103 protein-coding genes and 1 pseudogene (2 of these 104 only partly in view) are annotated in these 114,214 nt (G+C 73.0%); 54 read left to right on the top strand and 50 right to left on the bottom strand.

What is annotated here, in order from left to right; genetic code table 11:
- Positions 1-1,161 carry the 5' portion of a helix-turn-helix transcriptional regulator gene (locus ACGFI2_RS02635; protein WP_393509444.1) on the bottom strand. 93 nt of this gene lie to the left of the window's left edge, so 1,161 of the gene's 1,254 nt are visible here — the first part of the coding sequence; the start codon lies at positions 1,159-1,161; its stop codon lies beyond the left edge, outside the window.
- A 253-nt stretch (positions 1,162-1,414) separates the two neighbouring features.
- Here ACGFI2_RS02635 and ACGFI2_RS02630 point away from each other — a divergent pair, with 253 nt between their 5' ends.
- The 4 genes from ACGFI2_RS02630 to ACGFI2_RS02615 all read left to right on the top strand — a co-directional run bounded on the left by ACGFI2_RS02630 (position 1,415) and on the right by ACGFI2_RS02615 (position 3,465).
- The gene (locus ACGFI2_RS02630; RefSeq protein WP_393509441.1) at positions 1,415-1,606 is read left to right on the top strand and encodes a hypothetical protein; all 192 of its coding nucleotides are present in this window, start codon (positions 1,415-1,417) and stop codon (positions 1,604-1,606) included.
- Positions 1,603-2,595, top strand: coding sequence for an FAD-binding oxidoreductase (locus ACGFI2_RS02625; RefSeq protein ID WP_393509438.1), 993 nt, complete (start codon positions 1,603-1,605; stop codon positions 2,593-2,595). Before ACGFI2_RS02630 ends, ACGFI2_RS02625 begins: the two co-directional genes overlap by 4 nt.
- Positions 2,595-2,855 (top strand): hypothetical protein, encoded by a 261-nt coding sequence (locus ACGFI2_RS02620; protein ID WP_393509435.1) that lies wholly within the window; start codon positions 2,595-2,597, stop codon positions 2,853-2,855. The genes ACGFI2_RS02625 and ACGFI2_RS02620 overlap by 1 nt, the downstream gene beginning before the upstream one ends.
- A gap of 151 nt (positions 2,856-3,006) precedes the next feature.
- The gene (locus ACGFI2_RS02615; protein ID WP_393509432.1) at positions 3,007-3,465 is read left to right on the top strand and encodes a hypothetical protein; all 459 of its coding nucleotides are present in this window, start codon (positions 3,007-3,009) and stop codon (positions 3,463-3,465) included.
- Here ACGFI2_RS02615 and ACGFI2_RS02610 read toward each other — a convergent pair.
- Complete coding sequence (locus ACGFI2_RS02610) at positions 3,449-5,833, bottom strand: hypothetical protein (protein WP_393509429.1); 2,385 nt, start codon at positions 5,831-5,833, stop codon at positions 3,449-3,451. The genes ACGFI2_RS02615 and ACGFI2_RS02610 overlap by 17 nt on opposite strands.
- 209 nt (positions 5,834-6,042) lie before the next feature.
- On the opposite strand from ACGFI2_RS02610, the gene ACGFI2_RS02605 reads away from it, so the two are divergent.
- From ACGFI2_RS02605 to ACGFI2_RS02585, 5 genes are all read left to right on the top strand, one after another.
- A complete protein-coding gene (locus tag ACGFI2_RS02605) occupies positions 6,043-6,954 on the top strand; it encodes an S-4TM family putative pore-forming effector (protein WP_393509426.1) in 912 nt (303 codons plus the stop codon).
- 64 nt (positions 6,955-7,018) lie between these two features.
- Complete coding sequence (locus ACGFI2_RS02600; protein WP_393509423.1) at positions 7,019-7,399, top strand: hypothetical protein; 381 nt, start codon at positions 7,019-7,021, stop codon at positions 7,397-7,399.
- A 99-nt stretch (positions 7,400-7,498) separates the two neighbouring features.
- Positions 7,499-7,768: a hypothetical protein gene (locus tag ACGFI2_RS02595; RefSeq protein WP_393509420.1), complete on the top strand. Its 270-nt coding sequence runs from the start codon at positions 7,499-7,501 to the stop codon at positions 7,766-7,768.
- Entirely contained in the window at positions 7,761-8,375 is a 615-nt protein-coding gene (locus tag ACGFI2_RS02590; RefSeq protein ID WP_393509417.1) for a DUF6879 family protein, read from the top strand. The genes ACGFI2_RS02595 and ACGFI2_RS02590 overlap by 8 nt, the downstream gene beginning before the upstream one ends.
- Positions 8,376-8,424: 49 nt before the next feature.
- Positions 8,425-9,180 carry a DUF6082 family protein gene (locus tag ACGFI2_RS02585; RefSeq protein ID WP_393509414.1) on the top strand — a complete coding sequence of 252 codons (756 nt, stop codon included), beginning with the start codon at positions 8,425-8,427 and terminating at the stop codon, positions 9,178-9,180.
- Here the strand turns inward: ACGFI2_RS02585 and ACGFI2_RS02580 are convergent.
- From ACGFI2_RS02580 to ACGFI2_RS02565, 4 genes are all read right to left on the bottom strand, one after another.
- Positions 9,155-9,700: a flavoprotein gene (locus ACGFI2_RS02580; RefSeq protein WP_393509411.1), complete on the bottom strand. Its 546-nt coding sequence runs from the start codon at positions 9,698-9,700 to the stop codon at positions 9,155-9,157. The genes ACGFI2_RS02585 and ACGFI2_RS02580 overlap by 26 nt on opposite strands.
- 102 nt (positions 9,701-9,802) lie before the next feature.
- Positions 9,803-12,016, bottom strand: a complete 2,214-nt coding sequence (locus ACGFI2_RS02575) for a choice-of-anchor J domain-containing protein (protein ID WP_393509408.1) — start codon at positions 12,014-12,016, stop codon at positions 9,803-9,805.
- 151 nt (positions 12,017-12,167) lie between these two features.
- Positions 12,168-13,250 carry a macro domain-containing protein gene (locus ACGFI2_RS02570; RefSeq protein WP_393509405.1) on the bottom strand — a complete coding sequence of 361 codons (1,083 nt, stop codon included), beginning with the start codon at positions 13,248-13,250 and terminating at the stop codon, positions 12,168-12,170.
- Positions 13,247-13,897, bottom strand: a complete 651-nt coding sequence (locus ACGFI2_RS02565) for a DUF4433 domain-containing protein (RefSeq protein ID WP_393509402.1) — start codon at positions 13,895-13,897, stop codon at positions 13,247-13,249. Before ACGFI2_RS02565 ends, ACGFI2_RS02570 begins: the two co-directional genes overlap by 4 nt.
- Positions 13,898-14,052: 155 nt before the next feature.
- Between ACGFI2_RS02565 and ACGFI2_RS02560 the strand changes: the two genes are divergently transcribed.
- Positions 14,053-15,378 (top strand): AAA family ATPase, encoded by a 1,326-nt coding sequence (locus ACGFI2_RS02560; protein WP_393509399.1) that lies wholly within the window; start codon positions 14,053-14,055, stop codon positions 15,376-15,378.
- 204 nt (positions 15,379-15,582) lie between these two features.
- Here ACGFI2_RS02560 and ACGFI2_RS02555 read toward each other — a convergent pair whose 3' ends face one another.
- Positions 15,583-16,332, bottom strand: coding sequence for a hypothetical protein (locus ACGFI2_RS02555; protein WP_393509396.1), 750 nt, complete (start codon positions 16,330-16,332; stop codon positions 15,583-15,585).
- Between the two features lie 8 nt (positions 16,333-16,340).
- Complete coding sequence (locus tag ACGFI2_RS02550; RefSeq protein WP_393509393.1) at positions 16,341-17,798, bottom strand: NYN domain-containing protein; 1,458 nt, start codon at positions 17,796-17,798, stop codon at positions 16,341-16,343.
- A 253-nt stretch (positions 17,799-18,051) separates the two neighbouring features.
- Between ACGFI2_RS02550 and ACGFI2_RS02545 the strand changes: the two genes are divergently transcribed.
- From ACGFI2_RS02545 to ACGFI2_RS02525, 5 genes are read left to right on the top strand one after another with little or no spacing between them, the layout of a single operon-like run.
- A complete protein-coding gene (locus ACGFI2_RS02545) occupies positions 18,052-19,644 on the top strand; it encodes an NERD domain-containing protein (protein WP_393509391.1) in 1,593 nt (530 codons plus the stop codon).
- On the top strand, positions 19,641-22,028 hold the full coding sequence (locus ACGFI2_RS02540; protein ID WP_393509388.1) for a pentapeptide repeat-containing protein: 2,388 nt from the start codon (positions 19,641-19,643) through the stop codon (positions 22,026-22,028). The genes ACGFI2_RS02545 and ACGFI2_RS02540 overlap by 4 nt, the downstream gene beginning before the upstream one ends.
- Positions 22,029-22,072: 44 nt before the next feature.
- Complete coding sequence (locus ACGFI2_RS02535; RefSeq protein ID WP_393509385.1) at positions 22,073-22,381, top strand: DUF6403 family protein; 309 nt, start codon at positions 22,073-22,075, stop codon at positions 22,379-22,381.
- Complete coding sequence (locus ACGFI2_RS02530) at positions 22,378-23,730, top strand: hypothetical protein (RefSeq protein WP_393509382.1); 1,353 nt, start codon at positions 22,378-22,380, stop codon at positions 23,728-23,730. Before ACGFI2_RS02535 ends, ACGFI2_RS02530 begins: the two co-directional genes overlap by 4 nt.
- The gene (locus ACGFI2_RS02525; RefSeq protein ID WP_393509379.1) at positions 23,727-24,716 is read left to right on the top strand and encodes a hypothetical protein; all 990 of its coding nucleotides are present in this window, start codon (positions 23,727-23,729) and stop codon (positions 24,714-24,716) included. Before ACGFI2_RS02530 ends, ACGFI2_RS02525 begins: the two co-directional genes overlap by 4 nt.
- A gap of 27 nt (positions 24,717-24,743) precedes the next feature.
- On the opposite strand, the gene ACGFI2_RS02520 is transcribed toward ACGFI2_RS02525, so the two are convergent.
- Positions 24,744-25,310, bottom strand: a complete 567-nt coding sequence (locus ACGFI2_RS02520) for a snapalysin family zinc-dependent metalloprotease (RefSeq protein WP_393509377.1) — start codon at positions 25,308-25,310, stop codon at positions 24,744-24,746.
- Positions 25,311-25,427: 117 nt separating this feature from the next.
- On the opposite strand from ACGFI2_RS02520, the gene ACGFI2_RS02515 reads away from it, so the two are divergent.
- Positions 25,428-25,826, top strand: coding sequence for a globin (locus ACGFI2_RS02515; protein WP_393509374.1), 399 nt, complete (start codon positions 25,428-25,430; stop codon positions 25,824-25,826).
- A 34-nt stretch (positions 25,827-25,860) separates the two neighbouring features.
- On the opposite strand, the gene ACGFI2_RS02510 is transcribed toward ACGFI2_RS02515, so the two are convergent.
- Positions 25,861-26,628: an SDR family oxidoreductase gene (locus ACGFI2_RS02510; protein WP_393509371.1), complete on the bottom strand. Its 768-nt coding sequence runs from the start codon at positions 26,626-26,628 to the stop codon at positions 25,861-25,863.
- Positions 26,629-26,666: 38 nt separating this feature from the next.
- Between ACGFI2_RS02510 and ACGFI2_RS02505 the strand changes: the two genes are divergently transcribed.
- The 6 genes from ACGFI2_RS02505 (at position 26,667) to ACGFI2_RS02480 (ending at position 32,543) form a co-directional block, all read left to right on the top strand.
- Positions 26,667-27,104, top strand: a complete 438-nt coding sequence (locus ACGFI2_RS02505) for a hypothetical protein (RefSeq protein WP_393510069.1) — start codon at positions 26,667-26,669, stop codon at positions 27,102-27,104.
- A gap of 113 nt (positions 27,105-27,217) precedes the next feature.
- The gene (locus ACGFI2_RS02500; RefSeq protein ID WP_393509368.1) at positions 27,218-27,931 is read left to right on the top strand and encodes a hypothetical protein; all 714 of its coding nucleotides are present in this window, start codon (positions 27,218-27,220) and stop codon (positions 27,929-27,931) included.
- 13 nt (positions 27,932-27,944) lie between these two features.
- Positions 27,945-28,205 (top strand): hypothetical protein, encoded by a 261-nt coding sequence (locus ACGFI2_RS02495; RefSeq protein ID WP_393509366.1) that lies wholly within the window; start codon positions 27,945-27,947, stop codon positions 28,203-28,205.
- A complete protein-coding gene (locus ACGFI2_RS02490; RefSeq protein ID WP_393509364.1) occupies positions 28,202-28,606 on the top strand; it encodes a hypothetical protein in 405 nt (134 codons plus the stop codon). The genes ACGFI2_RS02495 and ACGFI2_RS02490 overlap by 4 nt, the downstream gene beginning before the upstream one ends.
- 69 nt (positions 28,607-28,675) lie before the next feature.
- Entirely contained in the window at positions 28,676-28,879 is a 204-nt protein-coding gene (locus tag ACGFI2_RS02485) for a hypothetical protein (protein WP_393509362.1), read from the top strand.
- A 64-nt stretch (positions 28,880-28,943) separates the two neighbouring features.
- Positions 28,944-32,543: an AAA family ATPase gene (locus tag ACGFI2_RS02480; protein WP_393509360.1), complete on the top strand. Its 3,600-nt coding sequence runs from the start codon at positions 28,944-28,946 to the stop codon at positions 32,541-32,543.
- Positions 32,544-32,793: 250 nt separating this feature from the next.
- Here ACGFI2_RS02480 and ACGFI2_RS02475 read toward each other — a convergent pair whose 3' ends face one another.
- From ACGFI2_RS02475 to ACGFI2_RS02445, 7 genes are all read right to left on the bottom strand, one after another.
- Positions 32,794-33,651 (bottom strand): ABC transporter permease, encoded by an 858-nt coding sequence (locus ACGFI2_RS02475; RefSeq protein WP_393509358.1) that lies wholly within the window; start codon positions 33,649-33,651, stop codon positions 32,794-32,796.
- Positions 33,648-34,661, bottom strand: a complete 1,014-nt coding sequence (locus ACGFI2_RS02470; RefSeq protein WP_393509356.1) for an ATP-binding cassette domain-containing protein — start codon at positions 34,659-34,661, stop codon at positions 33,648-33,650. The genes ACGFI2_RS02475 and ACGFI2_RS02470 overlap by 4 nt, the downstream gene beginning before the upstream one ends.
- A 30-nt stretch (positions 34,662-34,691) precedes the next feature.
- Positions 34,692-35,246 (bottom strand): NADPH-dependent FMN reductase, encoded by a 555-nt coding sequence (locus ACGFI2_RS02465; protein ID WP_393509354.1) that lies wholly within the window; start codon positions 35,244-35,246, stop codon positions 34,692-34,694.
- A gap of 157 nt (positions 35,247-35,403) precedes the next feature.
- Entirely contained in the window at positions 35,404-36,387 is a 984-nt protein-coding gene (locus ACGFI2_RS02460) for an aldo/keto reductase (RefSeq protein ID WP_393509352.1), read from the bottom strand.
- 109 nt (positions 36,388-36,496) lie between these two features.
- Positions 36,497-37,294, bottom strand: coding sequence for an aldo/keto reductase (locus tag ACGFI2_RS02455; RefSeq protein ID WP_393509349.1), 798 nt, complete (start codon positions 37,292-37,294; stop codon positions 36,497-36,499).
- 61 nt (positions 37,295-37,355) lie between these two features.
- On the bottom strand, positions 37,356-38,525 hold the full coding sequence (locus ACGFI2_RS02450) for an endonuclease (RefSeq protein ID WP_393509346.1): 1,170 nt from the start codon (positions 38,523-38,525) through the stop codon (positions 37,356-37,358).
- Between the two features lie 40 nt (positions 38,526-38,565).
- On the bottom strand, positions 38,566-39,543 hold the full coding sequence (locus ACGFI2_RS02445; RefSeq protein WP_393509344.1) for a LysR family transcriptional regulator: 978 nt from the start codon (positions 39,541-39,543) through the stop codon (positions 38,566-38,568).
- A 38-nt stretch (positions 39,544-39,581) separates the two neighbouring features.
- Between ACGFI2_RS02445 and ACGFI2_RS02440 the strand changes: the two genes are divergently transcribed.
- The gene (locus ACGFI2_RS02440) at positions 39,582-40,460 is read left to right on the top strand and encodes a serine hydrolase (RefSeq protein WP_393509341.1); all 879 of its coding nucleotides are present in this window, start codon (positions 39,582-39,584) and stop codon (positions 40,458-40,460) included.
- Positions 40,461-40,614: 154 nt separating this feature from the next.
- The gene (locus ACGFI2_RS02435) at positions 40,615-41,610 is read left to right on the top strand and encodes an MBL fold metallo-hydrolase (protein WP_393509338.1); all 996 of its coding nucleotides are present in this window, start codon (positions 40,615-40,617) and stop codon (positions 41,608-41,610) included.
- Positions 41,611-41,614: 4 nt separating this feature from the next.
- Here ACGFI2_RS02435 and ACGFI2_RS02430 read toward each other — a convergent pair whose 3' ends face one another.
- The 8 genes from ACGFI2_RS02430 to ACGFI2_RS02395 all read right to left on the bottom strand — a co-directional run bounded on the left by ACGFI2_RS02430 (position 41,615) and on the right by ACGFI2_RS02395 (position 48,796).
- On the bottom strand, positions 41,615-42,154 hold the full coding sequence (locus ACGFI2_RS02430; protein ID WP_393509335.1) for a DUF1697 domain-containing protein: 540 nt from the start codon (positions 42,152-42,154) through the stop codon (positions 41,615-41,617).
- Between the two features lie 15 nt (positions 42,155-42,169).
- Positions 42,170-42,925 carry an FkbM family methyltransferase gene (locus ACGFI2_RS02425; protein WP_393510066.1) on the bottom strand — a complete coding sequence of 252 codons (756 nt, stop codon included), beginning with the start codon at positions 42,923-42,925 and terminating at the stop codon, positions 42,170-42,172.
- A 13-nt stretch (positions 42,926-42,938) separates the two neighbouring features.
- Positions 42,939-44,720, bottom strand: a complete 1,782-nt coding sequence (locus tag ACGFI2_RS02420) for a sulfatase (protein ID WP_393509333.1) — start codon at positions 44,718-44,720, stop codon at positions 42,939-42,941.
- Complete coding sequence (locus ACGFI2_RS02415) at positions 44,717-45,607, bottom strand: CDP-alcohol phosphatidyltransferase family protein (RefSeq protein ID WP_393509330.1); 891 nt, start codon at positions 45,605-45,607, stop codon at positions 44,717-44,719. Before ACGFI2_RS02415 ends, ACGFI2_RS02420 begins: the two co-directional genes overlap by 4 nt.
- 201 nt (positions 45,608-45,808) lie before the next feature.
- The gene (locus ACGFI2_RS02410) at positions 45,809-46,309 is read right to left on the bottom strand and encodes a hypothetical protein (RefSeq protein ID WP_393509327.1); all 501 of its coding nucleotides are present in this window, start codon (positions 46,307-46,309) and stop codon (positions 45,809-45,811) included.
- Positions 46,310-46,407: 98 nt separating this feature from the next.
- Positions 46,408-47,103 carry a hypothetical protein gene (locus ACGFI2_RS02405; protein WP_393509324.1) on the bottom strand — a complete coding sequence of 232 codons (696 nt, stop codon included), beginning with the start codon at positions 47,101-47,103 and terminating at the stop codon, positions 46,408-46,410.
- Positions 47,104-47,105: 2 nt separating this feature from the next.
- Positions 47,106-47,900, bottom strand: coding sequence for an ABC transporter permease (locus ACGFI2_RS02400; protein WP_393509321.1), 795 nt, complete (start codon positions 47,898-47,900; stop codon positions 47,106-47,108).
- On the bottom strand, positions 47,897-48,796 hold the full coding sequence (locus ACGFI2_RS02395; RefSeq protein WP_393509318.1) for an ABC transporter ATP-binding protein: 900 nt from the start codon (positions 48,794-48,796) through the stop codon (positions 47,897-47,899). The genes ACGFI2_RS02400 and ACGFI2_RS02395 overlap by 4 nt, the downstream gene beginning before the upstream one ends.
- Before the next feature lie 133 nt (positions 48,797-48,929).
- Between ACGFI2_RS02395 and ACGFI2_RS02390 the strand changes: the two genes are divergently transcribed.
- The 4 genes from ACGFI2_RS02390 to ACGFI2_RS02375 all read left to right on the top strand — a co-directional run bounded on the left by ACGFI2_RS02390 (position 48,930) and on the right by ACGFI2_RS02375 (position 53,093).
- Entirely contained in the window at positions 48,930-50,168 is a 1,239-nt protein-coding gene (locus tag ACGFI2_RS02390) for a sensor histidine kinase (protein WP_393509315.1), read from the top strand.
- 55 nt (positions 50,169-50,223) lie between these two features.
- Complete coding sequence (locus ACGFI2_RS02385) at positions 50,224-50,895, top strand: response regulator (protein WP_393509312.1); 672 nt, start codon at positions 50,224-50,226, stop codon at positions 50,893-50,895.
- Positions 50,896-50,981: 86 nt separating this feature from the next.
- Positions 50,982-52,406, top strand: a complete 1,425-nt coding sequence (locus ACGFI2_RS02380; RefSeq protein ID WP_393509309.1) for an ATP-binding protein — start codon at positions 50,982-50,984, stop codon at positions 52,404-52,406.
- A gap of 87 nt (positions 52,407-52,493) precedes the next feature.
- Positions 52,494-53,093, top strand: a complete 600-nt coding sequence (locus ACGFI2_RS02375; protein ID WP_393509306.1) for a hypothetical protein — start codon at positions 52,494-52,496, stop codon at positions 53,091-53,093.
- A 310-nt stretch (positions 53,094-53,403) separates the two neighbouring features.
- Here the strand turns inward: ACGFI2_RS02375 and ACGFI2_RS02370 are convergent, their stop codons facing one another.
- The gene (locus tag ACGFI2_RS02370; protein WP_393509303.1) at positions 53,404-54,180 is read right to left on the bottom strand and encodes a D-Ala-D-Ala carboxypeptidase family metallohydrolase; all 777 of its coding nucleotides are present in this window, start codon (positions 54,178-54,180) and stop codon (positions 53,404-53,406) included.
- Positions 54,181-54,372: 192 nt separating this feature from the next.
- Here ACGFI2_RS02370 and ACGFI2_RS02365 point away from each other — a divergent pair, with 192 nt between their 5' ends.
- Positions 54,373-55,014 (top strand): DUF6642 family protein, encoded by a 642-nt coding sequence (locus tag ACGFI2_RS02365; protein ID WP_393509300.1) that lies wholly within the window; start codon positions 54,373-54,375, stop codon positions 55,012-55,014.
- A 31-nt stretch (positions 55,015-55,045) separates the two neighbouring features.
- Positions 55,046-55,510: a PPOX class F420-dependent oxidoreductase gene (locus ACGFI2_RS02360; protein WP_393509297.1), complete on the top strand. Its 465-nt coding sequence runs from the start codon at positions 55,046-55,048 to the stop codon at positions 55,508-55,510.
- Here the strand turns inward: ACGFI2_RS02360 and ACGFI2_RS02355 are convergent, their stop codons facing one another.
- Both ACGFI2_RS02355 and ACGFI2_RS02350 read right to left on the bottom strand, forming a co-directional pair.
- On the bottom strand, positions 55,511-56,152 hold the full coding sequence (locus ACGFI2_RS02355) for an NAD(P)-dependent oxidoreductase (protein WP_393509294.1): 642 nt from the start codon (positions 56,150-56,152) through the stop codon (positions 55,511-55,513).
- A 99-nt stretch (positions 56,153-56,251) separates the two neighbouring features.
- Positions 56,252-57,484 carry a serine hydrolase domain-containing protein gene (locus ACGFI2_RS02350; protein WP_393509292.1) on the bottom strand — a complete coding sequence of 411 codons (1,233 nt, stop codon included), beginning with the start codon at positions 57,482-57,484 and terminating at the stop codon, positions 56,252-56,254.
- Between the two features lie 65 nt (positions 57,485-57,549).
- Between ACGFI2_RS02350 and ACGFI2_RS02345 the strand changes: the two genes are divergently transcribed.
- The 5 genes from ACGFI2_RS02345 to ACGFI2_RS02325 all read left to right on the top strand — a co-directional run bounded on the left by ACGFI2_RS02345 (position 57,550) and on the right by ACGFI2_RS02325 (position 61,409).
- Positions 57,550-58,143, top strand: coding sequence for a pentapeptide repeat-containing protein (locus ACGFI2_RS02345; protein WP_393509289.1), 594 nt, complete (start codon positions 57,550-57,552; stop codon positions 58,141-58,143).
- Positions 58,144-58,286: 143 nt separating this feature from the next.
- Complete coding sequence (locus ACGFI2_RS02340; protein WP_393509286.1) at positions 58,287-59,528, top strand: hypothetical protein; 1,242 nt, start codon at positions 58,287-58,289, stop codon at positions 59,526-59,528.
- Positions 59,529-59,685: 157 nt separating this feature from the next.
- On the top strand, positions 59,686-60,561 hold the full coding sequence (locus tag ACGFI2_RS02335; RefSeq protein WP_393509284.1) for a hypothetical protein: 876 nt from the start codon (positions 59,686-59,688) through the stop codon (positions 60,559-60,561).
- A 101-nt stretch (positions 60,562-60,662) separates the two neighbouring features.
- Positions 60,663-61,004 (top strand): DUF1330 domain-containing protein, encoded by a 342-nt coding sequence (locus tag ACGFI2_RS02330; RefSeq protein ID WP_393509281.1) that lies wholly within the window; start codon positions 60,663-60,665, stop codon positions 61,002-61,004.
- Between the two features lie 93 nt (positions 61,005-61,097).
- Entirely contained in the window at positions 61,098-61,409 is a 312-nt protein-coding gene (locus tag ACGFI2_RS02325) for a hypothetical protein (protein WP_393509278.1), read from the top strand.
- Between the two features lie 28 nt (positions 61,410-61,437).
- Here the strand turns inward: ACGFI2_RS02325 and dacB are convergent, their stop codons facing one another.
- Entirely contained in the window at positions 61,438-63,021 is a 1,584-nt protein-coding gene (dacB, locus tag ACGFI2_RS02320) for a D-alanyl-D-alanine carboxypeptidase/D-alanyl-D-alanine-endopeptidase (RefSeq protein WP_393509275.1), read from the bottom strand.
- 411 nt (positions 63,022-63,432) lie between these two features.
- Between dacB and ACGFI2_RS02315 the strand changes: the two genes are divergently transcribed.
- Positions 63,433-63,714, top strand: coding sequence for a HesB/IscA family protein (locus ACGFI2_RS02315; RefSeq protein WP_393509272.1), 282 nt, complete (start codon positions 63,433-63,435; stop codon positions 63,712-63,714).
- Here ACGFI2_RS02315 and ACGFI2_RS02310 read toward each other — a convergent pair.
- Positions 63,698-64,819 carry a beta family protein gene (locus tag ACGFI2_RS02310; protein ID WP_393509269.1) on the bottom strand — a complete coding sequence of 374 codons (1,122 nt, stop codon included), beginning with the start codon at positions 64,817-64,819 and terminating at the stop codon, positions 63,698-63,700. The genes ACGFI2_RS02315 and ACGFI2_RS02310 overlap by 17 nt on opposite strands.
- A gap of 187 nt (positions 64,820-65,006) precedes the next feature.
- Between ACGFI2_RS02310 and ACGFI2_RS02305 the strand changes: the two genes are divergently transcribed.
- The 3 genes from ACGFI2_RS02305 to ACGFI2_RS02295 all read left to right on the top strand — a co-directional run bounded on the left by ACGFI2_RS02305 (position 65,007) and on the right by ACGFI2_RS02295 (position 67,683).
- Positions 65,007-66,383: a cellulose binding domain-containing protein gene (locus ACGFI2_RS02305; RefSeq protein ID WP_393509266.1), complete on the top strand. Its 1,377-nt coding sequence runs from the start codon at positions 65,007-65,009 to the stop codon at positions 66,381-66,383.
- A gap of 257 nt (positions 66,384-66,640) precedes the next feature.
- The gene (locus ACGFI2_RS02300) at positions 66,641-67,045 is read left to right on the top strand and encodes a hypothetical protein (protein ID WP_393509263.1); all 405 of its coding nucleotides are present in this window, start codon (positions 66,641-66,643) and stop codon (positions 67,043-67,045) included.
- Positions 67,046-67,290: 245 nt separating this feature from the next.
- On the top strand, positions 67,291-67,683 hold the full coding sequence (locus tag ACGFI2_RS02295; protein WP_393509260.1) for a cupin domain-containing protein: 393 nt from the start codon (positions 67,291-67,293) through the stop codon (positions 67,681-67,683).
- 23 nt (positions 67,684-67,706) lie between these two features.
- Here the strand turns inward: ACGFI2_RS02295 and ACGFI2_RS02290 are convergent, their stop codons facing one another.
- Positions 67,707-68,900 carry a threonine synthase gene (locus tag ACGFI2_RS02290; protein ID WP_393509257.1) on the bottom strand — a complete coding sequence of 398 codons (1,194 nt, stop codon included), beginning with the start codon at positions 68,898-68,900 and terminating at the stop codon, positions 67,707-67,709.
- Positions 68,901-68,908: 8 nt separating this feature from the next.
- Positions 68,909-69,943: a DNA polymerase ligase N-terminal domain-containing protein gene (locus ACGFI2_RS02285; RefSeq protein WP_393510063.1), complete on the bottom strand. Its 1,035-nt coding sequence runs from the start codon at positions 69,941-69,943 to the stop codon at positions 68,909-68,911.
- A 70-nt stretch (positions 69,944-70,013) separates the two neighbouring features.
- Here ACGFI2_RS02285 and ACGFI2_RS02280 point away from each other — a divergent pair, with 70 nt between their 5' ends.
- Positions 70,014-70,796, top strand: coding sequence for an aldo/keto reductase (locus tag ACGFI2_RS02280; RefSeq protein ID WP_393509254.1), 783 nt, complete (start codon positions 70,014-70,016; stop codon positions 70,794-70,796).
- A 60-nt stretch (positions 70,797-70,856) separates the two neighbouring features.
- On the opposite strand, the gene ACGFI2_RS02275 is transcribed toward ACGFI2_RS02280, so the two are convergent.
- Positions 70,857-71,981 carry a cellulose binding domain-containing protein gene (locus ACGFI2_RS02275; protein WP_393509251.1) on the bottom strand — a complete coding sequence of 375 codons (1,125 nt, stop codon included), beginning with the start codon at positions 71,979-71,981 and terminating at the stop codon, positions 70,857-70,859.
- A gap of 218 nt (positions 71,982-72,199) precedes the next feature.
- Between ACGFI2_RS02275 and ACGFI2_RS02270 the strand changes: the two genes are divergently transcribed.
- Positions 72,200-73,306, top strand: coding sequence for an FAD-dependent monooxygenase (locus ACGFI2_RS02270; protein ID WP_393509248.1), 1,107 nt, complete (start codon positions 72,200-72,202; stop codon positions 73,304-73,306).
- 128 nt (positions 73,307-73,434) lie between these two features.
- Positions 73,435-75,192, top strand: a complete 1,758-nt coding sequence (gene ctaD, locus ACGFI2_RS02265; RefSeq protein WP_393509245.1) for a cytochrome c oxidase subunit I — start codon at positions 73,435-73,437, stop codon at positions 75,190-75,192.
- 170 nt (positions 75,193-75,362) lie between these two features.
- Here the strand turns inward: ctaD and ACGFI2_RS02260 are convergent, their stop codons facing one another.
- From ACGFI2_RS02260 to ACGFI2_RS02240, 5 genes are all read right to left on the bottom strand, one after another.
- Positions 75,363-76,127, bottom strand: coding sequence for an alpha/beta fold hydrolase (locus ACGFI2_RS02260; protein ID WP_393509242.1), 765 nt, complete (start codon positions 76,125-76,127; stop codon positions 75,363-75,365).
- 225 nt (positions 76,128-76,352) lie between these two features.
- The gene (locus ACGFI2_RS02255) at positions 76,353-77,597 is read right to left on the bottom strand and encodes an MFS transporter (protein WP_393509239.1); all 1,245 of its coding nucleotides are present in this window, start codon (positions 77,595-77,597) and stop codon (positions 76,353-76,355) included.
- A 39-nt stretch (positions 77,598-77,636) separates the two neighbouring features.
- Positions 77,637-78,218, bottom strand: a complete 582-nt coding sequence (locus ACGFI2_RS02250) for an isochorismatase family protein (protein ID WP_393509236.1) — start codon at positions 78,216-78,218, stop codon at positions 77,637-77,639.
- Between the two features lie 14 nt (positions 78,219-78,232).
- Positions 78,233-79,519: a nicotinate phosphoribosyltransferase gene (locus tag ACGFI2_RS02245; RefSeq protein ID WP_393509233.1), complete on the bottom strand. Its 1,287-nt coding sequence runs from the start codon at positions 79,517-79,519 to the stop codon at positions 78,233-78,235.
- Between the two features lie 16 nt (positions 79,520-79,535).
- Entirely contained in the window at positions 79,536-82,208 is a 2,673-nt protein-coding gene (locus ACGFI2_RS02240) for a LuxR C-terminal-related transcriptional regulator (RefSeq protein ID WP_393509230.1), read from the bottom strand.
- Positions 82,209-82,406: 198 nt separating this feature from the next.
- Here ACGFI2_RS02240 and ACGFI2_RS02235 point away from each other — a divergent pair, with 198 nt between their 5' ends.
- From ACGFI2_RS02235 to rdgB, 9 genes are all read left to right on the top strand, one after another.
- Positions 82,407-83,969 (top strand): hypothetical protein, encoded by a 1,563-nt coding sequence (locus tag ACGFI2_RS02235; RefSeq protein ID WP_393509227.1) that lies wholly within the window; start codon positions 82,407-82,409, stop codon positions 83,967-83,969.
- A gap of 115 nt (positions 83,970-84,084) precedes the next feature.
- Positions 84,085-84,375: an ATP-dependent Clp protease adapter ClpS gene (clpS, locus tag ACGFI2_RS02230; RefSeq protein ID WP_393509224.1), complete on the top strand. Its 291-nt coding sequence runs from the start codon at positions 84,085-84,087 to the stop codon at positions 84,373-84,375.
- Positions 84,372-84,875, top strand: a complete 504-nt coding sequence (locus tag ACGFI2_RS02225; RefSeq protein ID WP_393509221.1) for a DUF2017 domain-containing protein — start codon at positions 84,372-84,374, stop codon at positions 84,873-84,875. The genes clpS and ACGFI2_RS02225 overlap by 4 nt, the downstream gene beginning before the upstream one ends.
- Before the next feature lie 55 nt (positions 84,876-84,930).
- Entirely contained in the window at positions 84,931-85,419 is a 489-nt protein-coding gene (locus ACGFI2_RS02220; RefSeq protein WP_393509218.1) for a Mov34/MPN/PAD-1 family protein, read from the top strand.
- Between the two features lie 70 nt (positions 85,420-85,489).
- A complete protein-coding gene (locus ACGFI2_RS02215; RefSeq protein WP_393509214.1) occupies positions 85,490-85,834 on the top strand; it encodes a MoaD/ThiS family protein in 345 nt (114 codons plus the stop codon).
- Between the two features lie 9 nt (positions 85,835-85,843).
- Entirely contained in the window at positions 85,844-86,809 is a 966-nt protein-coding gene (locus ACGFI2_RS02210; protein WP_393509211.1) for a PLP-dependent cysteine synthase family protein, read from the top strand.
- Positions 86,810-87,035: 226 nt separating this feature from the next.
- Positions 87,036-87,782, top strand: coding sequence for an MBL fold metallo-hydrolase (locus ACGFI2_RS02205; protein WP_393509208.1), 747 nt, complete (start codon positions 87,036-87,038; stop codon positions 87,780-87,782).
- A gap of 65 nt (positions 87,783-87,847) precedes the next feature.
- On the top strand, positions 87,848-88,576 hold the full coding sequence (gene rph / locus ACGFI2_RS02200) for a ribonuclease PH (RefSeq protein WP_393509205.1): 729 nt from the start codon (positions 87,848-87,850) through the stop codon (positions 88,574-88,576).
- Positions 88,573-89,196, top strand: a complete 624-nt coding sequence (rdgB, locus tag ACGFI2_RS02195; protein WP_393509202.1) for an RdgB/HAM1 family non-canonical purine NTP pyrophosphatase — start codon at positions 88,573-88,575, stop codon at positions 89,194-89,196. Before rph ends, rdgB begins: the two co-directional genes overlap by 4 nt.
- Before the next feature lie 59 nt (positions 89,197-89,255).
- Here the strand turns inward: rdgB and ACGFI2_RS02190 are convergent, their stop codons facing one another.
- From ACGFI2_RS02190 to ACGFI2_RS02150, 9 genes are all read right to left on the bottom strand, one after another.
- On the bottom strand, positions 89,256-89,900 hold the full coding sequence (locus ACGFI2_RS02190; protein WP_393509199.1) for a LuxR C-terminal-related transcriptional regulator: 645 nt from the start codon (positions 89,898-89,900) through the stop codon (positions 89,256-89,258).
- The gene (locus ACGFI2_RS02185; RefSeq protein WP_393509196.1) at positions 89,888-91,168 is read right to left on the bottom strand and encodes a sensor histidine kinase; all 1,281 of its coding nucleotides are present in this window, start codon (positions 91,166-91,168) and stop codon (positions 89,888-89,890) included. Before ACGFI2_RS02185 ends, ACGFI2_RS02190 begins: the two co-directional genes overlap by 13 nt.
- A complete protein-coding gene (locus ACGFI2_RS02180) occupies positions 91,165-92,016 on the bottom strand; it encodes a CPBP family intramembrane glutamic endopeptidase (RefSeq protein WP_393509193.1) in 852 nt (283 codons plus the stop codon). Before ACGFI2_RS02180 ends, ACGFI2_RS02185 begins: the two co-directional genes overlap by 4 nt.
- A gap of 153 nt (positions 92,017-92,169) precedes the next feature.
- Entirely contained in the window at positions 92,170-93,708 is a 1,539-nt protein-coding gene (hutH, locus tag ACGFI2_RS02175; RefSeq protein ID WP_393509190.1) for a histidine ammonia-lyase, read from the bottom strand.
- Positions 93,705-94,901: an imidazolonepropionase gene (hutI, locus tag ACGFI2_RS02170; RefSeq protein ID WP_393510060.1), complete on the bottom strand. Its 1,197-nt coding sequence runs from the start codon at positions 94,899-94,901 to the stop codon at positions 93,705-93,707. The genes hutH and hutI overlap by 4 nt, the downstream gene beginning before the upstream one ends.
- Complete coding sequence (locus ACGFI2_RS02165) at positions 94,901-96,253, bottom strand: formimidoylglutamate deiminase (RefSeq protein WP_393510057.1); 1,353 nt, start codon at positions 96,251-96,253, stop codon at positions 94,901-94,903. Before ACGFI2_RS02165 ends, hutI begins: the two co-directional genes overlap by 1 nt.
- Positions 96,250-97,470, bottom strand: a complete 1,221-nt coding sequence (locus ACGFI2_RS02160; RefSeq protein ID WP_393509187.1) for an allantoate amidohydrolase — start codon at positions 97,468-97,470, stop codon at positions 96,250-96,252. The genes ACGFI2_RS02165 and ACGFI2_RS02160 overlap by 4 nt, the downstream gene beginning before the upstream one ends.
- An 11-nt stretch (positions 97,471-97,481) precedes the next feature.
- Positions 97,482-99,131, bottom strand: a complete 1,650-nt coding sequence (hutU, locus tag ACGFI2_RS02155; protein WP_393509184.1) for a urocanate hydratase — start codon at positions 99,129-99,131, stop codon at positions 97,482-97,484.
- Between the two features lie 12 nt (positions 99,132-99,143).
- Positions 99,144-99,992, bottom strand: coding sequence for a MurR/RpiR family transcriptional regulator (locus ACGFI2_RS02150; RefSeq protein WP_393509181.1), 849 nt, complete (start codon positions 99,990-99,992; stop codon positions 99,144-99,146).
- Between the two features lie 315 nt (positions 99,993-100,307).
- On the opposite strand from ACGFI2_RS02150, the gene ACGFI2_RS02145 reads away from it, so the two are divergent.
- Positions 100,308-104,138, top strand: coding sequence for a LamG-like jellyroll fold domain-containing protein (locus ACGFI2_RS02145; protein WP_393509178.1), 3,831 nt, complete (start codon positions 100,308-100,310; stop codon positions 104,136-104,138).
- Between the two features lie 199 nt (positions 104,139-104,337).
- Positions 104,338-110,928, top strand: a complete 6,591-nt coding sequence (locus ACGFI2_RS02140) for an RHS repeat-associated core domain-containing protein (RefSeq protein ID WP_393509175.1) — start codon at positions 104,338-104,340, stop codon at positions 110,926-110,928.
- Positions 110,929-111,019: 91 nt separating this feature from the next.
- On the opposite strand, the gene ACGFI2_RS02135 is transcribed toward ACGFI2_RS02140, so the two are convergent.
- Positions 111,020-111,145 (bottom strand): hypothetical protein, encoded by a 126-nt coding sequence (locus ACGFI2_RS02135; protein ID WP_393509172.1) that lies wholly within the window; start codon positions 111,143-111,145, stop codon positions 111,020-111,022.
- Between the two features lie 494 nt (positions 111,146-111,639).
- Positions 111,640-112,479, bottom strand: a pseudogene (locus ACGFI2_RS02130) (MurR/RpiR family transcriptional regulator); the annotation flags it as partial.
- A 113-nt stretch (positions 112,480-112,592) separates the two neighbouring features.
- On the opposite strand from ACGFI2_RS02130, the gene ACGFI2_RS02125 reads away from it, so the two are divergent.
- The gene (locus tag ACGFI2_RS02125; RefSeq protein ID WP_393509169.1) at positions 112,593-113,777 is read left to right on the top strand and encodes a hypothetical protein; all 1,185 of its coding nucleotides are present in this window, start codon (positions 112,593-112,595) and stop codon (positions 113,775-113,777) included.
- Here ACGFI2_RS02125 and ACGFI2_RS02120 read toward each other — a convergent pair.
- Positions 113,774-114,214 carry the 3' end of a hypothetical protein gene (locus ACGFI2_RS02120; protein ID WP_393509166.1) on the bottom strand. 1,248 nt of this gene lie beyond the right edge of the window, so the window shows 441 of its 1,689 coding nt (coding positions 1,249-1,689); its start codon lies beyond the right edge, outside the window — the gene reads right to left on this strand; the stop codon is at positions 113,774-113,776. The two genes, ACGFI2_RS02125 and ACGFI2_RS02120, sit on opposite strands and share 4 nt — an antisense overlap.

Below are 114,214 nucleotides of genomic sequence, written 5' to 3'. Positions count from 1 at the left end.
CGCTTGAACGTTCGCGTACACCGCTTCTGCGGCTACCCGTTCGGCTTCCAGCAGGTGCAGTACGGCGGTGGGTCTGTCCGTGGACGACATGAACGCCGCTGCGGCAAGGTCGATGTGCACCTGAGCGCGTCGCCCGACGATGACGGCGGGCAGCCGTGAGGTGTCGAGGCGCGAGCCGATGTCGAGGGCCTGGTCGGCTCTGCGTGAGTGGACGGCGGCGGAGACCGAATGGATGGCGACGTTCGTCGGGCCGAAGGCGGTCCACAGCCGGTTCTGCTCCGTCCCGAGGTCTGCGGCCAGTTGCTCCGCCTGCGACAGACACCGGGCGGATTCCTTGGCGTTGCCCCGTCCGGCGAACATGACGGCCGCGAGGAGAAGCAGTGCTCCATGGGCGGAGAGCAGGTCGGGGTCGGCTGTCGAACCACTCACGGCTAGGCGGTCGATGCTGCTGCGCGTGACCTCCTCGGCCTCGGGGGCTCGACCAGGCATCCGCAGAAGGCCGCAGGCGGCCTGGTATGCCGCGATCGCCATGAGGGCCTTGTCGTCGCCGAGTCGGGCGGCGTTCGCGGCCCGGTCGGCGCTGAGCAGGGCGGTCTCGCCATCGCCGACCTTGGCGGCGAGTTTGGCCGCTGCGAGGTAGGCGGCGGCGAGAAGCCGGAAGGCGTCTCTACGGTCCGGCCCGGGGAGGTTGGACAGCTCGGTTGCCTGACGCAGCACGTCCGGTATCAGGCGGGCGGCAGATGTGTAGCTCGCCCGCTGGTAGAGATCGTGTATGCGTCTGACGGACCGTCTAACCTGGGCCGGAGATTGGGCCGGCTGCGTTAGCGGCGTGAGGTAGTCGGTCAGGAAGCTCCGCAGGTCGCCGAGAAGCTCCGGCCGGCTAGCGGCGGCGCTGCTGGCGTCGTGGTCCTGATCTCTGTTTGCCATGGCTTGTCCTCGGCGCTTGGCCACTGACACGTCGGTGAGCATGTCGTCGACCTGCTCGAGGGTAACGCCTAACGCGAAGGCAATCCGGGTTCTGTGCCCGGGGTGCGGATCGGTTTCGGCGTTCTCCCACCGAACCACCGTGGACCGCTCTACGCCCAGAATGTCGGCGAGGCGTTCCTGGCTGTACCCGAGAGCCTTCCGTCGTTGACAGAGCCGCTGCCGCTTCAGGGCCACGCTCGGACCTCCCTCCGTTCCGTCGTCAATGTAGTCACCGTGCGTCGAGATCGTGGGGCAGTGGATGCCTCATTTCTGCGTCATACGGGCTCCGCCGACGCTGTAGTTCCTCGTTTCCGCTCATCGGAGGCTGGTTGCATGGCCCGGGGCGGGTGCCGGGCTCCGGCGTCGTCGCGTCCCCCGATCGCGGCTGCCCGCCGACCCCGCCCGCCCCGGCGCCACCCACGACCCCGACACCTGGAGGCGCCCGCCGATGTCCGCCGTACTCGCCGACTTCCCCGTCCTCACCCCGGTCACCGACGACGCCGTGCTGGCCGTGCTCGTACACGTACCCGAGCGCTCGCCGCTGTGTCGCAGTGAGCGTGTCCCGTACCCGTGCCGGCTGGCCCGGTGGGGTCACGCCACGCTGCACGCGGCCGGTTTCGGCGCGGGCGAGGCGCGGTGACCGAGGAGGCGGACCGCTTCTGGGCGGCGGTCGAGGATCGCTGCCCGGGGTTGCTGCCGGAGCGGGACGCGCCGCTGCTGCACGCGTCCCTGCTGCGGTTGCTGGCGGGCGGCGACGACCGGGCCGGGCGGCTGGCGTTGCTGCGGGCGCTCGGGTGCGCGTACCGAAGCTTCGGTTTGCGGCCCTGGCACGCGGCGGCGGTCGGCGACGCGCTGCTGCCCGCGGCGGGGATGGGCTGGTGGCGGGCGTGGCGGCTGGTCGAGCGGGCCGCCGCGCGGGTGGGGGACGGCCCGGCCTGGTGGCCGGTCGAGGTGATCGACCACGACCGCGCCGCCGACACCATCGCCACCCTGACGGTACGACCGTGGCGGCGGCTGCCCTTCCGCGCCGGCCAGGCGGTGCCGGTGAGCACGCCGCGCCGGCCGGGGCGGTGGCGCTGGCTGTCGCCGGCGAACATGCCCCGCCCGGACGGCACGCTGGAGTTCCACGTCCGTGCCCTGCCCGCCGGGTCCGTCTCCCACAGCCTGGTGCACGAGGTACGCCCCGGCGAGCTGCTGCACCTCGGCGCGCCGCAGGATTCCGGGTTGGAGCTGGTCGACGACGGCGACGAGCTGCTGCTGGTGGCCGGCGGGACCGGGCTGGCGCCGCTGCGCGCCCTGGTGGAGCAGGTCGCCGAGGCGCCGGCCGGCCGGCGGGTCACGCTTGTCGTCGGCGCCCGCACGTTCGTCGACCTGTACGACGCGATCGCGCTGGACGACCTCCAGCAGGCCCACGACTGGTTGCGCATCGTGCCGGCGTTCTCCGACGACCCCGAAGCCGGACCCGCGGAGCAGGGCACCGCCATCGCCCTGGCGACCTACCACCATCGGTCCGGCCAGCACGTGCACGTGTGCGGCCCGCCCGCCATGCTCGCCGCGGCGCGGCGTTGGCTGAGCATCGCCGGGGTGCCCGCCGCCCACCAGCACCTGCCGACGATCGGGGAGCGGTGATGGCCGTCTACCGCAGCCGGCACGCACTCACCGGACCGCTCACCCCCGGCCGGATCGAGGCTGTCGAGCTGCCGATGACGTCGCGACTGCGGCGCGGCTACCGCATCGAGGACGTCGACGCCGTCCTGCACCGCTTCGCCTACGAGCTGGCCGAGCGGTCCCGCCAGCTCCGCCTGGCGACCGCCGAGAACCGCCGGATCAAAACTGCGTTGCGCAATTGGCAGTCCGAAATGTTCAACGCTGGAAATTCCACCGATTGAGTGGCGGTGAGATATCGGCATGGCGACAGGCTGCGTCCGGTGCTGGGGATGGTGATCAGGGAAGACGCTTTCCTATTCTGTTTGGACAGAGGAAGCAGTCAATGTCCAGCGGGGGTGTGGAATGGCTTTTTCCGGTGCGTACCGAATGGTGGTGGCCGCCGTTCTCGGCGGCGTCCTGATCGCTGTCGCCGCGCCCGCGCCGGGGCTGGCCGCCGCGAAGCGCGAGCTGACCGACTACCTGGCGGCCCACCCGGGCGGGGTGCCGGTCAGCGCCAACGAGATCAGCTACGGCGACGGCGCGCTCCTGGTCACGCTGCGCGCTCCGGCCGGCACTTACGCCGCGGCCGACTGCCCCCTGGGCTGGTACTGCTTCTACGACCGGCCCGACTTCGGCTACCCCCGGGGCAAGCTCTCCGACTGCGGCCGGCAGAACCTGGCCACCTGGCAGTGGCAGTTCCGGGTGGCATCCGCGCACTACAACATCTCCAGCGGCTCGGTCACGTTCTCCTACTACCAGACCCCGCTGTTCACCGTCGGCGCCCGCAACCGGGTCCTCGCCGACGCCGGGTCCAACCGGGACTGGGCCAACTACGTCAACCGTCCCTGTTAGACGGCTTCGGGTCGGCGCACGGCCGGTCGGCGATCGTGTTGGTCCGCCCGCTGTCCAGGAACAGGTAGTAGGCGAGCGTCTCGTTGCCGGCGCCGATCTTCGCGTGACTGAGCAACCCGCCGGTCTTCTCGTCGAACTGGAGCGTCTCCCGCTGGCCCTCGCCGTTGTCCGCGCTGATCGCGTACCCGTCCCGGCCGCCGCGGTCGGGGTAGCCGCCACCGTCGATGATGCCCTCGGTCTCGGCGAGCAGCCGCAGCAGCGTCGCCCGCTGCGGCGCGGAGAGCGGCCAGAACCGGTGCATCTCGGCGACCAGTTCCAGCATGCCGGCCGGGTTGCGCAGCTCCGGCGGCCTCCCGCCCAGCTGCTCCGCGACCTGCTCGCGCAGCGTGGCCAGATCCTCCGACGGCTCCGGCGGCGCGCCGGTCAGCTCACCCCGGTCGAGCGGGGAGACCTTCGCCCGCGACCGCCGGCCGTGGTCGACCGCCTGGACGGTACGCCGGCCGGTTCGCTCCCGGGTCCACCAGAGCCGCTCCTCCCGGAACCGCTCCAGGTCGTCCGAGTGGGGCTTGAGGTCGTCCGGCGACCACACCCACAGGCAGACGTGCGCGTACCGGCCCCGGTCCGGCCGCTCCTTGCTCCGCGCCACCCGGTCGGCGATCCGGTCGAGCCGCACGCCCGCGCCCAGGGGTTCGAACGGCGCCGGGTCGCGTTCGTCGCCGCGGCTCGTCTGTGGCGTCTCGGTCCGGCTGGACGGGGGCGCCGCAGTCGGGGGCCGGCCGCTCCGATCCGGACCGCCTCCCGTCAGGGCCTGCGTCACCAGGCCGGTGAGCATCGCGAGCGTCAGGGGCACCGCCAGCCGGCGCCTGCGCCGGGGCCGACCGGCCGTCGACCGCCCAGCGGGCGTCGCCAGGCGGACCGGATCCGGCGCGACGACCCGCTGGTTGCCGCGGCCGGTCGACTGCCCGGTCCGGTCGGAGTCCGGGCCGGCGGCAGCCACCACGTTGCGCGGTCGACCGGCCGGCGCCCGATGCCGCCCCGGCTCACCCGGAGCGTGTCGCTGCCCGGGAACCGTGTCGTAGACGGGTCCGTTGCCGAGGGCCCAGGACTTGTCGACCGCCGTCCACTCCGGACGCGCGCCCGCCAGATCGGCCATCTCCTCGTCGAGCGCCTGCGCCGCGTACGCGGCCAGCCGGAAGCACCACCGGCGTCCCGCACGGCTCAGGTTGTCGTAGGTGGTGGCGGTGAGCGCCCGGGCGATCAACGCCAGCAGGTACTGGATGCGCCACTCCCGCCGCCAGTTCCCCGCGCCGGCGTACTCCAGCCCGGCCGTGTAGGTGAAGCGCACCAGCTCGGCCAGATCGGCCGGAGGCGCGGTCGCCCCGGTCGGCGGGGCCTCGTCCGGTCGCACCACGTAGTGCAGCAGTGCCTCGCCGGCCGCGGGGGAAAGCGGCGCGGGCTCCGTCTCGATGCCGGGGCGCGGCGCCACCCACCGCAGGACCGAGGACAGCTCCAGCGCGAGCAGGTCGCGGGTCAGCGGCGCGTCGCGCTCGTATGCCGCGAAGTCGATCAGGATGAACGTGTTCGGCTCGACCGTGCCGTCCCGCCGCACGGCGAAGAGCACGTTGCCGCCGTGCACGTCTCCGTGGGCGAGGACGTGGACGTACTCGAAGGCGTGGTCGCCGAAGCGCCCACCGGAATCGGCCATGCGCAACGGGTTCGGCAGGCTCCGGCCGTCGAGCGTCACCCGCTCCGCGGTCAGGTCCACGCCGTCGAGCCCGAGTCGGTGGGCCGCCGGAAGGATGTCCGCCAGCGCTTTCGTCACCGTCAGCTCGCGACGCAGGTACGCCCGGACGGTGGTGGAGCGGGTCGACGGCCCGTCGGTCTCCACGCCGCCGTTCAGGTCCTGCGTCAGGGCGATGGGGATCGCCCGGTAGGCATCGAGGAACTGGGCGCCGGGCCTGATCTCGTCCAGCGAGCACACCCGTTCGCCGCCGTGGGCGAGATCCTGGAAGGAGAGGTGCCGGCCATCGCCCACCGGGTACCCGCCGTAGTGGCGCTTCACCATGTGTCGACTGGCGAAACCGGGTGCGTCCGCCCGCGCCTGCGCGTGCCGGCCGGACTCCGGCGGGCCGTCCTCGCCCGCCGGGTGCACCTTGACCAGTTCCTTGCGGCTGCCGTCCCGGCCCGGGCGGCTCGGCCGGACCATTTTGGCGGTGAACAGATAGGCGGTGGTGTAGCCCCGCATCGGTTCGTCCTGGGGCAGGACCACCGCGTCGCCGCCGTCGGCGGCGGCCCGCTTCCGCAGCGCCGCCAGCACGCGCGGGTCCTGCCGCAGCCATGTCGGCGCGGCGTCGAGACCTTCGTCCATCGTGGTCGTTGAGCCTTCTGGGATGAGGGATGCCGAGCGGTCCGCTCTGAGTGCCGGCTCAGGCTACCGCACGACTGCGGTGAAAACGGTTGCTAATTCGCGGCTCAGGATGAAGCCCTACTTATCGGTAGTTTAAAGATCACCTACAGATGGCGTTCCATGACCGGAAGTAACATCTACCGGGATGGATGCTCAGGCGGGAGGATCGCGTGCCGGAACGAACTGATTCCCTGCTCAGGCACCAGACCGAGCCGACCATGATGGCGCTGCTACGGGCCATGTCCGTCTGCCACTCCCGCGCCCAACGCCTCGACGCGCTGCGTACCTCGGTGTCCGTGGCGGTCGCCGGCGCCGGCGCCACCGTCGCCTTCACCGGCGTGTCGGCCACCGCCGTCACCGCGCTCGGCGCGCTGTGGGCCGTGGTCAACGCGCTCGGGCTCGCCACCTGGTCACGCGGGCAACTCCGGCGGGCCGCCACCATTCAGGAGATGTTCGACGTCGACCTGTTCGGCCTGCCCTGGAACGAGGTGGCGGCCGGAGAGCGGGTCACCGCGCCTGACATCAGCCGGCTCGACCGCGCGTTCCGGGGCACCGAGCGCTACCTGCGCGACTACTACGAGATCCCGGAACTGCCCGCGCCCTACGACGTGCTGGCCTGCCAGCAACAGAGCCTCGGCTGGGGGGCCCGGCTGCGCCGCCGCTACGCGTACACCGTGCTCGCCGCCGTCGCGGCCTGGGCGGCGGTCGGCGTCGTCCACGGCGTGCTCGCCGGCCTGACCGTCGCCCACCTGCTGCTCGCCTGGTTCGTGCCGTCGCTCGGCGCGCTGCTGCTGGGCGTCGAGATCTACCGCGGGCAGCGCGACGTCGCCGTCGAACGCGACCGGGCCGCCGCCGTCGTCCACGACCGGGTCACCTCGGCCGTGCGTGACCCATCGGCCGCCGCCGACCTGCTCACCGTGGCCCGACAGGTGCAGGACCTGCTCTACCGCACCCGGTGCACCCAACCCCGGGTACCGAACTGGTTCTTCCGCCGGTTCCACGCCGCCGACCGGATCGACTTCCAGGTCACCATGACCGGCCTCGACCACCTGCTGAACCCGGTTTCCCCCGTGGACGGGTGAACGCTCCGTCACGTCGAGTCGTGCGGGGCCACGCGATGATCCGGGCGCCGGTACCGTCCCTCGCGTGCCGCACACCGAAGACCTGCTGGCCGGGTTCACGCCGCCCCGGCCGTACACCAAGGACGTCGTCGCCGGCGCGCCCGCCGCGCCCGGCGTGCACCTGGTGCTCGACGGCGGCGTGGTCGCCTACGTCGGCTACACCGGCGACCTGCGCGCCCGGCTGCGGCAGCACCTCACCGGCAACCGCGACTCGTCGGTGCTGCACGACCAGGTCGGCCAGCTCCTCGACACCCCGGGCCGGGCCGCCACCCGCGACGACATCGCCGGGTGGCTGGGGCGCTGCGAGGTCCGCTGGCAGGAGACCGACAACCCCGAGGGTACGAAGGAAGCGCTGGTCCTGGCGCTGCGTCCTCGGTTCAACCGTCAGGTGCCCCGCTCCCGCTGACCGGTCGGAGATCTACTTCAGTTCGCGAAAACCCATGCGCGTCCCGTCGCGTGTCCTGACTATTCTGAGTGCTCGATCCGTTACTCCGAGGAGTTGGCGATGGCTGGTCGATGGGAAGCGGAACCGGCGGCGACGTTCGCCCGGCGACTCGGGCGGTCCGCCGCCGAGCTGGGCGAGAGCGGCGGCACGACCACCTGCCCCGACATCTGGGAACTCTCCAACGGCGACGTGGCCGTCATCGGCCGCGACCTCACGGACGCGTACGACGGGCGCCTGCCGGACGGTGTCAGCGTCGGCCGGGACGAGCGGCTGGTCGTCATCCCGCGCAGCATGATCCGTGCCGCCAAGCCGGACATTCCGGATGCGTGACCTCCTGCGGACGGCATCCGCCCGGCAGCTGAGCCTGCCCGAGTACGAGGCCGACTTCTACGCCACGGTGGAGACCGTCGACGGGGTGATCCTCAAGACCGAGCGGGCCCAGACGTTCCGAGAGCCGGGCAGCCCGAGCTGGGAGGCGTTCGCCGCCGGCCGGTGGGACGAGGCGTTACGGATCGCCGCCGAGCCCAACCCTGAGCTGGCGCAGTTCTTCGCCCACCTCGACGGATTGGGCTCCGGGCTGCACCGCCTGCGGATCGTGGAGCTGCCACTCACGCCGTACCTGATCTGGGAGTTGAACTTCCTCCGCTTCCGGGCCGAGGCGGGGGAGCGGATCGGTGTGCTCGACGCGGAGGCCGTGTCGGAGCTGGAGCGGGAACACGGCCGGGTGCCGGAGCTGATGGTGGCCGGCAGCCGGGCCGTCTACGACGTCCGGTACGACGACGCAGGGGTTCCGGTCGGCGCGGAGAAGATCGTCGAGCCAGAGGTCGTCGAGGGCTGCCGGTCCCAGGTCCTGGCGTTGCTCGACCAGACCGAGCCGCTCGATTCGTTCTTCCGTCGTGAGGTCGACGGCCGGACGCCTTCCGCCGCCCGCCCGTAGTAGCCTGCCCGCACCAGCGAACCTGGAGGCAGGCGTGCCCCGAACGCGGATGGTCACCAGTCTGGCCCGCCGGTCGGCGACGCCGACCGCACTCCTGCTCGCCGTGCTGGCCATCCTCGCCGCCGTGCTCTTCACGCCGATCGGTCTGCTCTGGATCGGTGACCGTCCCGGCTACGACTGGCCTCTGCTCGGCAACGTCGGCCAGGCGTACGGTGCGGCCTCCGCCATCCTCGCCGGCCTTGCGCTGATCGGGGTCGTGGCTTCGCTGATCGTTCAGGCGCGTGAGGCCAAGGCGGCTCGGGAGCAGGCACTTCGCGCGCTGCACACCGACCTGCTCAAGATGGCCATCGACGACCCCGACCTGTTGGAGTGCTGGGGGCCGATCGAGCAGTCGACGGACCTGGGCTGGTTCCGCAAACACGTCTACAGCAATCTGATCGTCACCCACTGGCAGCTCATGTGGGAGGTGGACACGCTCAGCGAACCCCATCTCGAAGTGCTGGCCGACCAGTTCTTCAAGGGCGCCGCCGGGCGACGCTTCTGGGCGGAGGCGAGGGGGCCGCGGATGAAGGCCGAGACGTCGCGCCGGGCCCGTCGCTTCACCCTGGTCATGGACCGGTGTTACCAGGCGGCTGTCGCGGCGGGCTCAGCAGAAGACGCGGCACCGGCCCGCCCGGAATTGAGCGACCCGGTGCCGAAACGTCCCGCTGTCCACCTTGCGCGGGGTGTCCTCCTTGGCGGTGGAGTGACTCTCGTCGGCCATTACTTGGCGCGGCGGCTCACCGCTCGTCGGGATCCCTCGTAGGGCGACGGGCCGAGCGCAGCGCGTCGACCACCACCGCCCAGCGGCTCGGCGTCATCTCGTCCGGCGCGCGCAGCACGTCCCCGCCGTGCACCACCACGCCCGCCTCCCGCAACCGCCGCAGGTTCGGCGCGTACGCGGGATGCGCCGACAACGCGGCGTTGACCCGGGGGAACACGTGGATCGGCAGGCCAGCGCCGAGCAGCTCGTTGAGGACGCCCAGGGCCAGCGTGTCGCTCGCGCCGGCCGCCCACTTGTTAAGCGTGTTGAACGTGGCCGGGACGACCGCGGCGGCGTCGGCCGGCGGGTGCGGCTCGGGGTCGCCGGGGCGGCGCCACTGCACGCGTACCGGATGACCGGTCCGGGCGGCGAGCGCGTCGCGGTCGAGCCAGGTCGCGGCGGTCGGGGTGGCGATCAGGCAGACCCGCCAGCCGTCGTCGGTGAGCAGCTCGGCGAGTTCGCCGATCCGCTGGGCCGGGGGAGCGGCGCAGACGATCAGGTGGAGCACCGGCGCTTCACTCATGCCCGCAGTTCTACCCGGAAACGGCCCCGCCCGAGCACCATCGCGGGTGCTCGGGCGGGCCGGGTGAGGTGTTAAGCGGGGGCCCCGCCTATACCGGATCCGTTAAAAGGGGGCCCCGCCTTTCTGGGCCACGCCGTTGACCTTCAGCGTGTACGGGGCGTACTGCTGGACCTGCTCGGTGGGCTCGTCGTAGGCGACCACGGCGACCACCTTCGGGAAGAGCGCGAGCAGCGCGAGCTGTACCCGGTTGAGGGTCAGGCTCGACTTGCCGTCGAACTCGAACTGCCAGGCCAGCGAGGCCTTCTCGTCCAGGCCGATGAGCCGCACGTTCCAGTTGTGCACGGCGATCGGCTTGATCTCGGTGGGCGAGTCGAACGCGGCGAGGCTGCTGCCGTCGCTGACCGTGGCCCCGCCGACCGTGACGTCGTCGACGCGCAGACCGCCCTCGTTGACACCGCCGTCGCTGACGTAGCGGAAGCCGAGCAGGATGTTCTTGCCGGCGTACGCCGACAGGTCGAAGCTGTGCGGCTCGAACCCGTCGGTGGTGCCGTTCAGCGCCGGGCCGAGCGGGCCGTCGGTGGTCCGGTCGCCGGCGATCGCCGTGTAGGTGGCGCCGCCGTCGGTGGAGACCACCACGTAGCCGTAGTCGAAGCCGAGCTCCGCGCCGTACTTGGCGAGAAAGCGCAACGTCGGGTCGGCGGTCGGCACGGTCACCGGGGTGACCGCGGCGGCGTCGGTGTTGTTGGCGTTTCCGGAGAACAGCACCGGGTTGCCGGGACGGTCCGGGTCGTTGTTCTCCACGGTCCAGGCCAGCGGCAGCGCCGGCAGCGTCTTCGCGCCCTGGAACGACAGCGACCGCAGGTCACGGCCGCGCAGCACGGTCCCGTCGGCCTTCGCCAGCGGGACGTAGTCGGCGCCGTTGGGCGCCGCGCCGGGCGTGGCGTACGCGGCCGGGTTGGCCAGGTTGACGGTGGAGCGCAGGCTCTTCGTGGTCACCCGGCTCTTCGGTACGCCGAGCATGATGCCGGCACGCGACTCCCCGACGATCTTGTCGACCAGCGTCATGGTCTGGTAGTCGTGGATCACCTGGTACATGTTCTTCGCGCCCTCGGCCTTGAGGGCCGCGTCCAGGCTGGCCAGGCCCTGCAGGTCGGCGTCGTTGTGCAGCCGGTGCACGATGTCGTTGCCGTAGCGGTCGTACAGGAACTGGATGAACGCGTACGCGTTGCCGTAGTCGGCGAGCACCGCGTTCGGGTTCGGGCTCTCGCCCCACAGGTTGAGCGAGTTCTCCGGGCCGCCGCAGTCACGCGGGTTCGCGTTGTACGGCGTCTGCACCGTGCCGAAGCCCTGCTGGCAGTAGAGGTGGCTGTCCGCGCCCCGGTCGAAGACGGTGGCCTTGGTGTTCACGTACCCGGTGAGGGTCTGCGCGAAGTCGGACAGGCCCTCGTTCATCCAGGTGGTCTCGAACGGGTCGCTGTAGTAGTGCGCCAGGTGCTGCCACTCGTGGGCGAACGTGCCCTCGTAGCTGAACGGGCGGGCCGGGCGGCTGGTGCACAGGTCGGCGGTCGGCTCGTCCGGCGGGTTCGCCCCGGTGCGGTGCAGCCAGTCGAACGCGTCGACGGTCATCACGTTGCGGTCGAACAGCTCGTTGAGCTGGGCCGAGAAGAAGCCGGCGATGTAGGTCGGCGCGGCCGGGAACTCGTAGAAGTTGTCGTCCCGGACGTTGTCGATCAGGGTGACCGTCTTGTTGCCGCCGCCGGTGTAGTCGCCGCCGTTGCCCTGCGCGTCCGGGGGGATCTGCGAGTTGCTGCCGTCGCGGTCCGGCGGCCGGCTGAACGCCACCGTCTCCTTCGGGTACATGTTCGTGTCGAACTCGTGCACGAAACTCTGCACCTGGGCGTCGGTGATCTGCGTCGACGTGGGGATCTGGTTGCGGCAGTCGTCGGCCGGGAACGCGATGTCGTCGGCCACCCACACCTCGACGTTGTCGCCGACGCCGCGCAGCGTGTAGTTCTTGCGGTAGTAGGTGCCCTCGAAGTCGTCCATGCCCAGCCACTGCCGGACCGTGCCGACCGGCGGGGTGGTGGCCGCGGCGGCCTTCGACCGTGCCTGGGCGCGCTTCTGGTAGCGGGCCGGGGTCTTCACCGGCTTGCCGTCGAGCGTGAAGTCCTTGCGGGTCAGCTCGCGGGTGTCGTCGAGGACCGGCTTGGCCTTCGCCTTGGCGGGAGCGGCCGACGCGGCCGTGGCGGGCAGGACGCCGAGGAACGGTAGGACGAGTGCGATGGCTGCGGTACCGGCGATCCGGCTGCGTGCCATTGGCCCCCCTTGTCGGGTGTGCGGTTCCGGCCGACGGGGTCACCGTCGTATCCACCGGAGTGACAGTCACGTCGTTCGTACGCCACATGGTTGCCTTTGGCAACCATCCGGGTGGACGGATGAGGAAGCTGTCCGGTCGCGCCGGATCGGCTCAGACCGAAGACGAGGCCATGCGGGGAAGGAGCCCGGCCGATTCGAGTCTCTCGTACGCCGTGTGCACGTGGGCGGCAGTGAAGAGGCGAGCCTTGCGCCCGCTCCAGGCGCGCACCCGCTCCACCAACTCGACCAGGTCGCGGGTCACGGGGGTCGTCTGCGCGGCGTAGTGCACGGTGGCGAGGAGTTCCACGGTGTAGGGGCCCTCGAAGCCCCGGACGAGCTCGGCGAACCGGTCAAGGGTCTCCGCCGGGTGGTGCGCCGAGGCGAACCAGACGTCCAGGTCGTCGGCAGCGCGGCCCGTCAGCCGGATCGGACGCAACTCCTCCACCCGCGAGGAACGGTCGCCGAAGCCGACGAGGTAGTGACCTTCGAGCCGGTCGAGCACCGCGTTCAGGCTTTCCGCGTACGGGCCGTACCTGCCTCTCGTGAAGTCGAGGCGCAACGGCTCGCCCAGCGTCTGGAGGAAGTAGGCGATCTTCTGGATCTCCAGGGTGGTGACCCCGTCCCGTGGCTCGGCGGCCTGGGCCTGCCGCAGATAACGTTCGATCGCTCGCAGCAGGACGGCGCGTCCTGCGGTGAGCGCGGGCCGGGGGGTGTCGAACGGCATCTCGGCCGGGTCCGGGGCGCCCTCCGGGGGGAACAACAGGACGCGGACGTCGGGCAGCGCGGCGAAGGCCTGCTCGATCCGGGAACGGATCACCGGCCACTCCAGGCCGCCGTTACCGCACCCGAGTGCCGGGACCGCAACGGAGGAGATCTGACGCTCGCGAATCACCCGGACCAGGTCGGCCAGGCCGGCTTCGATGTCGCCCAGCCGGGAGCGGGACTTCCAGTGGCCCTTCGTCGGAAAGTTGATGATGAAGCGGCGAGGGCCCATCCGTGCCGAATCGAAGACGAACATCCTGCCCAACGTCACTTTCTCAGCCGCGCAGGCGGCCCGGTAGGCGGTGAAGTTGGCCGGGTAGGCGCGCTTGAACTGGAGAGCGATGCCCTTGCCCATCACGCCCACGGTGTTGACCGTGTTCACCAACGCCTCGGCGTCCGCCGTCAGCAGGTTGCCATGGCTGATGATGATCATTCGCGCACCTCCCCCCGTTCGAAGCCGTAGTACCAGTCGGGTCTGACACCAACGTACGCGTCGATGATGCCAGCAGCGTGCAGGACCTGCGTCAACTGTTCCCGCCGAGCGGCTGTCCGTACGGCGTACCCGGCGACCAGGCGCAGCGGGAACTCCCGGTGAACGAGGAACTCCGCGAGCCGCCGGCGCCTGCGGTCCGGGTCCTCCGAGGTGTCTCGCCAGATCCGCTCCCGCATCAGCGACCAATCAACGAGATCGGCCAGTTCGTCGGCGACCGCGGTGAACCGAGTCACCGTGGCGGCGCAGTTGCCGTCGCTCGCCACCCAGGTCAGGCCGGCGTCGTCCACCCGTGCGGTGGTGCTCACCAGGTAGACCAACGGGTCGTCGCCGCCCGGATAGCAGTTCACCCTGCCGTCGCGGTGTTCACATGCGATGCGGTACATCATCGGTGAGCGGGGCGCGAAGTAGAACGGGACGTAATCGGCGACCACGCCGCCCGGCGGGCAGGGCACGAGCCGTTGCCGCCTGCTCGCCTTGATGTCCACGGCGCCGACGTTCGTGACCAGCCGGCTGGCGACCGCAGTGTCCGCCAGGAGGCGGCGCGCTTCGAAGATCGCCGGCAGATTGTCGATGTGGGTGAAATGCATGATCAGTCGCTGCGGCGACCGGTGTCGGCTCTGCGGGCGCATAGGTCAGCAAGATTATACGTAGAGCACTCGCTTCGCTGCCCTGAGTGATGAGCGCGTGTCGCGTTTTCTCGGTGTTCGGCTCTCCGCCGGTAGGGTCATGCGTCGTGCCAAGGATGGAATCGACGCGTGTGTTGGACATGCCGTCCGCGTTCGAGGCCGAGCGCGTCATCACCGCCGTACTGTCCGACCTGCACTCGGGTGTTCACCGGGGTGTCGTCGTCGACTCACCGCCAGGTGCTGGCAAGTCGACCCTGGTGGTCCGCGCGGCCGACGAGCTGGCCGCCACCGGCGACCCGCTGATAGTCGTGGCGCAGACCAACGAGCAGGTCGACGACCTCGTCGACCGGCTCGCCCGCAGGGCGCCCGAGCTGCGCATCGGCCGGCTCTCCGCGGCCGACTACCAGCCCACCGAGCGGGTCCGGGAGCACCCGACGGTCCGGGTCGCCGCGAAGGTCGCCGACCTCGGTGGGCCGGCCGTGACCATCGGTACGGCGGCCAAGTGGGCCACCGTCACCGAGGGCACCTGGCCGTGGGCTATCGTGGACGAGGCGTACCAGATGCGCGCGGACGCGCTGCTGCGCGTGGCCGGGCGGTTCGAGCGGGCGCTGTTCGTCGGCGACCCCGGGCAGCTCGACCCGTTCTCCACCGTCGAGACCGCCCGCTGGACCGGCCTGACCTGGGACCCGATGCAGTCGGCGGTGGCCACGCTGCTGCGGCACAACCCGGAGCTGCCGGTGCACCGGCTGCCGGTGTCGTGGCGGCTGCCCGCCTCCGCCGCCCCGGTGGTGTCCGCCGCGTTCTACCCGTTCACCGGGTTCCGCGCCGGCACCGGACCGGCCGACCGGGCGCTCACGTTCACCCGGCCGGGCCCCGGTGACGGCTACGACGCCTCGGTCGAGCTGGCCGCCGCCACCGGCTGGGCGCTGCACGAGCTGCCCGCCCGGCACACCGTGCGTACCGACGCCGAGGCCGCCGCGGCCTGCGCGGAGCTGGCGCTGCGGGTGCTGGCGCGCGGCGCGGTCGCGGTCAGCGAGGCCGCGCCCGGCGGCGCGCCGGTCACCGCCGACCGGATCGCCGTCGGCGCCGCCCACCGCGATCAGGTCGCGGCCATCCGCTCCCGGCTGGGCGCGGCCGGCGCGGGCATCACCGTGGACACCGCCAACCGGCTCCAGGGCCGGGAGTACGACGTGACGATCGTGCTGCACCCGCTCTCCGGCCGGCGCGACGCCACCGCGTTCCACCTGGAGTCGGGGCGGCTGTGCGTGCTGGCGTCCCGGCATCGGCACGCCTGCGTGGTGGTGGCCCGGGCCGGCATCGGCGAGCTGCTCGACGCCTACCCGTCGACCGAGCGGGTGCACCTGGACGTGCCGGTGAAGTTCCCGGACGGCTGGGAGGCCAACCAGACCGTCCTCACCCACCTCGACGCACACCGGGCCTGACGTGGGTGCGGCGTCGGTGACCTGATCGGCGACCCGAACCGTACGGGTGACCGAGTTGACGCTTGCGGAGGGTGACCCTACCCTTGCTCATAGGGGAGATGGTGGCTGGCGACGATGAGCTGACATGTAGTCGTGGTCCGAGCCGTCTCAATACCCGGCCCCAGCCTCTGTGCTGGGGCTTTCCCCTTTCCGGCGGGGCCGGGCTCACTGCGCGCCGGGTTCGGTCCCCGGCAACTGGTGCCAGGCGCCGCGCCCGCGCGGGTCGAACAGGGCCGTGTTCCGGCGGGCGTGGCCGAAGACGTCCACGTAGTCGAGGTCGAGCTGGTAGGCGACGGCCGGCCCGCCGTCGCCCGCCACCAGCGCCCGCAGTTCCGCCGGCACCGGCCGCCCGTCGCCGCGCAGCACGGCCGCCAACACGCCGCTGTGGCCGGCGCCGAGCGCCGGCACACCGGTCACCGGCCCGCTGCGGCCGTCCGAGCACCACAGCCTGCCGCTGACCCGCAGCGCGGGCCCGGCGCCGACGTTCTCCACCGGGATCACCAGCCGGTCCTTCGTGACCGCGAGGAACGCGTACGCCGGCGCCGGTGCGGAGGCGAGCGCGAACCGCTCCTCGGCGGGCGGATGCTGGGCCAGCATGCCGCCGGAGTCCGGGAACGCCACCGCCTGGTGCACCGGCAGCAGCAGCGGGTACCGGCTCAGCACCAGCGACCGGCGCGACTCCTCGAGCTGCCGGTCGGTGCGGGCCAGCGCCTGCCGGGAGAGGTGGATCGCGGCGAGCGCCCCGACGGTGGAGGCGATGGCGGCGAAGGAGCCGACGACCGGGGCGGCGCGCGGGGTGGGCCAGGCGACGGCCACCACGACCGCGGCGACGGCGGCGCACACCGCGACCGTCCCGGCGAGCGTCAGCCCGTACCGGCGCAGGGCGCGCAGGCGGGCCGCCGTTCGGCGCAGCACCGGTGCCCCTAGGCGGACGACGAGCCGGAGTCGCCCCAGCGCGTCCGGGGCACGGTGACCTTCTCGTCCCGCCAGGTGAGCGCCCGGGACTGGGCGAGGACGCGCAGGATCCGGTGCCGGTCGCGGGAGTCGTAGCCGAACACCGGCTCGGCCCGGGTCCGGTCCCGCACCGTCATGAACTCGAGGATCTCGTTCTCCGGCACCGGGCTCGGCGCGCGGTCGGCGAACGCGCGGTAGAGCTCGTGGTAGGCGGCCTCGATCGGGCGGGTGAGCGGCGAGTCGACGGTGATCGCGTGGCGCTCGCCGTCGACCGCGACGGCGTCGACCACGCCGGCCGCGGCGGCGTACCGGACGACCTGGTTGATCCGGCCGGCGGCGCGCCGGTCCGGCCCCTGCCCGACGCCGCTGGCGCCGACCAGATTGGTGAGGTTCCGGTAGGGGATCGAGCGCCGCTGCCGCCGGTAGCACTCCATGGTCAGCGCCGCGTGCACCCGCCACAGCGGCTCCAGGTAGCCCAGCGCCAGGTCGTCCACGGTCACCGCGTAGGTGTCGTCGGCGCCCTTGCGCACCAGCCGCACGCCGGTGAGCGCGTCGAGCACCCGGTGCAGCCGGGGCCCGTCGTCGGTCTGGAGCGGCCCGGTGCGCAACTGGGCGAGGGTGTAACCCTTCGGCCGGGCGGCGAGCCGCCGCAGGACGAAGTCGACGGCCACGAGGTCGGTGAACCGCCCCGGGGCGACGTCGAGGTAGGTGCGGGTCATGCTGCGGGGCGAGAACCCGGACTTGTCGCGGGCCGCCGCGTCGGTGCGGGTGACCTTCCGCCCGACGGACTCGACCAGCGCCCAGTATCGGCTCTCGTCCTCGTTCTCCAGGATCCTCCAGTCGGCCAGCAGCGCCGTGCGCTCACCGGTCTCCCGGCCGCCCAGAATGAACCCCCGGCGTTGCAGTTCGAGCAGGCCGATCACGTCCCGGCAGGTGGACGGCGGCAGCTTCCGCAGGGCGTAGATGTCGTCGATGCAGAGCGAGTCCAGCCCGGGCAGCGTGAGGATGCCCCGGAACTGGGGGGAGAGCCGGTCCGGGTCGCCGTAGACCACCGTCACCAGGCAACCGTCGCGCAGCAGCCGGCGGATCAGCGGGATGAAGTCCTGGTCGCCGGTGACCAGGACGAAGTGGTCGCACCCCTGGTGCAGGTAGTCCATGGCCAGCACGGTCAGGTGGATGTCGGCCTGCTCCTTGAGGCTGACCACCACGTCGGCGTCGATGAGGTGCTCGGCCATGGCGGTGGTGATGGTGCCGTCGAACCGCACCGCCGCCATGTGCTTGTAGTGCAGGTGGCCGCCGCACCTCGTGGTCGCGTCGCGCCACAGCGCGTCGACGATGCCCCGCTCGGCCAGATGGCCACGCTTGATCACCGCGCTGCTGAGATTGTCCCAGTCGACGAGCAGGACACCCTTGTTCCCGGCCGGCATCCGCGGCTCCTCCCCGAGCTGATCGAGCCGTACGTCGTTTCCGAATTCTGGCCCCCTGTCCTCCCTCTGCCGCTTCATCCGTTCGGGCACGATCTCCGTCAGTTGTGCGACGCCGTCGAAGCGTTTCGGTGTGCGGCGTGTGACCGTAGGATGACCGAAAGTCCATCCAGGACGGCAATTCCGGTGGAGCAGGGCCGGTCGGCGACGCGCCGACAATGTGGTTCCCTGTTCGTTCTCCACCCCGGAGGCGATCTTGGCGCGCTTCTACCCGAAGCACCTGCGAACGAACGCCACCCGCGGCGAGCGGGTCGTCTTCGAGCGACTCCGAGCGCTGAACGACTCGTGGTGCGTGCTGCACAACCTGTCGTACGTGGAGGCCGGTCAGTCGCGCCTGCGGATCGGCGAGGCCGACTTCGTCCTGCTCCACCCCCGGCACGGGCTGCTGATCATGGAGGTGAAGGACGGCGCCTACCGGGTCACCGGCCGGCAGTGGTTCGCCCGCCGGCGCGGCGACGACGTCCCGCTCGCCGACCCGTTCGACCAGGCCGTCCGCAACCGGTACGCGCTGGCCGGCTGGCTGCGCCGCAGCACCGGCATCCGGCACGTGCCGGCCGGGCACTGCGTCGTCTTCACCGACGGGCGGCCGTCGGGCAACCTCGGCCCGCACGCCCCGGACACGATCGTGCTGACCGCGGCCTCGCTCGAACACGCGCCGGTGCTGGTGGAGCGGGTCATGGCCCACTGGGACCAGCACGGCTGGACGAGCCGGGCGGACTTCGACCGGGCGCTCGACGTGCTGGCGCCGACCGCCGTGGTCGCGCGCACCCTCAAGTACGACGTCGACCTCGCCGCCGACGACCTCGAACGCCTGACCCGACGGCAGATCCGGCTCACCGGACGGCAGTTGGAGGTGCTGGCCGACACCTCCGGCAAGCAGGCGTCGCTGGTGCTCGGCGCGGCCGGGACCGGCAAGACGCTGCTGGCCCAGGAACGGGCCCGGGAACTGGCCGCCCGAGGGCTGCGGGTGGCGGTGATCGGCCAGCAGCGTGACCTGCGCCTGGAGATCCGGCGGCAACTACGGGTGCCCGGGGTGAGTTCCGGCGACCCGGAGGACGTCCTGTGCGACCTGTTCGGCGCCGAGCGCCTCGGCGGATACGGGGGCGAGCCGCTCTGGGCCACGGTGATGAGTCTCGTCGAGGCGTACGGCAGGCCGCTGGACTGCCTGATCGTGGACGAGGCGCAGAGCCACGACGAGGACCTGCTGGTCGCCCTGCGCGACCTGGTCCGGCCCGACGGCTCGGTGGTGCTGTTCGCCGACCCCTACCAGCGCGAACGGTCCGGCAGTTGGCGGCCCGGCGGGGCGTTCAACGAGTTCTGGCTGACCGAGAACTGCCGCAACACGCTGCCCATCGCCAAGCTGGTGGCGCGGGTGTCCGGGGCGCAGACCCCGGTCGACGGGCCGGGCGGCCGGCGGCCCCGGTTCGGCGACGGCACCACGGATCTCGCGGCGACCTGCGTCGACGCGGTGCTGGAGGTCCTCAAGGACCTGCCGGCCACCCAGGCGGTGCTGGTGACCGCCACCCAGACCAACCACGCCGCCATCCGGCGGCTGCTCGCCGAGCACGGCGTGCGGACCAGCGGCGGACTGCGCGGCGACGGGCTGGCGGTCTGCACCGTACGCCAGTTCCACGGGTGCGAGGCGCCGGCCGTGGTGTACGCCGACGACGGTGACGAGGACTGGACGACCAGCTACATCGCGGTCAGCCGGGCCTGCGCGTTCCTGCACGTCGTCGGCCGCCCGGACCGGTGGGAGCCCGTTCGATTCCTGATGGAGGATGCGCGATGACGCTCTACGAGGAGGCCGTGACGTTCCTGGAGTCGGAGGGGTGGTCGGTTCCCGGGGAGAGCCGCAGCGAGGTGGTCCGGGCGAGGCGGGCCGCGTACGCGGACAACAGTGAGCACATGACGGTCTGGTGCCCGGCCGTCCCGGACGCCGACGACCTGCACCGGCGCGAGGCGAGCCTGCTGCAACGCTTCGGCGAGGAGGCCCGTACGCCGGGTGCGAAGTTCCTGCTGGTCGAGTCCACCCAGGGCCTGTCGACGGACTTCCGCCGGCTCGCCAAGCACGAGTACAACGTGGACATCCGGGTGCCGATCCAGTTCTTCGACGCCCGGTTCAAGTGGGACGACTCGCCGACCTCGACGATGGCCGGCACCGCGGCCCAGCAGCTCAGCCGGGACGGCGAGGCGGCGGCCCGCGGGCGTACCCCGCAGCCGTTCCAGGCGGTCGGCACCGGGCAGGTCGGCTCCGACCTGCTGGCCGAGCTGGCCCGCCGGTTCGACGCCGAGAGCGGCTGGGAGCGGCCGATCGTGCTGGTGACCGCGCCCGCCGGTTACGGCAAGAGCGTGCTGTTCCAGTCGCTGTTCGCGACGCTCTACGGGAACTTCCAGAAGGCGAAGAAGCAGCTCCGGCGGGCGTACCGGCCGCTGCCGCTGCTGCCGGACTACGCGGCGCTGGCCAGCGCGCCGGCGCTGGGTCCGATGGTCGACGCGCTGTTGCAGACCGAGGTGGCGCGCCCGGTCAAGCAGCCGACCTTCCAGTGGATGCTCACCCGGGGTTTCGCGAGCTGGCTGCTGGACGGGCTGGACGAGGTCATCGCCCAGGACCCGGAATTCTTCGAGTACATCCGCGAGATCGTGGCCCGGCCGGACAACCCGACCACCCCGCGCATCCTGCTCTGCGTGCGGGACTCGCTGCTCAGTTCCAACCAGGCGCTGCGGGACTTCCTCGCGGTGGCGCACGAGTACGTCGAGGAGTTCCGGCTGTTGCCGTGGCAGCCGGAGTCGATCCGGACGTTCGCCCGGATCCGGCTCCAGGACGACGACCACCGCCTGCTCGGCATCCTGGACGCGAAGCCGCAACTGATGCGGCTCTGCGGCACGCCCTACTACGCGGAGCTGCTGGCCGAACGGGTCGCGCTCGGCCAGACCGACGGCATCCCGGACGACTACTCGGAGATGAACCTGGTCGACGACGCGGTGGACGCGATCATGGACCGGGAGTACAAGAAGGAGCAGTTGCAGGAGAGCATGGTCACCCGGCCGGACCTGCTCGACATCATCAGCGACGTCGCCGTCGCCGAGCTGGAGAACGACAACCGTGGCGTGCCGGTGCACGACATCGGCGAGCTCGCCGAGTTCGTGCTCCCGCCGGACCTCTCCGACGCCGAGCGCGAGCGGTGCACCGACGCCATCTGCCGGCTGCCGGTCTTCCGCGCCGCCTCGGAACGCCAACGGGTGCGCTTCGCCCAGGACGTGATCTTCGAGCACCAGATCGGCATCCGGGCCGCCCGGTACTTCGCGGTGAACCCGGTGCGGTTCGCGCAGTTGCTGGACTGCCGGCCCTTTCCGCCGGACTCCTTCGCCATCCGGGTGCTCTGTGCCCGGATCCGGGAACTCGCGGCCGGTGAGGAACTGCTCACCCGGCTGGCCGGCGCGACCGTCACGCCGACCGCGTTCCGCAACATGCTCCAGGTGCTCCTCGGGCTCCCCGACTGCGACCGGCTGCTGGTGCACGCCCCGCTGGAGCGGCAGAACCTGTCCGGCCTCACGTTCGCGAACCTGTCGCTGGCCGGGGTCAGCTTCCGCGGCGCGAACCTGGAGTCGACCCGGTTCCAGAACTGCGACATGACGGGCTGCGACCTGTCCGACGCGACGCTGCACGGCACCCGCTTCGACGCCTGCCTGTCGACTCTCGCCGAGGCCGACTTCGGGCAGCTCACCGGGTTCGTCTCCGCCGAGATCGACAACCGCCAGGCGATCGAGGACGTCGCGGACTTCGCCCGCCTGCTGGGCGCGGACGGCCGTCGGGAACGGCCGTTCGTCGGGCCCTGCCCGACCGCCCTGCAACTGCGGTTCCTGTTCCTGAAGTTCGTCCGGCCGGACGGGCACTACCGGCGTGACTCGCTCGACGAGAAGGGGCTGCTGTCGGGGCGACGCGTCGTCGACCCGGCCTCGGTGCTCACCGGCGCGGTCCGAGCCGGTTTCCTCACCGCCATCCCGAAACGCCGCCGGTACGAGCGCACCCACCACCAGCTCTACGCGGACATGGTGGGCTTCGCGCAGAACCTGCGGGTGACGCCCGCCATCCGGTCGCTGCTGGAGGACACCTGCCGGGTGGACGGGTGCGCCCACGTGGTCCAGGAGAACTCGACCGCGACCATCGACTGACTCCTCGACGCGCACCGCTGGCGGGGGTGCAGTAGAACAGGATCATGACCGCGAGCGTGTTGCCCTGGCTGGGCGGGGCCGTGGTGGCGGTGGCCGCCGGGTTCCTCGCCACGCTGCTGCCTCGACGCCGCGCACGCCACCGGGGCCGGCGGGTCGCCTGGTCGTCGGCGCGGGCGGCGATCCACGACGCCGCCGTCAGCCGGGACGCGGCGGCCACCCCGGTGCCCGAGGCGGAGCGGTTGCTGGCCCGCGCCGAACTGCTCGCCGCCGCGCGCGGCGGCGGCGCGGACGCGGCCCGGGAGGCGGCCGAGCACGCCCGCCGCGCCGACGAGCTGTGGCGGGCCGGCGCGTGAGGGTACGCCGGGAGCTGCTGCGCTGGTCGCTGCTGGCCGTCGCGGCGGCCGTGCTTGTGGTGTTCCTGGTCGCGCAGCGGCAGAGCGTCGAGGTCAGCTACGGGCGTTCGCCGTCGTCGGCGTCGCTGCCCGGGGAGGGTTCCGCCGGCGAGTTGAGCGACGCGGACGTGCCCTCGGTCGAGGAGATGACCGCGCTTGTGGCGGCCGAGCCGGTGGTCCGTCTGCCCGGCGCGGTCGCGTACTGGGACGAGGCGCGGGTCCGGGCCGCCGCCGGCAGCGGCGGCACCCGGATCCTGGTCGCCCCGCCAGGGCTGGACGAGGCGGAGCGCCGGCGGGTGAAGGACGTGCGGAACGCCGAGATCCGGATCGTCGGCACCGAGGTCAGCGGCGGGGTCCTGGCGGCCACGCCGGACGACCTGCCGGGCTGGCGGGCCCAGTTCGCCACCGGCGACGTCACGAGCCAGGTGCTCACGCTGCTCGCCGCGCTGCGCAGGCAGCCGTCCCCGCCGGACCGCGACGACCTGCGCCGGCGGGAGCCGACCGCCGCCGAGCTGGCCCCGGTCACCGCCGCGCTGCGCGCCACCGGCCGGTGGGTCGCGCCCGGCGCCACGCTGCCCCGGCTGCCGGAGCAGGCCGCGAAGGATGCCTTCCCGGACGGGGCCTGGTTCGTCGTGCTCCCGGCCCAGCCGTACGGGGCGCCGCTGCCGGCGTACGGGCCGGTGCTGCACCGGCTCGACCCGGACCGGCCGGTGGTGGTGATGTACGGCGGCTGGATCGAGTACCACGGTCCGGGCGCGGCCGACTTCGCCGAGGTGGCCGGCGCCAGCTTCTACGCGCAGTACGGCAGCCGGCTCAGCCGCTACTCCTATCCGCAGCTCAACGTGCTCGGCGCGTACCTGGCCCGGGTCACCGACGTGCGCTACGCGGGGCTGTTCGACAGGCCGCTGCCGTACCGGCCGTGGGATCCGCTGCGGGTGGCGCTGCCGGCGCTGCCGTGGCTCTTCGCCGGCTGCGTGGCCGGTTTCGTGGTGCTGTCGATCCGCACCGTGCGCGGCGCCGGTCGGGGCCGGCCGGGCGACCTCGGGCCGGGTGGCACGCCGGCGCGGCTGGCCGGGCTCTCCGCGCTGGCCGTGGAGCTGTCGTTGCTTACCGACGCGCGTAGCGACCCGGCGCTGGTGCGGGGCATCGGCCGGCTGCGGTCCGCCCGGTACGCGCTCGACGACGGGCTGCCCGACAAGCACGTACGCGGGTTGCTGGCGGACGCGGAGGCCGAGCTGGACGGCGTGGCCCGGGACGTGCGGATGGCCGGCTACCGGCCCGACGTCTACCTGCGGGGGAGGCTGTCGTGACCGCCGACGCGCGCCGGTGGCTGGGCCGGCTGGTCGGCACCGCGTTCGGCCGGGCGGTGCTGGCCTGCCTGGCGCTGGCCGGCTGGGCGTTGTGGTCCGGCGGGCTGTTCGACTCCCCGGCCGCCCGGCAGGTGCGCGCCTCGTCGGTCTACGCGGCGCCCGGCATCGACCTGGACCGGGCCGCCGCCGAACGGGTGATCGGCAACCGGCGGCTGGTGGTGCTGATGATGAAGCCGGGCACCGACCTGGCCGAGACCTGCGACGACACCGAACGCGCCACGCAGGGCACGCTGGTGCTGGCGATGAGCCGCGACGGCGACGACTGGGACACGTACGGCTGCTCCCGCCTCGGCGGCGACAGCCCGCGCGACATCGGCCGGTCGATGGTCGTGGAATCCGTGATCGGCCAGGGCGCGGACGCGTTCGTGGACCGGCCGGTCGAGGCGCTGAAGGTGATCGTGCTCAACTACGACAAGCTGGTCCGGACCGGCCTGGTGCCCGACGGTGGGCGCACCATCAGCCCGTCGCTGCCCCGCTACCTGCTGGCCGGCGGCGCGGTCGGCGGCGTGGTGGCCGGCGCGGCGGTGCTGTGGCTGGGTGGCCGCCGGGCCGGCCGGCTGGCCGACGCGCGGCGGGCCGGGCGGGACGCGCGCGCCGACGAGCGGGCCGCGCTCGGCGCCGCCACCGCCGTCCTGGCCCAGCAGATCATCGACCTGGACTCCGCCGGCGGTCCGGCCTACCGGCGGTTGGCCGGTGACTACGTCGGGCTGCTCGACGAGGTGTCCGGTACGGACTCCGGGGACTCGGTGGGCCGGCTGCGCGAGCGGGTCGAGGAGCTGAGCCGGCGGGCGGCGGACCTGGCGGCCGAGGCGGAATCCGGTCCTGGCGCTCGCGGGACGTCGGGGAGGGCGCCCGGCGGGACGCCGCGGCAGGCGGCCGGCGGGACGGCGGGGAAGGACCGGGCACGCGGACGGGGCCGGCGGTGAACCGCCGACCCCGTCACCGGTGCGTCGTCAGCGACCGGCGCCGACCACCGTGGCGGCCGGCCAGCTGCCGCTGAAGACCTGGGCGGGCGTCGCGCTGCGGGCGGCGAAGCCGAACAGCGAGTCGACCCGGGAGGCCTCGGCCGAGCTGGGGTACGGGTTGGTGCAGCTGGTGCCGGCGCTGCCGCCGGACATCAGGATGGCGCAGTTGCCGTTGTAGTTGTCCGGCAGGCCGAGGATGTGGCCGATCTCGTGGGTCATGATGCGCAGCGGCGAGTACTGCTGGGCCTGGTTGTAGTCGATGACCACGCGGCCGTTGCCGAGGCTGGTGCGCTGGGCGTAGGACCCGCCGCCGTAGGTGTAGTAGATCATCAGGTTCGACCCGCACTGGGCCATGTTGATGTTGTTGGTGTAGTTGTTCCAGATCGACGCCGCCTGCACCGCCGTGCCGGCGAACGGGCCGGCCTGGCTGGTGTTGAAGCAGACGTTGCGGACCGCGGCGGAGGCCGGTGCCGGGTTGACGGCGACCGCGCCCAGCGCCGTCAGCGTCACGGCCGCGAGGGTGGCGAGGATCCGGGACAGCTTCGGCGTACGCATGGTTCACACTCCTGGGGGGTGGGGGGTGTGTGGGACGCCGACAGCCTATAGATAGGCTTCTATCGATATCAAGAGCTTCGGTGAACTGATCGGGGCCGATCGTCCGTACCCCTGCACGTGCGGACGACCGAGCTGGTGACATGTGCCCAGGAGCCCCGCGACCGGCTCGGCCCGGCCGCCGTACGCGCGGCGGTGCACCGCTGGATGCGGCTGGTCGCGGCCGACGCGGAGCTGGCCCCGTACCTGCTCGGCATCGACCGCCGCCGCCTCGCCACCCTCCTCGCCCTGGCGATAAGGAAGGGCCCCCGCTCAACGCCTCCGGTAGCGGAGGGGGCCCCGCTCAACACCCCCGGGGTGTGGCCGGCGGCGGACGGCGGATGGTGCCGCCCGCCGCTTACCGAGGAGCAGCGGTGGCGTGTCCTCGACTATCTGGCCGCCGCGCTCTGGGCGCTCGACCTGCCGGTGGACGCGGTCGTCGACGCGCAGCGGGCGGTCGCCGGCCTGCTCCGGGCGTGACGGCACCGTCCGGCGGGCGGCGCGGGCGCGGCGGTCAGGTGGCGGCGTGCGGGTCGGCCGCGTTCAGCGTGGCGACCACCTGGTCGTAGTCGCCGCGGGCCTCGGCGTGCCGGAGGAACTTCACCCGCTCGACCTGGATCTCGGTGGCGTCCGGCCGCGTCTCCAGCAGCGTCACCACCTCGGCCACGAACTCGTCCAGCGGCATGGCGAACTCGCTGGTCTCCTGCCCGGGCAGCAGCCCGGTCCGCACCGCCGGCGGCACCAGCTCCACCACCCGTACGCCGGTTTCGGCGAGTTGCAGCCGGATCGACTCGCTGAGCATGTGGATGGCGGCCTTCGAGGCGTTGTAGCTCGGCGTGACCCGCAGCGGCACGAAACCCAGGCCGGACGAGACGGTGACGATGGTGCCGTCCCCGCGCCGGGTCAGGTGCTCGACGAACGCGCCGATCAGCCGGATCGGGCCGAGCACGTTTGTGGTCACCACCTCCTCGGCCGAGGCGAGGAACGTCTCCGGCGAGCGCCAGTCCTCGATCCGCATGACGCCGGCCATCGCGACCAGGACGTTGAGGTCCGGGTGCCGGGCCAGCACCGTCTCCGCCGCCGCCGTGATGCTCACCGGGTCGGTGGTGTCGATCGGCACGGTGTCCAGGTCCGGGTGGGTCGCGGCGATCTCGTCGAGCAGTTCGGTACGCCGCCCGCCGACGATCACCGTGTTGCCCCGGTCCCGCAGGGCGAGCGCCAGCGCCAGGCCGATCCCGCTGGTGGCGCCCGGGATGAAGATCGTGTTACCGGAGATGTCCATGCCCCCAGCATGGTCCGCCGGCCCGGCCCGGTGCAGAGATCCGTGATCGGGGGACCGCCGATCCCTGGTTCACGCCGCCGCGCGTCGGATACTCGGATCATGGACCGTGCTGCCCTGGCAGCGAGGTCTACCGCTGGTTCACCGTGCCGGGGGAGCGGCGGCGCTACCCGGTCGAGGACCACGACCGGCAGAGCCGCGCCCAGGTCGCCAACCTGCGCGCCGCGTACGGGTCGATGGGTCCCCGGTCGCGCGCCGGCGAACTGGTGCGGGCGTTGCGGGCGGCCAGTGCCGAGTTCGCCGAGTTGTGGGACCGGCACGAGGTGGCGCAGCGCTTCGCCGACCACAAGACGCTGATCCACCCGGAACTGGGTCCGATCGAGTTGGACTGCCAGGTGCCGGCTGCTCGCCGTGCTCGGGCACGAGCGCTTCCCGGCCGGACCGGTTTCCGGCGCGTGAATCGGGCACAGGAACGGTGATTCACGCCGCCGGGAATCCCCGGCTTTGCTGTCAACCTCCCGTCACGCCTGGTGTTCTGCTGATCGCTTCCGATCGATAGCGTCGATGCACTGCCGTCGACGAAGGGCCGACGATGAACGACAACGGACACCCGCTCGACCGTCGGCGACTCCTCGCCGGCGCGGCGGCGGCCTCGGCGGTCACCCTGACCGGCCTGGCCGTCGCCTCCACCACCGGCGCCGCCGCGGCGGCCCCGACCCGTACCGGAACGCCGCTTGTCGCCCGGGACCGGATCGCCACCGCCGCGCTGCGCGCACCCGACGGCGCCGCACCGGCGGTCGGGATCCAGGCCGACTTCCACGCCCGGCTCACCGCCTGGCTGGCGTTCTGGTCGGCGAACTCGCCCCGCGCGTGGAGCGCGCCGGCGCACCTGGTCGGCCGGATCGAGCCGGCCGGCGACGCGCTGGTGCTGCACGCGATCCGCTACCGCCGCGACGACGAGCTGCACGCCGGCTTCGCCGCCGCCCGGCGCGACGCCACGCACCTGGCCACCCTGGCCAGCCTGCACCACCACTTCCCGAGCGTGCGGGCCCGGCCGGACGGAACGGTCCGGGTCGGCGACGGGCTCGCCGGCTTCACCGGCGCGCCCGATCAGGTCGCCTTCGCGGTCGCCGCCTGCCGCGGGCTGTGGGGCGACCCGGCGGCCACCGCCGGGCGCTGGCAGGAGCACGCCGGCCGGGTCCTCGCCCGCGCCGGACAGCCCACCGACGCCGCCTCGCACGCCGGCTGGGCGGCCTTCACCCGGATCAGCCTGCGTCGCGGGCTGGGCACCGAATCGTACGAGTGACCGGAGGTAGCACATGGCCCGCAACGAGTTCCGCTTCGTGGTCGACGGCGTCGACCTGACAGCCGACCAGCAGACCCTGATCGCCGGCGAGATCCAGAAGGCCGGCCTGGCGGCCCTGCGTACCGCCAACGCCAAGCTCGTCAACCCGCTCACCCTCGGGCACGGCAACATCAAGCTGCGCCCCGAGTGGTACGGGCTCTGGGTGCTCGACGGCGTGCTCGCGCAGGACCTCGGCCAGAAGATCAACGACATCGGGTTCTGGATCCAGCGGTGACCGACGCCGCCCGATCCGCCGGCCCGCCGGAGCGGATGTGCCCGAGCACCCCGGCGTCGAACGCCACGGTGTTCCTCGGCATGATCACTCCGGCGGGCCGGGTGGCCTACGTGACGCCGGCCGTACCGGCCGAGGTGGCGCTCGCCGGAGCCGACGACTCCGACGAGCCGATCGAGTCGCGGGTCCGCCTCGCCGGCCCCTGCGTCACCTCGTCCTGCGGCTTCTGGACCGGCTCGCACTGCGGCCTGGGCGCCAAGATGGCCGCCTCGTACGCCGAGACCGCCCCGCCAGCCGAGGAGACGCTGCCGAAGTGCGCGATCCGGCGTACCTGCCGGTGGTTCGCCGAGCAGGGGCCGGCGGCCTGCCCGGCCTGCTCGCACGTGGTCACCGACGCGCGCTGAGCGTGCGCCGGCCCCTTGCTCCGGCCGTGCACCATGGGCCCGGACAGGGCAACCGTGGAGGAGGACGTCATGCGCTGGCTCATCGTCATCGTCGTCGTCGTGGTCGTGCTGGCGGCTCTGGCGTCCTGGCGTCGCTTCCGGCGCGAGCCGGGCGATCCGACCGCCCAAGCCCGCGACCTGGCGGCGTCGGCGGAGGCCCGCCGCCGGCTCGACGACCACCGCAACCCGACGGACGGCAGCAACCTGCGCAGCAGCGGAGGCGGCAGCCTCTGAGCCGTCGAGCACGATCGCATGCGTGCTCCGGCCTGTCGGAGGTGTCGACTAGCGTCGGGAGGTCATGGAGCCGCGGTTCGGCGAGGAGATCATCGGGCGGGAGCACCCGGCCGGGTTGCTGCGCGCCGAGGTGACGCGCGTGGTCGACAGCCACGGCGGCCTGGTCCTGGTCACCGGCGAGCCGGGCATCGGCAAGACCACCCTGGTCTCGGCCGCCGCCGACGAGGCCCGCCGGCGCGGGGCGCTGGTGCTCGGCGCCGCCTGCTGGGACTCCGACACCGCCCCCGACTACTGGCCCTGGGTGCAGGTGCTGCGCCGGCTGGCCCGGACCACCGGCGACGACCCCGCGCCGGCCCGGCAGGCCGCCGACGCCGGGCTGGTGGCCCTGCTCGGCGAGCGCGCCGCCGGGGGCGCCGCAGTCGGCGACCGGGCCGCAGGCGGCGAGCGCGGGTCCGGCGACGACCCGGTCGAGCCGGGTGACGACGGCGGGCGGGCCGAGTTCGCCAGGCACGACGCGGTGACCACCGCGCTGGTCGCGGTCGCCCAGCACCGGCCGGTCGTGGTGGTCCTCGACGACCTGCACTGGGCCGATCCGGCGTCGCTGCGGCTGCTCCAGTTCGCCACCCAGCACACCTGGTTCGAACGGCTGCTGCTGATCGGCACCTACCGGGACGCCGAGGTCGAGGCCGGCGACCACCGGCTGCGGCCGCTGTTGCTGCCGTTGACCGCCAAGGCCAGCACGGTGACGCTGACCGGCCTGGACCGCGACGAGGTGGCCGCCCTGATCAGGCGCACCGCCGGCCGGGAGCCCGACGCGGGCCTCGTCGACGAGGTGCACAGGCGCACCGGCGGCAATCCGTTCTTCGTCGAGCAGACCGCCCGGCTCTGGCACACCGACGGCCTCGCCGACACCATCGCCCCCGGCGTACGGGAGGCGGTGCGTCGCCGGCTCGACCAACTGCCCGCCCCGGTGGTCGAGGCGTTGACCGTGGCCGCCGTGCTCGGCCGCGAGTTCCACCGGCAGACGCTGGCCGCCTGCGTACCCGCTCCGGTCGCGCAGGTCGACCGGCTGCTCGACCGGGCCGCCGCCGCCCGGCTGGTGCTGGCCCGGGGCGGCGGCCGGTTCGCCTTCGTGCACGACCTGGTCCGCGAGACGCTCTACGACGGGCTCCCGGAGAACGAGCGCCGCGACCGGCACGCCGCCGTGGTCCGGGCCGTCGACCGGTCCGACGCGCTCGCCGGCCGGCTCATCCCGACCGACCTGGCCCGGCACGCCTGGCTCGCCGGCGCCGAGCTGGATCCGGTACGCGCCGGTGACCTGCTGGTGGCCGCCGCGCGGGACGCCGGCGGGCGGCTGGCGGTGGAGGAGTCGGTGCGGCACTTCCGGCGTGCGCTGCACCTGACCGACGAGCCGGCCCGGCGGGTCCGGGTGCTGCTGGAGCTGGCCGGGCTGCTGCACCACGCCGGCACGCCGGGCGAGGCCGAACAGCTGCTGGTCGACGCCGCCGCGCTCGCCCGCGGGCTGGCCGAGCCGGCGGTGCTGGCCCGGGTGGCGCTCACCGCCCGCAGCCAGCACTCGGCCACCCGTCGCCGCCTCGACGCCGACGCGCTGGTCCGGGAGGCGTACGCGCGGTTGATCGGCCCGCCCGAGCCGGAGCGGTCGCCGCGTGCCCTGGTCACCGACCTGATCACCGCCACCGAGACGCTGGCCCGGCACGGCCGCGACGACGAGGCGCTGACCTTCAGTCTGTGGGCCCGCCACGACACCACCTGGGGGCTCGGCACCGCCCAGGAGCGGGCCGTGGTCACCGCGGAGATCCGGGAGGTGGCCCGCCGCGGCGGCGACCGCGACACCGAGCTGTGGGCGACCTCGCTGCGCTGGGTGGCGCTGCTGGAGCTGGGCGACCCGGGCTACCGGCACGAGCTGGCGGCGTTCGTCAGCGGCTGCCGGGCGGGCGACGTGGCCCGGCAACGGATGGCAGCGGCCGTCGACGGTGGCATCATCGCCGCCTTCCGGGGCGACTTCGCCGCCGCCGAGGCGAACTACGCCGAGATGGAGGGCTACGGCGAGTGGGAGCACTCCGACCACGCCTTCATGGCGCACCACCTGCGCTGGTCCCTGCTGCTGCTGCGGGGGCGCCTGGCCGAGGCCGAGGCGCTGCTCGACCAGCCCGGCGCGGCCAGCCACCCGCAGGTGGAGCTGCTGCGCGCGATCACCGCCGCCGAGCGCGGCGACACGGCGACCCTGCTGCGGCTCACCGGCGGGATCGAGGCCGCCGGCACCGCGTACCCCGGACCGGTGTCGACGCTGTGGCTGCGGTCGCGGGCCCAGGCGGCGGCCGCGGACGGTGACCCCCGCCGCTGCGCCGAGGCGCGGGCGGCCCTGACGCCGCACCGGGGGCGGTGGCTGGTCGCGCTGTTCGGCTGCGACATCGGCGGCCCGGTCGACCTCTGGCTGGCCGGGGTGGACGCCGCGCAGCGGAGGTGGGACGACGCGGTCGCCGGCTACGCGGCGGCCCGGGACGCCGCGGACCGGCTCGACGCCCGTCCCTGGTCGGTGCTCGGCCGGGCCGGGCTGGTGACCGCGCTGCTCGGGCGCGGCGGTCCGGGCGACGCGGCCGAGGCGGCCCGGCTGCGGGCCGAGACGGAGGCGGAGACGCGCGAGCTGGGCATGGCGCACGTGGTCGAGCGGCTGGGCGCCGCCGGGTCGCCGGCCGCTTCCGCCGGGCCCGAGGCCGCTTCCGCCCTGACGGCGGGCGCTTCCGGCCGCGTGGTAGTTGCCTCTGGCGAGGATGCGTCCGGCGCGGTGGTGGCCGGCCTCCCGGTGCCGGCTCCGCCGGTCGGGGCCGCCGTGGCGGTCGCTCCGGGCGAGGGCGTACAGCCCGGCATGGCAGGTGGCCCCGGCGTCAGCGGTTGGTCCGGCGTGGCGATCGACGCGGGTGCGGGCGGTCGGCCCGGCTCGGCGGGCGAGCGGGGTGCGGGCGATCGGCCCGGCTCGGCGGGCGAGCGGGGTGCGGGCGGTCCCGGTCCGGTGGGCGGCCACGGTGCCGGCGCCACCGGCGGTCCGGGTGTGGCGGGGGTCGAGGGTTCCGGCGTGGCCGGTCGGGCCGGCGCGGGCCGGCCCGAGTTCTGCTTCGACGGGTCGGTGTGGCGGCTCGCCTGGGCGGGCGCGGTGGTGCACCTGCCCGACGCGAAGGGCCTGCACGACCTGCGGTTGCTGCTGAGCCGACCCGGTGTCGACGTGCCCGCGGTAGAGCTGCTGGACCCGGCGGCCGGCGCGGAACTGGTCGCCGCCCGCCGGCTCGGCGCCGACCCGGTGCTCGACGACGAGGCGAAGACCCGCTACCGGCAACACCTGCTGCGGCTCGACGACGAGATCGACCGGGCCGCGTCGCGCGACGACGAGCGGCGGCTGGCCGCACTGGACGCCGAACGCGCCGCCCTGCTCGACCAGTTGCGGGCCGCCGCCGGGCTGGCCGGGCGCAGCCGCCGGCTCGGTGACCAGGCCGAGCGGGCTCGCAAGGCGGTGACCGGCCGGATCCGGGACACGCTCCGGCGGATCGAGCAGCGGCACCCGGCGCTCGCCGCCCACCTGCGCGACTCGGTCACCACGGGCGGCACCTGCCGCTACCTCCCGGCCGAGCCGGTGCCCTGGAAACTCTGACCGATGCCACCCGAGATCTTGGAAAGAAACGGCCCCCTGGAGGGCACTTTCCTTCCAAGATCTCTCCGGCTCCCGGCAGGTGAGCAGGCTCGCCCGTCAGATGGGAGTGCGGTGCCGCCGCCCCCCAATCACGAATCGAGAGAAGGCGGCCGGGCGCTGGGTTGATCAACACCGTTACGCCGAGGTGGTGAGGTCCGGGTTGCGCGGACCCCGCCACCTCGGCGAGCTGGTGGGGATCAACCCCGCCTGATCAGCGACGGTTGTAGCGGCGCATGGTGAGCGCGCCGAAGACCACTACGAAACCGGCGCTCCACAGCAGCAACCACATCGTGTTCGTGGCGTCCGTGGTGCCGGCCATCGCGGCGCGCACCGAGGCGACCAGGTGGGTGACCGGGTTGACCTTGACGAACGCCTGCAACCAGCCGGGCATGGTGGACGGCTCGACGAACACGTTGCTCAGGAACGTCAGCGGGAACAGCACCATCATGCTGACGCCCATCACCGACTTCTCGCTGCGCAGCACCAGCCCGAAGAACGTCCACACCCAGGAGAACGCGAACGAGAAGATCACCAGCAGGCCGATCCCGGCGAGCACCCCGGGCAGCCCGCCGTCGGGACGGAAACCGAGCACCAGCCCCACGGCCAGGATGACCACCGCGGCCAGGATGTAGCGCAGCACGTCGCCGAAGATCATGCCGACCAGCGCCGCCGGCCGCCACACCGGCAGGGTACGGATCCGGTCGAAGACACCCTTCTCGATGTCGTTGTTCAGCCCGACCCCGGTGTACATGGTGATCATCACGACGCTGGTGACCATGATGCCGGGCAGGAAGAACTGCAGGTACGCCCGCGGGCTGTCGGCGAGCGCGCCGCCGAACAGGTAGGTGAACATCAGCACCATGATGATCGGGAACGCGGTCACGTCGAACAGCTGCTCCGGCACGTGCTTGATCTTCAGCACGGCCCGCCAGCCGAACGTCAGCGACGCGGAGAGCGCGCTCGGCCGGGCCGGCCGCTCCCCGGGCGCGAGCACGGTGGCCAGCGCCTCGGTGGACGGCACGTAGACCGACGGGGCCCGCCCGGTCGCGGTGGTCGCGGTGTCGCTCATCGGGCCGCCTCCAGCTCGTCGTCCCGCTCGTCGGTCGCGACGGCCGGGTGGTCGGTCAGGGCCAGGAACACCTCGTCCAGGCTGGGCTGGCCGAGGGAGAAGTCGTCCACCACGATGCCGGCGCGGGCCAGCTCGCCGAGCGCGCGGGCGGCCTGCTCGCCGGCCTCCAGGTCGGTGCCGTCCTCGCCGACCCGGGCGGTCAGCGCCACCGGGTCCGCCGCGAGCTGCACCGGCACGTTCAGCGCGGTCCGCAGCAGCTGCTCGGCCCGGGGCCGCTGCCCGGCGTCGCGCAGTCGCACGTGGACGGTGCCGGAGCCGATCGACGACTTCAACTCGCCCGGGGTGCCCTCCGCGATCACCCGGCCGTGGTCGACGACCGCGATCCGCCCGGCGAGCTGGTCGGCCTCGTCCAGGTACTGCGTGGTCAGCAGCACCGTGGTGCCGTGCGCCACCACCGCCCGGACGATCTCCCACACCTGGTTGCGACTGCGCGGGTCCAGCCCGGTGGTGGGCTCGTCCAGGAAGAGCAGGTCCGGCGTGTTCAGGATGCTCGCCGCGATGTCGATGCGCCGCCGCATCCCGCCGGAGTACTTCTTCACCTGCCGGCCGGCGGCCTCGGTCAGCCCGAACGCGGCGAGCAGCGCCTCGGCCCGCTCCCGCGCCGCCGGCCGGCCCAGTCCGAGCAGCCGGCCCAGCAGGATCAGGTTCTCCGCCCCGGTCAGGTCCTCGTCCAGCGAGGCGTACTGGCCGGTCAGGCTCATCCGGGCGCGGACCGCGTCGGCCTCGGTGACGACGTCGTGGCCGAAGACCCGGGCCGTGCCGCCGTCGGGACGCAGCAGCGTTGCCAGCACGCGGACGGCGGTGGTCTTGCCGGCGCCGTTGGGCCCGAGCATCCCGTACACGGTGCCGGCGGGGACCCGCAGGTCCAGGCCGTCGAGCGCCCGGGTCGAGCCGAACGACCGGACCAGGCCGTCGGCCTCGACGGCCAGGCCGGTGTTCCGGTTACTCATGATCATTACCCCTCTCTCCGTGGGTGGTTCTCAGCAGGCGTACGGGCGTGCCGCGCGACCCTCGCGCAACGCCAGCCCCCACCAGCACAGCTCGTCGAGGAGCAGCCGGACGTCCTGCCGGAGCCGTTCCTCGCCGTGCCCGGAGGGCTCGCCGTCGAGCAGGTCGACGCCGACGGTGTCCCGCACGGTCATCGCGTGCAGCGCGGTGAAGACCGTCCGGAGCTGGTCGACCGCGTGCAGGCCGACCGACCGGCAGCCGTACGAGACGAAGCCGACCGGCTTGGCCTGCCACTCGTCGTACGCGAAGTCGATCGCCTGTTTCAACGAGGCCGGGAAGCTGTGGTTGTACTCCGGGGTGACCACGACGAACGCCTCCGCCTCCGCCACCTGCCGGACGAACTCCCGCATCGACGGCGTGGGCTCGGCGGGCAGCGCGGCCGGGAACGCGTACCCGGCCAGGTCGAGTTCGTGCACGACCAGCCCGGCCCGGCCGCGGGCCTGAGCGGCGAACCAGCGACCGATCCGGTCGCCGACCCGCCCCTCCCGGGTGCTGCCGATGATCACGGCGAGCCGTAACGGCGTCATGCCACCCTCCCTCGCTGCCGGCCTCACCCGACAGGCGCCAGAAGGCCCGCCAGATCGGATCTGGCGGGCCTTCTGTCAGGGGTCCCTGGTCCAATCGGCGGCATGAGCGAGGTGCGCATCGTCCGATGGAGCCCCGACGACCTGGCGCGCTGGCCGGTCAGTGCGCCGCGTCCAGCCGGGTCCGCTGCTCGGCGGTCAGCTCCAGGTCCACCGCGACCAGGGCCTCCTCCAACTGCGCCACCGAGGAGAAGCCGACCAGCGGGATCGCCGGCACGTGGCCGCCCATCAGCCAGGCCAGCACCACCTGGTTGACCGTGGCGCCGGTCTCGGCGGCCACCGTCCGCAGCGCCGCCAGCCGGGCCGGGGTGCCGGGCAGGGCGTACGCCTCACTCAGCCGCTCCGGCTTCGCGTAGGCGCCCTTGAGCAGCGGTGAGTACGCGACCAGGGTGAGCTGCGGCTCGGCCCGCAGATAGCTGGCCAGGTCGGGGCCGACCCAGCCGACGTCGCCGTGCGGGTCCAGCTCGCTCGGCACGTCCACCCGTGGGGGCAGGTAGCTGCGGTGATATTGCAGCACCTCGTATCCGGGCAGGCCGGCCGCCGCCGCGAGGGCCCGGGCCCGCTCCACCCGCCAGGCGCGGTGGTTGCTCGCGCCCAGCAGTCCGACCGTGCCCTCGGCGACCAGCTCGGCGAAGCCCTCGACGGTCTCCCGCAGCGGGACGGTCCGGTCCTCGATGTGTGCGTAGAGCAGGTCGATCCGGTCGACGCCGAGCCGTTCCCGGCTGCGCTCGGCGGACTCGCGGATCACCTTCGCCGACAGGCCCTCCGGGTTGTCCAGGTAGCTGGTGCCGGGGGCGAGCGGACGGGCGCCGAGCTTGGTGGCGAACACGATCTCGTCGCCGATCCCACGGCTGCGCCGCCAGCGGCCGAGCAGTTCCTCGCTCTCCCCGCCCTGGCCGCCGTTCTGCCAGAAGGCGTAGTTGTCCGAGGTGTCGACGAACGTGCCGCCGGCCTCCACGTAGCGGTCGAGGATGGCGTACGAGGTGGCCTCGTCGGTGGCGGTGCCGAAGAGCATCGCGCCGAGGCTGAGCACGCTGACCTCGCGGCGGGTGGCCGGGTCGGTGCCGATGGTGCGGTAACGCATGTGATTCCTCCCCGTCGAAGTGTTTCCGCCACCCTGTCGCTTCGAGTGCGCGCGAAGTCAAACGCGGAAGGGGCCCCGGTTTCCCGGGACCCCTTCGGCGCGCGTCGGGTCAGCTCGGCAGGTAGTCGAACGTGTCCGGGTTCGGGCCCTGCCGGCCGTTCTCGCCCTGGTCCAGCGAGGTGAGCCGGTCCATCGCGGCGTCGTCGAGCGTGAAGTCGAAGATGCCGAAGTTCTCCTCGATCCGCTTCGGGGTGGTCGACTTCGGGAAGACGATGTCGCCGCGCTGCACGTGCCAGCGCAGCACCACCTGGGCCGGGGTCCGCCCGGCCTGCTCGGCGACGTCGACCACGGTCGGGTCGTTCAGCACCTTGCCCTGCGCGATCGGCGACCACGCCTCGGTGAGGAGGTTGTGCGACCGGTCGTACGACCGCACCTCCTCGTTGCCGAAGTAGGGGTGCGCCTCGATCTGGTTCACCGCGGGGACCACGTCCGCCTCGGCGGCCAGCCGCTCCAGGTGCGCCACCTGGAAGTTGGACACGCCGATCGACCTCACCCTGCCGTCGCGCTGAAGCTCCTCCAGCACCTTCCAGGTGGAGACGTAGTCTCCGTCGTAGCGGGTGGGCAGCGGCCAGTGGATCAGGAACAGGTCGAGGTAGTCGAACTTCATCTCCCGCAACGACTGCTCGAACGCCTTGCGGGCGTCGTCCGGGCGGTGGAAGCCGTTGTTCAGCTTGCTGGTGACGAAGATGTCGCCCCGGTCCAGCCCGGAGGCGCGTACGGCCTGACCGACCTCGGCCTCGTTGCCGTACATCTGGGCGGTGTCGATGTGCCGGTAGCCGATCTCCAGCGCCGTGCCGACCGCCCGCGCCCGGAAGCGCTTGCACGCGGCGCTCCCGGGCGGTGCCACCGGTGTTCCTACCCGCTCGGGGTCGTCCTCACGGCCGCCGGCGGGTGATCTGGGACAACCGTCAGCCCCAGATCGCCCGCGCCCACTCCGGGTGGTCGACGAACGGATTGCGGTTGCCCTGCCAGCGTTCGTAGACGCGCTGGTTGCGGCGCTGCTCGAAGGCGTCCGGCGGGTCCTGCTCGTGCCAGGCCAGCAGCTTCGTGAGCCGCCCGAGCCGGGGCGCGCTGCCGTTGGCCACCGAGTCGTTCGGCTCCAGGTCCGGCCAGCCGTCGTCGCCCTCGTACCGGATCGCCATGTAGAGGATCATCCGGGCGACGTCGCCCTTCACCGCGTTGCGCGGCTCGAACGAGTCGGCGTCGGTGTAGCAGCCGGGCGCCTGGGCGACCGCGCTGCCGCCGGAGTCGAAGTCCTTGTTGCCGCGCGCCGAGTTGACCGACACGTCCTCCGGCCGCAGGTGGTGCACGTCGGTGCCGGGGCCGGTGGCGGTGCCGAAGTCGCCGTGCGACTTGGCCCAGACGTGTTCCCGGTTCCAGTCGTCGGCGCCGCCGCCGTTGGCGGTCTTGCTCTGCGAGCGTCCGCTGTAGAGCAGGACGACGTTGGCCGGGTTCGCCGGATCCTGGTCGGTGTCCTTCAGCGCCTCCCACACCTGGTCGTAGGTGAGCCTGGTCTGCACCTTGATGATGGTGTGCAGGGCGGTGCGCAGCGCGGGTCCGGTCTTGCCGGTCGCGGCCGCGTAGTAGGCGCTCGGGGAGGTGGTGCCGCTCGGGGTCGGGGTCGGGCTCGACGTGCCGCCGCCGCCCAGGCTCATCGTGGTCGGGTCCTTCAGGCCGCCGTGGCTGAAGTAGGCGGTCAGGGTGCCGGTGGCGGTCACCTGCCGCCCGCGCAGGGACGGGTTGGTGAGCAGCCCGAAGCTGCTCCGCCAGGCGGCCGTCACCTGCACGTACAGCATCCGGCCGGTGCTGGCCTCGCCGGCCTGGTCGGCGATCGCGATCGCGGTGTCCGCGGTGTAGCCGGACGTGATCACCGTGTTCGTGGCGGTGGGTTGGCCGATGACCCAGCCGGTGACGGTGGCGGTGCGGCCGTCCTGGGCGGCCAGCGCCTGCGCCACGGTCAGGGTGGCCGCCGCCGACGCCGCGTTGGTCACCACGAGTGTGCTGGCGACGGTGACGGTCAGCACGACCGCCGCGATCAGCCGCCCGGGTCGCGAGCGGGTCACGCTCCTCATATTCATGAACGGCGATGCTAGTCGCTGCCTGGTGAACTCCGGGAGATCACGGCGACAACGTTTCGTCCCGACCGGCCTCGAACAGCACCGGCCACGGTCGGGCCGCCGGCGCGACGAGCGCCGGCCCGACCGGCGTCTCCGGCGCGGCCAGCACCTCCGCGGCGAGCCGGCCGAACATCGGCGCCGCCGGGTGCGCCGCCCGGCTCGGCCAGGCCGCGGAAACCCGCCTGACCAGCGGCGCGCCGGCGAACGGCCGCCAGGCGATACGCGGCTCCCGGCGCGCCAGCGCGGCCGGCTCGACGGCCACCGCCCCACCGGCCAGGAGCAGCCCGAACAGGAACTCCGGGTTGCGCGCCGGGCGGACCCGGGGCGGGACGAAACCGTGCTGCCGGCACACGGCCAGCAGGTGGTCGTGCCAACCGGGCGCGGTGGCCGGCGGCGCGGTGACCAGATCCAGGCCGGCCAGGTCGGCCAACGTCACCTCGCGGGCCCGGGCCAGCGGCGACACCCGGGGCAGCAACGCGCCGACCGGCACCTCCACCGGCTCGCCGAACCGCAGCCCGGCCTCCTCGACCGGATGGTGCAGCAGGCCGACGTCCAGCCGTCCCTCCGCCAGCATCCGCCGCTGCTCGGCGCTGGTCAGCTCGTGCAGATCCAGGTCGAGCCCGGGCGCGCGGGCGGCCAGGCCGTCGAGCAACGCGCGCAGCGTCACGGCCGGCGTCTCCGGGGGTACGCCGGCGCGCAGCACGCCGAGCGCGCCCCGGCGTACCCGGTCGGCGAGGTGGCGCAGTCGGCGTTCACCGGCGAGCAGGTCGTCGGCCTCGCCGAGCAGCAACTGGCCCGCGGTGGTGAGGCGGACCCGCCGTTGCGACCGGTCGAACAGGGTGGTGCCCAACTCCTGCTCCAGCCGGCGGATCGACTGGCTCAACGGCGGCTGCGCCATGCCCAGCGTCTCGGCGGCGCGGCCGAAGTGCAGCTCCCGGCCGACCACCACGAAGTGCCGCAGGTGTCGCAGCAGGTCCACCCGCGCACCCTAACTCCCGCCCTGGTTACCGTGTCGGCGTGGATACGGCGCAACGGGTCGACGAGATCTTCGGGCGGGCCGGACTGAGCGGCTGCCTGCACGTGGCCGACGTGGACGACCCGGCGCGCGAGGTGGCGCTGGGGGCCGACGAGCGGATCGTCATCGCGTCCGTCTTCAAGATCCTGCTGGTGCTGGAGTTCGCCCGTCAGGTCGCCGCCGGCCAGCTCGATCCGACCGAGCGGGTGCTGGTCGGCGCGGCCGACCGGCTCGGCGGCTGGGGCGTGGCCGGTTGCGCCGACGACGTCGAGGTCTCCCTGCGCGACCTCGCGTACTTCACCATGTCGGTCAGTGACAACACGGCCGCCGACCTGCTGCTGCGCCGGGTCGGCCCGGACGTGCCGTCGATGCTCGCCGCGGAGCTGGGCCTGCCGCGTACCCGGATCGTCGGCGGCCCCCGGCAACTGGTCGAGACGATGCTCGCCGACGTCGGCGCGCGGACCGAGGCGGACTTCGCGCGGATCTTCCCCACCCTGCCGCCGGAGCGGGTCCGGGCCATGCGGGTCTTCGACCCGGAGCGCACCTCCTCCAGCACCGCTCGGGAGCTGACCCGGCTGCTGCGCCTGGTGTGGCGCGACGAGGCCGGCCCGGCGGAGGCCTGCGCGATGGTCCGGGAGCTGATGGCCCGGCAGCTCTTCTGGACCCGGCTGGCGGCCGGCTTCCCACCCGGCGTCCGGGTCGCCGGCAAGACGGGCACCCTGCCCGGCCTGCACCTGGAGGCCGGCGTCGTGGAGTATCCCGACGGCGGCCGGTACGCCGTCGCGGTCCTGGTACGCACCGAGCGGCTCGACACCCGCCGGATCGACGCGGACCTGGCGATGGGGGAGGCCGCCCGGGCCGCGGTCGAGTCGCTGCGCTGATTCCCGGACCGGCGGCCCCGGGCACACCGCCTCCGACCTGCGGGGATATCGAAACGCATATCGATCCTTCCGCCGCTCGATCTTGGACGTCGCCGCCGGTCCGGTGGTGGAGTGGGCCGACCGATCCAGTGATCCCGAACGGGGAGGACGACCCATGCCCGAGAACCGACCGTCCGGCTACGCCCGCCGCCGCCTCCTGCGCGACACCGCCGTCGGCGCCGCCGCCGTCACCACCGCCGGGCTCGTCGCCGGCGCCCCGGCCCGGGCCGCCACCACCACGGCCGCGCCGGCGGGCCGGCCCGCCGGCCGACCCCGCCTCGGCGCGGTGAGCTTCCGCTGGTGGGGCACGGCCGGCTGGCGGATCGACATCGGCGACCGGACCGTGCTGGTCGACCCGTACCTCAGCCGCTACGACACCGGCCTGTTCACCGGCGCGTTCCGCCCGAACACCCGGCTGACCGTGGCCGCCGACGTGGTCGACCGGCTCGCCGACCGGGCCGAGAACATCCTGGTCACCCACACCCACTGGGACCACTTCAACGACGTGCCGCACATCGCCGTCCGGACCGGCGCCCGGGTCCTCGGCACGCTCACCGCCTACCACCTGGGGCTGGCGTACGGGCTGCCGACCGGTCAGCTCGCTCCGGTCAAGGGCGGCGAGGTGCTCGACTTCGACGGCTACACGGTCGAGGTGGTCGGCTCGCTGCACAGCCGCAACCCCTCCTGGTCGATGGCCTTCCCCGGGGTCCGGGTCAGCCCGCCGCCGCGGCCGGAGACGATCGCCGACCTGCCCGAGGGGGACACCCTGGCCTACCAGATCCGGGTCGACGACGGGCCGTCGGTGTTCTTCATGGGCGCCAGCGACCTCGACGAGCGCAGGCTGACCGGGCTCGCGCCGGACGTGGCGATGGTCGCCTCCGCCGCCACCACGTCGGTCGCCGACTACGTGCCCCGACTGATGGCCGCGCTGGACCACCCGAAGGTCGTGGTGCCGGTGCACTGGGACAACTTCGAGACCGCACTGACCAACCCGCCGACGGTCGCCGCGACCGACCGCGCCCGCCTGGACGCCCTGATCGCCGAGGTGCGCCGGGTGTCACCGCGGAGCCGGGTGCTGGTGCCCGAGTACCACACCGCGTACCGGTTCTGACCGGTCAACCGGCGGTCAGGTCGCGCAGGGCCAGCACCGACTTCCAGTTGCGGACCGTCACCACCACGCCCAACTTCTTCTCCAGGTACGCGGTGGTGAACTTCGTCCGCCCGTAGTTGCCGGCCGGGTAGTGCAGGTGCACCTCCCGGCCGGCCACCGCGTACTCCATCTCCTCGCCGGCCGGCACGGCCAGCTCGCGGGCCCGGGCCGGTTCGGGCGCGGCGGACAGGAACGCCACCAGCACCCGGGTCGGGTCGTCCTGACGCCCCGCGTACGGGCTGGCGTCGACCACCGCGGCCAGCTCGCCCGCGTCCCGGACCAGGACCGGCACCCGCAGACCCAGCTCGTCGGCGAGCCGCTTCGCGATGCCCTCGGCGAGCACCTCGTCGCGGGTCGGTGGGCTGGTGAACACCACGTTGCCGCTCTGCAGGTAGGTCTTGACGTCGTCGTGCCCGAGGTCGGTGACGACGCGCCGCAGGTCCGCCATCGCCAGCCGGGTCGTGCCGACGTTGACGCCCCGCAGCAGGGCGGCGTAGCGGGTCATGGCCGCCAGCCTAGGTCAGGCGGACGTCAACCGGGCGTAGACGTCGCCGGAGCGGCCGCCCGGACGGTACGTCTCCAGCAGCCGCACCAGGCCCGCCGCGTCCAGCCACTCGGCCGAGGCGAACCGCATGGTTTCCACCGGCGAGTAGTTGTAGCGGTAGCCGCCCGCCCCCGCGCCCAGCCGCTCCACCAGGTCGAGCGCGGCGAGCGCCGCCTCGTGCGCCGGTGGGAGGTATTCGAAGGAGAGCCCACGCACCGGCCGGCTCAGCCCGGCCAGCACGTCGACCTCGAAGCCCTCGACGTCGACCTTGCAGAACGCCGGTACGCCGTGCCGGGCGATCAGGTCGTCCAGCGTCACCACCGGCACCTCGACCGACCGGTCCCACCGCACCCCGGCGAAACTCGGGTCGGCGGTGACCGAGTCGATCCAGGTCGACGACATGGTGGACACGGTCGGCGTCGCCGACGACAGCTCCAACCGCGCCTGACCGGCCCGGGCGCCGACCGCGGTGGGTTCGATCGCCACGCCGTCGTCGCGCCCGAAGGCCAGGCGCAGCACCCGCAGGCAGTCGGGCTGCGGCTCGACCGCGACCACCCGCGCGCCCAGCCGCCGCCAGGTGCGGACCCGGCCGCCGACGTGGGCGCCGATGTCGAAGCCGAGGTCACCGGGGGAGAGGAACTGGCCGTAGAGCTCCCGGGCGCGTCGGTGCTTGGCCGGCTGACCGTGGTAGATGGCCAGGGACCGGGTGATCCCCCAGACCCGTGCGAGCATCGTCACGACGTTCCTAACTGTGAGTCCTGGACTGCGGTCCGAAGGCCCGCAGGAACCGGTCGCGGAACGACTCCATCGGCCAGACGGGGGCGTCCGGGTCGGGGTTGAGGCCGTCCTGCCAGCCCCAACCGGAGATCTGGTCGAGCACGGCCGGGTCCTTCGCCACGATGGTGATCGGCACGTCCTTGCCGGCCCCCGCACCGGTGATCGCCCGCGCCGGCTGGTGGTCGCCGAGGAAGACCAGCACGAGGTTCTCGTCGCCGTACCGCTGGACGTAGGAGATCAGCGTACGCAGCGAGTAGACGATCGACTTCCGGTAGGCCCGGCGGGTGCCCTCGTCCGCGCGGTCGGCGTGGTTGGTGCCCGTGAAGACCGACCCGTCGCCGAGGTCGTCCCAGTCGACGAGGTCAGGCACCGGCGTCCACGGGATGTGGCTGGAGAGCAGCGGGATCTCGGCCATCACCGGGGCGTGCCCGGGCCCGCGCTCGGCGCGCTGGAAGGCCTCCAGCGTGAACTGGTCCGGCGGCGAGGAGAAGCTGAACGTCGGCCCCCGGTAGCCGAGGTCCTTGGCGCCGTAGACCCGGTCGGCGGCGAAGAAGTCGGCCTCCGGCCAGGCCCGGGTGAGCGCCGGCATGACCAGCGGGGTCCGCCACCCGGCGCGCTTGAACGCGCCGTTGAGGGTCAGCCGGTCGCTGTGCACCAGGTTCGTGTAGCGCAGCTGGTTGTCGGCGCGGATGCCGGTCATCAGCGTGGCGTGCGCCAGCCAGCTCCCCCCGCCGGTGGTGGACGAGGTGAGGAACGCGCTGCGGCTGCCGTAGCCGGCCGCGGTCAGCTGCCGCGTCCCCTCGTCCAGCGCGGCGTCCACCTCCGGGGCCAGCTCCGGATCCTCCACCGCCACCCGGCCGTAGCTCTCCACGAACGTGACCAGGACGTCCTTGCCACGCAGCCCGGTCAGCAACTGGTCGCCGGGGGTGTGGTGGAACGGGTCGCCGGCGAGCTGGTCGTTCAGCCGCTCCTGGTCGTGCAGGCCCGCGTTCACCTGCCGGGTGCGGTCGTAGACGCCGGCCGCGACGGTGTCGGCGGCGAGCGGCAGTCCGGGCACGACCTGCGCGCCGAGCACGGCGCAGACGACCCAGGCGGCGGCGAACGCGGCGGCGGTGCGGGCGCTGACCAGCCGGTGGTCGCCCAGCAGCCGGGCCAGCCGCCGCGCCGACAGCGTCACCAGCACCGGTACGGCGACGACCGCGACCACGGCCACCGCCACGGCGCCCACCTGGGCGGCCCGCCCGTACGACTCGGAGAGGAACTCGGCGCCGGCGCCGAGGAAGGCCCAGTCGGCGATCAGGTCGAAGCGTCGGTCCAGGACGGTCGAGAAGCCGAGGTCGGCGAGCTTGAGGACGAGGACCAGACCGAGCAGCGCGCCGAGCACCGTGGCCACCATCCGGCGCGGCTTCGGCGGCAGCACCAGGAGCAGGGCGACCGCGATCAGCCCCTCCACCGGGATCCGGAGGAACGCGGCGGGGGCGAGGTCGTTGACGTCGGTCGGCGCGATCAGGGCGACCAGTACGAGCGCGGCGGCCAGCACGGTGCCGGCCACCGGGAGGACCCGGCGGCGGCGCTCGCCGGCGGCGGTGGCCGGGGTCGCGTCGCCGTCGGAATCGGCGCCGTCGGTCGAGGTCGCGCCTTCGCCGGTCGTGGACGTGTCGGTCGTGGACGTGTCGGTCGTGGACGTGTCGGTCGTGGACGGGTCGGACTGCGGGGAGGCCGGGGGCGGGGTCCGGTCGTCGTCGGTCACGGGCGGCGACCGCCGACCTCGGCGCGGCCGACCAGCACCGGAGCGCCGGGCTTCCAGCCGTTCCGGCGGCCCACCGGAGCGGGGACGCGGCCCGCCGGACGCGCGGCCTCCGGGCGGATCGCTGCCGGCGCAGCGACCCCGGACGCCGCGACCGCAGGCGCCGCGACCGCGGGACCAGCGACCACCGGGTCAGCGATCTCCGAACCAGCGACCTCCGGAGCAGCGCTCCTTGGGCGGGCCACCCGGGCGCGGTGCCGCCACAGCCAGAACACGTCGCGGCCGAACGACTCGACCAGCAGCGCGAGCGCGCCGGCCAGGACCACGACCGCCGGCACGAGGGGCAGCACGTCCGCCGCCACCACGGCCAGCGCGATGCCCTGGATCGCGGCGACCGTCTTGCGCCAGTAGCGCGGCGGCAACGAGCCGTTCAGCCAGGGCAGCGTCCAGCCGGCCGCGACGAAGACGTACCGCATCGCGCCGATCACCAGCACCCACGGGCCCACCTGGCCGGTCACGTAGACGCAGAGCACCAGGACGAGGAAGGAGTCGACCTCCATGTCGAACCGGGCCCCGAGCGCGCTGACCGTGCCGGTGCGGCGCGCCACCTGCCCGTCGACCCAGTCCAGGGAGAGCGCGACCGCGGTGAGCACGACCAGCACCGGGACCACGATCGGCCGGCTGAACGAGTCCACCACCAGCGCGGTCACACCACCGGCCAGGGTGGCCCGGCCCAGCGTCACCCAGTCGGCCGGCCCGAGCCGGTCCGCGCCCGAGCGGCGCAGGCCGTGACCGAGCACGGCGAACGTCACCACCCCGTAGACGAGGCCGGCCAACCAGCCCGCCCGGCCCAGGCCGACCGTGCCGGCGAGACCCGCCAGCACCCCCACCTGAAGGATCGTCCCCGCGAATGGATCAGTCCGAACCACTGACACTGTGCCTCCGAGTTGCGCGCCACGCCCCACCGGTCTGTACGCAGAACATGCCCGAACGGTTCGCTCTGATGCCGAAAACGCAGCTCGTGAGTGGCTTTCCCGCCGAGCGACCACCGGCGCCGGGCGGTCAGGTGGCGCGGTGCGGTGGCAGCGCGGTCAGGCGGGGCGACGCGGCGGCAGGCCCAGCGCGGCGCGTACCTTCGCCGCCTGCCGGACGCCGTCGTGCGCGTCGGCGGCCCGGATCTCCCGGCGCAGCTCGGCGGCGCTGCCGGCGCCGGTCGCGAGCTTCCAGTGCCGCAGCGCCACCTCGTGCTCGGCGAGCAGCGCCACCATCGGCGCCTGCACGGCGGCCGGCCAGCGGACGGCGCGCAGCTCGTCGGCGCAGGTCGTGTTGGCGGCGGCGACCGCCGCGGCCCGCTCCCGCACCGACCGCCACGGCCGGCCCGCCTTCTCGGCCTCCGCCAGCTCGTCGCGGGCGATGTCGTACGCCGCCACCACGGCCAGGTAACGCCCCTTCGCCTCCTTGACCGTCAGCGGCGCCACCGTGCTCGGCGTGGGGCTCGCGGGCGTCGGGAGGGCGACCTGTTCGGCCTCGCCGCCGCAACCGGCGAGCAGCAGGACCAGGACCAGGACCGGGGGCGCGAGCCGAGGACGCACGGGAACTCCCATCGGGCGGTCGGGGCCCCGAGTCTAGAACGCCCCCTCCCCAACGCCCCCCGCGCCCGCGGGCCACCCCGCATGCAACCGGAGTGGGGTTAGTGGGGATGGGGGACCAGACGCCAGTACTGCCGTCTCCCCTCGTCCCGCACCACGACGCCGAGCCGGGCCAGCTCCCCGTGCAGCTCCCGGACCTCGGCGTCGCGGCTGTCCCTGAGCGCCCGCTCCCGGGCCCGCAGCAGGGCGTCCGCGCCGGCCGGCAGCCCGGGCAGCCCGGGCACCCACCGCCGGTACGCGTCCCGGTGCGGGTCCTGCTCCACCCACGGCCAGCCCTGCCCGGTGAACGCCTCCCGCAGTCGCCCGGCGCTCAGGTCGGAACGCTCCCGGGCCAGCTCGCCACCGGCCCGGTCCAGCAGCACCAGCGCCTTGCCGTCGACGAACACGCCGACCACCTCGCCCCGTGCGACGTCCCGGCCGTGCCCGTCCCGGTGCAGCCGCACCGAACCGCGCCCGACCGTGACGGTCAGCCGCTCCCGGACGCCCACGACGGCCAGGACCAGGCCGGCCAGCGCCCCCACCCCCGCGCCGAGCGGGTACGACCGCTGGTCCGGCCACCGGTCCAGCAGCTCGAACACGCCCTGGAAGGGGAACCAGGCCAGCCCGGCGATCCAGCCGGACAGGGCGGTCAGCCCGGCGCCCAGTCCCGCCCCGAGCAGCGGGAACCCGGCCCACATCACCACCAGCTCACCGACCCCGCCGTCGACCACGACGTCGCCGGGTTCCCGGACCGGCACGGTCAGGACACCTCCCGCCGCAGCGTGCGGAACAGGCCGGCGACCAGCGGCAGCAGCATCCAGACGACAAGCGAGACGCCGAGGCGGCCCCACTGCCCGACGGTCATGTCCGGCCCCAGCAGCGGCTCCATCGTGTACGAGGTGTCCAGCCAGCGGGCCGGCCCCCGCAACCCCTCGATCATCGCGGCCAGCACGCTCCACACGGTCGGCAGCAGCAGGTATGTGACGATCGCCAGCGGCGTGTTCAGCAGCAGCAGGCCGAACCCGGCGCCCATCAGCACGCTGGCCACCTGGAACACCGCCGCGTACGGCAGCATCTGCCAGTCGAACGTCCAGGCGCCCGCCCCGCCGGTGGCCTTGGCGGCGAGCGTGCCGACGGCGGCGACGGCGAGGCTGACCAGCACCGAGGCGAGCGCGGCCAGCACCACCGCGGCGAGCTTGGCGACGATCACCCGCTCCCGGCGCGGCACCAGCGCGAACGTGGTCAACGCGGTGCGCTGGGACCACTCGCCGGTGATGGAGAGGATGCCCAGCACCGGCAGCAGCAGCCCGACCGGCAGCAGCGACGGGGCGAAGAACGCGGTGAACGTCTGCTCCGGGCCGTCGGTGACGAAGAGCTGCACCACCACGATCGCGACCGCGATCAGCCCGATGCTGATCAGCAGCCAGCGCCCGGCCCGGGTGTCGGCGAGCTTGCGCAGCTCCACCCCGGTCAGCCGGGCCAGCGAGGGGCCGGCGGCGGGCGGCTCGGGCCGCGCGTGGGCGGCGGTGGGAGCGGGGGCGGTGGCGGTGGTCATCGGACGGCCTCCTTGGTCGACGCGCCGGCGGTGAGGGTGAGGAAGAGCTGCTCCAGGCCGCCGGTGCCGGCCGGACGCAGTTCGGTGAGGACCAGCCCGGCATCGGCCGCGGCCTGGCCGACGGCCTCCGGCTCGGCCCGGACGACGAAGCCGCCGTCGGTGCCGGCGGTGGCCGGGAGCGCGGCGCGGTCCAGGGTGAGGCGCAGGGCGTGCTGGTCCCGGGCGCGGACCAGCGTGCCGGCGCCGGCCAACAGCTCGTCCTTGCCGCCCTGGGCGACCACCCGGCCGCCGCCGATCACCACCAGCCGGTCGGCCACCGCCTCCACCTCGCGCAGCAGGTGCGAGGAGAGCAGCACGGTGCCGCCCCGGTCGGCGTAGTCGCGCAGCAGGCCGCGCATCCAGAAGATGCCCTCCGGGTCGAGGCCGTTGGCCGGCTCGTCGAGGATCAACACCCGGGGGTCGCCCAGCAGCGCCAGCGCCAGGCCGAGCCGCTGCCGCATGCCCAGGGAGTACGCGCCGACCCGCCGCCGGGCGGCGGTGGCGTTCAGCCCGACCAGGTCCAGCTTCGCGGCCACCTGCCCCCGGTCCACGCCCATGGTGCGGGCGGCCAGGGTGAGCGTCTCCCGGCCGGTGCGACCGGCGTGCTGGGCGGAGGCGTCGAGCAGGACGCCGATCTCCCGCCCCGGGTTGGGCAGCTGCCGGTACGGCCGGCCGGTCACCGTGGCCGCGCCCGAGCTGGGCGGCGTCATCCCGCAGATCATGCGCATCGTGGTGGACTTGCCGGCGCCGTTCGGGCCGAGGAATCCGGTCACCGTGCCCGGTTCGCAGCGGAACGTGACGTCCTCGACGGCGGTGTGCGGACCGTACCGCTTGGTCAGGTGGTCGACTTCGATCATGCCGAGAAGCCTGCCGGGGCCACCCGGTCGTCCGCTGCGGCCGGCGGTCGCCGCCGGCACCGACCTCGGTTCACCGCAGGCGTCGACTTTGGTAGCTGGTCGCCGGTCCGGACGACTCCCTAGCATTGGGCAGGTGAGCAGCGCCGTCGTACCCGATCACCCCTGGCTTCTGCCGGGCTCCCTGGTGCCCGCCCGGTCGCCCCGCCGTACCCCACGGGACTGGTTCGTCGACAGCCTGCTGTTTCTGATCGCGTTGCTCTGGGTGGCGATCGCGCACGAGGACGCGGTCCGCCCGGATCCCGAGTTCGCGCTCAACATCGGGCCGGACTGGCTGCTCGGGATCGACCTGCTCGCCGGTCTGCTGGCGACCGGGGCGCTCTGGCTGCGGCGCCGCTGGCCGGTCGGGCTGGCCGTGGCCACCGCGCCGCTGACGTTCTTCTCGGTCACCGCCGGGGCCGCCCTGCTGATCGTGCTGTTCACCGTGCTGGTGCACCGGCCGCTGCCGGTCGGGCTGACGCTTGTCGGCTGGAACATGGTCGCCTCGCTGCCCTACATCGCGCTCCGCCCCGACCCGGCCATGCCGCTCTGGGCCGCCATGGCCTGGACCGTGCTCTTCCTCGGCATCGTGGTGGCGTGGGCGCTGTTCGTGCGGGCCCGCCGCCAGCTGGTGCTGTCGCTGCGCGACCGCGCCGAGCGGGCCGAGGCCGAGCAGCAGCTCCGGCTCGACCAGGCCCGGCACCTCGAACGCGGTCGGATCGCGCGGGAGATGCACGACGTGCTCGCCCACCGGATCTCCCTGCTCAGCCTGCACGCCGGGGCGCTGGAGTTCCGTCCGGACGCGCCGCCGGCCGAGGTCGCCCGGGCGGCCGGGGTGATCCGGGCCAGCGCGCACGCCGCGCTTCAGGACCTGCGCGAGGTGATCGGCGTGTTGCGGGCCGAGGTGGGCTCCGAGGCCACCCCGGAACGACCGCAGCCGACGCTGGGCGACGTGCCCGCGCTGGTCGCCGAGAGCCGGGAGGCCGGGGTACGCGTCAGCGTGGTCGACGAGGTGACCGAGTCGGCCGAGGTGCCGGTGGCGATCGGGCGCAGCGCCTACCGGATCGTGCAGGAGGGGCTCACCAACGCCCGCAAGCACGCGCCCGGCGCGGTGGTGACGGTCCGGCTGGCCGGCAGCCCCGGCGACGGGCTGGCGGTCGAGATCAGCAACCCGTGGCCGGTGGGCGGGCCGGCGACCGCGATTCCCGGCGCCGGCACCGGGCTGGTCGGCGTCGCCGAACGGGTCTCGCTGGCCGGCGGGCGCCTCGACCACGGGCGCGACGCCGACGGCGACTTCCGGTTGACCGCGTGGCTGCCCTGGGCGGTGGTGCCGTGAGCGCGAGGAGTGGTTCGGCTTCGCGAGCCCCGCAGTCGCGAACGAAGGTGGCCCGATGAGTGACGTGGTGCGGGTGCTGATCGTGGACGACGACCCGCTGGTCCGGGGCGCGCTGTCGATGATCCTCGGCGGGGTGCCCGACCTGACCGTGGTGGGCGAGGCCACCGACGGCGCCGAGGTGCCCGCGGCGGTCGCCGAACACGCCCCGGACGTGGTGCTGATGGACATCAGGATGCCCCGGGTGGACGGGCTGGCCGCCACCGAGGCGCTGCGGGCGGCGGCGGACCCGCCCGAGGTGCTGGTGCTGACCACCTTCGACGCCGACGAGCAGGTGCTGCGGGCGTTGCGCGCCGGGGCGAGCGGCTTCCTGCTCAAGGACACCCCGCCGGCCGAGATCGTGGCGGCGGTACGCCGGGTCGCGGCGGGGGAGGCGACGCTGTCCCCGGCGGTGACCCGCAAGCTGATCGCACACGTGACCGCCGCCGCGCCGGCGCCCGGGCCGGATCCGAAGCGGGACCGGGCGGTGCGGCTGCTGGGTGGGCTGTCCGAGCGGGAGCGGGAGGTCGCGCTGCTGCTGGGCCGGGGACGGACCAACGCGGAGATCTCCGCCGAGCTGTTCATGAGCGTGGCGACCGTGAAGGCGTACGTGTCGCGGCTGCTCACCAAGCTGGACCTGAACAACCGGGTGCAGGTGGCGCTGCTGGTGCAGGACGCCGACCTGGTCTGAGCGCCGAGGTTCTCAATCACCAAGGCTCTCATTTTTGATAGTATCAAGGATGAGAGTATCCGAGATGAGAGCTTCATGGTGATCGTATGGATGGATTCGTCGGCAGGACTCGTGAGCTGGCCCAGCTCGACGGGATGCTCGGCCGCGTGGCACGCGGTGGCCGGGCCGGGCGTCCCGGGCGAGCGCTGCTTATGCGTGGACGCCGCCGGGTAGGCAAGTCGCGACTGGTGGAGGAGTTTGTCGCGCGCGCGGATGTGCCCCATCTGTTCTTCACCGCCTCGGCGCAGCCGACCGCCGCCGCCGATCTGGCGCTGTTCGTGTCGGCCGTGACGGGCTCGACGCTCCCGGGTGCCGGGCTGTTCACCGGACAGGCGCCGGCCACCTGGGACGCCGCGCTCACGTTGCTTGCCGCCGCGTTGCCCGCCGACCGACCGAGCGTCGTCGTGATCGACGAGATGCCCTATCTGATCGCCACCGATCCCGGCTTCGAGGGGACCCTGCAGAAGGTCTTCGATCGGGAGTTGTCCCGCAGGCCGGTCCTGGTGATCTGCGTCGGGTCCGACCTGGCGATGATGGAGGCACTGAACGACTACGGGCGCCCCTTCCATCAGCGCGCCACGGAGATGGTGGTTCCGCCGCTCAGCCCGGCCGACGTGGGCGAGATGCTCGACTTGACTCCTGCGGACGCCATCGACGCCTACCTGGTCACCGGCGGTCTGCCGCTGGTGGTCGACGACTGGGCGCCCGGCGACGGGCTGCGCGACTACCTCTCCGGCGCGGTCAGGGACCCCACTTCCGCGCTGCTCGTCAGCGGCGAGCGGGCCCTCGCCGCCGAATTTCCCCCGCAGTCACAGCCGGACACGGTGCTTCGCGCCATCGGAGCCGGGGAACGTACCTTCTCGTCGATCGCCCGGGCCGCGGGCGGTATTCCGCAGGGATCGCTGCATCGCGCGCTCCGGCTGCTCACCGACAAGCGGATCGTCGAGGCCACCCTTCCGCTGTCCACCAGACCCTCCCGTGAGACCCGCTACGTTGTCGCCGCTCCGTACCTCCGCTTCTGGCTTGCCTTCCTCGGGCCCTACCTGCCGGAGATCGAGCGTGGTCGGGGAGACCTGACGTTGGCCCGAATCGACTCCTCGTGGACCTCCTGGCGGGGGCGTGCGGTGGAACCGGTGATCCGGGAGTCGTTGCGCCGGCTGCCGTCCGGGCATCTGCCGGCCGACACTGCGGTGGTGAGCGGCTTCTGGACCCGTACCAACGATCCCGAGATCGACCTCGTCGGCGGCGACCGAGGGCCGGTGGCCAAGCGGATCACCTTCGTGGGTTCGGTCAAGTGGCTGGAACACGGGTCGTTCGACGCGCATGACCTGAGCCGGCTGCTCCACCACCGCGCACAACTGCCGGGAGCCGACGAACACACCCCGGTCGTCGCCGTGGTGCGCAGCGGCCGTGCGGTCGACGGTGTGAGCGTGCTCGGGCCGGAGGAAATGCTCACCGCGTGGCGGGATTGAACTGCTGCCGGTATCCGGCCGTACCAGTGGGCGAGGATGTGGTGCGGCCGGTCCGCCGCACCGCTGCCGAGCTGCGGGAGGCCTGCCGTGCGAGTTGGTGAGCAGTCGAGGGATCCCATCGACCAGATCCTGGGCGACGTGCCGGTGCCGGCGACGTTGACCCCCGAGGACGTGCGCCTCGCGGTCCGGGCGGTGGTGGTGCACGCCGCCGAGGAATGGCCCGCGGGGCCGAAGTGCCGCAACGACGGGGCGGCGTTCCCCTGCCGGTTGCACCGCTGGGGGCGCCGGGTGCTGGAGACACACGGGCTGAACGAGCGCCAGATCGACGCGCTGGTCCGGCACGGCAACCCGTTCGTGCACGTGCCGTTCCCGTTCGTGCTGACCGGCCCGTCGGCCCGTCCGGGCTCGGCGCCGCGTCCGGGCTCGGCGCAGGCGGTCCGGCCGGGCTCGGCGCAGGCCGGCCGGCCGGCTGCGGCCCAGACTGCCCGGCCGGGCGCGGGTCAGGCTGCCCGGCCGGGCGCCGCGGCCCCGGCCGCCCGGCTCGCACCCGGCCAGGTGCCGCGTGGTCCGGTCCCGCGGGTGGCCGCGCCGCCGGTTCGGCCCGGCGTCGGCCAGCGGACGCGCGGTTCCGGGTCGAGCACACCGCCGGCACCGGCGGCCCGGCCGCGCTGGCCCCGGGCGAGCTGACCTCGGCTTCGGCTGCCCGGGGTGAGTGGGGCTCGGGTGCGTTGACGTCGGCTTCCGTGGCCCGGGGTGAGCCGGGACCGGGCGAGTTGGCCTCGGCTTCCGTGGCTCGGGGTGAGCCGGGACCGGGTGCGTTGACCTCGGCGTAGGTGGCCGGGCAGCGCTGCCCGGGCCGTGCTGGCTCTCCGGGCGAGTGGCTCCCGGCCCGCGCGTCGCGGCGTGGCGACGGCCGCGCCGGCCCGGGCCGGGCACCACGGCGGCCCGACGCGGGGAGCCCCCACTCCCGCGTCGGGTCGCCCGTCCGCCGGCTACGTCAGTTGATCCCGCAGTTCGGGGCGGACCAGTCGGTGGCGTTGGCCGACTTGTCCTTGTCGTTCTCCCGGCGCGAGTCCACGTGCACATGATCGCCGTGATCCGGGTAACCGGGGCCGTAGATGCCGCTGAAGCCCTGGTCGCGGGCCGATCGGGCGACCTCGCAGAGGGTCCGGCTCCGCGAGGTCAGGTCGGCCGCGTGGCCGTACAGGTGCTGGCTGTCCGAGGCGCCGCCGACCTGCCGGTTGCAGGCGATGCTGCGGAAGCCGCTGGTGACGTAGAGCGGCTTGTCGCCGAGGCTGCGCCGCAGCGCCTCCAGCTTCCACATGGCGCGCAGGGCGTTCTCCCTGGTGGCGGACGATGAGAGCGGGCCTCCGCCCCACCCGCCCTTGCCGCAGCCGTTGTCCAGCTCGGCGTAGCTGAAGTGCTGCGGCGTGCAGTCGTCGTCCTGGAGGGCGTAGATCTTGGCGAACGTCTGCGGACCGGCGACGCCGTCGGCCCGCAGCCCGTACGCGGCCTGGAAGCGCCTGACCGCGGCGGCCGTCTCCGGTCCGTACCGGCCGTCGACCCGCACGATGCCGCCGTACCCGGCCCAGCCGGCCACCCGGACCTGGAGCTGCCGGACGTCGGTGCCCGAGCTGCCCGGGGAGAGCGTCCGGGCCCAGGTGTAGCAGCCGTCGGCGTAGGCCGGTGGCGTGGCCACGACGGCCGCGACGGCGGCCCCGGGCAGAGCCAGCGCCAACGCGACGGCCGCCCGCTTCAGGGTGTTGACGCGCACAGGAATCCTCCCGATGAGAGAGCGGATCTGGGGTCGGGACGGGTGGAACGGCCGGTACGTCCCGTCCTCCTCACCGTGACAGCCTCCGGGGGGTTTCGTGGTGATTAGCGGAAATTGTTCTCACATTCGGCTGCGTCGGAGGGGCGCGGTAACGTCTGCTCCCGGGCCCGGTTCGCACGGGGGAGGTGGGCGTTGGCACGTGGCGGCGTGTTCTGCGTCGAGGGGCAGTGGCATCGCGACCTCAACGAGCGGGGGTCCGTCCTGCCCACGCTCGAACTGCTCGAACGGCTGGGACGGATCCGCTACATCCACAAGGACGCCGCCACCCGCGACGAGCTGTTCTACTTCCTCGACCGCTGGCTCCTCAAGCAGTACGCCGACCACCGGGTCGGCTTCTTCGCCATGCACGGCGAGCCGAGTCGGCTCTGCCTCACCGACTGGGACTCGATCGAGCTGTCCGACGTGGCCGAGCGGATGGCCGGCCGCTGCGAGGGGCGACGCCTCTACTTCGGCAGCTGCTCGGTGCTGCGCGCCTCCGACGCCGCGCTCCGCGGCTTCATCGAGGTCACCGGCGCGGCGTTGATCTGCGGCTTCACCCGCGACGTCGACTGGGTCGAGTCGGCCGCCTTCGAGACCGTGCTGCTCGACGTGCTGGCCAACGGGCAGCGGCACAACGCCGCCGAGCTGCGGATGGGCTCGGCGCACTGGGCGCCGCTCGCGGCGTACCTCGGTTTCCGGGTGATCTACGCCAACGGCCGTGCCTGGCGGCCCACCGCGCGCCCCCGCGTGCCCGAGCAGGTCTCCCCGCGCCGGGCCGCCGCCCGCCCGCGCTGAGATCCGCCCGCCGACCTGGTAGAACCGAGACATGCCACGCAGCATCGCGCGCAACACCCGGGTCGACCGGGACGCCCTGACCGAGTTCCTCCGCCCCCGGCACCGCGTCGTGCTCATGACCACCCGGGCCGACGGCCGCCCGCAGTCCTCCCCGGTCTCCTGCGGGGTCGACGCCGAGGGCCGGCTGGTCATCTCCACCTATCCCGAGCGGGCCAAGGTGACAAACATCCGCCGCGACCCCCGGGTCTCGGCGTGCGTGCTCTCCGACGACTGGAACGGTCCGTGGGTGCAGGTCGAGGGCGTGGCCGAGGTGCTTGACCTGCCGGCGGCGCTGGAGCCGCTGGTGGAATACTTCCGCAGCATCTCCGGCGAGCACCCGGACTGGGACGAGTACCGGGCCGCCATGGTCGAGCAGGGCAAGTCGTTGATCCGGGTCACGATCGAGTCCTGGGGTCCGATCGCCACCGGCGGGTTCCCGGCCCGGCTGGCCGACTGATCAGTACGCGGCGGTGAACCGCACGTTGCCGAACCTCGGGTTCTCGATCTCGTCGACGATCGCCACCGCCAGATCCTCGTACGTGAGCACCGACCGGCCCTGCGCGTCGGTCACCGGGTGGTCGGTGCCGGTCCGGTAGTGCCCGGTCCGCTCGCCGGGGTGGAACTCCAACGGCGGCGGGGAGACGTACGTCCAGGTCACCCCGTCGGCCGAGGAGCGGTAGAACTCCAGGGCGTCGGCCTGCCCCTGCGCCGAGTCCCGGTATTCGGCGGGGAAGTCCGACTCGTCCAGGAACCGGGTGCCCTTCGCGGTGAGCAGCGTCGCGCCACCGCCGACATGGATCACCCGGGGCGGGTCGGACAGGTCCCACAGCGTGTCGACGAGCGTCCGCGCGGCGTCGCGCCACAGGTCACGCTCACCGCCGCCGATCGCCACCACCAGCACGTCCGCACCCTCGGCCAGTTCGCGTACGCTCCGCGCCGAGGTCGCGTCGCCGGTCACCGTGCGTACGCCGGGCGGCAGGTAGCCGACCGCCTCCGGACGGCGGACCGCCGCGGTGACCCGGTGCCCTCGCTCGACGGCCTCGGCGGCGATCCGGGAGCCGGCCGTCCCACCGGCGCCGAACACGACGATGTCGCTCATGTCTCCCAGGCTAGGCAGCGGGCCGCCGGGCGGGCGCCGTTCCGCTGGAACCGGCCCGGCCGGTTCTGTCGGTTCTGCGGCCCGGCCGGCCGGACTGGCTCAGTCGAGCAGCGCCGAGTAGACGAGCTGACGCAACTGGCTGCGCAGCGGGTAGGTGCTCGACGGCATGAGCTGGGTGAAGAGCAGCGCGGTGACCTCCTCCACCGGGTCCACCCAGAACGCGGTGCTGGCCATGCCGCCCCAGTAGTACTCGCCGACGCTGCTGGGCACCCGCGACGGCACCGGGTCCAGCACCACGGCGAAGCCCAGCCCGAAGCCGATCCCGTCGAGGACGGTCTCGCTGAACCCCTCCGGGGAGAACGAGGCGAGGTCCCGGCCGCCGGGCAGGTGGTTGCGGGTCATGAAGCGCAGCGTGCGGGGGCCGAGCAGGCGCACCCCGTCCAACTCGCCGCCGCGCCGCAGGAACTGGGTGAAGCGGTGGTAGTCGGCGGCGGTGGAGACCAGCCCGCCGCCGCCGGAGTGCCAGCTCGGCTCCGCCAGCGCGGCCCGGCCGATCTTGTCGGCGCGTACCGCCTGGCCGGTCGCCGGGTGCGGGGCGTAGAGCGCGGCCAGCCGCTTGGCGTCCGCCGGCTCCACCCACCAGCGGGTGTCGGTCATCCCGAGCGGGCGCAGGATCCGCTCGGTGAAGAACGCGGCCAGCGACTGCCCGGAGATCACCTCGACCAGGCGACCCAGCACGTCGGTGGAGACCCCGTAGTTCCAGCTCGTCCCCGGCTGGAACAGCAGCGGCAACCGGGCCAGGCCGGCCGAGGCCGCGGCGAGGTCCGTGCCCGGCGGCACGCCGAGGTCGAAACCGGCCGCCCGGTAGAGGCCGTCGACCACCGAGACCTGGGCGAAGCCGTACGTCAGGCCGGAGGTGTGGGTGAGCAGGTGCCAGATGCGGATCGGCTCGGTCGCCGGCACGGTGTACGGCTTGAGCGCCGAGCCCCGGTCGTAGACCCGGACGTCGGCGAACTCCGGCAGCCAGCGGCTGACCGGGTCGTTCAGCTCGAACCGGCCCTCCTCCCACAGCATCATCGCGGCGACCGAGGTGATCGGCTTGGTCATCGAGTAGATGCGCCACAGCGTGTCCGACTCGACGGGGGTGCCGGCCTCCCGGTCGCGCTGCCCGTACGTCGACGAGTGGGCGATCTCGCCCCGGCGGGTGACGACGATCTGCCATCCGGCGAGCCGACCGTCGTCGACGTAATGGGCGAAGTGCTCGTCGATCCGCGCCAGCCGGGCGGGATCGAAGCCGAGGCGGCCGGGGTCGGTGCTCACTGCGACGCTCACCCCGCGAACCTACCCGCCGGTACGGCGAGCTGGAAGTGTCGGCCGGCCACACTAGTCTCGACGGTGTGCCGGAGCCCGCCGAGGACATCACCTACCGCCACCAGGACTGGTACGCCGAAGAGTTGGTCGACCGGCACTTCGTGCGCTGCGAGTTCTTCGACGTCGACCTCACCGAGGCGGTCAGCCGGGGCGCGGTCTTCACCGAGTGCGTCTTCGGCAACGTGGCGTTCAACGCCTCCCGGCACACCGACTCGGCGTTCACCCGCTGCACGTTCACCCGCTGCAACCTGTTCGAGGCCGAGTTCGCCGGCTGCAAGCTGGTCGGCAGCAGCTTCGACCGGTGCGATCTGCGCCCGCTACGGGTCGACCGGGGTGACTGGTCCTTCGTCGCCCTGCCCGGGGCCGACCTGCGCGGGGCGCGGATCACCGACGCGCGGATGCGCGAGGCCGACCTGACCGGGGCCGATCTCACCGGGGCGGTGCTCACCGGGGTCGACCTGTCCGGCGCTCAACTGCGCGGCGCCAAACTGACCCGGGCCGATCTGCGCGGCAGCGACCTGTCCGCGCTCGACCCGACCGCGGTCGAACGGGCCGGGGCGCGGGTCGACGTCGAGCAGGCCGTGGCGCTGGCGCAGGCGCTCGGTTTCCAGGTCGGCTGATCCGACCCGACGGGACACGCCCGAAGGGGCCGGGCGGAAAATCGGCGCGCTTCGACGGCTTTTGGAAGATCGAAGCATGTGTCATCCTGCCCTGCGGCGAGCCACGGTGATGGCCGCCCGCGTCTGCGGCCGAGGGAGGGGCATTGGCTGAGGACGACAGCACGCGGTCCGGGATCCGGGTCGGCGGCTGGCTGCCCGCCGTACCGGTCGGACCGGCCGCCACGCCGCCACCGCCCGCCGGTCCGCGTCGCCTGCCCGAGGACCCGGACGTCGCCGTGGCCGAATCGCCGGCGCCCGCCGGGCCTGGTCCAGCTGGGCCCGCACCCACCGGGCTCGGGCCGGCCGGGCCGTCCGGACCGGCTTCCGGCTGGCCGCCGGCGCGGGCCGACCGGGACGCGTCGTGGCAGTCGGGCCGGATGCGGTCGAGCGGTGCGTACCCACCGGGCGGCGGGGGAGTGGCGCCGGTGGCACCCGGCCGGCACACCGCCCGGGAGAGCCTCCGCGCGCGGCTCGCCGGCCCGCTCGCGGCCCGGCTGCGCGGGGGCTCCACCCGGCTACGCGCGGCGTACGCCAGGTTGCTCGGTGGTCTCCGGCCGGCGGTCGGGTCCGCCGCCGAGAGCCCGGCCACCCGCGTCGGCGCCGCCCGCGCCCGGCGCCGGCGCCGGCGAGCGGTGCTGGCCACCGCGGCGCTGACCGCGTCGGTGGTGGCGCTGGCATACTCCGCCCGGCCGCCGGCCGCGCCCCCGGGTCGTCCCACCGTGCCGGCGGCGGCGCCGACCGAGCCGGCGCCGACCGCGGCGCCGCCCACGGTCGTGCCGGTGACGGGTGACCCGGCGCTGCCCGGCGGTCCGCTGCTCGGGGTGGACCAGCAACCGGTGCCGGCGGCGGTGTCGCTCACCCTGCTCGGCACGCGGGACTGGCGGCACTGGGGCGGCGCCGGCGCGGACAGCGTCCAGCGCAAGCAGCGCGGCACCGGGGAGATCCAGGACCCGGGCGGCGCGCGCCTGGAGCACAACGCCGGAGTGTCGGGGCTGACCTGGACCGACGGCACCCCGCGGGCGCGGGAGGAGGGTACCCGGGCTGGCGTCTTCCAGCGCGGTGCCGGAAGGTCCTTCACGCTCGCCGTGGCCGGCAGCGGGGACCTGCGGACCGTCCGGCTCTTCGTCGGCGTGTTCTCGGCCGGAGCCCGGCTCGACGTCACCCTCTCCGGTGGCGGCGATCCGGCGGTGCGGGAGGTGGCCCTCGCCCACGGCGATCGCTTCTACCAGTACGTCATCCATTTCCGGACGCCACGCGGGCAGCGGCTGCTGATCAGCTGGCGGGCCCTCACCGTGACCGGCGGGCAGAACGACGGGGTGTCGCTGGAAGCGATCACGGTAAGCTGACCGACCGCGCGGCCGGCGCGCTCGACTACTGCTTGGTAACGAACTGGAAACGCCCGTCGGCTCACATATGGCGCAAACGGCCGGCCGGTGACACCGTGAAGCCCGTCGCGCTCCGGCCGCTCCCGGCGGCGTCGCGTGAGACGAAGCGGAGGGTGTGGTGGGCGAGGAGGACCGTTCCCCGACCGGGCACGGCTCGCACCGGGAGGGTCGCCCGCGTACCCGGTCCGCGCTGCGCCGGCTGCGGCGCCGGCGGCGGCTGATCCTGGAGGGCCTGGCCGCGTTCCTCTGCCTGGCGGCGCTGGTGGCCTACCTCGGCACCGAGCGGCACGACACGCCCCGCGAGGAGAACGCGGTGCTGCCGGTGGCGCCGACCGGCCGGGTCGGGCTGCCGAGCGAGGGTGACGGCGCGGTCGCCACCCCCGGGCTGCGCCCCCGCCAGCGCCCGCCGGCGCCGAGTCCCGCACCCTCCACGGTGGCACCCGTCACGGCCGCGCCGCCGACCGTCGCGGTCAGTCGCGCCGAGGTGCCCGCCTCGGTCGACCTCACCGCCGTGGGCGCCGTCGACTGGGTCCAGTGGGGCCTGCTCGGCGCCGACCGGACGGTCCGCAAGCGCGGCGGCTCCGGCGAGATCCGGGACGAGGGCGGCCGGGGGAAACGGGAGAGCTACAGCAACAACCCGGAGGAGTACGCCTGGCGCGACGGCACCCCGGTGGCATCGGCCAGCGGAACCATGTCCGGGGTGTACACCTGCGATCGGGGCAACGGCTTCCGCCTGGCGGTGGCCGGAAACGGCCGACCGCGGACGGTGCACCTCTACGCCGGGCTCTGGATGGCCCGCGGCCGGCTCGACGTGTGGGTGGCCGGCGGTCCGGCCAGCACGATCCGGATGGAGGACCCGCACACCGCGCTGACCGCCGACTTCACCGTCCGGTTCCGGGCGCCACGTGGCGCGAAGCTGCTGCTGAGCTGGACCGTGGAGGAGTCCCTCGGGCAGTGCGGCAACGTCAGTCTCCAGGCCGTCGCGCTGCGCTGACCGCCGTTACCTCCCAGGTAATCGACTCGGCGCGGCACGTCGCACAGAATCGGTGGCACCTGCCGCGCCGGCGCACCGGCGCCGTCACCGGGGAGGAAACCGTGCCCGCCTTCGCGCTCGCCAACCTGCGTCCCACCCAGCTCAACGAGGAGATCCTGGAGTACATCGAGAAGGTGCAGTCGACGTTCGCCCCGTTCGGCGGACGGTTCCGGGTGCACGGGGCCGAGCCCGAGGTCCTGGAGGGACAGTGGCCGGGCAGCGTGGTCATCGTCGAGTTCCCGGACGTCGAGCGGGCCCGCGCCTGGTACGCGTCCCCGGCGTACCAGGAGATCCTGCCGTTGCGGACACGGAACATCGAGGGCGAGGCGATCATCCTGGACGGGGTCGGCCCGGACTACGACGCCGTGCGCACCGCCGCCCGGATGCGGGCCTCGCTCCGCTGAGGAGTCACCGGGACAGTTTGTCCGTCGCGGGCCGGGCGGGGCGTCGTACGTTCTCGATGTCCCGCCCGACCATCCTCTGTGGAGGTGCGACCGATGAGCCGCCCCGCGCCCGTTGCCCTCGCCCGCCAGCCCGCCGACGGCGGCGTGCTGCGGGAGATCCCGCTGCCGCCGTACGTGACGGTCGAGGACGTCCAGTTCGCGGTGCGGGCGGTGGTGGTGCACGCGCCACGGACCTGGTCGGGCGGGACGATCTGCCGCAACGACGCCAGCCCGCACCCGTGCCGGCTGCACCGCTGGGGACGGCAGGTGCTCACCCTGCGCGGGCTGCCACCGGCCGAGATCGACGCGCTGGTCGAGCGGGGCGATCCCACCGCCGCGCCGCGCCCGTACCGGCCCGGCGCCTGACCGCACGAACCGGTCAGCAGCGGGCCGGTCAGCAGCGGACCGGTTTGACCCAGGAGCACTCCCGTCCCTCCGGCACGCGCGGCGCGTCCGGCGCGGTCGGCACCGTCCGGCGGGCCGCAGCCGTCTCCTTCTCGGAGTACGTGGCCAGGGCGATCGCGATCTGGTCCTCCAGCCCCTTGACCGACGAGGTCAGGTAGTTGTTGAGGACGATCGAGAAGGCCAGCAGCCGGCCGTCGGCGTCGGTGACGTAGCCGGAGAGGCCGGAGACGCCGGTCAGGCTGCCGGTCTTGGCGTGCACGTTGTTTGCGGCGGCGGTGCCGCCCATCCGGCTGCGCAGCGTCCCGCCCACGAAGCGGTCGGCGTTGCCGGCCACCGGCAGCGCGGCGTACCAGGTGTCGAACCAGGGCTCGGCGCGGACCGCCGAGAGCAGCGTGACGAACTGGGCCGGTGGGATCAGGTTGCGGCGGGACAGGCCGGAACCGTCGCGCTGGCGCAGCGTGCCGGTGTCCATCCCGGCGTCGCCGACGTACTCGCCGATCGCGGTCAGGCCGGCGGACCAGGTGCCGGAGCCGGAGAGCACCCGGCCCAACTCCTTGGTGAGCACCTCGGCGTGCCCGTTGTTGGAGAGTTTGAGGAACGGCACCATCAGGTCGGCCAGCGGCATCGAGTCGTGCCGGGCCAGCGGCCGGGCGCCGTCCGGAGTGGCGGTGCCGAGCACCGTACGGCCCAGGACCCGTACGCCGTGCCGGCGCAGCGCGGACCGGAAGACGTCGGCGGCGTACCCGGTCGGCTCCCAGACCGTCACCCAGTCGCTCTCGGCGGCCTGCCCGACCGCGATCTGGCCGGTCACCACGACGGTGTTGCTCCCGTGCTCCCGCTCGATCGAGATGGTGGTCTCGCCGCCGGCGACCGTCTCGGCCCGGTTGTCGATGCGCAGCCAGTCGTTGTCCGGGGTCATCGAGATCCTCGGCCGGGCGCCGGCCCGCGCGCCCGGCGTCGCGTTGACGATCACGGTGCCGGCGTCGTAGTCGGTGTCCGGCGCGACGGTCAGCGCGGACACCTGCGCCGCGTAGTAGTAGGGCTCGTCGTCCCAGGTCCAGTCCGGACCGAGCCGGCTGCGGTCGTAGCGGGTGTCGTCGGCGACCAGATCGCCGGTCACCACCCGTACGCCGGCCGCGGCGACCTGCTCGGCGAGCCGGTCGTAGTCCGCCGCGAGCATCGTCGGGTCCCCTCCGCCGCGCAGGTAGAGATCGCCGGAGAGCAGCCCGGCTCGGCGCGGCCCGTCGGCGCTGACGTCGGTGGTGAAGCGGTGGCCCGGGCCGAGCAGCTCCATCGCCGCGGTCGAGGTGAGCAGCTTGGTGTTGGAGGCGGGGACGAGCCGCCGGTTGCCGTTGCGGTCGTAGAGCGTACGGCCGGTGGCGGTGTCGACCACGACCACGCCCGCCTGCGCCCCGTCGAGCCGGCTGTCCGCGAGGACCGCGTCGATGGTCGCGTGCAGCCGGGTCTGCGCCGGGGTGGGCGCCTCGGCCGTCGCGGTGGGGGCGCCGGCGGTGGCCGCGGTGGCGACCAGAACCAGCGCCGCGAGCGCCCGGGGAAAGAGACGACGATGCATGTGCTGATGCTGCCACGGAGCTTTCCTCCGGGAAAGGGGCCGAAGCGAAAGGTTATTGCCGAGGTGGCCGCCGGGTCACGGCCGCGGCGCGGCCATCCGGGTTGAGGTGCGCGCCGTAGCGGTTGGTGTCGAGCGCCCCGGGGCCCAACGGGGAGATCTTCCGTCCACACCCCGAGCTTAGGGAACTGCCGGCGGCCCGGAGGGGAAACGCCCGTTCACGCGGTCGCAGCCGATGACCTGGCTCTATTTGACGGATCCACCGGCAGCGGGCACGGTGGGTAGGGAGGGGCCCGTCCGACCGCCCCGATTCCGTGCGGCGAACACTGTTTCGTCCGCTTCTCCGGTCGCGAGCCGACCGCGTGGGCCGAGTCGCCCGCGAGCCTTCCGCACCCAGCCATGAGGAGTTCCGCCATGCTGACCATGACCGACAACGCCGTCCTGGTGATCCGCGACCTCGCCGCCCAGGAGGACCTCGCCGAGGCGGGCGGCCTGCGGATCGCCGCGGACGCCGACGCCGGGTCGCTCTCCATCGAGCTGGTTCCCCAGCCCGCACAGGGTGACCAGGTGGTGGACACCGAGGGAGCGCGGATCTTCCTGGACTCCGACGCCGCCGAGCTGCTCAACGACACCGCGGTCGACGCGGTCGTCGACGACGAGGGCGTCGTCCAGTTCGGGTTCACCGAGAAGGAGTGACTCGGCCGGCGCGACGGGACTCCCCGCCGCGCGGCGGCCGGCCGGCGCGCCCCCGCTCCGGGGCGTCCTGGTCGGCCCGCCAGGAGCCGCCGCGCTGCTCCCGGTCCGGCCGGACCAGCGCGGCCAGCACGTGCGCCAGGTGGTGCGAGGTGCTCCAGGCGATCCAGTTGGCCGGTGAGCCGGCGCCGGCGCCGCGCCGGGCCCGGCGCAGGACCTCGTGGTCGCCCCACGAGAATCCCGCCCCGGCCGCCGGCCAGTGCGGGGCGGCCACCAGCGTGCGGCACAGGTCGGCGAAGCGCTCGTCGCCCCGCCCGCCCCGCCGGGACCAACGGTAGATCCACCACGCGCCACCGGTCGCCCAGCGCAGCGTCGGCAGCCGGTCGCCCGGGACGTCCGCGCCGCGTACCGCGCAGCACACCCCGTAGTCGCCGTAGCCCAGCCGCAGGTCGGCCAGGCGCTGCCAGAGCAGCCAGTCGAAGCGGTCCAGGCGGACCGGCTCGTCGGCGGGGAGCCGGGACAGCGCCGGCGGCATCCCGCCCGCCGCCACGGTCACCGACCGCCAGGCGTGCCGTCGGGCCCACTGGGCCGCGCGCCGCAAGCGCGGCTCGGCCAGCCGGACGTCGGCCAGGCAGCACACGTCCCCGGCGTCGAGCAGCAGGTCGCACTGTTCCGGCACCAGGCCGGTCGACCGCCACACCCGCTCCACCGCCGCGGTGGCGGCGTCCGGACCGGCGCGGTCCGGGCCGGTCCGCAACCGGACCACCGCCCGATCCGTCCAGGCCCGCGCCGCCGCACCGTGCGCCGCCAACCGCCGGTCACTCTCCGCGATACCGATCACCGGCACCAGCGGTACGCCCCAGCGGACCGGATCGTGTTCCGGGGCGTCCGGCAGCGCCGACACGTCGACGGCGGGCAGGATTCCGGTGGGGAGCCGCCCGAGCGCGTCCGGCGTGCCCGGGTCGGCCGGGGTGACGTCGACGATCGGCGCGAGCAGGCCGACGGCGGTGTCGTCGAGGTGGGTCAGGGCTTCGAGTTCGCCCCGGCGAGCGGCCAGCACGGGGCGGTAGACCGGGTCCGGCGACTGCTCGCCGGGTACGGGCACCATACTTCAATGTAGCGACTTGATTGCTCTGCGTCACCACGCTGCCGGTCCGGGCGCCCCGAGGCGGCATTGACAGGCCGCGCGCCACGGTGGTGGCATGGTCGGGCGGGCACGGCCGGGCATGGACGGGCAACCATGACCACTCCAGAGCCGCCCCGTGCCCGGGTCGGCCCGCCCGGAAGGCCAACCCATGACCCCGCAGTCCCGCCTCCGGCTCGTCGCGGCCCTGGCCGCCGGCGCGGCCGCGTTGCTCGTCGCCGGTCAACTGCCGGCGCTCGCGGTCGACGACCCGCCCGCGCCGGTGACCGGCAACGCCACCCACTTCGACGGCCTCGGCTCCCCGTACGGCGGCTGCGGCCTGCCGCAGTCCGAACTGGACGCGCCGGACTTCGTCGCGCTCAACGTCTACGACCTGCCCGGCGACTACACGTCCTATCCGGTCCGGCCGCTGCCACCGGCCCAGGCGGACCGGATCGGCCTGTGGAACAACGGCCTCAACTGCGGCCGGTTCGTCCGGGTGACCATCGGCGACCGCTGCACCGGCACGAACGACGGCGCGCCGGGGCAGCCGTTCTGCCGCAACGGCTCCTGGGTCGCCGACGGCTACAACGGCGCCACGCTGACCATGGTGGTGGCCGACTCCTGCGGCGACGGCAACGCCTGGTGCCGGGACGACCGCAACCACCTGGACCTGTCCACCGGCTCGTTGAACCGGTTCGCGCGCGGCGGCGTCCCGGTCGGCGACCTCTACCCGAACCACTGGAACAACCGGCGGGTGTCCTGGTCGTTCGTGCCCGCGCCGGACTACTCGGGCGACATCCGGATCGCGTTCCTGCGGGGCGCGCAACGCTACTGGCCGGCCATCGCGGTCTCCCACCTGGCCAACGGCATCCACGGCGTGGAGTACCTGGCCGACGGGGTGTGGCGGGCCGCCGCCATGAACAGCGACATGGGTCAGTCGTACGTGCCGGGCGCCACCACCGCGGGCGGCACGGACTTCCAGATCCGGGTGCGGGACGTCACCGGCGCGCTGGTCAACGGCGGTCGGGTGTACCGCTTCGCGCTGCCGGCCTCGTGCGGCGGCACCTGCTCGGCCGCGTACACGCCGGTCGGCTACACCACGTCGGACGGCCCGACGGGCTCGCCCAGCCCGACCGTCTCGCCCAGCCCGACCGTCTCGCCCAGCCCGACGGTTTCGCCCAGCCCGACGCTCTCCCCGACCTCGACCCCGGGCTCGACGCCCACCGGCACCCCGCCGCCGTCGAGCGGGGGGTGCGCGGCGACCTGGACGGTCACCGGCGCGTGGGCCGGCGGCTTCCAGGCCGAGGTGACCGTCCGCAACACCGGTACGTCCGCCGCCGCCGGCTGGAGCAGCGACTTCGCCTTCGCCGGCGGGCAGCGGCTGGTGAACGCGTGGAACGCCACCGCCACCCAGTCCGGCGCGCGGGTGACCGCCACGAACGCGGCCTGGAACGGCGCGCTGGCGGCCGGCGGCGTCACCAGTTGGGGCCTGGTGGTCTCCGGCGACAACCAGCCGCCCGCCGAGCTGCGCTGCACACTGCGGTGACCCGGACGGGCCGGGTGCGGAAGCGTTCCGCACTCGGCCCCCGGGTCTGGTCTCGGTCGGCGCGGTGTCGGCAGGAGACCCGAACGATTGACGTTTCCGCAGCTCAGGGCGTTGACTGTCCTTGATCGGACAGTGCTGTCGGTGGTTGGCGGGTGGTGGGGCGGCATAGCTTCGGAAGCAGCAGAGTGATCGCCGCTGATCGCCGGGACGCACCACGAACGCCTCCTGCCGGCGTACCGGTGGGAGAGAGGATCACCATGCCCAGCCCCAGACCGAGGAGGGGAGCGACCGGTCAGCCCACCCCGGACGCGCACGAGGCCGCGCGCGTCGACACCGAGATCAACTCGTGTTCGGCGACCGGGCTGCCGGCCACCGCCCGCGTGCTGTTCGCCGTGGTCGACGCGAACGGCACCCTGATCCGCGGCCTCGGCGCCACCTCGTCCACCCGGCTCGCCGCCGGGATGTACCAGGTCGCCTTCGACCAGGACGTCGCGCGGGCGGCGTACGTCGGGACGGTGGGCCCGGCCGCCGGCGGTGGGCTGGCGCAGCAGGGCGTCATCACCGTGGCTCCCCGGGCCGGGATCGCGAACGCGGTCTTCGTCGAGACCCACGCCGCGAGCGGGCACGTGGACCGCGCGTTCCACCTGGCCGTGCTCGCCTGACCGGCCAACGAGCGCACGGCGCCGCACGACCCGGAGATCGTAACGTCGCCGCGCTCTGGCCGTCTCCCACCGGCGCAGCCGTACGGCGGTACGTCAGCGGGGACCTGGCTCGACCGGCCCAGCCCGCACCGGTCTTGTCGGCTGCAGATGCCCCTTTCGAGCGTGGTCAAACCTGATCGCGGTGGGGAATTCCATCATCTGCCACTCCCGGCGTGGCGGGCGCGCGAACGGGGTATGAGCGGGCCATGGAGCATTTCACGATCGCGACCGTCGCCGAGAAGAGTCCCGACTTCCGCCGCGTGCTCTGGACCGGGGAGCACACGCAGTTGGTCATCATGACCATCCCGCCGGGCGGCGAGATCGGCGAAGAGGTCCACGAGGGCATCGACCAGATCCTCACCTTCGTCAGCGGCACCGGCGAGGCGCGGGTGGCCGGGGAGAAGAAGGAGGTCGTCGCCGGCGACCTGGTGGTCGTGCCGGCCGGCACGAAGCACAACTTCGTCAACACCGGGCCGAATCCGCTGGTGCTCTACACCGTCTACGGCCCGCCGGAGCACGCCGACGGCGCGGTGCACAAGACGAAGGAGGAGGCGGACGCCGCCGAGGAGGCCGGCGAGGACGAGCCGCCCACGTCCTGAGCGGGTGTGCCGCGTGCCGCTCGTCAAGAAGGGGCCCCTTCTCTACCGGAAGCGTTGAGAAGGGGCCCCTCCTTGCATCCGGCGCCGGTGTTGAGGACGACCACGCGCTCGCCGGGGCGGATCCAGCCGCCGGCGCGCAGGTGGCGGGCGGCGGTCAGGCAGGCCGCGCCCTCGGGGCAGAGCAGCAGCCCCTCCCGGGCGGCGAAGTCGCGCAGGTCGGCGAGGATCTCCGCGTCGTCCACCGCGATCGCGGTGCCGGCGCTGTCCCGCAACGCGGCCAGGATCAGCTCGTCGCCGAGCGGGGCGGGGACGGTGATGCCGAACGCGACGGTGTGCGCGTCCGCCCACGGGGTGGCCCGCGCCTCGCCGGCCGCGAACGCGCGCACGATCGGCGCGCAGCCGGTCGACTGCACGGCCACCAGCCGGGGCAGCTTGTCCTCGACCCAGCCCAGTTCGCGCAGCTCGTGCAGCGCCTTGTGGATGCCGATCAGCCCGACGCCGCCGCCGGTCGGATAGATGATCACGTCGGGCACCTGCCAGCCGAGCTGCTCGACGATCTCGTATCCCATGGTCTTCTTGCCTTCGAGCCGGTAGGGCTCGCGCAGCGTGCCGGCGTCGAAGATTCGCCCGCCGGACGCGGCGACCAGCGCGGCGATCTCCCGGCCGGCGTCGTTGATCAGGCCGTCGACCAGCCGCAGGTCCGCCCCGGCGGCGAGGCACTCCTGCCGGCAGATGGTCGGCGCGGCCAGCGGCATGGCGATCGTCGCGCCGATGGCGGCCCGGGCCGCGTACGTCGCCCAGGCCGCGCCGGCGTTGCCGTTGGTGGGCATGGCGATCCGCTCGACGCCCAGCTCCCGGGCCCGGCTCACGCCGACCGACGCGCCCCGGGCCTTGAACGACCCGGTCGGCATCAGCCCCTCGTCCTTGACGATCAGCTCGTCCACCCCGATCTCGCGGCCGTACGCCGGGGCGCGCCACAGCGGCGTCCACCCCTCGCCCAGCGTGGTGACGAACCGCGGATCGGCCACCGGCAGCAGCTCCCGGTAGCGCCACAGGTCGGCCGGGCGGAGCCCGAACTGCTCCGGGGCCACCGTGGCGGCGACCGCGGCCAGGTCGTAGCGGGCCAGCAGCGGGGAGCCGCACCCGCACAGGTTCTGCGGCTTGTCGGCCGGGTGGTCGAGGCCGCAGCGCGGGCACTCCAGGTGCGTCAGGTGCACGGTGGTCCTCAGCTCGCGTCGATGCTCAGCCAGTGCCGGCTGCGCCGGCCCGGCTCGTACGGGGAGTCGAGGCGCTTCGCCACCACTCCCGGGAGCCCTTGCTCACTTGCGGCCCGCAGGGCGTCCGCGCCGACTCCCGGGAACCACGGCGGAGTCTGCCAGTGCGGGCCGGCCAGCGCCAGCGAGTCGAGCAGCTCGCGGCGTTGCGCGTAGGGCACGTCGAGGCTGGCCACGCCCTCCAGCCAGAGCAGGTCGACGGCGAGGAACTGGCCGTCGCGCCGGGTCGGCGGGTGGAGCCGTCCGGCCGGGTCGATCCGGACCAGCACCCCGTCCAGCACCACCTCGGTGGGCGCCAGCTCCTCGGCCATGGCCCGCAACCAGGGGTACGCCCCGGTGACGTCCGCGTCGTCGCCGTCGAGCAGCCGCAGCCGGCCGCCGGAGACGTACGCCATCGCCCGCACGCCCGCCCAGCGCGGCTCGTACCCCCAGGCGCTGGCGTCGCGCGGCAGCCGCGTCCCGTCGACGGCGCGCATCGGGCGGACCAGCTCGGGCATCGGCGTCCAGCCCGCCGGCGCCGGGTCGGTGCGGCGGACCATCCAGTCCCGGCCCCGGCCGCCGGTGGCGAACAGGACGTACCGGCCCTTCGTGCGCTCGCCGTCCAACACCACGATCACCTCGTCGTCGCGCCACTTCTCCGCGCGGTAGGTGCCGGTGTCGTGGACGGTCATCCGCCCGCCGCCGTACTCCCCGGCAGGGATCTCCCCGTGGAATGTCAGGTATTGCATCGGGTGGTCCTCGGTGTGCACGGCGAGGTGGTTGCGGCCCGGGTCCCGGGGCAGGCCGCGCGGCACCGCCCAGGAGGCCAGCACGCCGTCGTGCTCCAGCCGCAGGTCCCAGTGCAGGCTCCGGGCGTGGTGCTGCTGGATGACGAAGCGGGGCGCGCGCCGCGCCGGCCGCCCGCGCCGCGGGGACCGCTCGGGCACGGGTTCCGGGGTACGCGCCGCGTCCCGCTTCCGCCGGTAGTCCTCCAGCCGGTCCGCCACCCCCGTATTCTCCGACATGCCCGGCCCGAGCGCCGGCATGGCGGCGACGATCAGGGGTAGAACCGTCGGCATGGACCTCGACCAGCCCACCCTCCCGCTCACCGGCGACGTCCGGATCCCGCTGCTCGGCTTCGGCACCTGGCAGGCCACCGGTGAGGACGGCTACCAGGCCGTGCTGGCCGCGCTGGACGCCGGCTACCGGCACCTCGACACCGCCACCATGTACGGCAACGAGAAGGAGGTCGGGCGGGCGGTCAAGGAGAGCGGCCTGCGCCGGGAGGACCTCTTCATCACCACCAAGCTGCCGCCGGACCGGGTCGGTCGGGAACGGGAGACCATCGAGGCCAGCCTCGACGCGCTGGACACCGAGTACGTCGACCTGTGGCTGGTGCACTGGCCGCCGTCCGCACCCGGTGACAGCATCCCGGTGTGGCGGGAGATGCTGGCCGCCCGGGACGCGAACCTGGCCCGCGCCGTCGGGGTGAGCAACTACTCGATCGCGCAGATCGACGAGCTGATCCAGGCCACCGAGGAGACGCCCGCGATCAACCAGATCCGGTGGAGCCCGTCGCTGTACGACCGGCAGACGCACGTCGCGCACCGGGACCGGGGGGTGGCGCTGGAGGGCTACAGCCCGTTCAAGACCAGCGACCTGTCCGATCCGGTGCTGGTCCGCATCGCCCAGGCGCACGACGTCTCGCCCGCGCAGGTGGTGCTGCGCTGGCACATCGACCACGAGATCGTGGTCATTCCGAAATCGGTCACGCCGGAGCGGATCCGGACCAACGCCGACGTGTTCGGGTTCTCGCTGACCGCCGAGGAGATGCGCGACATCGACGCGCTCGGCGGCTGACGCCGCGTACGCAAAGGGGCGCGGTCCGCACCGGACCGCGCCCCTTCGGCGTTGCGGTGGTCAGCCTCGGGCGCAGCTGGCGCCGTTGAGGGTGAAGCTGCTCGGCGCGGAGTAGCTGCCGTTCAGGTTCGCCTGGTAGCCGAAGTTGGTCGACGCGCCGGGCGACAGCGTGCCGTTGTAGTTGAGGTTCCGTGCGGTCACCGCCGAGCCGCTCTGCGTCACGGTGGCGTTCCACGCGCTGGTGATCGTCTGCCCGGAGGGCAGGTTGTAGTTCAACGTCCAGCCGTTGATGGTGCTGTTGCCGGTGTTCTTGACCGTCACGTCGGCGGTGAAGCCGTTGTTCCACGTGTTCGCCTTGTAGGTCACCGTGCAGGCGGTGTTGCCGGACGGCGGCGGCGTGGTGGGCGTGCCGGTGGGCGGCGTGTTCCCGCCGAGGTTGACGCTCTGCGAGAACGAGTTGACCGCCAGCCCGACGCCGCCCTGCCACGGCTCGAAGCCGGCCTGGATGCTGGTCAGGTACCAGTCGTTGGTGATCGCGCCCCGGTTGCGGGTGTCGTTGATGAACGCCATCGCGTCGAAGCTGAAGCTGGCGACGGCGGACGGCGCCACGTACGAGATGACGTTGTTGGAGCCGTTGCTGCCCCGCCAGACCTCCCAGTTCCGGCCGGCGATGTTGGCGTTGCCGACGGGGGATCCGATGGGCTGGATCGAGCCCTGGCGGTTGAGCCAGATCATGATCTCCATCTGGTTCACCCCGTCCTTCTTGGGCGACGGGTCGAGCCAGATGTCGTACGCGGCGTCGTAGGTCCCGCCGACGTAGTTGAAGCTGATGCTGCTCGGCGCGCTACTGATGTTCTTGACCTGGGCCGGCAGGTTCGTGCCGGGGGAGCAGTTGGTGTAGTGGCAGCCGAAGAAGATCGACGGGTAGGAGACCGGCGCCCCGTTGGTCGGCGCGGAGCCGTCCGCCCGGGTGATGGAGAAGCCGGTCGAGGTGACGTTGATGCACTGCTGGGCGCTCGTGCCCCAGCGGTTGTTCTGCACCACGTACTTGCCGCCGATGGTGGTCGAGCCGTACTGCTCGCAGATCTGGGTGTCGGCGGAAGCGGTGCCGCCGAGCGCGACGGCGACGATGCTGCCGGCGGCCAGCAGGCCGGCCGCGGCGAGGGCTCTGAGCGAACGCTTCATGATGCTCCTTGGTGCGGCGCGGGGGCGCCGCGTCTGTCGGGGGTACCTGCGGGAGCGCTCCCATGCGCCCTGAACACATTTACATGTTTGAAACCGTTGCGCAACTGAACCGGTTAAGTGGCGGGTTGGCGGACCGGCCGGCACTTCCGCCGTCTGATTGCAGCGAGTAGTGTCTTGCCTCCGACGCGTCCCGACCCCCTCCGGAGGCGTACCCCACCATGGGTGGTTCTCTCCTGCGCATCCTCGTCGTCGGCGCGGGCATCGCGGGCCTCGCCGTGGCCCGGGCGCTGCGCCTGGCGGGGTTCCGGCCCGACGTCACCGAGCGGCTGCCACCCACCGAGCACACCGACACCGGCCTCTACCTCCCCGGCAACGCGGCCCGGGCGATGCGCCGGCTCGACCTGGACGGGCCGCTGCGGCCGCTCGGCGAGGTGATCCACCGGCAACGCTTCCTCGACGCCACCGGGGCGCCGCTGTGCGAGGTGGACCTCGACGCGCTCTGGACCGGCGTGGGGGAGTGCCGCGCCCTGCCCCGGGCCGAACTGCACCGGGTCCTGCTCACCGGCGCCGGCGGCGCGGTCCGGCACGGCGCCGAGGTGAGCACCGTCGAGCCGCTGCCGGGCGGTGTCGCGGTCGACTTCACCGACGGCACCGGCGGGGAGTACGACCTGGTCGTCGGCGCGGACGGGCCCCGCTCCGCGGTGCGCACCCTGGCCGCGCTCGGCGGCCCGCCCCGCCCCGCCGGGCAGGTGGTCTACCACGCCGTCGTGCAGGGAGGCCCGCGGATCGCCGACTGGACCGCCCTGCTCGGCCAGCGGGCCGGCCTCCTGGTCGTGCCGCTCGGCGCGGGCCGGCTCTACTGCAGTGCCGACGAGGCCGGGAGCGACGTGCCGGCCGACCCGCTGGCCCGGCTGCACGAGCTGTTCGGCCACTACGGCGGCCCGGTGTCCGAGGTGCTCGCCGCGCTGGAGAACGTGCACGTGGAGCGCACCGAGGAGGTCGAGCTGGGGCGCTGGTTCCACGGCCGGGTGGTGCTGGTCGGTGATGCCGCTCACGCCGTCCCGCCGACCCTGTCCCAGGGCGCCGCCATGGCGCTGGAGGACGCCGTCGTGCTCGCCGAGTCGCTCCGGGCCGCCGGCAGCGTCGACGCCGCGCTGCTCGCGTACGAGAGTCGCCGCCGCCCGCGTACCCGCTGGGTGCGGGACCGGACCCGGGACCGCAACCGCACCCGCGACGTGCCGCCGGCGCTGCGCGACCCGGTGCTGCGCGGACGCGGCGGGCGGATCTTCGGAGAGCACTACCGGCTCCTCACCGGTCCGCTGTAGAAGGCCGAAGATCGTAGCCGCCCACCCCACGCGGCGGGGCCACCTACCGGGGACTATCCTCCTTGCGGATGACGGCTGCGCCGATGACCAGCGCGCCGAGCGGGACAACCCAGAACCGGAGGCCACTCGTGACCACCGTCGCACCCAAGCCGGTCGTGACCCGGCCCTGGCCGGTCCGCGAGCCGGTCAAGGGGTCGGCCATCGCGCGGCTGCTGCGCACCACGGACGCGAAGCAGATCGGGATCATGTACATGGTCACCGCGTTCGCGTTCTTCATGATCGGTGGCCTGATGGCCCTGATCATGCGCGCCGAGCTGGCGCGCCCGGGGCTGCAGTTCCTGTCGCCCGAGCAGTACAACCAGCTCTTCACCATGCACGGCACGATCATGCTGCTGTTCTTCGCGACGCCGATCGTGTTCGCCTTCGCGAACTACGTGGTGCCGCTGCAGATCGGCGCGCCGGACGTGTCGTTCCCCCGGCTCAACTCGTTCGCCTACTGGCTCTACCTCTTCGGTGGCACGCTGGCCGTGGCCGGCTTCATCACTCCCGGTGGCGCGGCCGACTTCGGCTGGACGGCCTACACGCCGCTGAGCACCGTCGAGCACTCGCCGGGCGTCGGCGGCAACATGTGGGTGGTCGGCCTGGCCATCTCCGGTCTGGGCACCATCCTCGGCGCGGTCAACCTGATCACCACGATCCTGACCCTGCGCGCCCCCGGCATGACCATGTTCCGGATGCCGATCTTCACCTGGAACATGCTGGTCACCAGCCTGCTGGTCATCCTGGTCTTCCCGCTGCTGGCCGCCGCGCTGTTCGCGCTCGCCGCGGACCGCATGATCGGCGCCCACGTGTACGACCCGGCGACCGGCGGGCCGATGCTGTGGCAGCACCTGTTCTGGTTCTTCGGGCACCCCGAGGTCTACATCGTGGCGCTGCCGTTCTTCGGCATCATCACCGAGATCATCCCGGTCTTCTCCCGGAAGCCGATCTTCGGCTACAAGGGCCTGGTCGCCGCCACGGTCGCCATCGCGGCCCTGTCGATGAGTGTCTGGGCGCACCACATGTTCGCCACCGGCCAGGTGCTGCTGCCGTTCTTCAGCTTCCTGAGCTACCTGATCGCCGTGCCCACCGGCATGAAGTTCTTCAACTGGGTCGGCACCATGTGGCGGGGCCAGATCAGCTTCGAGACGCCGATGCTGTGGGCCATCGGCTTCCTGGTCACGTTCCTCTTCGGTGGCCTGACCGGTGTGCTGCTGGCCAGCCCGCCGATCGACTTCCACCTGCACGACTCCTACTTCGTGGTGGCGCACTTCCACTACGTGCTCTTCGGCACCATCGTGTTCGCCGTCTTCGCCGGCATCTACTTCTGGTTCCCGAAGATGACCGGTCGGATGCTGGACGAGCGGCTCGGCAAGATCCACTTCTGGCTGACCATGATCGGCTTCCATACCACGTTCCTGGTGCAGCACTGGCTGGGCGCCGAAGGCATGCCCCGCCGGTACGCCGACTACCAGGCCGACGACGGCTTCACCGGGCTGAACATGTTCTCCACCATCGGCGCGTTCATCACCGGTATCTCGACCCTGCCGTTCATCTGGAACTGCTGGAAGTCGTACAAGACCGGCCCGGTGGTCGAGGTCGACGACCCCTGGGGTCACGGCAACTCGCTCGAGTGGGCCACCTCCTGCCCGCCGCCGCTGCGAAACTTCGACCGGATGCCGCGGATCCGCTCCGAGCGGCCCGCCTTCGACCTGAAGTTCCCCGAGCTGGCCGCCGGGCAGAGCGTGGCCGGCCCGCCCGAGGGCGGTGCCAAGCCGCTGACCAGCGAGTCCGACGGCGGTGCCACCTACACCGAGGACCCGAAGGGCCGCGTCCAGCAGACCTGACGCCCCCGCTCCGACGGGCGCCGCACCCCTCCCGGGGCCGCGGCGCCCGTCGCGTTTCCACCCCATCGTTTCGTCGATCTTGGACTTGTGGTGCCAGGAAATACCGGGTCAGGCATGAAATCGGAGGCGCTACAAGTCCAAGATCGGCGCCAGCCTTCGCTCCGAGAATGTCAGGCGGGTGGGGCGTGGGTGGTGAGGAACCGGGCCAGTTGGTCGCGCAGGCCGACGTCGCCGGTGTCCGGGACCAGCAGGTTCACCCCGTGCGCGGAGGTGGGCGCGAGCACGAGTTGCCGGGTGGTGGTGCGCGGGGTGGCGTCGTGCAACTGGCGGGTCGACTCCGCGAAGCTCGTCTCCAGCTCCCCGACGCCGTAGAAGACCGGCACGGTGATCTTCGGGACGGCCGCGAGGGCGTCGGCGTCGCCATAGCCGGTCGGCGGCGAGAGCGCGACGACCGCTACCGGCGCCGGGTCGAGGGTCGGCGCGGCGGCCAGCACCGCGCTGCCGCCCATCGACCCGCCGGCGAGCACGATCCGGGTCGCCCCGTCGGCCCGAAGCGCGCCGGCCGCCGCCGCGACCTGCTGGGCCAACGTCACTCCGTGCGCTCGGGAGCCCCCGGAGCCGGCGAAGTCGAAGGCGAGCACCCGATAGCCGCGATCGGCCAGCTCCCGCCCGTAGGGCAGCCACTGGCACACGTCACCGGCGGCCATGTGCGCGAGCACCACGCCGGTGGGGCCGGAACCGAGCAGAACGCCACCCAGCTCGGCCTGGATCTCGTCGCCGAACACGACCTGCCGGCCGCCGCCGGTCAGCTCGGGGCAGGCCGCGCCGACGCCCAGCCCGGTCCGCTCGGGCTCGGGCGCGGGTGTGGCCTCGGCGCAGGCGGCCGCCGACACGATCAATGCCAGCGCGAGCAGGCGGGACACGATGCGCTTCACGGGCGGCTCCTCCGTCGAGTGGCCCTTGGGAACGCTCCCATTCTCGCAGCGCGCGCCTCCCCGGGCGGTCCCGTCCCCACCACCGTGCCGAACCTGTTACCGCGCGCCACGCACGCCGTCGGGCGGCCAGTGGAGCCCGCATCGGGGAGGTGGCGTGGTCCGGTCGCCCGGGATCACGCCACCTCCCCGAAGTGGCGGCCAGCCGCGGCCCGGGCCGGCGAGAGGTCAGGGGGTGACGGATGCCAGGTCGGGTTCGGTCGGGGCGGGGGCGGCCGGCGGGGTGCGGCGGTGGCGCAGCTCGACCGGGAGCACGGCCAGCGCCACCAGGAACCCGATCGCGCCGGTGACCGCGAACCCCCAGGCCGGTGCGGAGGCGTCGATCACCGCGCCGGCCAGCGGCGCCCCCAGGGCGATGCCGACGGTGACGGCGGAGCCGTGCAGGCCCATCGCCAGGCCCCGCACGCCGGCCGGGGCCAGCCGGCTGACCGCGTCCGCGGTGGCCGCGATGGTGGGCGCGCAGAGCGCACCGGTCGGGATCAGCGCGAGGCAGAGCAGCCACCAGTGCGAGCCGCCCAGCCCGACCGGAATCGTGGTCAGGCTGAGCGCCGCCATCAGCGCCAGCGGCGGGAAGGAGCGGCGCACCGCGCCGTAGGCGAAGCCGCCCACCAGCGAGGCGACCGCCCAGGCGGCCAGCACCACGCCGGTCCAGCCCACCTCGCCGCCGGCCCGGAGCACCGCCACCACGGCCACGTCGGTGCCGCCCAGCACCAGCGTGGCGGCCAGGCTGACCGCCAGCACGGCGAGCAGGCGCGGGGTGAGCCACTCCCGGCGCGGCACCGAGCGCTGCGGCCCGGTGGGCTCGTCGGCGGCCCGGGTCGGCGGGTTCAGCAGCCAGAAGCAGATGCCGGAGGCGACGATGCCGGCGCCGACCGCCCAGAGCGTCAGGCGCGGCGCGACGGCGGTGGCCAGGGCCACCGCGAGGGCCGGACCGACCATGAACGACAGCTCCACCGACATCGAGTCCAGCGCGTACGCCGGGCGGCGTCGCTCCGCCGGCACCAGCGCGGCGATCGACTGGCGGACCAACGAGAAGACCGGCAGGGCGAGCAGCCCGGCCAGAAACGCGGCGGGCAGCAGCACCGGATAGGAAAGGGTGGGCGCGGCGGCCCAGAACACGCCCTCGGCGACCGTGGTGAGCAGCAGCACCGGCCGCAGCCCGCGGCGGTCGACCAGCCGGCCGAGCAGCGGCGCGCCGAGCGCGGCGCCGACGGTCGCGGCGGCGCCGACCAGGCCGGCGGCACCGTAGCCCCGCCCGAGATCGAGCACCACGTAGAAGGTGAGCGTCACCCCGACCGCGGTCAACGGGATGCGGGCCAGCACCGACACCAGCAGCAGCGACCGCAGGCCCGGCAGGGCGAGCGCCTCCCGATAAGGCTTCAGATTCACGACGGGCCGTACCTCCCGCGCCATCCTGGGCCGGGGGTACGACAGTCGCAAGCGATTACCCGGTCAAGCGGTCCTGATCACAGGTTCGCCCACCATCTCCACGCCGGCGCCGTCCAGCGCCCGCAGCGCCACGTCGAGCGTCTCCGGTGCGACGGCCGCGGTCAGCTCCAGCAGCACCGTGGTGCGGAAGCCCTCCCGCGCGGCGTCCAGCGCGGTCGCGCGGACGCAGTGGTCGGTGGCGATGCCGACCACGTCGACCCGGTCCACGTCGTGGCGCCGCAGCCAGTCGGCCAGGCACTCGCCGTCGGGCGCGTGCCCCTCGAAACCGGAGTACGCGGCCGCGTGCTCGCCCTTGTGGAAGATCGCCTCCACCCGGCCGGTCGCCAGCTCCGGGTGGAACTCGGAGCCGGACGTGCCGACCACGCAGTGCCGGGGCCAGGAGTCGACGAAGTCCGGCGGATCGCCGAAGTGCGCCCCCGGGTCGACGTGGTAGTCCTTGGTCGCGACCACGTGGTCCCAGCGGTCCGGCTCGGCGGCGAGCAGTCGGGAGATGCCCCCGGCCACCCCGGCGCCGCCGCCGACCGCGAGGGAGCCGCCCTCGCAGAAGTCGTTCTGCACGTCCACGATGATCAAGGCGTTCGCCATCTGGTCGGTCCTCCTCAGGTCGCGGGTACGACGGTCACCGGAACGGCCGGATCGCCGCCGGAGAGCTTGAGACCCTCCCACGGGATGGAGATCAGGCACTGTCGCAGGTGCTCCCGGGACTCGTCCAGCGTGGGCAGCGCCACCGGCTCGCCCGACACCACGTACGAGTGTTGGAGCAGCCGGTCGTTGGGCTGCCGGTCCGGCACGCCCTGCGGCACGATGACCTCCTCGGTGGCGGTGCCGGTCGGCTTGTGCCGGCGCACCGCCACCTTCCGGCCGCCGATGGTGGCCTTGTGCTCGGAGCGCTTGACCACCGGCCGCCCCGCCACCTCGACCAGCTTGTAGACCAGGCCGGCGGTGGGCGCACCCGAGCCGGTGACCACGGCGGTTCCGGCGCCGTACATGTCCACCGGCTCGGCGGCGAGCGACGCGATCGCGTACTCGTCCAGGTCGCCCGAGACGATGATCTTCGTCTCGGTGGCGCCGAGCGAGTCGAGCAGCTCGCGCGACTGCTGGGCGATCACCGCGAGGTCACCCGAGTCGATCCGGATCGCCCGCAGCTCCGGGCCGGCCACCGCGATGGCGTTGCGGATGCCCTGGGCGATGTCGTAGGTGTCGACCAGCAGCGTGGTGTCCTTGCCCAGCGTGGCCACCTGGGACGCGAACGCCGCCCGCTCGTCGTCGTGCAGCAGGGTGAACGCGTGCGCGGCGGTGCCCGCGGTCGGTATGCCGTAGCGCTGCCCGGCGGCCAGGTTGGAGGTGAACCTGAACCCGGCCAGGTAGGCCGACCGAGCGGCGGCGACCGCGGCCTCCTCGTGCGCCCGGCGGGAGCCCATCTCGATCAGCGCGCGGCCCCGGGCGGCGGTGACCATCCGGGCCGCCGCGGCGGCGACCGCGCAGTCGTGGTTGAGCACCGACAGCACCAGCGTCTCCAGCACCACGCACTCCGCGAACGTGCCCGAGACGGTGAGGATCGGCGAGCCGGGGAAGAACAGCTCACCCTCGGCGTAACCGTCGACGTCACCGGTGAAGCGGTAGTCGGCGAGCCACTGCGCGGCCCGGTCGTCGGCCACCCCGGTGCGCCGGAGGAAGTCGATCTCGGCCGGGTGGAACCGGAAGTCGCGGATCATCTCGATCAGCCGGCCGGTGCCGGCGACCACCCCGTAGCGCCGGCCGGCCGGCAGCCGCCGGCTGAACACCTCGAAGACGCAGCGTCGGTCGGCGGTGCCGTCCTGCAGCGCGGCGCTGACCATGGTCAGCTCGTATTGGTCGGTCAGCAGCGCGGGGCGAAGGGTGCTCACCGCCCCAGCCTAGAGTTCAGGCCGGATCCGTGCCGTCGTGCCCCGGCATCGACCGCAGCGCGGCCCGCAGCTCGCTACGGCGGGTGACGCCCAGCTTGCTGTAGACCCGCTGGAGGTGGTTCTCCACCGTGCGGGTGGAGAGGTACAAGCGCTCGGCGATGGCGCGGCTGGTCAGTCCGTCGGCGGCGAGGTGGGCGATCTCCCACTCGCGGTCGCTGAGGGCCGGGCGGAGCAGCCGCAGCGCCGGGGTGGAGATGTCGTCGCAGCGGCCCAGCAGGTCGGCGAGGCGCTCCCGGGCCGACCCGGTCGCGCCGACCCGGGCGTCCCGCATCCGGCACAGCGCCATCGCGGTCGCCTCGGCGGCGTAGACGACCAGCTCCCGGTCGGCGAAGCCGTCGGCCACCGCGAGCAGGTCGTCCGGGGAACCGTCGAGCGCGGCCCGAGCGTAGCGGGCGACCAGCGGCGGCAACACGCCGTCGACCTGCTCGGAGAGTTCCGCCAGGCGCTGCGCCACACTGCGCCGGCCACCGTCGACGCAGGTGGGCCCGACCGGCGCGGCGGCCTGGTCGAGCCGGACCAGGTCGAGCAGGACGAGCAGCTCGTGGCCGGCGAGACCGTCCTCACGCAGCCGGTCGGCCAGCGCGCAGAGGTGCTTTGTGGCGCCCGGCAGGTCGCCGGCCGCCGCCTGCGCCGCGCCCCGGGCCTGCTCCAGCCACGGGTAGAGGACGGCCATCCCGGGCGCGTGCGTCCGGTCCGCCTCGGCCATCGCCTCGGTCGCGTGGACCGCGTCCCCGCGCAGCGCGGCGGCCTGCGCGCGTTCGGCGTGGGCCAGGCCGGCGTACACCCGGCTGGTGGCGAGCACCGCGCAGGCGCCCAGACTGGTCTTGAGCGCGTCGTCGCCGCGCCCGCGCAGCCGTGCCGCGTACGCCTGGAGGATGCCCAGGTAGCCGGTGCCGAGCCGGAAGTCGCCGGCGCCGGCCAGGTCGGCGAACTCGTCGGCGACGATCGCGTCGATGCCGGCCAGGTCGCCGGAGAGCGCCAGCCGGGTGCCCCGGGCCAGCTCCATGGCGAGCTGGAGGTAGGGCATGTCGGCGCGCCAGCACGCCGCCTCGGCCTGCACCCGGGCGATCGCGGTGGCGCTGCGCCGGTACTGCCCCTGGGCGGCCTGCAGGTGGGCGAGGGTGCACCGGGCCAGCTCCCGGGCGGCCATCGGGGCGGCCGGGCGGTCCAGCACCTCCTGGGCCAGCCGCACCGCGACGTCGACGTCCAGCCGGTGCAGCCGCATGATGGCCTCGAAGGCGCGCACCCGGGCCCGGTCGGCGGGGTCGGTCAGCTCCTCGCCACCGGCGGCGATCTCCTCCACCGTGGACTCCCGGTTGAGCCCCCAGTAGGCGACCATGCCCCGGGCGGTCAGCCAGCGGCTGCGTCGCCGGTCGTCGCCGACCTCCCCGGCGACCTGGTCGAGCACCCGGATCGCCTCCTCCGGCCGGTCGCCGAACATCAGGATGGTGGCGAGCAGCTCCGCCGCGTCCGTGCCGCCGCCGGCCTCCAGCGCGGCGCGGGCCAGCCGGGTGGCCAGCGGCACGTCGTACCGGCCGAACGCCTGCACGGCCGCGTCGAGCAGCAGCGCCACGTTCTGCGCCGTACCCGAGTCGAGCCGCCAGACCGCGACCCGCAGCAGGTCGTCGCGGCGGCGCTTGCCGACCTGCTCCAGCAGCCCGGCGAGGGTGGCCTGGAGTCGCCGGGTGCGGCTGACCGGGCACTGGCGGCGCATCACCTCGCCGTAGAGCGGGTGGGCCAGGCGGACGTTGAGTCGCCGGTCGTCGCGGACCATGGCGATGAGCCCGCGTTCCTCGGCCACCTCCACGTCGGTCGGCTCGACCGCCCGTTCCAGCAGTTGCAGGCCCAGCGGCTCGCCGAAGGCGACCAGCTCCACCACCGCCCGGACGCCGGGGGTGAGCTGGCCGATCCGGGTGTCGATCAGCTCGGTGAGGTTGGGCGCCAGCTCCAGCCGGCCGGTCCACTTCCAGATCCCGTACGTGCGCCTGAGCTCGCCGTCGGCGGCCAGCACCAGCTCACGCAGCAGCAGCGCGTTGCCGGCGGAGAGCCGGAACAGCCGGTCGGAGGAGCCGGCGTCGACCGGGCCGCCGAGGATCGCGGCGAGCAACCCGGTGGTCTCGCTGCGGCCGAGCGGCCCCAGCTCGACCAGGTCGACCAGGTCGTCGGTCCAGAGGGCACGGATCGGCAGCGGGATCTGCTCGCCGTTGCGCAGCGTCCCGATCACGGTGGCGTTCTCCGAGCGGGCGATCAGGTGCACCAGCGCGGCCGACGGCGGATCGAGCAGGTGCGCGTCGTCGACGGCGAGCACGATGGGCCGGCCGGCGGCCTGCTCCTGGAGCAGGTCCACCGCCCAGCGCAGGATCCCGGCGGGGGAGAGGCCCTGCGGCTGGGTGGCGGGTAGCACCTGGACCAGCCCGCCGAACGGCAGGGCGGCGGTCGTGGCGCTGGCCGCGACCGACCAGATCGCGTGCCGTTCGGGGGAGAGCGCGGCCACCCCTTCCCGCAGCAGCCGGCTCTTGCCGACGCCCGCGTCGCCGCTGAAGAACAGCCCGCGCCCGTTCGGGTCGCCGATCGCCGACAACAGACGGTTGAGTTCATCCGTTCGGCCGACGAACTCCCACCTGGTCATCGATGCAGCATATCGATGGGATGCCGTCCGCGTGCGCGTCGTCACGCAGTGAAGTTGAGTAATCTGGCCATTACTCGTGAGTACCGGATGTGTTCGGTGTCGGATGCGCGACACCCGTACGCTTCCGGCAACCCCTATGGCCAGGGAAAATCCGCGACCGGGCTGACGCGCCGGCCGCCTGACCGGGAGGCCCACCTGATGAGGCCAGGTCCACTCCCCTCGGTCGACGTGCCCGATCCGGGCGGGCGCGCCGAGTCGCCACGGTGCGTCCCACTGCCGACCCGGCTCGGTCTGAGCGAACCGGGGCCCGGCGAGCCGCTCGCCGTCGTCGTGGCCGGCCCGGGCGGCGCGGGCCGGCGTGAGCTGATCGCCGGCCTGCTCGGGTCCGACCCCGGCACGCTCGTCGTGCCCGCCGGCAGCTACCTGCTGATCAACCACGCCAGGGTCGCCACCCGAGCCGCGTACGTCCCCGGCTACCGCCAGCCGCACGCCTACGGCGCGGACCCGCTCGCCGCCGGCCCCGCGCTGGCCCGACCGCCGCGCCGGGTCGAGCTCAGCCTGCCCGACCCGCTGCTGCGCCACTTCACCGTGCTCGACCCGCCGGACACCGCCACCCTCGGCGTGGCCGGCGGCCTGGCGCTGCGGGACGCCGTCGGCCGGGCCGGGGCGTTGCTCTTCGTGATCTCCGCCGACCAGGCATTCAGCGCGGTCGAGCTGCAGCTGCTGGCCGAGGTGGCGCGCGCCCGCGTCACGGTGTTCTTCGCCGTCACCCCCGGCGTGACCGGCTGGGCGGCGCCGGCGGACGGCGCGACGGCGGAGGGCACGGGGGCGTCCGTGCCGTCGCCCGCCCGATCCGGCCCGCCCAGCCCCGCCGGCCGGCTCGACCCGGTGGCGGTCTCCATCGCGGCCCACCGCGCGGCGCTGCTGGCCGCGGTGCCCGCGCTCGCGTCGGCCCGGTGGTTCCCGGCCCGGCGGGCCGAGGTGCCGAACCTGCGCCGCGCGCTGGTCGGGTGGGCCGCCGAAGAAGGGCTGCGCCGGGCCAGCGCCCGGCCGCCCGAGCCGCCCGGCGCGCACGGCCGGGTGCCGGTGCTGGCCGGGGTCGACCCGACCGACCTGGCCGACCGGATCGATCGCCAGGCCCGCTCCTGCGCGCAGCGGATCCGCCAGCACCTCGCGCTGGAGTTGGCGAACATCCACCTCCGGGTGGTGCAGGAGATCGTCTTCGGGGTCGGGTGCGCCGGCCTCCCGCAGCTGCTCGACCGCGAGCTGGAGGCGCTGTCGATGCTCGCCACCGCGCAGTGCGACGAGGCGGTCCGGAGCATCGTCGACGACGCCGCCGCCCGGGTCTTCGGCGCGCCGCTCGCCGAGGGCGTACGCCGGCGGATCACCCACGCGGTGCGTTGGGGTCTGGCCGACCACCCGGACGGCCGGGAGCTGGATCGCGTGCTCCTGGTCACCAGCACGGCCGGGGTCGCCGGGCTGGCCGGCGCCGGCGCGCTGGACGCGCTGGCCGGCCTGCCCGGCGCGGAGCGCGACGAGGTGCTCCCGCCGATCGGGGTGGCGCTCAACGGCGGGTGCTGGCAGCACTGGCGGGCGCCCGGCAACGACGACCCGAACCTGGCCCGGTCCTGGGCCCAGCGCGCGCTGCGCGAGGTCGAACTCGAACTGTCCCGCGAGGTGTCCCGCCGCTTCGAGGTGATCCGTCTCTCGCTGGGCGTGGTGCTCGCCGATGCTGTCGACCACGGCATCCTGCTGGCCTGAGACCCGGGCCGCCGCGCGGGGTCCAGGGCCCGCGTACGCGGTCCGGGCGGGCGATCCCGACCGCCGCGCCGTTCCGGTTCATCGGTTCCCCGGATCCGGTGGCACGATGGGGGGCATGGCGGCTCCACAGGTTGCGCCGGTCGAGACGCCGGACACCGACGAGGTGCCGGTCTCCGACCGGCCATGGGTGACCATCGTCTGGGACGATCCGGTCAACCTGATGACGTACGTGACCTGGGTTTTCCAGAAGCTGTTCGGATACAGCCGGGAGAAGGCGGAGCGGCTCATGCTGGACGTGCACCACAAGGGCAAGGCGGTGGTCTCCAGCGGGGCCCGGGAGCGGATGGAGCACGACGCGTCGCAGTTGCACGCGTACGGGCTGTGGGCGACCGTGGAGAGGTCATGAGCATGTTCCGCCGCCGGGGCGACCGCTACGTGGCCGGTTTCGCCGTCGACGAGGTGCGGGTGCTGCGCAAGGTCGCCTCCGAGGTGGTCGGCCTGCTGACCGACGGCTTCGACCACGGCGACCCGGTGGTCGGCCGGCTCTTCCCCGAGGTCTACCCGGACGACGACGCCGACACCGCCGAGTTCCGTCGCTACACCGAGGGCGACCTGAAGACCGCCAAGATCGACCAGGCCGGCGCGATCCTCGCCGCGCTGCCCGACGGCGACGCCGGCGGCGAGGTGCGGCTGGACGCGGAGGCGGCCGAGGCGTGGCTGCGGGCGCTCAACGACGCACGGCTGGCGATGGGCGTCCGGTTGGAGATCAAGGACGGCACCGATCTGGGCGAGGAGCTCGACGACGCGGTCGCCACCGACCCGGCCTCGTCCCGGGTGTTCCAACTGTCGGTCTACGCCTATCTCGGATATTTGCAGGAGTCCCTGCTCAACGCGCTCATCGACTGAGTGGTGACGGTCGCCACCTCGCCGCCCGGCACGGCCAGGCGCTAGGCTGGTCGGCGTGCTGAGCATCGACCGGTCGATCATCGACGCGATCGTCGCCCACGCGCGTCGGGACCACCCGGACGAGGCGTGCGGCGTGGTCGCCGGCCCCGCCGGCGGCGACACCCCGACCCGGCACATCCCGATGGAGAACGCCGCCCGCTCGATGACCTTCTACGAGTTCGACTCGATGGAGCAGCTGCGGTTGTGGCGCGAGATGGACGACCGCGACGAGGAACCGGTCGTCATCTACCACTCGCACACCGCGACGGAGGCCTACCCGTCCCGCACGGACGTCGCCTTCGCCGGCGAGCCGGGTGCGCACTACCTGCTCGTCTCGACGCGCGAGCCCGACACCGAGGAGATCCGGTCCTTCCGGATCGTCGACGGCGTCGTGGCCGAGGAGCCGGTCGAGATCGTGGACGCCGCCGTGGATCCCAACGCCGTCCAGTCCTACATGTTCGGGCAGAGCCCGGCGACGGTCGACTACGAGTGTTCCGGCCGCTGACCCCAGCGCACCGGCACACCCTTTCCTTCCCGTCACCCGGCACGTCCCTGAACGAGGAGCACCAGACACCATGGCCATCGAGGTTCGCATCCCCACCATCCTGCGCAGCTACACCGGCGGCGCGAAGGTCGTCGAGGGCGCCGGCGACACGCTCGCCGACCTGCTCACCGACCTGGACTCCCGGCACGCCGGCCTGCGGGGCCGGCTGGTCACCGACGCCGGCGCGCTGCACCGGTTCGTCAACGTCTACGTCAACGACGAGGACGTCCGTTTCCTGGGCGCGCTCGACGCGAAGCTCAACGACGGCGACAGCGTGACGATCCTGCCGGCGGTGGCCGGCGGCGCGTTCGGCTTCGCGGCGGCAGCGGCGATCGCGTCGCACGCGGTCTCCGCGCGCGCCACCGCCGCCCGCTAGGGGGCCGCCATGGCGCGGTACGACAGCCTGCTCGACGCCTGCGGCGGCACGCCGCTGGTCGGCCTGCCCCGGCTCTCCCCGACGGTGCCCGACGGCGCGCCGCCGGTGCGGCTCTGGGCGAAGCTGGAGGACCGGAACCCGACCGGCAGCATCAAGGACCGCGCGGCCCTGTTCATGGTGCGGGCGGCCGAGGAGGCCGGCCGGCTGCGCGCGGGCGACACCATCCTGGAGCCGACCAGCGGCAACACCGGGATCTCGCTGGCCATGGTGGCGAAGCTGCGCGGCTACCGGCTGGTCTGCGTGATGCCGGAGAACGTCTCCACCGAGCGGGTGCAGCTGCTCCGGATGTACGGTGCCGAGATCATCTTCTCGCCGGCCGCCGGCGGCTCGAACCAGGCCGTCGCGACCGCGAAGCAGATCGCCGCCGAGCACCCGGACTGGGTGATGCTCTACCAGTACGGCAACGAGGCGAACGCCCGGGCGCACTACGAGACGACCGGGCCGGAGCTGTTGCACGACCTGCCGAGCGTCACCCACTTCGTGGCCGGGCTGGGCACCACCGGCACGCTGATGGGCACCGGACGCTACCTGCGCGAGAAGGTCGACGGCATCCAGATCGTGGCGGCCGAGCCGAGGTACGGGGAGCTGGTCTACGGCCTGCGCAACATCGACGAGGGCTACGTGCCCGAGTTGTACGACGCCGGGGTGCTGTCCCGCCGCTTCTCGGTGGGCACCCGGGACGCGGTGCTGCGCACCCGGCAGCTCGTCGAGGTGGAGGGGATCTTCGCCGGCTTCTCCACCGGCGCGATCCTGCACGCCGCGCTGGCCGTGGCGCACGAGGCGGTCCGCGACGGCCGCCGCGCCGACGTGGCGTTCGTGGTCTGCGACGGCGGCTGGAAATACCTGTCCACCGGGGCGTACGGCGGCACGCTCGCGGACGCCGAGGACGCGCTCGACGGTCAACTCTGGGCCTGACGGCCCACGGTGGTCCGGCCGGTGGGGACGCCCCGCCGGCCGGACCGCCGCGATCTCCCGGATCCGGACGCGTATGGGTGTCACGTTGATGACAACTTCCGGTAGATGATTCTTGCCCGACCGGGCTGCCGCGTAGGCTGCGCAGCGTGGCGAGCGCGTCGGTGGAGATCAACGGCGGGGCGGCTGCCGGTGCGTCGACTACCCAGTGTGAGATCGAGGCAACCGGATGCGACTGACCGTCCTCGGCTGCGCGGGCAGCTTCCCGGGCCCTGAGTCCCCCTGCTCCGCCTACCTGCTCGAGGCGGACGGTTTCCGCCTTCTGATCGACTTCGGTCCGGGGTCACTCTCCACGCTCCAGCGCTACGTCGGGCTGCACTCGCCCGACGCCGTGCTCCTCACCCACCTGCACTGCGACCACATGCTCGACGCGGTGTCGTACGTCGTGGTGCGCCGGTACGCCCCGGACGGTCCCTACCCGCCGCTGCCGATGTACGCGCCCTCCGGCGCGCCGGACCGGCTGGCCGCCGCGTACGGGCAGGAGAACACCACGGTGGAGGACGTCTACCAGTTCTACGGCCTCCAGCCGGGCACGTTCCCGATCGGCCCGTTCACCGCGACCGTCGACCGGATGAACCACCCGATCGAGACGTACGGGGTGCGACTGGAGCACGGCGGCCGGGTGTTCTGCTACTCGTCGGACACCGCGCCCTGCGAGGCGCTGCTGCGCCTGGCCCAGGGCGCCGACGCGTTCCTCTGCGAGGCCAGCTACATGGACGGCGTGGACAATCCTCCCGACCTGCACCTGACCGGCCGGGAGGCCGGCGAGGCGGCCACCAAGGCGGGCGTGGGCCGGCTGCTGCTCACCCACCTCGTGGCGGCCTGGGGCAGCGAGTCGCACACCGTGGAGTCGGCGTCCGGGGCGTACGCCGGGCCGATCGAGGTGGTGCGCGCCGGCGCCGGCTACGACGTCTGACGACGCGGTCCCGGCCGGCGGGCACCGGCAGCCGTCGCGATCGACGCACCGCATAGGGTGCAGGCATGGCACGACCTGACGGGCGGCGGCCCGACCAACTCCGACCGGTGAGCCTGACCCGGGGCTGGAGCACCCATCCGGAGGGCTCGGTGCTCGTCGAGTTCGGCGCGACCCGGGTGCTCTGCACGGCCAGCGTCACCGAGGGGGTGCCCCGCTGGCGCAAGGGTTCCGGGCTGGGCTGGGTGACCGCCGAGTACGCGATGCTGCCGCGGGCCACCAACACCCGCTCCGACCGGGAGAGCGTCCGGGGCAAGATCGGCGGCCGGACGCACGAGATCTCCCGGCTGATCGGCCGCAGCCTGCGCGCCTGCGTCGACCTCAAGGCGCTCGGCGAGAACTCGATCGTGCTCGACTGCGACGTGCTGCAGGCCGACGGCGGCACCCGCACCGCGGCCATCACCGGCGCGTACGTCGCCCTGCACGACGCGGTCACCTGGCTGGCCGAGCGCAAGTCGCTCACCGGCAAGGTGGAGAAGGTGATGCACCGCTCGGTGGCCGCGGTCAGCGTCGGCGTGATCGGCGGCGAGCCGATGCTCGACCTCTGCTACACCGAGGACGTGACCGCCGAGGTGGACATGAACGTGGTCTGCACCGGCACCGGCGACTTCGTCGAGGTCCAGGGGACGGGTGAGGCAGGCGTGTTCGCCCGCGACCAGCTCGACGCGCTGCTCGACCTGGGCGTGGCGGGCTGCCTGGAACTGGCCGACGCGCAGCGGAAGGCGCTCAACCTGTGACCGACAACAAGGTGCTCCTGGCCACCCGCAACCGCAAGAAGCTCGTCGAGTTGCAGCGGATCCTGGACGGCGCGCTCGGCGCCCACCGGGTCGCCCTGATCGGCCTCGACGACGTCGAGGAATATCCGGAGCTGCCGGAGACCGGCCTCACCTTCGGTGAGAACGCGCTGATCAAGGCGCGGGAGGGTTGCCGGCGCACCGGCCTGCCGACCATCGCCGACGACTCCGGCATCGCGGTGGACGCGCTCAACGGCATGCCCGGCGTGTTCAGCGCCCGCTGGTCCGGCCGGCACGGCGACGACCGGGCCAACCTCCAGCTCGTGCTGGAGCAGGTGGCCGACGTGCCGGACGAGCACCGTGGCGCCGCCTTCGTCTGCACGGTGGCGCTGGTGCTGCCCAGCGGCAAGGAACACCTGGTCGACGGCCGGCAGGCCGGTCGGCTGCTGCGCGCGCCGCGCGGCGAGGGCGGCTTCGGCTACGACCCGATCTTCCTGGGCGACGGGCAGGAGCGCACCAACGCCGAGCTGACGCCCGAGGAGAAGGACGCGGTCAGCCACCGCGGCAAGGCGCTGCGGGACCTGGCCAAGCTGGTCGCCAAGGTGCTCCCGCCCGCCGCCTGACCGCCGGCGCGGCGCACCGGTACGACGGCCGCGGGTCCCACCTCCGCTCCTGAACGATCTCAGGAGCGGAGGTACGCGACGACCGCCAGCACGCGCCGGTGGGTGCGGCGGTCGTTGGGGAGCCTGAGCTTCGCGAAAATGCTCGCGACGTGCTTCTCCACCGACCCCTCGGAGATGTGCAGTGCCGCGGCCACCGAGCCGTTCGACTGGCCCTGGGCCATCGCGGCCAACACGTCACGCTCCCGCCGGGTCAGTGCGTCGAGGCTGTCGCGCCGCCGGCTGCGGCCGACCAGTTGGCGCACCACCTCCGGATCCAGTGCGGTGCCACCGGCGGCGACGTCGGTGACCGCACGAAGAAACTCGGCGATGTCGGCGATCCGGTCCTTGAGCAGGTAGCCGACGCCACGCGGGTCGGTGCCGAGCAACTCGTCGAGGTACCGCTCCACCACGTACTGGGAGAGCAGGAGGACGGGCAGCGGATGCTGATGGGAGCGGAGCCGCAGGGCCGCCCGCAGCCCCTCGTCGCTGAAGGTGGGTGGCAGCCGGATGTCCACCACGGCCAGGTCGGGCCGGTGCTCGTGGACGCCCGTCAGCAGGGCCTCGACTCCGTCCACCGCGGCCGCCACCTCGTGCCCCTTGTCCGTCAGCAGCCGGGTGAGACCGTCCCGGAGCAGGACGGAGTCCTCGGCGATCACAATGCGCACGGCAACTCCATCTCGACTCGGGTGGGGCCGCCCACCGGGCTCGACACGGTGATGGTGCCCTCGACGCTGTCGACTCGAGCGGCCACCCCCGCAAGTCCGCCGCCCGCCACCACCGCCGCCCCGCCTCGACCGTCATCCGACACCTCGATCAGCAGCAGGTCGGCCCGCCGCCTGACCCGCACCGAGGCCCGGGTGGCTTCGCTGTGCTTGGTGATGTTGGTCAGCAGTTCCGCCACACAGAAGTAGGCGGTCGCCTCCACTGCCCGATCCGGTCGGTGCGGCACGCGCACGTCCGCCCCGACGGGCACGGGACAGCGGGCGGTGAGCAGCGGCAGTGCCCCCTCCAGGCCCAAATCGTTCAGCACCGCCGGGTAGATCCCGCGCGCCAGGTCACGCAGCTCGACCAGGGCCAGCTTCGCCTCTTCGTGCGCCGCGGCCACCCGGGCTGTCAACTGCGGAGTCGACACGCCGCTCTCGATGTCGTCGCGCGCCCGGCCCAACTCCATCGCGAGCACGACCACCCGGGCCTGTACGCCGTCGTGGAGGTCCCGTTCGATCCGCCGGAGGTGGGAGCCGGACTGCTCGACCGCCCTCGTCCGGCGGCGCTCCGACGCCGCGACCCGCTCGCGTGCCCCGGCGGGCGCCAGCATCCGGCGCAGGCGGATCCGGTCGAGGCCGGCAAGCCCCGCCACCAGCCAGGGCGCCACGAGTACCCCGACCAGTCCGACCGCGCCGACCAGGACCGGATACGGCCAGGTGTCCGGATACCAGTGCCAGCCGCCGATGCGGACCTCGTCGCTGCGGTGCGCCCCGTCGGACGGGACCAGCCGGGCCCAGAGCGGGTATCCCAGCGCGCTGAGCGACAGCAGCCACCACATCCCCACGAGGTACGCCTGTGCGATGCCGACCGGCACGGCCACCAGCGAGTGCAGCAGGCAGCGCCATCCGACGGGGTCGGTCAGCGCGTCGCGTACCCAGCCGAGCGAGCCGGGATGTCGACGGATCCGGGGCGGGGCGGGTGGCAACCGGAACCTGAGCAACCGGCGTGCCCGGGCGCGTTCCAGCGTGCCCACCGAGCGGGCCGCCGTGACGACGCAACCCAGCAGCGCCAGCCCCACCACAGTGACACTTGCCAGGGTGGCGTACACGGTCAGGACCACAAGGAGCAACGCGACCGCCGACATCCCGGCCCCCAGGAGCAGGTGCAGCGTCTCCCGCCAGGGGCGGGCGCGCAGCGGCGCCCGCAGGACAGTCCTCGCGGCGTTCATGCCGCCGGCCGTCCGCGCCGGGTGGCGATGAGGTAGCCGGTGAAGAGCAGCGCCGAGATCGTCAGATAGATCAGTTCCGCCGCGCCACCAGGGCCCAGCCCTGCCGACGGCGCAGATGTTCGGATGTGGATGAGGGCGTCGCCGTAGTCCGCGCCGACGTCCGTGTCGAGGGAGAAGACCGAGTCCATGGTCCAGTTCCAGGTGGTGTGGAAGCCAATGGCCAGCCAGAGCGCGCCGGTGGTGAGGCGGGTCAGCACGAAGAATCCGGCCATCAGGGTGAGATCGGCCAGGAGAACCAGGGTGAACAGCGGTCTCGACAGGTCGGAGACGTGTAGCACGGCGAAGATGACGCTCGAGATGATCGCTGCGCCGCGCATCGACCAGCCGTCGGCGAGCGTTTGCAGGACGTACCCCCGGAATGCGACCTCCTGCACCACCGCGCTCGTGGCGAGGAGGTAGAAGCCCGCCGCCAGCAGCCCGACCGCGCCGACCAGCCCGCGCTCGGCGGCCTCGGTCCCGCTGATCTCCGCCCAGCCCGCCGCCCACATGACTGAGAAGAACGCCAGCACGGCAAGCGCTCCGCCCGACAGGCCGACCAGCAGGTGGCGCAGGCGGAACCCGGTCAAGCCGAGGTCGCACCAGGACCGGCGGTCGACGTGCCGGCGGAACAGGTAGGTGACGGCGAGCACGAGGACGAGGACACCGGTGTGCGCGGCGAGATTCGCGCCCGGCGACCGTTGCCCCCACACACCGAGCGGCGCAGCGGTCGCCAGCACCACCGCCAGGTATGCCGGGACCCGCCACCACGACCGTAGTCGGTGGTCGGGGCCCAGCAGGACGCGGCGCACGGCGCCCGTTCGTTGTCTCGAATGCGTCGGTGCCGTGGTTGCCATTCCGGTTCTCCCGTGGCTTGTGCCTGCGTCGTCGATGACGCTATGAGCACCGGCCCGGGGAAGACATGCGGCTGGCCTCCCACCTTTCCGGGGGGCTGTCCCCCAGGCTCAGCCGAGCGGGCCGATCTCGCGCTCGATGGCGGCGCGTAGCTCGGCCCCGCCGACGACGGCCCGCGCGGCCTCCATCAGGGGGGCGAGGAACACGTCCGGCCCCGGCTCGCCGATCGTGTCGCCCAGCGCGTCCAGCGCGGCCCGGCCCGCCGGGGACGGCTCCAGCGGCGCCCGCAGTTGGAGCCCGCGTACGGCCGCCAGCAGCTCCACCGCGAGCAGGCTGGTCAGGTTGTCCAGCACCGTGCGCAGCTTCTTGGTGGCCGCCCAGCCCATCGAGACGTGGTCCTCCTGCATGCCGCTGGTGGGCAGCGAGTCGACCGAGGCGGGCGCGGCCAGCCGGCGGTTCTCCGCGACGATGCCGGCGGCGGTGTACTGGGCGATCATCAGCCCGGAGTTCACCCCGGCGTCGGGGGAGAGGAACGCGGGCAGGTCCCGGTTGCGGGCCACGTCGAGCAGCCGGTCCACCCGCCGTTCGGCGATCGCGCCCACCTCGGCGGCGGCGATGGCCAGGTAGTCGGCGGCGAAGCCGAGCGGCGCGCCGTGGAAGTTACCTGTCGACTCGACCCGCCCGTCCGGCAGCACCACCGGGTTGTCCACCACCGACAGCAGCTCCCGGCCGGCGACCACCTCGACGAAGTCGAGCGTGTCCCGGGCCGCGCCGACCACCTGCGGGGCGCAGCGCATCGAGTACGCGTCCTGCACCGCGTGGGCCAGGTCGTCGCGGTGCGAGTCCATCACCGCCGAGCCCTGGAGCAGCCGGTGGATGTTCGCGGCCGAGGCGGCCTGACCGGGGTGCGGGCGGATGGCGTGCAGCTCGGGCAGGAACGGCCGCTCGGAGCCGAGCATCGCCTCGATGGCCAGCGCGGCGGTGACGTCGGCCATGGCGAACAGGTGCCGGGCGTCCGACACGGCCAGCAGCAGCATGCCGAGCATGCCGTCGGTGCCGTTGATCAGTGCCAGCCCTTCCTTGGCGGCCAGCTCGACCGGGGCCAGCCCGACCCGGCGCAGCGCCTCGGCGGCGTCGAGTCGTTCCCCGGCCGGGCCGAGCACCCAGCCCTCGCCGAGCAGCGCCAGCGCGCAGTGCGCCAGCGGCGCCAGGTCGCCGGAGGCGCCCAGCGAGCCGTGTTCCGGCACCCACGGGGTGATCTCGTGGTTGAGCAGGTCCACCAGGCCCTCGGCGACCAGCGGGCGGACGCCGGAGCGGCCGAGCGCGAGCGAGCGGACCCGCAGCAGCATCATGGCCCGCACCACCTCACGGGGCATCGGCGCGCCCACCCCGGCCGCGTGCGAGCGGATCAGCGCGTGTTGCAGCTCGGCCCGCCGTTCGGGCGCGACGAACGTGTTGGCGAGCGCCCCGAAGCCGGTGGAGACGCCGTACACCGGGCGGCCGGCGGCCTCGATGCCGTCCACGATGGACCGGCTGGTGGCCATCGCCTCGGTGGCGGCGGGGTCGAGCACGACCTTGGCGGTGCCGCGGGCGACCGCGAGCACGTCGGCGGGGGAGACCCCGGTGGACAGGATGGTGACGGTGGTCATCGTGGCACTCCGTTGTGCAGAACCTGGCGGATCAGTGGCACCCCCGGCCGGTAGGCCAGGTGAAGGTAGGTCGGGGCGTCGAGGATGACCAGGTCGGCCCGGGACCCGGGGGTCAGCCGGCCGACGTCGGTGCGGCGCAGCGCCGCCGCCCCGCCGGCGGTCGCGGCCCACACCGCCTCCGCCGGGGTCATCCGCATCTCGCGTACGGCGAGCGCGACGCAGAACGGCATCGACGAGGTGTACGACGAGCCGGGGTTGCAGTCGGTGGCCAGCGCCACGGTGACGCCCGCGTCGAGCAGCCGACGGGCGTCCGGGTACGGCGACCGGGTGGAGAACTCGGCCCCGGGCAGCAGCGTGGCGACCGTGTTGGTCGGCGGCCCGGAGAGCCACTCGGTGGTCGTCGAGCCGGCGAGCGCGTCCACGTCGGCGTCGGACAGGTGGGTGCAGTGGTCCACGCTGGCCGCGCCCAGTTCCACCCCGAGCTGGACGCCCGGGCCGGGACCGAGCTGATTGGCGTGCACCCGGACACCCAACCCGGCGGCCTGACCGCAGGCGAGGATCGCCCGGGCGTGGTCCACGTCGAACGCGCCGCGCTCGCAGAACACGTCGACCCAGCGGGCGTACGGCGCGGCGGCGGCCAGCATCGGCCCGCAGACCAGGCCCACGTAGTCGTCCGGGCGGTCGGCGTACTCGGCCGGGACCACGTGCGCGCCGAGGAACGTGGTGTCCTCGGTGAACTCGGCGGCGATCCGCAGCGAGCGGGCCTCGTCGGCGACGGTCAGGCCGTACCCGCTCTTGATCTCGACCGTGGTGGTGCCCTGCCGCAGCATCTCCGCCCGCAGCCGGCGCACGGCGGCGCGCAGGTCGTCGTCGGAGGCGGCGCGGGTGGCGCCCACGGTGGTCCGGATGCCGCCGCCGGTGTAGGGCTCGCCGGCCATCCGGGCGGCGAACTCGGCGGCCCGGTCACCGGCGAAGACCAGGTGGGCGTGGCTGTCCACGAAGCCGGGCAGGACGGCCGCGCCGCCGGCGTCGATCCGCCGGTCGGCGGCGGGCGGGTAGCGGGCCGGACCGACCCAGGCCACCTGCCCGTCCTCGATCAGCAGGGCGGCGTCGCGGCGGACGCCCAGCGGGTCGCCACCCCGACCGTCGTTGGTGACCAGCTCGCCGATGTTGTCGACGAGCAGGCTGCCGATCATGAGGTCACCGTCGCGATCGAGTCCCGCAGCTCGGTGGGGACATCGACGGTCAGGTGCCGGCCGTCGGCCACCACGGTCCGGCCGTCGACCACCACCTGCGTCACGTCGGCGGCGGTGGCCGCGAAGAACGCGCCGACCGGCGGCACCCCGGCGGTGCGGGCGCTGTCCAGCCCTACCGTCACCAGGTCGGCCCGGTCGCCGACGGCGAGCCGGCCGGCGTCACCCCAGCCGAGCGCCGCGTGCCCGGTGACGGTGGCGGCGGCGAGCAGTTCGGCGGCGGTGAAGTGCCCCCGCCTGCGGGTACGCAGCCGCTCGTCCAGTTCCACCGCGCGGGCCTCCTCGAACAGGTCCACCACGGCGTGGCTGTCGCTGCCCAGGCTGAGCGGGCTGCCCGCCTCGGCGATCCGCCGGGCCGGGCCGATCCCGTCGGCCAGGTCCCGTTCGGTGGTGGGGCAGAGGCAGACCCCGGTGCCGCTGTCGCCGAGCAGCGCGACATCGGCGGCGGTCGGATGGGTGGCGTGCACGGCGGTGGTGTGCCGGCCGAGCACGCCGTGGTCGGCCAGCAGCCGGGTCGGGGTGCAACCGTGCACGGCCCGGCAGGCGTCGTTCTCGGCCGGCTGCTCGGAGAGGTGCGCGTGCAGCGGCAGCCCGTGCCGGTCGGCCCAGCCGGCCACGGTGGCGAGCTGCTCGGCCGGCACCGCGCGCACCGAGTGCACGGCCGCGCCGAGCCGGACGTGCCCGTCGGTCGGGCGGAACGCGTCGACCCGCTCCGCCCAGCGCAGCGCGTCGCCGTCGCCGAACCGGCGCTGCGGCCCGACGAGCTCCGCGCCGTCCACGCCCGCGGTCAGGTACGCGGCGTCCAGCAGGGTGAGCCGTACCCCGGCGTGCGCGGCGGCCTCCACCAGCGCGGCCGACATCGCGTTCGGATCGTCGTACGGGGTGCCGCCGGGACCGTGGTGCAGGTAGTGGAACTCGCCCACGCAGGTGATGCCGGCGAGCGCCATCTCCGCGTACGCGGCCCGGGCCAGCGCCAGGTAGGAATCGGGGTCGAGGCGGGCGGCCACCGCGTACATCAGGTCCCGCCAGGACCAGAAGTCGCCGCGACCGTCATGGGTGCGCCCGCGCAGCGCCCGGTGGAACGCGTGCGAGTGGGCGTTGGCCAGGCCGGGCAGGGTCAGCCCGGGCAGCCGGGTGGCGTCGCCGAGCACCTCCACCCCGGCCGCCGGCGGCCCGCCGCCGGTCAGCGGCGTGACCGCGGTGAGCCGGCCGTCCGTCGCCTCGATCAGCACGTCCGGGGTGGGCTCGGCGTGCTCCGGCAGCCAGGCGTACTCGGCCAGCCAGCGGGTCATCGGCATGCCAGCTCCTCCAGGACCCGGGCCAGGGCGGCCACCCCGGCCGCGCAGTCGGCGTCGGTGGCGGACTCGGCCGGGGAGTGCGACACCCCGGTCGGGTTGCGCACGAACAGCATCGCGGTGGGCAGGTGCGCCGCCAGCACCCCGGCGTCGTGGCCGGCGCCGGTCGGCAGCACCGGCGCGTCGAGCAGCGTGGCCAGTCGCCGCGCCAGACCGCCGTCGAACGCGACGAGCGGGGTCGCCGACTCCTGCGTGCAGGTCAGCCCGGTGCCGTCCCGGCCGGCCCGCTCGGTGGCCTTGGCGCGTACCGCCTCGACCAGACCGTACAGCGTGTCCGCCTCGGCCGCCCGCGCGTCCAGCCAGCCGGTGACCCGGGCCGGGATCGCGTTTGTGGCGTTCGGCTCGACCGACACCCGGCCCACGGTGGCGTGCGCGTCGCGCAGCCGGGCCTCCTTGTTCGCCGCGAGCACGGTGAACGCGTAGGTGAGCATCGGGTCGCGGCGGTCGGCCATCCGGGTCGTACCGGCGTGGTTGCCCTCGCCGGTGAAGTCGAACCGCCACCGGCCGTGCGGCCAGATCGCGGACGCCACCGCGACCGGCGCGTCCAGGTCGACGAGCGCGCGGCCCTGCTCGACGTGCAGTTCCACGAACGCCGCGAAGCGGCCGAGCAGCGCCGGGTCGGCGCCCGCCGGCCGCTCGCCCAGCGCGCCGGCGAACGTCACCCCGGCCTGGTCGCGCAGCCCGGCCGCGCGCTCGGTGTCGATCTCGCCGGTGAGCAGCCGCGACCCCAGGCAGGGTACGCCGAACCGCGCGCCCTCCTCCTCCACGAACGCGGCCACCACGACGGGCCGCTCCGGAGTGGTTCCGGCGGCCCGCAGCTCGTCCACGGCGAGGAACGCGCTGACGATGCCGAGCGGCCCGTCGTACGTCCCGCCGTGCGGCACCGAGTCGAAGTGGCTGCCGGTGAGCACCGCGTCGCCGGCCGCCGGGTCACCCCACCAGGCGAACAGGTTGCCGTTGCCGTCCTCGGACACCGGCATGCCCCGCCGGTCGGCCTGGTTCCGGAACCACTCCCGCAGTCGCAGCTCCGGCTCGGTCAGCGCGTACCGCAGGTAGCCGCCGCTGCCGGGGTCGCGCCCGACCGGCGCGATCTCGTCCCACAGCTCCCGGAACCTGTCAGGAAGGGGCCCTTCCGCTACCGAATGCGTCAACAAGGGGCCCCTCCTCAACCTTCGGTCATCGGGACGCGGACGCCGGTGCGGTCGGCGACCTCGCGGGCGTCGTCGTAGCCGGCGTCGACGTGCCGGATCACGCCCATCGCCGGGTCGTTGGTGAGCACCCGCTCGATCTTCTGCCCGGCCAGCGCGGTGCCGTCGGCGACGCAGACCTGGCCGGCGTGGATGGAGCGGCCGATGCCCACCCCGCCGCCGTGGTGGATGGACACCCAGGACGCCCCGCTGGCGGTGTTGACAAGCGCGTTGAGCAGCGGCCAGTCGGCGATCGCGTCGGAGCCGTCGGCCATCGCCTCGGTCTCCCGGTAGGGGCTGGCCACGCTGCCGCAGTCCAGGTGGTCGCGGCCGATCACCACCGGCGCGCTCAGCTCCCCGGAGGCGACCATCTCGTTGAACCGCACGCCCGCCCGGTCCCGCTCGCCGTAGCCGAGCCAGCAGATCCGGGCCGGCAGGCCCTGGAACGCGACCCGCTCGCCGGCCATCCGCATCCACCGCGCGAGCGACTCGTTCTCCGGGAACAGGTCGAGGATCGCCCGGTCGGTGGCGGCGATGTCGCGCGGGTCGCCGGAGAGCGCGGCCCAGCGGAACGGGCCCTTGCCCTCGCAGAACAGCGGCCGGATGTACGCCGGCACGAAGCCGGGGAAGTCGAACGCCCGCTCGTACCCGCCGAGCTTCGCCTCGCCCCGGATCGAGTTGCCGTAGTCGAAGACCTCCGCGCCCGCGTCGAGGAACCCGACCATCGCCTCCACGTGCTTCGCCATCGACGCCCGCGCCCGGTCGGTGAACTCGGCCGGCTTCGCCGCCGCGTAGTCCCGCGCGTCCGCCACGTCCACCCCCTCGGGCAGATACGACAGCGGGTCGTGCGCGCTGGTCTGGTCGGTGACCACGTCGATCGCCACGCCCCGGCGCAGCAGCTCGGGGAAGACGGTGGCGGCGTTGCCGACCACGCCGACGCTCACCGCCCGCCGGTCCCGCTTCGCGGCCAGCGCGCGCTCGACCGCGTCGTCGAGCGAGTCGGCGATCTCGTCGAGGTAGCGGTCGTGCGCCCGCCGTTCCAGCCGGGTGCGGTCCACGTCCACGACCAGGCAGACACCGCCGTTCATGGTGACCGCGAGCGGCTGCGCGCCGCCCATCCCGCCGCAGCCGGCGGTGAGCGTCAGCGTCCCGGCCAGGGACCCGCCGAACCGCTTCGCGGCGACCGCGGCGAACGTCTCGTACGTGCCCTGGAGGATGCCCTGGGTGCCGATGTAGATCCAGGAACCGGCGGTCATCTGCCCGTACATGGTCAGGCCCAGCGACTCCAACCGGCGGAACTCGGGCCAGGTGGCCCAGTCGCCGACCAGGTTGGAGTTGGCCAGCAGCACCCGGGGCGCCCACTCGTGGGTGCGCATCACCCCGACCGGTCGGCCGGACTGCACCAGCATGGTCTCGTCCTCGCGCAGCTCGGTGAGCGTGCGCACCAGCGCGTGGTAGGACGGCCAGTCCCGGGCCGCCTTCCCGGTGCCGCCGTAGACCACCAGGTCCTCGGAGCGCTCGGCCACCTCCGGGTCGAGATTGTTCATCAGCATCCGCAGGGCGGCCTCCTGCGGCCACCCCTTGGCGGTGCGTACGGTGCCGCGGGCGGCGCGGACGGGCTGGTGCATCTCGTACTCCTCTCAGCCGAGGAACAACTGGCGGCGGGCGGCGGACGACTCGAACGCCTCGAGCCGGGTCTGGGTCTCGGTCGGGGTGGCGTCGCAGATCGCCTGGAGTACCACCATGGCCAGGGTCATCGGGGCGGTGTGCAGGTCGAAGACCAGGTCGGTGCCGACGGCGGCGGGGAGCACCACCTCGGCGTGGTCGGTGGCCGGGCTCACCGGGGAGTCGGTGATCGCCACGACCGTGAGCCCGGCGTCGCGGGCCTCGCGCAGCGCGTCCAGGGTCTCCCGGGGGTAGCGCGGCAGCACGAACGCGAGCAGCGCGGTGGCGCCGGCCGCGGCCGCCTGGTCGATCCGGTCGGCGAGCAGGCTGCCGCCGTGGTCGAGGACGCGTACGTCGGGGTGGACCTTCGCGGCGAAGTACGCGAAGTAGGCGGCCAGCGGCGCGGCGGCGCGCAGCCCGAGCACCGGCAGCGGGCGGCTGGCGGCGAGCAGTGTGCCCACCTCGGCGATCCGGCCGGCGTCGGCGAGCTGCCCGGCGAGCCGGTTCAGGTTGTCCATCTCGGTGCGCACGGCCCGTTGCAGGGAGTTCCCGGCGTCGGTGGGGTCGGTGCCCGCGGTGGTGGTCAGCTCCCGCAGGCGGCGGCGCAGCGCGGGGTAGCCGTCGTGCCCGAGCGCCATGGCGAACCGGGTCACCGACGGCTGGCTGACGCCGGCCAGCTCGGCCACCTCCGCGGCGGACAGATAGGCGACCGCGCCACTGTGTCGCACCAGGCAGTGCGCGATCCGGCGTTGGGTGGGGGTGAGCCGGACGCCGTGCAGCAGGTCGAGCAGGCGATCGGCGCCGGCCGCGCTGCCTTCATTCATGGCGAGACTCTATGCATGAAAACTTTCAGAGCACAACCGTCGCCGCCGCCACACCTGGATCATCTATGGCGTCATTCGTGACATAGATCACACCACCCTCTTGAGGGTGACTGTGCGTGATGCGAGCAGACCGGCGTGTGTAAAGCATTTAAATTAATCTATTTATTCGTCCTGCCGATCAGCGCAGTCTTTTGAGCGGGGCAGCGGCGGTGCCGGGTCCCTCTTTATCGTCCGTGCCACTGCTTCTGGCGGGGATGAGGTGTGACGGTGAGACATCGACAGCATCGTGGCTTAGCGGGATGGTTGGCGGCCTCCATGGCCATCACCGCTATTGCGGTACCTGGACCGGGCCGTGCCACGGCCGCACCGGCGTGCACCGGCGAGACGAGCTCCGAAGCGGGGGCATTGGCGCTGGCCGCTTCTTGCGGTGCGCCGGTGGTGGTGGATGGCACGCGTACGGAGCTGGCGCAGGTGGTCGCGCAGCCCGACGGCCGCCTACGGTACGAGGCGGCCGTGGTCCCGCAGCGCACCCGCAAGGCGGGACGCTGGGCTGACGTCGACCTCGATCTCGCTCGTGACGGCGACGGATCCTGGCGACCGGCGACGTCAGTGGCTGACGTGAGCTTCTCAGGCGGTGGTGCGGGTCCGATGGTGACCCTGCGTCGCAGTGGCAAGAGCATGACCATGTCGTGGCTGGGCAAGCCGCTGCCGATGCCGACCATTTCGGGCGATTCGGCCACCTACGTCGATGTGCTCCCCGACGTGGACTTGGTGGTTCGGGCCACGCCGACGGGCTTCACCCACGCGCTGGTGCTCAAGTCGGCGAAGGCGGCGGCGGACCCGGCGGTGCGCGAAGTGCGGTTCGGTCTCGGTGGTGACGTCGCCGTGAGTGCCGGCCCGGACGGACGCCTCCGCGCGACGGCCGGTGCCAGCGTGCTCGCCGCGTCGGAGTCGGCCGTCATGTGGGACTCGCGGCTCAACGCGGGAAGCGCTCGGCCGGCTACCCTTCGCGCAGGGGAGGCGGCGTCCCGCTCCACCGCCGCAGCCGCCGGTGAGGCGGCCCGGGTCGCTCCGGTGGCGGTCGGGCTCTCGGGCCGCGACCTCGTGCTGCGCCCGGACGCCAAACTGTTGAGCGCGCCGGATACCGTGTTCCCCCTCTTCGTGGACCCGGCCTGGTCGGTCTACAAGGCGAAGTGGGCGTACGCCACCAACAACGGTTCCTCCAACACCGACTACTCGATCGCACGGGTGGGGCTGAACCCCGACACCGGTGCGCTCTACCGATCGTTCTTCGAGTTCTCCACGACAGCCAACGGGGTGTCGCTGAAGGGCAAGCACATCGAGTCGGCGTACGTGCAGATGAAGCTGGACCACTCGTGGTCGTGCGGCAACACGGTCGCCTCCATGTACCTGACGCCCGCGATCAACGCGACGATGAAGGCCAGTTGGTCGAGCATGGGTCTGTCCAAGTTCCTGGCCAGCGCGTCCGGGCACGCGAACGAGTCCGGCGGGTGCTCCTCCATCCAACCCGACATGATCATGAACTTCGCCGGTTCGACGGTGACCGGCCAGGTGCAGGCGGCGGCCACCGGCAACTGGAACACGTTCACCGTCGGGTTGACCGCGCGGGCCTCGGACGGCTCTGGGGAATCCACGCAGGACCGCTGGAAGAAGTTCTTCCCGGGCGATGCGAAATTGATCGTCGACTACGATACCAAGCCTGGAGCGCCTAACGGCCTGCAGGCAGCCCAGGTGGCGTGCCCCACCTCCGTCCTGACCATCGGCACGCTGACCCCGACCTTTTCGGCGGTGTTCCCGGACGCCGATCCGGCCGACTCGCTGACGGCGTCGTGGGAGTGGATCGAGGTGCCCGGTGGTGGTATCGGCACCGTCACCGACACCTATCCGGCACGCAAGACTCCGCCGCCGGCCAAGGGCGGCATCAGCCCGAACTCCCGTACAACAAGCGCGGCGGTGTCGGTCGTGAGCGGCAAGACGTACGCGTTTCGCGCGAGAAGCACCGACAAGAGCCCGTACAACATCACCGGCTCCTGGTCTGGGTGGTGCCAGTTCGCCGCGGACACCGCCAGGCCGCCCGTGACGGCCCGGATGGTGACAGTTCCGGCCGGGCCGGGCTTGAAGGGCCGGGTCCGTATCGAATCGATGGCGACCGACGTGACGAAGTTCAGGTATGGCTGGGACGCCGCGACGAAGGAAGTGGCGGCCCAAGGCGCCGGCCCGAAGTACGCCGAAATCGATCTGACCGCGTTGAGCTTTGGCCGGAACGTGCTGTTCGTGAAGGCCATCGACGCGACCTTGAACGAGGGCAACGGATCCGTAGAGTTCACCGTCAGGCACCCGTCGGGGCCCACCGCCAAATGGGGCTTGGAAAGCTACCCCGGCATCAGCCAGGCTGCGGCGTTGGAAGACTGGCGGCCGGCCCCAATCAACTCCCCGCTGACGCCATCTAATGTCGCCTGGTCCAATGATGTACGTATGGTCGGCGGGCAGACCGCAACATTCAACGGCACCTCGTCGTACGCCGAGACCTCTGGTCAACTGATGGATACGTCCCAGTCCTTCAGCGTGGCGGCGTGGGTGCGCTTGACAGACAAGTCGACCGACCGAACAGTCGTGACCAAGGATGCCAGCGGATACGCCTCACTGTATTTCCAGTATCAACAGGGCACCGACCGGTGGCTGGCACAAATGCCGTCGGCGACGTCCGGCACTATTACCTGGTGGAATGCCCGATCCAGTTCGGTACCGCAAATCGGAGTATGGACTCATCTGGCCTGCGCGTACGACGCCACAGAACAGACACTGAAGCTTTATGTGAATGGGACACTCGAATCGACGGTCACCGGCGTCAAAGGTTTCAATGACGCGACCTCACCGTTTTGGGTCGGTAGGTCCGGAATTACGTGGTGGCAGGGGAACATCGCTGACGTGCAGGTGTTCGACCGGGTGCTGGTGTCGGACGATTTCACCGGTCAGCTCGCGACCGAGCCAGGGTCGAGCGGATTCAACGAGCCCGGAATCCTGTCGCCGATTAGGGCCGGCGGCTGGGACTTCGAGGCTGCGGTTTCCTGCTACACCGCTGATATCTCCAACACCTGCGAGGCGCCGGACTCGACCACCGCCTGGGGCCGATGGCTGGCCCTGACGCGGGGTTCCGAGGTCGCTGCGGGCTATGGCGGCGGCCAAGGACTGTGGCTCGACTCCCAGTACTTCCCGGATGATGGCTTCACCGAGGCCACCCGGGAGTACGGGCGTAGTGCCACCAAGGTCGACCCGACCGATAGCGACGGCAACGGAATGACCGAGTGGCGGGACAAGCCGGTGCTGCGAACCGACGATTCGTTCACCATTTCGGCCTGGGTGATGCTGGGGACCGAGGGGATGCGGACTGCCGTCTCGCAGCGGGGTGTGCACGAGAGTGCCGCCTGGTTGAAGTTCGACCCCAACGTCCGCAAGTGGCAGTTCTCCGTCAGTGACGAGGATGTCACGACGACCGCTTTCGCGAGTGTGCGGTCGACGAATGCCGCCGATACGGGCGTGTGGACCCACCTCGCCGGTGTGTATGACGCGGGCCGCAAGGAGATCCGCCTCTACGTCAACGGTCAGCTGGAGGGCACCGGGCCTGTCCCGTTCACGCCGATGCCGTCGAACGGGCCGCTCCTGGTGGGCCATACCTTGTGGCACGACCAGATGATCGACCAATGGATAGGCGGCATCGACAACGTGACCGCCTTCCAAGGCGCGTTGAACGGCGCGGCGGTCTTCTCCCTCTACAGCTCGGAGGTCCCCGCGACCCCCGGCGTGAACACCCTGAACCGTGGCGAGGAGCTCACCGCAGGCCAGTACCTGCGTTCCGACGTCGGCAGCTACCAGCTGCTGATGCAGGACGACGGCAACCTGGTCCTCACCCAGGCCGGTTTCCCGATCTGGGATACCGGCACCTGGGGTAATCCCGGCGCGTACACGGACTTCCAGACCGACGGCAACCTGGTGGTCTACACCGACGCTCGCGTTCCGCTCTGGGACACCAGAACCTGGACGAGCACGGCCAGTCGGCTGGTGCTGCGCAACGACGGCGACCTGGTGCTGCTCGATCCGGGCGGCACCGTCCTGTGGCGCCGCTGATCCGTCCCTAGCTCTTACGCTCCTGCCCGGTCCGGCCGGACCGGGCAGGAGCAGCCCTCGCAGCACCGAACCGATCGGCGGCTGCACTCGAACCTGCCGCTCGTCAGCGGTTGTCGGAGAGGAAGAGCCCATGTGGGCACGGTCTGTGCGCGGCCCTCGGCGGGTGCAGCGCAGCCTTCTCGGTAGGAAACTTCGGCCGATGACCTTGGTCGGCTCCGTGGTGACGTCGATGGTGCTGACCCTGGTGCCCTTTGTGCCGGCGCAGGCGGCCCCGGCCCGTCGGCCGTCGAGGCCACCGGTGGAGAAGTTGGATCACGACGGCGGCCCGGTCGCCGCCGGCCGAGCCTGGACCCAGGACCGGGTGAAGGCCGTTGCCACGCCGGCTCCCCGATGGCCGGCGCCTTCGACCGTCCGGGTGGACCTCGCGGCCACCGGCGTCCGGACGGCCAAGAGTCGTGGTGCGAAGGCGGGGGCGCTTCCGGTGTGGGTGGACCGGGGCGCCGGTGAGCCGGGTCGGCGGCTGGCCCACCTCGACGTCCGGGTGCTGGATCGCGCGAGCCTGCCGGTACGGTGGCGGGACGGGCTGGCGGTGCAGGTGACCGCTGCTCCGGGGTCACCGTCCGGAGCGGCGCGGGTGTCGGTCGACTACGACGCCTTCCGGTACGCCGTCGGCGGGTCGTGGGCGTCGCGGTTGAGACTGTGGCAGGTGCCGGAGTGCGCGCTGACCGACCACTCCGGTCCGGACTGCCGGTCGGTCCCGCTGCATACCACCAACGACGTCGGGGCGGGAGTCGCCACCGCCGAGGTCAACGTCGCCCCTGCGGCGACCGTCGGCTCGGGCTCCGTCCTGATGCTCGCCGCGTCTGCGTCGGGATCGGACGGCGACTTCGGGGCGACCAGCCTCGCCCCGTCCTCGACCTGGTCGAGCGGGGGCAGCGCCGGCGACTTCTCCTGGAACTACCCGTTGCGCATCCCACCGGCGACCGGGCCGGCCCCGACGATCGCGCTGGGTTACTCCTCCTCGTCGGTGGACGGCCGATCGGAAGTCACCAACAACCAGCCGTCGTGGATCGGGGAGGGCTTCGACTACTCCGCGGGTTACATCGAGCGGCGGTACGTGCCCTGTGCGGACGACCTGAAGAACGGTGCGAACAACACCGCGAGCAGCGGCGACCAGTGCTGGCGTTCCGACAACGCCACGATGAGCCTCGCAGGGCACGGCGGTGAGCTGATCTTCCAGGCGGGCAAGGGATGGCACTCCCGCGCCGAGGACGGCTCGAAGATCGAGAAGCTGACCGGCGCCGCCAACAGCGACGCCGGCGATCCCACCTACGGCGACGTCGGCGAATACTGGAAGGTCACCACCACCGACGGCACCCAGTACTTCTTCGGTCTGCACAACCTGCCCGGCCAGGGCACCGGGACGAACTCCACGCTGACCCTGCCGGTTTTCGGCAACCACACCGGGGAGCCGTGCCACAAGTCCACGTTCGCCGGCTCGGACTGCATGCAGGCATGGCGGTGGAATCTCGACTACGTTGTGGACGTGCGCGGCAACACCATGTCGCTCTGGTACGGCAAGGAGACGAACAAGTACGCGCGCAACGCGACCGACTCGAACGTCGTGGGCTACGACCGGGCCGGTTACCTCAAGCGGATCGACTACGGCACGTACGACCGAACCGCCGCGATGCACGGTGTCACGGAGCGGAACACCACCCCGTACGCCCAGGTTGTCTTTGACACCGACATGCGGTGCTTCGCCAACTGCGGCACCGAGGCCGCGCCGGTGAAGGCCAGTTGGAAGGACACGCCGTGGGATCAGGAGTGCAAAGAGACCTCCTGCCCGCAGCAGTACTCGCCCACGTTCTGGACCGCGAAGCGGTTGAAGACGGTCACCACCCGGGTGTGGGACACCACCAAGACGACGCCGGCCTGGCAGAACGTCGAGTCGTGGGCCCTGTCGCACACGTTCTCCGCAACCGCGGACTCCACGCATGAAGGGCTGTGGCTGGACCGGATCGACCACGCCGGGCTGGTCGGCGGCACCGTCAACCTGCCCCCGGTGACGTTCGGGGCGGAGTCGCTGCCGAACCGCGTCTACACAGCGCACGGCACGACCGACAACTGGCTCCGGATCTCCAGCATCGTCACCGAGACCGGTGCCCGTATCAAGGTCGACTACTCCCGGCCCGAGTGCACCGAGGCCATCGTGGACACGCTGGCCCCGCAGTCCAACACGAGGCGCTGCTATCCGGTGAAGGTGCCGGACCCGGCCGATCCGACCGGCCAGCGGCTCGTCACCGAGTGGTGGCACAAGTACCGAGTCGCACACGTGGCCGAGGACGACGTCCAGCTCGCCGGCGGTCACCAGTCGCCGAGCAAGCACACGTGGTACGAGTACGTCGGTGCCCCGGCCTGGCACTTCGACGACGACGACGGCCTGACCAGGCCCGATCGGAAGACCTGGGGGCAGTGGCGCGGCTACGCGCAGGTGAAGACGCGCGTCGGTGACGACGGCAGGCCGCAAACGTTGGCGGTCACCACCTTCATGCGCGGGATGCACGGCGACAAGCTCAGCCCCAGCGGCGGCACCCGCAACGTCACGGTGCCGGCGTCGCTGGGCACGGAGACCGTCTACGACGAGGACCAGTTCGCCGGGCAGATCCGCGAGCAGGTCGTTTACAACGGCGTCGAGACCAAGCCGGTGTCGAAAACGGTGAACGTGCCGTGGCGGTCGAACCCCACCGCGAGCCGCACCATCAACGGCGACCTGGTGGAGGCGCGGTTCGTCAACACGCAGGCCACCTACGCCGCCACCGCGCTGGGCGTGGACGGATCCCGGGGGTGGCGAACCTCGGGTGGCCGGACCAGCTACGACCAGACGTACGGCACGCTCAACTGGTCGCAGGACGAGGGCAACACCGCGGTGACCGGCGACGAGAAGTGCATCACCTACACCTACAACCGCAACCTTGCCAAGAACCTCACCCAGCTGGTCAAGCAGACCACCACGACGGCCCTGGCCTGCGGCAAGAGTCCCACCTCCGTGGACGACGTCATCTCCGACGCGCGGACCTACTACGACGGCGCCACCAGCGTCGACACGGCCCCGGCCTTCGGCGCCACCACCCGGACCGAGCAGCTCAAGGACTGGGCCCCCGGCACCGGCACGGTCTGGCAGACGACTTCTCAGGCCAGCTATGACCCGGCTGGGCGCCAGCGCACCTCGACCGACATCAAGGGCAACATCATCACGACCGCGTACACCCCGTCACTGGGTGGGCCGGTCACCCAGGTGACCTCCACCAACCAGCTGAACTGGCAGACCGTTGAGGTGACGAACCCGTACTGGGGCTCCACCACCAAGGCCACCGATCCGAACGGCAAGATCACTTCCGAGGTGGAATACGACGCCCTCGGTCGGGTCGCCAAGGTGTGGGCGCAGGGCTGGGCCCGGGCGGCCAACCCGGCGCAGCCGTCGGCCGAGTACACCTACAACTTCGCGTCAGGCCGGGATAACTATCCCTACGTCACGTCGCGGAGCCTGAACCCGGACGGCAACTACCTGACCTCGTACCAGATTCTCGACGGCCTGCTCCGGCCGCGTCAGACCCAGTCGTTGTCCCAGGGTGGCAGTGGCGACCGCGTGGTCACCGACACCATCTACGACGAGTACGGCCGCGCGGCGGCGAACTACGGGGCACACGCGGAAACCGGCGCACCGTCCGGCGCGCTGTGGTGGGAGCCGGAGTGGTCGCTGCCGGCGGTGTCCAAGGTCGTTTTCGACCAGGCGTCCCGGCCGACGAACGGGATCCTCCTGGCCGGTGACGACGTCACGAACCTGGTGGAGAAGTGGCGCACGGTCACCAGCTATGAAGGCGACCTGACCAAGGTCACCCCGCCGGAGGGTGGCACGCCGACCACCACGGTCACCGACGTCGAGGGACGCACCGTCGCCCTGCGGCAGCACACCACGCCTGCCGGCGTCAACGACGCCTACCTGGAAACCACCTACGCCTTCGACCGCAAGGGTCAGCCGATCAGGACTGTTGACTCAGCCGGCAACCGGTGGACTAACGAGTACGACGTCAGAGGCCGGGTCTGGCGTACGACGGATCCGGACAAGGGCACCACCACCAGCACCTTCAACGATGACGACAGCCTGCAGACGACGGTCGACGCCCGCGGCGAGGCCCTGTGGTTCGGCTACGACCAGTTGGGCCGGAAGACCCAGCTCCGCGACGACTCGGCGACCGGACGGCTGCGCGCCGAGTGGAAGTACGACACGCTCTACAGCGGCCAGGGCGGATGGCGCGGGCAACAGACCCAGAGCATCCGCTACGAGTACGACCAGACCGGCACGGCGAGCGCCTACAAGTGGCAGGTCCGTGGCTTCAACGATCGATACCAGCCCACCGGCGCCAACTGGGTGATTCCGCCGGTGGAGACCGGGCTCGACGCGACCTACGTCTACGCCTACGGCTACTCACAGTTCACCGGCGCGCCCACATCGATCTCGTATCCCGCGGGCGGCGGGCTAGTCACCGAGCAGTTGACCACCGACTACGACGCCACCACCGGCATGCCGACCCGCCTGGACACCAGCCTGACCGGTTTCGTGGGCACCATGGCCACCGCCACCTTCACCGCCTACGGCGAGCGCAAGGGATCAATCTACAAGGTTCCGGGCAGCGCTGACTTCACCCAGGACATCATCTACCGCGACGAAGCCACGCGCCGGATAGACCGGGTCACCGTGAAACGGTCGACGATCGCCGGCAGCGTCTCGGACCGCAGATACTCTTACAAGGCGGCCGGCAACATCGAGTGGATCACCGATACCCCTGAGGTCGGCCAGGCGGATGTCCAGTGTTTCCGCGACGACGCCCTCGGCCGGCTGAAGACCGCATGGACGCCGAAGACGGGGGTCAGCTGCGACCCGGATCCGGTGTTGGCCGACCTGGGCGGCCCGGCCCCCTACTGGCAGGACTGGACGATCGACGACACCGGTAGCCGGCGGGTCGAGACCAGCCACGCCGCCGGTGGGGACACCACGCGCAACTACCTCGTGCCGGACGGCGGCCAAGACGTCATCCGGCCACACGCGGTCACCCAGCTGACCACGACCGTGGCCGGGCAGCCGGCGGTGGTCGCGAAGTACGACTACGACGCCACCGGCAACACCACCTGCCGGCCGTCCGGTGCCACGGCGAACGACTGCGGCCCGGCCCGGACGGGTAGCCAGACCCTCACCTGGGACGCCGAGGGCGAATTGGCTGGTGTCAGCAGCGCCGGGAGCACCATCGAGACCAACATCTACGACGCAGACGGTGGCCGGCTCATTCGCCGGGACACCACCGGGACCACCCTCTATCTGCCCGGACAGGAGATCCGTCGGGAGGGTGGCGTCACCACCGGCACCCGATACTACTCCTTCGCGGGTGTCACCTGCGCCAGTCGCAAGGGTGGATCGGCGGCGACGAATCTGACCTGGCTCTACGACGACCACCAGGGCACCCAGCAGATCGCCGTAAACGCCGGAACCCAGAACGTGACGACCCGTCGCCAGACCCCGTACGGAGGATCGCGGGGCAGTGCCACCCCCTGGGTCAACGGCAAGGGCTTCGTCGGTGGCGACATCGACCCGACCAACCTGTTCAACGTCGGGGCCCGCCAGTACGACCAGGTGCTCGGACGGTTCATCTCGGTCGACCCGGTGATGGACCTGTCGGACCCTCAGCAGTGGAACGCCTATACGTACGCCAATAACGCGCCCGTCACGCTGAGCGACCCCACCGGCCGCAATCCCTTCGACGCGCAGTGGGAGGGTCCGCCGCCGTCGAAGCACTCGCAGCAGAACATGGAGAACGCGTACGGCACCCCGGAGTACAACCGATCCGACCGACCGCCGACGCGCGAGGACATCGTGGCCGGCGAGCAGGCACGCCAGCGTCAGGCGGCCGAAGCGAGGCAGCGTCAGGAGGCCGAGCGCAAGCAACGCGAGTGCCGGGCGAGCTTCTGGTGCCGACACGCTGGCGCGGTCGGGGCGGTGGCCGGCATCGCCGCCGGCGTCATCGTGGGTGGCGTCTGTACAGCGGCCAGCTTCGGTGTCGGGGCCGTCGGCTGCGCGGCGATCGGTGGCTTCGTCGGTGGCGCCGTCGGTTCGCTAGTCACCAACGGCCTCGACGCGGATGAGGAGAGCTGGGGCCAACTAGCCGGCGAGGCATTGGTGGGTGGGCTCGTCGGCGCGGCGCTCGGCGCGGGCGGCGCCCTCCTCGGCGCGGCAGCGTTCGGCGCCGGCGTCGCGGTCACGTCAGGAATGGGACTGAAGGCTGCCGGCCAGATGGCGGTTGGGGGAATGCGCTCCAGTCTCGGTGCTTCGGGAGGAGGCGCCGGAACCGCGGCGGTCGAGTTCGCCGGCAAACGCGGCGGCTTCGGCGCCTACACCGAGGACCTCTCACATGTCACCGGCAAGACTGCGGTCTCCCGTAACCGGGCTATCAATGCCATCATCAAGGAGGACTTCCCGAACCTGCGTCTGACGGCCCAGCCGGAGTACAGTCCCTTCGTGGGATATGGCGTGATGCGTAACGGAGGTGGCACGCAGATCGGCGCAAAGTCCTTCACCCGTAGGAGTCAACTCCGGAACACGATCGTGCACGAGGAACTGCACCACCGGTGGTTCGCCCGTGGCATCAGCGGTCATCATCCTCGGGAGGGCGGCCCGATGTCGGAGAAGTTCTACGGCATCGTCGCGCGCTACGAGGGAATGCGCGGATGGTCATGATCAGTCAAGGCGCGTCGGTGACACTCCCCTGCGGAAACTGTAGTGAACCGTGCCCTCATGATGTAGCCGAGAGGCTGGTGAACGGGCGGCTTCACTGGACGGTGTCGCTGAGCTGCCCGGCGTGCGGAAACGCCACCGAGGAGTTCGGCTGGGACGAGTCACCGGACGTGATCCGCCAGGCACTGATCGACGCGCACGGGCTGTCTCGCATCGTCATCTCGCCTCCGGCACTGAGCGCGTCGACGCTGATGAAGGTGTTGCGACAGGGGCGACAGGACATGTCGCTCACCGATGCCCGGTCGACGGCTCGGCGTCTGGTGGCCGGAGAGATGGTCGGCACCCGGGTCGAGATGGAGTTGTTGGTCGAGCGGCTGCGTGCCGTGGGCGTCCAAGCCGACGTCGAAGCGGTTGATCCGGGCAATCGGCAGTAAGGAGAGACGCGGGCGGGTGCGGGGCGCCCCCGGCCCGCCCCGCACCCGCGATGGCGCCGCTGTGCAGCGCCGTCTGGACCTGGCTCCCCGTCGGTCTCTCGGTCCCTGGAGGCGCTGGGATGGCCACCCATGCGGTGGGGACATTTTCCAGAGCGTGAGTTAAGGTCCGATGGCGTCGGGCAGACACAAAGGTTTCACGTAGGACCGACAGGTGTCGTGGTCGGGCAGCAGGCCGGCCGCCCGGGCCTCGGCGAGGCTCGGCGCCGCCGCGTCCCGGGGGGAACAACTGGCGGCGGGCGGCGGACGACTCGAACGCCTCGAGCCGGGTCTGGGTCTCGGTCGGGGTGGCGTCGCAGATCGCCTGGAGTACCACCATGGCCAGGGTCATCGGGGCGGTGTGCAGGTCGAAGACCAGGTCGGTGCCGACCGCGGCGGGGAGCACCACCTCGGCGTGGTCGGTGGCCGGGCTCACCGGGGAGTCGGTGATCGCCACCACCGTCAGCCCGGCGTCGCGGGCCTCGCGCAGCGCGTCCAGGGTCTCCCGCGGGTAGCGCGGCAGCACGAACGCGAGCAGCGCGGTGGCGCCGGCCGCGGCCGCCTGGTCGATCCGGTCGGCGAGCAGGCTGCCGCCGTGGTCGAGGACGCGTACGTCGGGGTGGACCTTCGCGGCGAAGTACGCGAAGTAGGCGGCCAGCGGCGCGGCGGCGCGCAGCCCGAGCACCGGCAGCGGGCGGCTGGCGGCGAGCAGTGTGCCCACCTCGGCGATCCGGCCGGCGTCGGCGAGCTGCCCGGCGAGCCGGTTCAGGTTGTCCATCTCGGTGCGCACGGCCCGTTGCAGGGAGTTCCCGGCGTCGGCCGGGTCGGTGCCCGCGGTGGTGGTCAGCTCCCGCAGGCGGCGGCGCAGCGCGGGGTAGCCGTCGTGCCCGAGCGCCATGGCGAACCGGGTCACCGACGGCTGGCTGACGCCGGCCAGCTCGGCCACCTCCGCGGCGGACAGATAGGCGACCGCGCCACTGTGTCGCACCAGGCAGTGCGCGATCCGGCGTTGGGTGGGGGTGAGCCGGACGCCGTGCAGCAGGTCGAGCAGGCGATCGGCGCCGGCCGCGCTGCCTTCATTCATGGCGAGACTCTATGCATGAAAACTTTCAGCGCGCAAGAGTGGCCCGACCGCAGGGAGATCCGGCGAGCGCGCTCTCTGTACTATCCGCACGGCGGGTGAGCAGAGGAGTGGGCATGCAGCCGGAAGGTCCGTACAGGTTCACCGAGGTGCTGGGCGAATGCCAGGTCGGCCGGGCCTGGGCCGCGCTCGACGGGCAGGACCGCGCGCTGACCGTGTCGGTCCTCGACGGCGCCGCGGCGGGTGATCAACGCTGGCGGGAGGCCTTCGCCAACGCGGCCACCGTGCTGGCCCAGGCGCCTGGCGGCCACCGCTACGTCAACTCCGACTTCGCCGCCGGACAACCCTGGGTGGCGTACCCGTCCGATGAGGACGGCGCTGCCGAGCGGCTGTTTCGCAGCCTCGGCATGGACTACCAGCGCGTCGCCACCGCCGAGATCCTCCCACCACCACCGCCGGTGTCGGCGCCGCCGTTGCCGGTCTCGTCGCCGCCGCAGTTGCCGTGGAGCCCGCAGCCGTGGGCAATGACTCCCCAGCATCCGGTGTCCGGGGCGCCGGTGTCCTCCGGCGCGCCCGTGTCGCCAGGCATGCCGGTGCCGGCCATTCCGGCCCAGACCGCCGCCCCGGACCCGCTCGTGCCCACCGGCGGACCCCGCATCGCCCCGGTCACCCGCCCGCCGAAGAGCCGTACCGGCCTGTGGATCGGCGGCGTGGTCATGGCCGCCGTGCTGGCCGGCGGCGCGGGGCTGCTCGCCGGCCGGATGCTCGCCGACGGCGGCGAACCGTCCACCCCCGCGGCCAGCGCCTCCCCGGCACTCTACGAGGCCACCCAGCACTCGTTGAACAAGGCGAAGTTCGACGCCTCGCTCATGCCGATCGCCGAGCCGTGGCTCGACGAGGTGGGCGGCTGCGCGATCAACACGGAGAAGAGCGGACCCGGGCTCGCCGACGGAGAGAAGCAGCACGTCTTCTGCCGCTACCTGGGAGCGTCGCTGCACTTCACCGAGTACGAGTCGGCCCAGAAGAAGGAGGCGGCGCGCGCCTTCCGGCAGCAGATGGGCATCATCGGCCGCGCGCTCGCGCCGGGCCTGCGGGAGGCCGGAACGGCCACGGGCGGCGTCAGCGGCGCCCAGGGCAGCTACGTCGAGTACGCCGGCAACGGCCAGGACGGCCGTCCCGTATGTGGCATCTGGTGGGGCCGCGACGACAGCTCCACCGCGATCTACATGGAGACCCCGTGCGGGGCCGGGCTCGGCGGCAACTGGGACGCCCTGCGTGACCTCTGGCAGCGCCACAGCTAACGGACGCGGGCCCCGTTCGGCGGCGGCACCAGGCAGACGTCGCCGCCGAACGTCCCGCCGCCGGTGAGGTCGAAGCGCACCACCCGGGCACCGCTGAACGACCGCTCGGCGACCGCCGCGCCGCCGCTGCCGAGTCGGACGATGACATCGCGGTTCTCCACGTCCGCCCAGTCGGTGGCCTGGAACAACCAGACCCGGGACCGTCCGGGCAGCAGCGTCGACACGGTCTGCTTCGGACACCCGCCGGGCCCAGCCGCGACCACGTAGGCGTCCGCCGTGGGGCCGTACCAGGCCTGGGCGTTCCACGAGACGGTGGTGGCCAGCACCAGGTCGCCGGGTCGGCGCTTGTCGTCCAGGTAGCGCAGCGCCCCGCGGTAGTCGACCGCGTTCGCGCCGCCGCCCTGCGCGAAGGCCCGTGCCGGATGCACCGTGGCCAC

The organism is Micromonospora sp. NPDC049282 (genome assembly GCF_043197045.1).
Taxonomy (GTDB): domain Bacteria; phylum Actinomycetota; class Actinomycetes; order Mycobacteriales; family Micromonosporaceae; genus Micromonospora.
The sequence above is the reverse complement of the archived record's forward strand: the minus strand, read 5'-3'. Positions and strand labels throughout refer to the sequence as shown.

Coding starts and splice junctions, on each gene's coding strand:
- ACGFI2_RS02630 (WP_393509441.1), top strand. CDS start 1,415: ATGTCCGCCGTACTCGCCGACTTCCCCGTCCTCACCCCGGTCACCGAC.
- ACGFI2_RS02620 (WP_393509435.1), top strand. CDS start 2,595: ATGGCCGTCTACCGCAGCCGGCACGCACTCACCGGACCGCTCACCCCC.
- ACGFI2_RS02610 (WP_393509429.1), bottom strand. CDS start 5,833: ATGGACGAAGGTCTCGACGCCGCGCCGACATGGCTGCGGCAGGACCCG.
- ACGFI2_RS02595 (WP_393509420.1), top strand. CDS start 7,499: ATGGCTGGTCGATGGGAAGCGGAACCGGCGGCGACGTTCGCCCGGCGA.
- ACGFI2_RS02590 (WP_393509417.1), top strand. CDS start 7,761: ATGCGTGACCTCCTGCGGACGGCATCCGCCCGGCAGCTGAGCCTGCCC.
- ACGFI2_RS02585 (WP_393509414.1), top strand. CDS start 8,425: ATGGTCACCAGTCTGGCCCGCCGGTCGGCGACGCCGACCGCACTCCTG.
- ACGFI2_RS02580 (WP_393509411.1), bottom strand. CDS start 9,700: ATGAGTGAAGCGCCGGTGCTCCACCTGATCGTCTGCGCCGCTCCCCCG.
- ACGFI2_RS02575 (WP_393509408.1), bottom strand. CDS start 12,016: ATGGCACGCAGCCGGATCGCCGGTACCGCAGCCATCGCACTCGTCCTA.
- ACGFI2_RS02570 (WP_393509405.1), bottom strand. CDS start 13,250: ATGATCATCATCAGCCATGGCAACCTGCTGACGGCGGACGCCGAGGCG.
- ACGFI2_RS02565 (WP_393509402.1), bottom strand. CDS start 13,897: ATGCATTTCACCCACATCGACAATCTGCCGGCGATCTTCGAAGCGCGC.
- ACGFI2_RS02560 (WP_393509399.1), top strand. CDS start 14,053: ATGGAATCGACGCGTGTGTTGGACATGCCGTCCGCGTTCGAGGCCGAG.
- ACGFI2_RS02550 (WP_393509393.1), bottom strand. CDS start 17,798: ATGCCGGCCGGGAACAAGGGTGTCCTGCTCGTCGACTGGGACAATCTC.
- ACGFI2_RS02540 (WP_393509388.1), top strand. CDS start 19,641: ATGACGCTCTACGAGGAGGCCGTGACGTTCCTGGAGTCGGAGGGGTGG.
- ACGFI2_RS02535 (WP_393509385.1), top strand. CDS start 22,073: ATGACCGCGAGCGTGTTGCCCTGGCTGGGCGGGGCCGTGGTGGCGGTG.
- ACGFI2_RS02520 (WP_393509377.1), bottom strand. CDS start 25,310: ATGCGTACGCCGAAGCTGTCCCGGATCCTCGCCACCCTCGCGGCCGTG.
- ACGFI2_RS02510 (WP_393509371.1), bottom strand. CDS start 26,628: ATGGACATCTCCGGTAACACGATCTTCATCCCGGGCGCCACCAGCGGG.
- ACGFI2_RS02500 (WP_393509368.1), top strand. CDS start 27,218: ATGAACGACAACGGACACCCGCTCGACCGTCGGCGACTCCTCGCCGGC.
- ACGFI2_RS02495 (WP_393509366.1), top strand. CDS start 27,945: ATGGCCCGCAACGAGTTCCGCTTCGTGGTCGACGGCGTCGACCTGACA.
- ACGFI2_RS02485 (WP_393509362.1), top strand. CDS start 28,676: ATGCGCTGGCTCATCGTCATCGTCGTCGTCGTGGTCGTGCTGGCGGCT.
- ACGFI2_RS02480 (WP_393509360.1), top strand. CDS start 28,944: ATGGAGCCGCGGTTCGGCGAGGAGATCATCGGGCGGGAGCACCCGGCC.
- ACGFI2_RS02475 (WP_393509358.1), bottom strand. CDS start 33,651: ATGAGCGACACCGCGACCACCGCGACCGGGCGGGCCCCGTCGGTCTAC.
- ACGFI2_RS02470 (WP_393509356.1), bottom strand. CDS start 34,661: ATGAGTAACCGGAACACCGGCCTGGCCGTCGAGGCCGACGGCCTGGTC.
- ACGFI2_RS02465 (WP_393509354.1), bottom strand. CDS start 35,246: ATGACGCCGTTACGGCTCGCCGTGATCATCGGCAGCACCCGGGAGGGG.
- ACGFI2_RS02460 (WP_393509352.1), bottom strand. CDS start 36,387: ATGCGTTACCGCACCATCGGCACCGACCCGGCCACCCGCCGCGAGGTC.
- ACGFI2_RS02450 (WP_393509346.1), bottom strand. CDS start 38,525: ATGAATATGAGGAGCGTGACCCGCTCGCGACCCGGGCGGCTGATCGCG.
- ACGFI2_RS02435 (WP_393509338.1), top strand. CDS start 40,615: ATGCCCGAGAACCGACCGTCCGGCTACGCCCGCCGCCGCCTCCTGCGC.
- ACGFI2_RS02430 (WP_393509335.1), bottom strand. CDS start 42,154: ATGACCCGCTACGCCGCCCTGCTGCGGGGCGTCAACGTCGGCACGACC.
- ACGFI2_RS02425 (WP_393510066.1), bottom strand. CDS start 42,925: ATGCTCGCACGGGTCTGGGGGATCACCCGGTCCCTGGCCATCTACCAC.
- ACGFI2_RS02400 (WP_393509321.1), bottom strand. CDS start 47,900: ATGACCACCGCCACCGCCCCCGCTCCCACCGCCGCCCACGCGCGGCCC.
- ACGFI2_RS02395 (WP_393509318.1), bottom strand. CDS start 48,796: ATGATCGAAGTCGACCACCTGACCAAGCGGTACGGTCCGCACACCGCC.
- ACGFI2_RS02385 (WP_393509312.1), top strand. CDS start 50,224: ATGAGTGACGTGGTGCGGGTGCTGATCGTGGACGACGACCCGCTGGTC.
- ACGFI2_RS02380 (WP_393509309.1), top strand. CDS start 50,982: ATGGATGGATTCGTCGGCAGGACTCGTGAGCTGGCCCAGCTCGACGGG.
- ACGFI2_RS02360 (WP_393509297.1), top strand. CDS start 55,046: ATGCCACGCAGCATCGCGCGCAACACCCGGGTCGACCGGGACGCCCTG.
- ACGFI2_RS02355 (WP_393509294.1), bottom strand. CDS start 56,152: ATGAGCGACATCGTCGTGTTCGGCGCCGGTGGGACGGCCGGCTCCCGG.
- ACGFI2_RS02325 (WP_393509278.1), top strand. CDS start 61,098: ATGAGCCGCCCCGCGCCCGTTGCCCTCGCCCGCCAGCCCGCCGACGGC.
- dacB (WP_393509275.1), bottom strand. CDS start 63,021: ATGCATCGTCGTCTCTTTCCCCGGGCGCTCGCGGCGCTGGTTCTGGTC.
- ACGFI2_RS02315 (WP_393509272.1), top strand. CDS start 63,433: ATGCTGACCATGACCGACAACGCCGTCCTGGTGATCCGCGACCTCGCC.
- ACGFI2_RS02310 (WP_393509269.1), bottom strand. CDS start 64,819: ATGGTGCCCGTACCCGGCGAGCAGTCGCCGGACCCGGTCTACCGCCCC.
- ACGFI2_RS02305 (WP_393509266.1), top strand. CDS start 65,007: ATGACCCCGCAGTCCCGCCTCCGGCTCGTCGCGGCCCTGGCCGCCGGC.
- ACGFI2_RS02300 (WP_393509263.1), top strand. CDS start 66,641: ATGCCCAGCCCCAGACCGAGGAGGGGAGCGACCGGTCAGCCCACCCCG.
- ACGFI2_RS02295 (WP_393509260.1), top strand. CDS start 67,291: ATGGAGCATTTCACGATCGCGACCGTCGCCGAGAAGAGTCCCGACTTC.
- ACGFI2_RS02280 (WP_393509254.1), top strand. CDS start 70,014: ATGGACCTCGACCAGCCCACCCTCCCGCTCACCGGCGACGTCCGGATC.
- ACGFI2_RS02275 (WP_393509251.1), bottom strand. CDS start 71,981: ATGAAGCGTTCGCTCAGAGCCCTCGCCGCGGCCGGCCTGCTGGCCGCC.
- ACGFI2_RS02270 (WP_393509248.1), top strand. CDS start 72,200: ATGGGTGGTTCTCTCCTGCGCATCCTCGTCGTCGGCGCGGGCATCGCG.
- ACGFI2_RS02255 (WP_393509239.1), bottom strand. CDS start 77,597: ATGGCGCGGGAGGTACGGCCCGTCGTGAATCTGAAGCCTTATCGGGAG.
- ACGFI2_RS02250 (WP_393509236.1), bottom strand. CDS start 78,218: ATGGCGAACGCCTTGATCATCGTGGACGTGCAGAACGACTTCTGCGAG.
- ACGFI2_RS02240 (WP_393509230.1), bottom strand. CDS start 82,208: ATGACCAGGTGGGAGTTCGTCGGCCGAACGGATGAACTCAACCGTCTG.
- ACGFI2_RS02235 (WP_393509227.1), top strand. CDS start 82,407: ATGAGGCCAGGTCCACTCCCCTCGGTCGACGTGCCCGATCCGGGCGGG.
- clpS (WP_393509224.1), top strand. CDS start 84,085: ATGGCGGCTCCACAGGTTGCGCCGGTCGAGACGCCGGACACCGACGAG.
- ACGFI2_RS02225 (WP_393509221.1), top strand. CDS start 84,372: ATGAGCATGTTCCGCCGCCGGGGCGACCGCTACGTGGCCGGTTTCGCC.
- ACGFI2_RS02215 (WP_393509214.1), top strand. CDS start 85,490: ATGGCCATCGAGGTTCGCATCCCCACCATCCTGCGCAGCTACACCGGC.
- ACGFI2_RS02210 (WP_393509211.1), top strand. CDS start 85,844: ATGGCGCGGTACGACAGCCTGCTCGACGCCTGCGGCGGCACGCCGCTG.
- ACGFI2_RS02205 (WP_393509208.1), top strand. CDS start 87,036: ATGCGACTGACCGTCCTCGGCTGCGCGGGCAGCTTCCCGGGCCCTGAG.
- rph (WP_393509205.1), top strand. CDS start 87,848: ATGGCACGACCTGACGGGCGGCGGCCCGACCAACTCCGACCGGTGAGC.
- ACGFI2_RS02185 (WP_393509196.1), bottom strand. CDS start 91,168: ATGAACGCCGCGAGGACTGTCCTGCGGGCGCCGCTGCGCGCCCGCCCC.
- hutH (WP_393509190.1), bottom strand. CDS start 93,708: ATGACCACCGTCACCATCCTGTCCACCGGGGTCTCCCCCGCCGACGTG.
- ACGFI2_RS02165 (WP_393510057.1), bottom strand. CDS start 96,253: ATGACCCGCTGGCTGGCCGAGTACGCCTGGCTGCCGGAGCACGCCGAG.
- hutU (WP_393509184.1), bottom strand. CDS start 99,131: ATGCACCAGCCCGTCCGCGCCGCCCGCGGCACCGTACGCACCGCCAAG.
- ACGFI2_RS02150 (WP_393509181.1), bottom strand. CDS start 99,992: ATGAATGAAGGCAGCGCGGCCGGCGCCGATCGCCTGCTCGACCTGCTG.
- ACGFI2_RS02145 (WP_393509178.1), top strand. CDS start 100,308: ATGGCCATCACCGCTATTGCGGTACCTGGACCGGGCCGTGCCACGGCC.
- ACGFI2_RS02140 (WP_393509175.1), top strand. CDS start 104,338: ATGACCTTGGTCGGCTCCGTGGTGACGTCGATGGTGCTGACCCTGGTG.
- ACGFI2_RS02135 (WP_393509172.1), bottom strand. CDS start 111,145: ATGACGATGCGAGACAGCCCGTGCGCGTCGATCAGTGCCTGGCGGATC.
- ACGFI2_RS02125 (WP_393509169.1), top strand. CDS start 112,593: ATGCAGCCGGAAGGTCCGTACAGGTTCACCGAGGTGCTGGGCGAATGC.